88 protein-coding genes, 1 tRNA gene and 1 pseudogene (1 of these 90 cut by a window edge) are annotated in these 115,343 nt (G+C 51.2%); 36 read left to right on the top strand and 54 right to left on the bottom strand.

Annotated features, from left to right (window positions below; translation table 11 throughout):
- The 3 genes from EFB08_RS14555 to EFB08_RS14545 all read left to right on the top strand — a co-directional run.
- Positions 1-810: the 3' portion of a phosphotransferase enzyme family protein gene (locus EFB08_RS14555; RefSeq protein ID WP_123127671.1), read on the top strand. The gene continues 339 nt to the left of window position 1, outside the view; the window shows 810 of its 1,149 coding nt (coding positions 340-1,149); its start codon lies beyond the left edge, outside the window; the stop codon is at positions 808-810.
- A gap of 7 nt (positions 811-817) precedes the next feature.
- Complete coding sequence (locus EFB08_RS14550; protein ID WP_123127670.1) at positions 818-1,468, top strand: carbohydrate-binding family 9-like protein; 651 nt, start codon at positions 818-820, stop codon at positions 1,466-1,468.
- A 164-nt stretch (positions 1,469-1,632) separates the two neighbouring features.
- On the top strand, positions 1,633-3,075 hold the full coding sequence (locus EFB08_RS14545) for a Gfo/Idh/MocA family protein (protein ID WP_123127669.1): 1,443 nt from the start codon (positions 1,633-1,635) through the stop codon (positions 3,073-3,075).
- Between the two features lie 407 nt (positions 3,076-3,482).
- Here the strand turns inward: EFB08_RS14545 and EFB08_RS14540 are convergent, their stop codons facing one another.
- The 5 genes and pseudogenes from EFB08_RS14540 to EFB08_RS14520 all read right to left on the bottom strand — a co-directional run.
- A complete protein-coding gene (locus tag EFB08_RS14540) occupies positions 3,483-5,018 on the bottom strand; it encodes a DUF4832 domain-containing protein (protein ID WP_165864910.1) in 1,536 nt (511 codons plus the stop codon).
- Positions 5,019-5,170: 152 nt separating this feature from the next.
- Positions 5,171-6,019, bottom strand: coding sequence for a PKD domain-containing protein (locus tag EFB08_RS14535; RefSeq protein ID WP_123127667.1), 849 nt, complete (start codon positions 6,017-6,019; stop codon positions 5,171-5,173).
- A 50-nt stretch (positions 6,020-6,069) separates the two neighbouring features.
- Positions 6,070-7,428 carry a DUF4832 domain-containing protein gene (locus EFB08_RS14530; protein WP_165864909.1) on the bottom strand — a complete coding sequence of 453 codons (1,359 nt, stop codon included), beginning with the start codon at positions 7,426-7,428 and terminating at the stop codon, positions 6,070-6,072.
- A 127-nt stretch (positions 7,429-7,555) separates the two neighbouring features.
- Positions 7,556-9,019, bottom strand: coding sequence for a RagB/SusD family nutrient uptake outer membrane protein (locus EFB08_RS14525; protein WP_123127968.1), 1,464 nt, complete (start codon positions 9,017-9,019; stop codon positions 7,556-7,558).
- Between the two features lie 29 nt (positions 9,020-9,048).
- A pseudogene (locus EFB08_RS14520) lies at positions 9,049-12,135 on the bottom strand (SusC/RagA family TonB-linked outer membrane protein); the annotation flags it as partial.
- Between the two features lie 943 nt (positions 12,136-13,078).
- Here EFB08_RS14520 and EFB08_RS14515 point away from each other — a divergent pair.
- From EFB08_RS14515 to EFB08_RS23540, 4 genes are all read left to right on the top strand, one after another.
- Positions 13,079-14,179, top strand: coding sequence for an acyltransferase family protein (locus EFB08_RS14515; protein WP_123127664.1), 1,101 nt, complete (start codon positions 13,079-13,081; stop codon positions 14,177-14,179).
- A gap of 212 nt (positions 14,180-14,391) precedes the next feature.
- Positions 14,392-15,462 (top strand): LacI family DNA-binding transcriptional regulator, encoded by a 1,071-nt coding sequence (locus tag EFB08_RS14510; protein WP_123127663.1) that lies wholly within the window; start codon positions 14,392-14,394, stop codon positions 15,460-15,462.
- Between the two features lie 185 nt (positions 15,463-15,647).
- The gene (locus EFB08_RS14505; RefSeq protein ID WP_123127662.1) at positions 15,648-16,994 is read left to right on the top strand and encodes an NAD(P)/FAD-dependent oxidoreductase; all 1,347 of its coding nucleotides are present in this window, start codon (positions 15,648-15,650) and stop codon (positions 16,992-16,994) included.
- A 696-nt stretch (positions 16,995-17,690) separates the two neighbouring features.
- Positions 17,691-17,846, top strand: a complete 156-nt coding sequence (locus tag EFB08_RS23540; RefSeq protein ID WP_165864908.1) for a hypothetical protein — start codon at positions 17,691-17,693, stop codon at positions 17,844-17,846.
- 254 nt (positions 17,847-18,100) lie between these two features.
- Here EFB08_RS23540 and tsf read toward each other — a convergent pair whose 3' ends face one another.
- The 10 genes from tsf to recA form a co-directional block, all read right to left on the bottom strand.
- Positions 18,101-18,934: a translation elongation factor Ts gene (tsf, locus tag EFB08_RS14500; protein WP_123127661.1), complete on the bottom strand. Its 834-nt coding sequence runs from the start codon at positions 18,932-18,934 to the stop codon at positions 18,101-18,103.
- Positions 18,935-19,089: 155 nt separating this feature from the next.
- Positions 19,090-19,851, bottom strand: a complete 762-nt coding sequence (gene rpsB / locus EFB08_RS14495; RefSeq protein WP_123127660.1) for a 30S ribosomal protein S2 — start codon at positions 19,849-19,851, stop codon at positions 19,090-19,092.
- A 24-nt stretch (positions 19,852-19,875) separates the two neighbouring features.
- On the bottom strand, positions 19,876-20,262 hold the full coding sequence (gene rpsI / locus EFB08_RS14490) for a 30S ribosomal protein S9 (protein ID WP_123127659.1): 387 nt from the start codon (positions 20,260-20,262) through the stop codon (positions 19,876-19,878).
- Between the two features lie 14 nt (positions 20,263-20,276).
- Complete coding sequence (gene rplM, locus EFB08_RS14485; protein ID WP_123127658.1) at positions 20,277-20,726, bottom strand: 50S ribosomal protein L13; 450 nt, start codon at positions 20,724-20,726, stop codon at positions 20,277-20,279.
- Positions 20,727-21,009: 283 nt separating this feature from the next.
- Positions 21,010-21,723, bottom strand: coding sequence for an RluA family pseudouridine synthase (locus EFB08_RS14480; protein ID WP_123127967.1), 714 nt, complete (start codon positions 21,721-21,723; stop codon positions 21,010-21,012).
- A gap of 169 nt (positions 21,724-21,892) precedes the next feature.
- The gene (locus EFB08_RS14475; RefSeq protein WP_317125603.1) at positions 21,893-23,014 is read right to left on the bottom strand and encodes a sensor histidine kinase; all 1,122 of its coding nucleotides are present in this window, start codon (positions 23,012-23,014) and stop codon (positions 21,893-21,895) included.
- Positions 22,989-23,681: a response regulator transcription factor gene (locus tag EFB08_RS14470; protein ID WP_123127657.1), complete on the bottom strand. Its 693-nt coding sequence runs from the start codon at positions 23,679-23,681 to the stop codon at positions 22,989-22,991. Before EFB08_RS14470 ends, EFB08_RS14475 begins: the two co-directional genes overlap by 26 nt.
- A gap of 303 nt (positions 23,682-23,984) precedes the next feature.
- Positions 23,985-24,377, bottom strand: coding sequence for a hypothetical protein (locus tag EFB08_RS14465; RefSeq protein WP_123127656.1), 393 nt, complete (start codon positions 24,375-24,377; stop codon positions 23,985-23,987).
- Positions 24,378-24,425: 48 nt separating this feature from the next.
- A complete protein-coding gene (locus EFB08_RS14460) occupies positions 24,426-25,148 on the bottom strand; it encodes a DUF3108 domain-containing protein (RefSeq protein WP_227006343.1) in 723 nt (240 codons plus the stop codon).
- A 242-nt stretch (positions 25,149-25,390) separates the two neighbouring features.
- Positions 25,391-26,428, bottom strand: coding sequence for a recombinase RecA (gene recA / locus EFB08_RS14455; protein ID WP_123127654.1), 1,038 nt, complete (start codon positions 26,426-26,428; stop codon positions 25,391-25,393).
- Positions 26,429-26,976: 548 nt separating this feature from the next.
- Here recA and EFB08_RS14450 point away from each other — a divergent pair.
- Complete coding sequence (locus EFB08_RS14450) at positions 26,977-28,146, top strand: hypothetical protein (RefSeq protein ID WP_227006342.1); 1,170 nt, start codon at positions 26,977-26,979, stop codon at positions 28,144-28,146.
- 41 nt (positions 28,147-28,187) lie between these two features.
- Here EFB08_RS14450 and EFB08_RS14445 read toward each other — a convergent pair whose 3' ends face one another.
- Positions 28,188-28,781: a GNAT family N-acetyltransferase gene (locus EFB08_RS14445; RefSeq protein ID WP_123127653.1), complete on the bottom strand. Its 594-nt coding sequence runs from the start codon at positions 28,779-28,781 to the stop codon at positions 28,188-28,190.
- Between the two features lie 118 nt (positions 28,782-28,899).
- On the opposite strand from EFB08_RS14445, the gene EFB08_RS14440 reads away from it, so the two are divergent.
- The 3 genes from EFB08_RS14440 (at position 28,900) to EFB08_RS14430 (ending at position 31,124) form a co-directional block, all read left to right on the top strand.
- Positions 28,900-29,766, top strand: a complete 867-nt coding sequence (locus EFB08_RS14440; protein WP_123127652.1) for an SDR family NAD(P)-dependent oxidoreductase — start codon at positions 28,900-28,902, stop codon at positions 29,764-29,766.
- 82 nt (positions 29,767-29,848) lie between these two features.
- Positions 29,849-30,736 (top strand): TIGR02587 family membrane protein, encoded by an 888-nt coding sequence (locus tag EFB08_RS14435; protein ID WP_123127651.1) that lies wholly within the window; start codon positions 29,849-29,851, stop codon positions 30,734-30,736.
- 10 nt (positions 30,737-30,746) lie between these two features.
- Positions 30,747-31,124: a hypothetical protein gene (locus EFB08_RS14430; protein ID WP_123127650.1), complete on the top strand. Its 378-nt coding sequence runs from the start codon at positions 30,747-30,749 to the stop codon at positions 31,122-31,124.
- A gap of 103 nt (positions 31,125-31,227) precedes the next feature.
- On the opposite strand, the gene EFB08_RS14425 is transcribed toward EFB08_RS14430, so the two are convergent.
- The 9 genes from EFB08_RS14425 to EFB08_RS14385 all read right to left on the bottom strand — a co-directional run bounded on the left by EFB08_RS14425 (position 31,228) and on the right by EFB08_RS14385 (position 42,247).
- On the bottom strand, positions 31,228-31,656 hold the full coding sequence (locus tag EFB08_RS14425; protein WP_123127649.1) for a hypothetical protein: 429 nt from the start codon (positions 31,654-31,656) through the stop codon (positions 31,228-31,230).
- A 285-nt stretch (positions 31,657-31,941) separates the two neighbouring features.
- A complete protein-coding gene (locus EFB08_RS14420) occupies positions 31,942-32,907 on the bottom strand; it encodes an AAA family ATPase (RefSeq protein ID WP_123127648.1) in 966 nt (321 codons plus the stop codon).
- 10 nt (positions 32,908-32,917) lie between these two features.
- On the bottom strand, positions 32,918-34,204 hold the full coding sequence (locus EFB08_RS14415) for a peptidylprolyl isomerase (RefSeq protein ID WP_227006341.1): 1,287 nt from the start codon (positions 34,202-34,204) through the stop codon (positions 32,918-32,920).
- 177 nt (positions 34,205-34,381) lie between these two features.
- Positions 34,382-36,667 (bottom strand): peptidylprolyl isomerase, encoded by a 2,286-nt coding sequence (locus tag EFB08_RS14410; RefSeq protein WP_123127646.1) that lies wholly within the window; start codon positions 36,665-36,667, stop codon positions 34,382-34,384.
- A gap of 208 nt (positions 36,668-36,875) precedes the next feature.
- The gene (locus EFB08_RS14405) at positions 36,876-37,286 is read right to left on the bottom strand and encodes an ATP-binding protein (RefSeq protein ID WP_123127645.1); all 411 of its coding nucleotides are present in this window, start codon (positions 37,284-37,286) and stop codon (positions 36,876-36,878) included.
- The gene (locus tag EFB08_RS14400; protein WP_062544051.1) at positions 37,279-37,617 is read right to left on the bottom strand and encodes an STAS domain-containing protein; all 339 of its coding nucleotides are present in this window, start codon (positions 37,615-37,617) and stop codon (positions 37,279-37,281) included. Before EFB08_RS14400 ends, EFB08_RS14405 begins: the two co-directional genes overlap by 8 nt.
- Before the next feature lie 20 nt (positions 37,618-37,637).
- A complete protein-coding gene (locus tag EFB08_RS14395) occupies positions 37,638-39,716 on the bottom strand; it encodes a GAF domain-containing SpoIIE family protein phosphatase (protein ID WP_123127644.1) in 2,079 nt (692 codons plus the stop codon).
- Between the two features lie 602 nt (positions 39,717-40,318).
- Positions 40,319-41,788 carry an IMP dehydrogenase gene (gene guaB, locus EFB08_RS14390; RefSeq protein ID WP_123127643.1) on the bottom strand — a complete coding sequence of 490 codons (1,470 nt, stop codon included), beginning with the start codon at positions 41,786-41,788 and terminating at the stop codon, positions 40,319-40,321.
- A gap of 138 nt (positions 41,789-41,926) precedes the next feature.
- A complete protein-coding gene (locus EFB08_RS14385; protein WP_227006340.1) occupies positions 41,927-42,247 on the bottom strand; it encodes a rhodanese-like domain-containing protein in 321 nt (106 codons plus the stop codon).
- 160 nt (positions 42,248-42,407) lie between these two features.
- Here EFB08_RS14385 and pnuC point away from each other — a divergent pair, with 160 nt between their 5' ends.
- A complete protein-coding gene (gene pnuC / locus EFB08_RS14380) occupies positions 42,408-43,034 on the top strand; it encodes a nicotinamide riboside transporter PnuC (RefSeq protein ID WP_123127642.1) in 627 nt (208 codons plus the stop codon).
- A gap of 144 nt (positions 43,035-43,178) precedes the next feature.
- Here pnuC and EFB08_RS14375 read toward each other — a convergent pair whose 3' ends face one another.
- Entirely contained in the window at positions 43,179-43,721 is a 543-nt protein-coding gene (locus EFB08_RS14375; RefSeq protein ID WP_123127641.1) for a vanadium-dependent haloperoxidase, read from the bottom strand.
- A gap of 225 nt (positions 43,722-43,946) precedes the next feature.
- Between EFB08_RS14375 and EFB08_RS14365 the strand changes: the two genes are divergently transcribed.
- The 5 genes from EFB08_RS14365 (at position 43,947) to EFB08_RS14345 (ending at position 47,866) form a co-directional block, all read left to right on the top strand.
- Entirely contained in the window at positions 43,947-44,813 is an 867-nt protein-coding gene (locus EFB08_RS14365) for a phosphatase PAP2 family protein (protein WP_123127639.1), read from the top strand.
- Positions 44,814-45,059: 246 nt separating this feature from the next.
- The gene (locus EFB08_RS14360) at positions 45,060-45,815 is read left to right on the top strand and encodes a DUF2490 domain-containing protein (protein ID WP_165864907.1); all 756 of its coding nucleotides are present in this window, start codon (positions 45,060-45,062) and stop codon (positions 45,813-45,815) included.
- Positions 45,816-45,986: 171 nt separating this feature from the next.
- Positions 45,987-46,499 carry an AAA family ATPase gene (locus EFB08_RS14355; RefSeq protein ID WP_123127637.1) on the top strand — a complete coding sequence of 171 codons (513 nt, stop codon included), beginning with the start codon at positions 45,987-45,989 and terminating at the stop codon, positions 46,497-46,499.
- 12 nt (positions 46,500-46,511) lie between these two features.
- Positions 46,512-47,393: an aldose 1-epimerase family protein gene (locus EFB08_RS14350; RefSeq protein WP_123127636.1), complete on the top strand. Its 882-nt coding sequence runs from the start codon at positions 46,512-46,514 to the stop codon at positions 47,391-47,393.
- A gap of 263 nt (positions 47,394-47,656) precedes the next feature.
- A complete protein-coding gene (locus EFB08_RS14345) occupies positions 47,657-47,866 on the top strand; it encodes an alkylphosphonate utilization protein (RefSeq protein ID WP_123127635.1) in 210 nt (69 codons plus the stop codon).
- A gap of 87 nt (positions 47,867-47,953) precedes the next feature.
- Here the strand turns inward: EFB08_RS14345 and EFB08_RS14340 are convergent, their stop codons facing one another.
- Positions 47,954-48,379 carry a VOC family protein gene (locus EFB08_RS14340; protein ID WP_123127634.1) on the bottom strand — a complete coding sequence of 142 codons (426 nt, stop codon included), beginning with the start codon at positions 48,377-48,379 and terminating at the stop codon, positions 47,954-47,956.
- Between the two features lie 75 nt (positions 48,380-48,454).
- Complete coding sequence (locus EFB08_RS14335; protein ID WP_123127633.1) at positions 48,455-49,249, bottom strand: class D beta-lactamase; 795 nt, start codon at positions 49,247-49,249, stop codon at positions 48,455-48,457.
- 233 nt (positions 49,250-49,482) lie between these two features.
- Between EFB08_RS14335 and EFB08_RS14330 the strand changes: the two genes are divergently transcribed.
- Positions 49,483-49,956, top strand: coding sequence for a hypothetical protein (locus EFB08_RS14330; RefSeq protein ID WP_125077744.1), 474 nt, complete (start codon positions 49,483-49,485; stop codon positions 49,954-49,956).
- Positions 49,957-50,011: 55 nt separating this feature from the next.
- On the opposite strand, the gene EFB08_RS14325 is transcribed toward EFB08_RS14330, so the two are convergent.
- The 3 genes from EFB08_RS14325 to EFB08_RS14315 all read right to left on the bottom strand — a co-directional run bounded on the left by EFB08_RS14325 (position 50,012) and on the right by EFB08_RS14315 (position 52,495).
- Complete coding sequence (locus tag EFB08_RS14325; protein WP_123127631.1) at positions 50,012-51,112, bottom strand: mechanosensitive ion channel family protein; 1,101 nt, start codon at positions 51,110-51,112, stop codon at positions 50,012-50,014.
- A gap of 166 nt (positions 51,113-51,278) precedes the next feature.
- Positions 51,279-51,800, bottom strand: a complete 522-nt coding sequence (locus EFB08_RS14320) for a nuclear transport factor 2 family protein (protein ID WP_123127630.1) — start codon at positions 51,798-51,800, stop codon at positions 51,279-51,281.
- Positions 51,801-51,895: 95 nt separating this feature from the next.
- On the bottom strand, positions 51,896-52,495 hold the full coding sequence (locus tag EFB08_RS14315) for a hypothetical protein (RefSeq protein ID WP_123127629.1): 600 nt from the start codon (positions 52,493-52,495) through the stop codon (positions 51,896-51,898).
- Between the two features lie 349 nt (positions 52,496-52,844).
- Between EFB08_RS14315 and EFB08_RS14310 the strand changes: the two genes are divergently transcribed.
- The 3 genes from EFB08_RS14310 to EFB08_RS14290 all read left to right on the top strand — a co-directional run bounded on the left by EFB08_RS14310 (position 52,845) and on the right by EFB08_RS14290 (position 61,931).
- On the top strand, positions 52,845-53,792 hold the full coding sequence (locus EFB08_RS14310) for an N-acetylmuramoyl-L-alanine amidase (RefSeq protein WP_123127628.1): 948 nt from the start codon (positions 52,845-52,847) through the stop codon (positions 53,790-53,792).
- A 246-nt stretch (positions 53,793-54,038) separates the two neighbouring features.
- The gene (locus EFB08_RS14305) at positions 54,039-56,363 is read left to right on the top strand and encodes a penicillin-binding protein 1A (RefSeq protein ID WP_123127627.1); all 2,325 of its coding nucleotides are present in this window, start codon (positions 54,039-54,041) and stop codon (positions 56,361-56,363) included.
- Positions 56,364-57,809: 1,446 nt separating this feature from the next.
- The gene (locus tag EFB08_RS14290; RefSeq protein ID WP_165864906.1) at positions 57,810-61,931 is read left to right on the top strand and encodes a T9SS type A sorting domain-containing protein; all 4,122 of its coding nucleotides are present in this window, start codon (positions 57,810-57,812) and stop codon (positions 61,929-61,931) included.
- A gap of 191 nt (positions 61,932-62,122) precedes the next feature.
- On the opposite strand, the gene EFB08_RS14285 is transcribed toward EFB08_RS14290, so the two are convergent.
- The 3 genes from EFB08_RS14285 to EFB08_RS14275 form a co-directional block, all read right to left on the bottom strand.
- Positions 62,123-63,037 carry a TIGR01777 family oxidoreductase gene (locus EFB08_RS14285; RefSeq protein ID WP_123127623.1) on the bottom strand — a complete coding sequence of 305 codons (915 nt, stop codon included), beginning with the start codon at positions 63,035-63,037 and terminating at the stop codon, positions 62,123-62,125.
- 143 nt (positions 63,038-63,180) lie between these two features.
- Positions 63,181-63,846 carry a GTP cyclohydrolase I FolE gene (folE, locus tag EFB08_RS14280; RefSeq protein ID WP_123127622.1) on the bottom strand — a complete coding sequence of 222 codons (666 nt, stop codon included), beginning with the start codon at positions 63,844-63,846 and terminating at the stop codon, positions 63,181-63,183.
- A complete protein-coding gene (locus EFB08_RS14275) occupies positions 63,839-64,246 on the bottom strand; it encodes a 6-pyruvoyl trahydropterin synthase family protein (RefSeq protein ID WP_123127621.1) in 408 nt (135 codons plus the stop codon). The genes folE and EFB08_RS14275 overlap by 8 nt, the downstream gene beginning before the upstream one ends.
- A gap of 143 nt (positions 64,247-64,389) precedes the next feature.
- Here EFB08_RS14275 and EFB08_RS14270 point away from each other — a divergent pair, with 143 nt between their 5' ends.
- Together EFB08_RS14270 and EFB08_RS14265 are read left to right on the top strand one after the other, a co-directional pair.
- Complete coding sequence (locus EFB08_RS14270; RefSeq protein ID WP_123127620.1) at positions 64,390-65,148, top strand: DNA repair ATPase; 759 nt, start codon at positions 64,390-64,392, stop codon at positions 65,146-65,148.
- Positions 65,149-65,394: 246 nt separating this feature from the next.
- A complete protein-coding gene (locus EFB08_RS14265; protein WP_123127619.1) occupies positions 65,395-66,315 on the top strand; it encodes a bestrophin family protein in 921 nt (306 codons plus the stop codon).
- A gap of 95 nt (positions 66,316-66,410) precedes the next feature.
- Here the strand turns inward: EFB08_RS14265 and EFB08_RS14260 are convergent, their stop codons facing one another.
- From EFB08_RS14260 to EFB08_RS14240, 5 genes are all read right to left on the bottom strand, one after another.
- Positions 66,411-67,265, bottom strand: a complete 855-nt coding sequence (locus tag EFB08_RS14260) for a pirin family protein (protein ID WP_123127618.1) — start codon at positions 67,263-67,265, stop codon at positions 66,411-66,413.
- Positions 67,266-67,349: 84 nt separating this feature from the next.
- Positions 67,350-68,174: a Cof-type HAD-IIB family hydrolase gene (locus tag EFB08_RS14255; RefSeq protein WP_123127617.1), complete on the bottom strand. Its 825-nt coding sequence runs from the start codon at positions 68,172-68,174 to the stop codon at positions 67,350-67,352.
- 652 nt (positions 68,175-68,826) lie between these two features.
- Positions 68,827-69,579 (bottom strand): M48 family metallopeptidase, encoded by a 753-nt coding sequence (locus tag EFB08_RS14250; RefSeq protein WP_123127616.1) that lies wholly within the window; start codon positions 69,577-69,579, stop codon positions 68,827-68,829.
- Positions 69,580-69,771: 192 nt separating this feature from the next.
- Entirely contained in the window at positions 69,772-70,650 is an 879-nt protein-coding gene (locus tag EFB08_RS14245; protein WP_123127615.1) for a YkvA family protein, read from the bottom strand.
- A gap of 284 nt (positions 70,651-70,934) precedes the next feature.
- Positions 70,935-71,576: a C40 family peptidase gene (locus EFB08_RS14240; RefSeq protein ID WP_123127614.1), complete on the bottom strand. Its 642-nt coding sequence runs from the start codon at positions 71,574-71,576 to the stop codon at positions 70,935-70,937.
- A 288-nt stretch (positions 71,577-71,864) separates the two neighbouring features.
- Between EFB08_RS14240 and EFB08_RS14235 the strand changes: the two genes are divergently transcribed.
- Positions 71,865-72,218, top strand: coding sequence for a hypothetical protein (locus tag EFB08_RS14235; RefSeq protein WP_123127613.1), 354 nt, complete (start codon positions 71,865-71,867; stop codon positions 72,216-72,218).
- Between the two features lie 104 nt (positions 72,219-72,322).
- Here EFB08_RS14235 and EFB08_RS14230 read toward each other — a convergent pair whose 3' ends face one another.
- Together EFB08_RS14230 and EFB08_RS14225 are read right to left on the bottom strand one after the other, a co-directional pair.
- On the bottom strand, positions 72,323-72,949 hold the full coding sequence (locus EFB08_RS14230) for a thioredoxin family protein (protein WP_123127612.1): 627 nt from the start codon (positions 72,947-72,949) through the stop codon (positions 72,323-72,325).
- 14 nt (positions 72,950-72,963) lie between these two features.
- On the bottom strand, positions 72,964-73,476 hold the full coding sequence (locus EFB08_RS14225) for a TlpA disulfide reductase family protein (protein ID WP_123127611.1): 513 nt from the start codon (positions 73,474-73,476) through the stop codon (positions 72,964-72,966).
- A gap of 88 nt (positions 73,477-73,564) precedes the next feature.
- Between EFB08_RS14225 and EFB08_RS14220 the strand changes: the two genes are divergently transcribed.
- The gene (locus EFB08_RS14220) at positions 73,565-74,122 is read left to right on the top strand and encodes a type 1 glutamine amidotransferase domain-containing protein (protein ID WP_123127610.1); all 558 of its coding nucleotides are present in this window, start codon (positions 73,565-73,567) and stop codon (positions 74,120-74,122) included.
- Positions 74,123-74,279: 157 nt separating this feature from the next.
- Here the strand turns inward: EFB08_RS14220 and EFB08_RS14215 are convergent, their stop codons facing one another.
- Entirely contained in the window at positions 74,280-74,915 is a 636-nt protein-coding gene (locus EFB08_RS14215; protein WP_123127609.1) for a porin family protein, read from the bottom strand.
- Between the two features lie 176 nt (positions 74,916-75,091).
- On the opposite strand from EFB08_RS14215, the gene EFB08_RS14210 reads away from it, so the two are divergent.
- Positions 75,092-75,994 carry a histone deacetylase family protein gene (locus EFB08_RS14210; protein WP_123127608.1) on the top strand — a complete coding sequence of 301 codons (903 nt, stop codon included), beginning with the start codon at positions 75,092-75,094 and terminating at the stop codon, positions 75,992-75,994.
- 78 nt (positions 75,995-76,072) lie between these two features.
- Here the strand turns inward: EFB08_RS14210 and EFB08_RS14205 are convergent, their stop codons facing one another.
- The 4 genes from EFB08_RS14205 to EFB08_RS14185 all read right to left on the bottom strand — a co-directional run bounded on the left by EFB08_RS14205 (position 76,073) and on the right by EFB08_RS14185 (position 79,661).
- On the bottom strand, positions 76,073-76,291 hold the full coding sequence (locus EFB08_RS14205; protein ID WP_123127607.1) for a hypothetical protein: 219 nt from the start codon (positions 76,289-76,291) through the stop codon (positions 76,073-76,075).
- Positions 76,292-76,428: 137 nt separating this feature from the next.
- Positions 76,429-77,178, bottom strand: coding sequence for a methyltransferase domain-containing protein (locus tag EFB08_RS14200; RefSeq protein ID WP_123127606.1), 750 nt, complete (start codon positions 77,176-77,178; stop codon positions 76,429-76,431).
- Complete coding sequence (locus tag EFB08_RS14195) at positions 77,171-78,280, bottom strand: type III polyketide synthase (protein WP_123127605.1); 1,110 nt, start codon at positions 78,278-78,280, stop codon at positions 77,171-77,173. Before EFB08_RS14195 ends, EFB08_RS14200 begins: the two co-directional genes overlap by 8 nt.
- A gap of 262 nt (positions 78,281-78,542) precedes the next feature.
- Positions 78,543-79,661, bottom strand: a complete 1,119-nt coding sequence (locus EFB08_RS14185; protein ID WP_123127603.1) for an NAD(P)/FAD-dependent oxidoreductase — start codon at positions 79,659-79,661, stop codon at positions 78,543-78,545.
- A 159-nt stretch (positions 79,662-79,820) separates the two neighbouring features.
- Between EFB08_RS14185 and EFB08_RS14180 the strand changes: the two genes are divergently transcribed.
- Positions 79,821-80,189, top strand: a complete 369-nt coding sequence (locus tag EFB08_RS14180) for a T9SS type A sorting domain-containing protein (protein WP_123127602.1) — start codon at positions 79,821-79,823, stop codon at positions 80,187-80,189.
- 621 nt (positions 80,190-80,810) lie between these two features.
- Here EFB08_RS14180 and EFB08_RS14175 read toward each other — a convergent pair.
- Positions 80,811-80,882, bottom strand: a tRNA-Arg gene (locus tag EFB08_RS14175).
- Between the two features lie 370 nt (positions 80,883-81,252).
- Between EFB08_RS14175 and EFB08_RS14170 the strand changes: the two genes are divergently transcribed.
- The gene (locus EFB08_RS14170) at positions 81,253-81,453 is read left to right on the top strand and encodes a hypothetical protein (protein WP_123127601.1); all 201 of its coding nucleotides are present in this window, start codon (positions 81,253-81,255) and stop codon (positions 81,451-81,453) included.
- Between the two features lie 416 nt (positions 81,454-81,869).
- On the top strand, positions 81,870-83,012 hold the full coding sequence (locus EFB08_RS14165) for a DUF2652 domain-containing protein (protein WP_123127600.1): 1,143 nt from the start codon (positions 81,870-81,872) through the stop codon (positions 83,010-83,012).
- A gap of 71 nt (positions 83,013-83,083) precedes the next feature.
- Here EFB08_RS14165 and EFB08_RS14160 read toward each other — a convergent pair whose 3' ends face one another.
- Complete coding sequence (locus tag EFB08_RS14160) at positions 83,084-84,271, bottom strand: Pycsar system effector family protein (protein ID WP_123127599.1); 1,188 nt, start codon at positions 84,269-84,271, stop codon at positions 83,084-83,086.
- A 600-nt stretch (positions 84,272-84,871) separates the two neighbouring features.
- Here EFB08_RS14160 and EFB08_RS14150 point away from each other — a divergent pair.
- Positions 84,872-88,615: a metallophosphoesterase gene (locus EFB08_RS14150; RefSeq protein WP_123127597.1), complete on the top strand. Its 3,744-nt coding sequence runs from the start codon at positions 84,872-84,874 to the stop codon at positions 88,613-88,615.
- 58 nt (positions 88,616-88,673) lie between these two features.
- Entirely contained in the window at positions 88,674-89,705 is a 1,032-nt protein-coding gene (locus EFB08_RS14145; RefSeq protein WP_123127596.1) for a DUF6268 family outer membrane beta-barrel protein, read from the top strand.
- A gap of 120 nt (positions 89,706-89,825) precedes the next feature.
- Here EFB08_RS14145 and ppk1 read toward each other — a convergent pair whose 3' ends face one another.
- The 4 genes from ppk1 to EFB08_RS14125 form a co-directional block, all read right to left on the bottom strand.
- Positions 89,826-91,952, bottom strand: a complete 2,127-nt coding sequence (ppk1, locus tag EFB08_RS14140; protein ID WP_123127595.1) for a polyphosphate kinase 1 — start codon at positions 91,950-91,952, stop codon at positions 89,826-89,828.
- Positions 91,953-91,986: 34 nt separating this feature from the next.
- Entirely contained in the window at positions 91,987-92,484 is a 498-nt protein-coding gene (locus EFB08_RS14135; RefSeq protein WP_123127963.1) for a SixA phosphatase family protein, read from the bottom strand.
- Positions 92,485-92,720: 236 nt separating this feature from the next.
- Positions 92,721-93,920 (bottom strand): GTPase HflX, encoded by a 1,200-nt coding sequence (gene hflX / locus EFB08_RS14130; RefSeq protein ID WP_123127594.1) that lies wholly within the window; start codon positions 93,918-93,920, stop codon positions 92,721-92,723.
- Positions 93,921-93,928: 8 nt separating this feature from the next.
- A complete protein-coding gene (locus tag EFB08_RS14125) occupies positions 93,929-94,627 on the bottom strand; it encodes a c-type cytochrome (RefSeq protein WP_123127593.1) in 699 nt (232 codons plus the stop codon).
- A 147-nt stretch (positions 94,628-94,774) separates the two neighbouring features.
- Between EFB08_RS14125 and EFB08_RS14120 the strand changes: the two genes are divergently transcribed.
- The 3 genes from EFB08_RS14120 (at position 94,775) to EFB08_RS14110 (ending at position 109,531) form a co-directional block, all read left to right on the top strand.
- A complete protein-coding gene (locus EFB08_RS14120) occupies positions 94,775-95,914 on the top strand; it encodes a glycosyltransferase family 4 protein (protein WP_123127592.1) in 1,140 nt (379 codons plus the stop codon).
- 117 nt (positions 95,915-96,031) lie between these two features.
- Positions 96,032-96,574 carry a dTDP-4-dehydrorhamnose 3,5-epimerase gene (gene rfbC / locus EFB08_RS14115; RefSeq protein WP_123127591.1) on the top strand — a complete coding sequence of 181 codons (543 nt, stop codon included), beginning with the start codon at positions 96,032-96,034 and terminating at the stop codon, positions 96,572-96,574.
- A 765-nt stretch (positions 96,575-97,339) separates the two neighbouring features.
- Entirely contained in the window at positions 97,340-109,531 is a 12,192-nt protein-coding gene (locus EFB08_RS14110; RefSeq protein ID WP_165864905.1) for a DUF7948 domain-containing protein, read from the top strand.
- 138 nt (positions 109,532-109,669) lie between these two features.
- On the opposite strand, the gene EFB08_RS14105 is transcribed toward EFB08_RS14110, so the two are convergent.
- A complete protein-coding gene (locus tag EFB08_RS14105; RefSeq protein WP_123127589.1) occupies positions 109,670-110,956 on the bottom strand; it encodes a UDP-N-acetylmuramoyl-tripeptide--D-alanyl-D-alanine ligase in 1,287 nt (428 codons plus the stop codon).
- A gap of 36 nt (positions 110,957-110,992) precedes the next feature.
- Between EFB08_RS14105 and EFB08_RS14100 the strand changes: the two genes are divergently transcribed.
- Positions 110,993-113,221, top strand: a complete 2,229-nt coding sequence (locus EFB08_RS14100) for a T9SS type A sorting domain-containing protein (RefSeq protein ID WP_123127588.1) — start codon at positions 110,993-110,995, stop codon at positions 113,219-113,221.
- A 285-nt stretch (positions 113,222-113,506) separates the two neighbouring features.
- Here EFB08_RS14100 and EFB08_RS14095 read toward each other — a convergent pair whose 3' ends face one another.
- The gene (locus EFB08_RS14095) at positions 113,507-114,283 is read right to left on the bottom strand and encodes an amidohydrolase (RefSeq protein WP_123127587.1); all 777 of its coding nucleotides are present in this window, start codon (positions 114,281-114,283) and stop codon (positions 113,507-113,509) included.
- A gap of 132 nt (positions 114,284-114,415) precedes the next feature.
- On the opposite strand from EFB08_RS14095, the gene EFB08_RS14090 reads away from it, so the two are divergent.
- Positions 114,416-114,955 (top strand): 5' nucleotidase, NT5C type, encoded by a 540-nt coding sequence (locus tag EFB08_RS14090; protein WP_227006339.1) that lies wholly within the window; start codon positions 114,416-114,418, stop codon positions 114,953-114,955.
- Positions 114,956-115,343: the final 388 nt, after the last annotated feature.

The raw sequence follows: 115,343 nt of genomic DNA, 5'->3' as shown, positions 1-115,343 counted from the left end.
TACTGGCGCATGTATCTTTTCCTGGATGGCACTTTTGGGCATGACATGGTGACTACCCCGGCGCAAGCCTACGAAGGTGGTAAGGCCTTCGGGAAGTTCCAGGCCCTGTTGTCTGACCTGCCCGTAGAGTTGTTGCACGATACCATCCCCGATTTCCATAACGTAGTGAACCGGCTACGGCTGTTCCGGGAGACCGTACAAGCCAATCCGGTAGGGAGGGTAGCGGAAGTAGAAGCTGAAATCGCTTTTGTGGAAGAACGCGCCCAGGCCATGAGCACCATCTATTACATGGGCCAAAAAGGAGAGTTGCCGTTGCGCATCACCCACAATGACACTAAGTTCAACAACGTGCTCCTGGGCAAGGACGGAAAAGCGCAATGTGTTATCGATCTGGATACGGTGATGCCCGGGTACGTGGCCTATGACTTCGGGGACGCCATCCGGACCACCGTCAATACTGCGCCCGAGGACGAACCGCAACTGGAGAGAATCCAGGTAGACCTTTCCTTGTTCGAGGCCTTCGCCAAAGGTTTCCTGGAAGAGACCAGCAGCGCCCTCACTGATTCCGAGATCGCTTCTTTGTTGCACGGGGTATTGTTGCTGCCCTTTATCATGGGCCTGCGCTTCCTCACCGATTACATTGACGGCGACCATTACTACAAGATCCATTTCCCAGAACATAACCTGCAGCGGTGCCGCGCGCAGTTTCAGTTGGTGAAGCAATTGGAGGCGCAGCAATCGGCGCTTCAAGCCATTTTAGAGAAAGTTGTGCAGGAAACCCGGCTGGCCGAAATATCCACCAAAGCCTGATGCACCCATGAAGCAATTAGACGTGCCGCTTTTATTTCGGCTAGATCGTGAATCTGGCTTGCAGGAAGTCTCCGATCAGTTGGACATATTGGAAAAACATGCCATAGACACTGCACCCTGGCCCGATTACCCCTATAAGCCTTTCGTGTGGTTTTCCGTAGCCCACAGCAACGACTGCTTCTTTGTGAAGTTCTATGTGGAGGAAGCCGCCATCAGGGCCGTGTTCCGCAAAACCAACGACCCCGTGTACCGCGACAGCTGCGTGGAGTTGTTCATCGCCTTCAATGACGAGAAAGCCTATTACAATCTGGAGTTCAATAGCCTGGGTTCTTGCCTCATGGCCTACGGCTCCGAAAAAGAGAACCGCCAGTTCCTGTCAGAGTCAGTCATAAAGGAGATAAAACGGTACGCCCAGCTATCGGTGAGCGAGGAGACAGATAAGGAAGCTGCAGTTAAGTGGGAACTGACGCTGGTGATCCCGGTGGAGGTTTTCTGTTTCCATGGCTTTACCTCCCTGAACGAACAAAGCTGCAAGGTGAACTTCTATAAGTGCGGTGATGACCTGCCCCAGCCCCATTACCTGACCTGGAACGGCATCAAAGCCGCCGCGCCCAACTTCCATCTGCCGGAGTATTTCGGGGAACTGCAGTTTCTGTAGCGGAAGGAAGTCGCATGAAAACTCTCGGCTGTTTTGGGCCTGATTCTGGGAAATCGGCCTCAAAACCATCTTCCTTCTTTAGCAGGAAAGATCTGTATGCCAGTGTTGGGAGAACCTGTTTCTGAATTAAGCTTAGCTCTTTAACCCCACAAAGAAAAATATCTATGAGTAACGATCGGAGAGACTTTTTGAAGCTGGCGGGTCTGGCGGGCGTGGGCCTGGTCAGCAGTGGTTTCATCAGCGGCTGTGCCTCCTCGGCGCCGGGTGGTGCCTTACAGCAAATTCAGACGCAGGCGAAGAAAACGCATCGGCAGAACTTCAACATGAGCGGGTACGCCGCGCCAAGAATGGACAAAGTGCGGGTGGGCTACATCGGGTTGGGCATGCGCGGACCCGCCTCGGTGGTACGCTTGAACCACATTGAAGGGGTGGAGATCAATGCGCTCTGTGACATTCGGCCGGAACGGGTAGCAGCTACTCTGAAGAAAATTGAAGGCTCCATCCATAAGCCGGTGACTTACTCGGGCAAAGAAGACGCCTGGAAGGAAATGGTCAACCGAGACGATATTGATTTGGTGTACATCGCAACGCCCTGGCACCTGCATACGCCCATGGCCGTTTACGCCATGGAACACGGCAAACACGTAGCGGTGGAGGTACCCGCCGCCAAAACCCTGGAGGAATGCTGGCAATTGGTGGAGACATCTGAGCGCACCAAAAAGCATTGCATGATGCTGGAGAACTGCTGCTATGATTTCTTCGAGATGCTCACGCTCAACATGGCCCGGCAGGGATTCTTCGGGGAACTGGTGCACGGCGAGGGCGCCTACATCCACAACCTCATTGACCTGAACTTCGCCAAAACCAGCGATACCGAGGAGGCCTACTACAACATGTGGCGCCTGAAGGAAAACGGCCGCAACGGCAGCCTGTACCCAACCCACGGCCTAGGGCCTATCTGCCAGGTCATGGACATCAACCGCGGTGACCAGATGGATTATCTCACCTCCGTGTCTTCCAACGATTTCTCCATGAGACCTAAAGCGAAGGAGCTAGCTGCTAAAGACAATTTTTACCAGGAGTTCGCACAAATGAATTTCCGGGGAAACATGAACACCACCACCATCAGAACCAAGCGGGGCAGAACCATCATGATCCAGCACGATGTCTCTTCCACGCGTCCTTACTCCCGCATTCACCTAGTAAGTGGCACCAAAGGCGCAGCCCAGAAATGGCCTGATCCCGCCCGCATCGCCTCCAGCCACGAGGACTGGCTCTCGCCGGAGCAGTTCAAGAAAGTGGAAGAGCAGTACACGCCGCCGCTCATCAAGAAACTAGGCGAGATGGCCAAGAAGATTGGCGGCCACGGCGGCATGGACTTCCTCATGGAATGGCGCCTGGTAGACTGCCTCCGCAACGGCCTGCCGCTGGACCAGGATGTGTACGATGCCGCTCTTTGGAGCTCCGTCGCGCCACTCAGCGAGTGGTCCGTAGCCAACCGCTCCAACTCCATTGACGTGCCTGATTTCACCGTTGGTGCCTGGCAGAAAAACAAACCAGTAGAACTCACCCTGCAAGGCGGCGGAACTACGAATGTGAGAGCCTAGTAAAGATCCCCCAAAAGTAAGCCCGGTTCTGTTTTAAGGCTATTTTCTGAAAACAGCCTTGAAACGGGACCAAGCTTTTTAATAATTGAGGGTGAGAACGGAAATTGAAAGATGCTGTTCAGCTCCGTCAACTGCGTCTGCTAAGAGCGTATTCTCCCCTTGAGGAGTGTTTACACCTGCCGGTTATGGCGTTCCCAAAGTAATCTGTAAGGTGGATTCCAAGTGGGAATGACTGTTTAAAAATGGTAGCTCTCCTGTGTAAACACCCCTCAAGGGGAGAATCCGCGCTTTAAGCGGAACTACCGGAAGTCAACTGAGTTGACATTATTCCCGATAGTAGAAACTAAAGCGTTTAGGGCCTGTTTTCCACAAAACAGGCCCTAAACGCTTTAACTGAAAAGTGGAGGCTAATTTATCTTAATAGTATGGTTCAAGCGGTTGAAGCCGGTGTTCTCTTCCCAGACATCGTTGTTGGCGAGCCGGATGCTGTATTCCGGGCGTTTGGAGAGGCTTTCGTAGGAATCCGGGAGGTTGAGCAGCACATCATATTCGCCTTTGGCCAAAGAAGCAGGCAAGGTCAGTTCCTGAGAGACGGTGACTTGCCCGGGAAACCATTTTCTGATCTCGGAGGTGAGGGGAAGCACATGCAGTTGACCGGATCTTTTATTCCGCAGGACCAGCTGCACCGGACGCGGGTTGTAAGGAGAGGCGAAACCGGTGTTTTCCAGATTCAACGCGATGGGCAGGGTTTTCCCTTTCTTGACTTTTTCGGGCAACGTAGCTGATCTCAGGGTGATCCGGTAGCCTAATCTTCGTTTGATGTTGTCCATGCAGCCGCCGGTGACCCAATCATTGTTCACCTGGTTGTTGTAGGAGCTGTTGAGGTAACTGTAGTGCATGGCGGCCATTTCCTGCTCGGCGTGTCCGGCGGGGGCGCAGTCGTTCTGGGGGCTGAAAGCATTGTCGCAGGTTTCGCCGCCTACGGCTACGTACTTGCTCTCGGCCTCGAAGTATTTGCGCATGACCTCGTTGGCCGGCCCCCGCTTGGTGGAAGAGTTGCCGTAGTCAGCAAAGGTGCCGTAATCGTCTTCGCTGGCCAGGAAACAGTCATTGTGCAGCCCTACGCGGGCGCGGTCTTCCTGGGTGAAGGCTTCCTGTTCAGAGATGGGGTTGGAGGTCACCGGCGCTTTGGGACCGTAGACAAACCGCTGCTTCATTTGGGGCGTTCTCACCTGCACCATCCGGTTTTTGGGCAGCGCGTCCAGAAGGGCCTTGGTGACCTCATTGCGGTTGAGCCAGCTGCTGTCATTGATGACGCCTTGCCCGTTGTTAGAAGCGTCCCCGAAATAATCTGTGAAGTAGTTCTCGCCCCAGATGCCAATAAAGCCCTGCTGCAAGACGGCAATCACATCGGCGTTTTCCTGGAATATAGGTTTGAGCTGCGCGATGTGTTGCAGTACAACGGGCTTGGAAGCATCGCCGTAGGGCGGGCAGATTTTGTAGTCGTCTTTGCAGTCGCCCGCTTTGGTGTCATTGGTGTAGGCAAACCGCAAAATCATTTTCAGGCCCGCTTTCCGGGTAGCGTCCATATCCCGGCGGATTAACTGCAAAATTTCTTCGCTGATGGGTTTGGTTTTGAAATCTGAGAGCAGGTAGCCGCGGTACACCAATGTTACCTTGGCCGAGTATTTGGCGCTGGGGGTGATGTTCTGGGTGGCTGGAAGGTTCCTCAGCTTGGTCAGTTCCTCTGAGGACAAGGTGCCCGGTTTTCCGCCGGAGGCCAGGTAAAAACCCCTTTCCGGGTTGGCGAAATCCTCGGTGCTCTCCGTGTAGGTGATTTTGGTCTGGGCCTGGCCGATAGGCACCATAAAGAGCTGCGCGAGGAGAAGGCCCATAATGAAGCTGCTCTTGCGGATAGAAAGGATGGTTGGTTCGTTTGGCATGTAGAAGGAGGCTGGGTGGAACAGATGGAGACGCTGACACAGGAACTCAAACATTGATTCTGGTTCAGCGAAGCGAAAGCAGGTTAGTTTACTCTTAATTGTTTCGGGCCTATTTTGCGGAAAACAGGCCCGAAACACCTAAGAGGCTGGCTCTATAATTCTATCTGGGCAAACTTAGAGGTGGCTTGCTTGCTGTCTGGCAGATCGCCTACTTCGGTCCAACCTGAGTTCATTTCCACAATGGCGAAGTTGGCGAAATTCTTCATGGTGCCCAGTCCTTCGCGTTTAATAGAGAATTCCACTACTTTTTTACCGCTGACGGTTTTCATAGCCGAAAACTGCATGCGTTCGCCAAAGGTGGCCACTTCGTTCCAGGCCCAGTCGTTGCCGGGACCCACGTGGGCAAAAACGCTTCCCGCCGATGGATTGCCTTCAAATAGGAAATCGGCACCGGCGGCGGCAGGGTACATCCAGGTTTTGAGGCCGGTTTCGGGGTTGTTGTCAGCATCCAGGTACAGGTCAATCACGGCCATAGAGAAATCCTGGGTGCCCTCCAGGTAGAAGTTCAAGGCTCCCGCCGAGGCGAAGGTTTTAACAGCCAGCAGGGTGCCGCCGGTGCCTTCGTCATTGGTGTGGGAGTAGGGCACGTGCTCCCAATCGGTGAAATCGCCGTCAATTTTGATGTTGGGGCCCAGCACGTACACCGAATCCTGGAAAGTGCTGGTTTGGCCGTTGTTAGAAACGGTGAGCGTCACCAGGTAATCGCCTTTTCTGTTGTAGATGTGCGTGGGGTTGGATTGCACGGAAGGCTCGCTGTCATCACCAAAGTCCCAGAGGTACTCAGAGGCATTCTGGGAGAAATCAGTGAAGTTGACCACAAAGCCATCGGCTACGTAGCTGAAAACCGCCTTGGTGCCGGAGGTTTCGTCGTCTTCCTCACAGGAAAAGGTGGCCAGCAGCAGAAAGCTCAAGCCAAAGAAGAGTAGTAGTTTGTTTTTCATGTCTCTGATGCGTTAAGTAGTGCAATTGGTTCTTGGGTCAGGGGTGCTGCTTACATGCTCCCTATTTTCAACTGGTGTTTCAGGTTGTTCAGGCCGCTCTCGGCTACCCAAACATCGGTGTTGGCCAGCCGGATGCTGTATTCCGGCCGGTCTTTCAGGGACTCGGCCCGATCAGTGATTTTGAGGAACAGGTCATAGTCGCCCGCCGGAATGCCGGTTAGGTTCACGCTTTGGTCCAGCTTGTAGGTGGTGCCGGGCTTGACTTCGCGCAGGTCCACGGGCACCTGCACCTGATGGAGCGCCCCCGAGGCCTTGTTTTTCAAGACCAGGTAGGTGTTCTTGAGGCTGTACAGCGGCGCGTATCCTTTGTTGGTGAGGTTGATCTCCAGTTTGTAGGCTTGGTTGGTGCCCGCCTGGGCTGCCAACGTGGCATCTACCAGTGCCAACCGGTATCCTAGATTTCGCTGGAATTCGTCAAAACAGCCCGAATTCCGCCAGGCGTTCAGGGTAGGCTGGTAGTAGTCCAGGTTAAGGTAGGTCCATTTCAGAAGCTGCATCTCGGTGCGGCCTTGGGTGCAGTTAGGGTTGTAGCCGCCTTGGGGCGGACAAGTCTCGCCCCCGGTGGGCACGTACAGCGCCTCGTTGCTGATGTAAGTTTTATCTGTCTGGATGTTGTTGTATGTGCCGTAGTTGGTGCCGCCGGACATGAAGCAGTCATTGTGATGCCCCACGCGCGCCACCTTGTCAGCGGTATACGCCACCGATTTGCTCAGGGGAGAAGTAGTCCCGAAAATCTGCTGCTTTTTGCCCGGTGTTCTCACCTGTACCATCAACTCGGTGGGTAGCACGTCCAGCAATTTAAATAGGATTCTTTTCTCGTTCTCAGGGGTATTGAGGCCATTGGTAGAGTTGTGCCACTCGCCCCAAGGCCCGATGAAACCGGCCTGCACAAACGCAATCACGTCTTTGTTGGCTTCGAAAGGGGTTTTGAGTTGGTCAAGATGCTGTTCAATGATGGCCAGCGGAGCATCGGTGCCGTTCATCTGGTCTGTGTAGGCAAACCGGAGCACGCACTTCAAACCCGCCTGACGGATCAAATCCATATCGGTCTGAATCAGGGAAAGCTGGGCTGCGCTGAGCGGTGCATCCTTGAACTTCTCCAGATAGTAGACCCGCTGGATGAGCGAGAGGTTATTGTTTTTCAGAGAGGTGAGCGTAGCCGGATTCAGCGGAGTTCCCTCAGAAGAGGCCGGAAACAGGTGCATGAAACCCCGTTCCGGATTCGGGAAAATCTCGTTGGATAACGCGTACGTGAGTTTAGGCTGAACCACCGGTTCTGGTTCCTCGCTACCGCTGGAGCAGCCCGAAAAACCCGTTAGCAGTAGGTTCAGGATGAAAACGGTCAACATGTTTTTTCCTCTCATTCTAGGCAATTCTCTCATGTGAATTTCAGGGATACTGGGTATTTCTGGGGTTAAATCCTCCTGAAGGGTAGGGGCGGGAAAGGCAAGCGATCAATGCCTTTCCCCTCAATGCTTAGTTGTAGCCTTTGTTCTGGATGAATTTCCCTTTGCCTTCGCTCACGGCCCTCAAAGAGAAGGGGTAGAGAACCTTGTCTTCGTTAGTGTAGGTTGATCCTTTCACTTCCCGGGCCCGTTCCACGAACTTACCGTGGCGGATGAGGTCGGCGCGGTACTGGCCGTTCTCGCACCAGAATTCGTGGCTTCTCTCCAACAGGATCAAGTCGTTGAAGGCAGCCAAGGAGCTGTAATCGCCCAGGTTTTTGTCCTGCAGTTCTGCTCTCCGGCGCACGATGTTCACCAGTTCCATAGCCTCGGCAGTAGGGGCACCGGCGGCATTGGCCAAGGCTTCGGCCTTAGACAACAGCACATCGGCGTAGCGGTACAAGATGATGTCTACCGTGGAAATGGCAGTGGTTCTGGAGGCATCTGGGTTGATTTTCAAAGGAATAGGGCCCAGATTCATCACGGTTCCGGGATTGGCCCGGTTGTAGGTGTTGCCGTCGGTGCCGGTGTATTCGGCAATCAGCATGGTTTTTCTTTCGTCGGCTTCCTCAAAGGTATCATAGAACCACCAAGTGCTCTGGATGGTACCCCAACCGCCTTTTACCGGATAGTTGGAAGGCAGTACCATCAGCTGCCACTGGTTTTCGCTGGTTCCCTCATAATCACAGGGGATAGCCCAGATGACTTCGCGGCTGTTCTTGGCGCCTTCCAGATCCCACATGCTTTCGTAGTCTTGGGTAAGCGAATAGTAGCCATAACCAATAATCTCATTGGACAGCTCTACTACCTTGCTCCAATTTTTTTCGTGCAGGTTCAGGCGTATTTGCACCATTTTGGCCAAACCCTTGCTAAAACGTCCGTACTCGGCTTGGGCAGGGTGGGGCAGGTCTTCGGCAGCGGCTGCTAGGTCAGCCTCTATGAAGGCGACCGTTTCTTCATGTGAGAGGCGGGCCAGCGGCGCTTCTTCCATGGGGTTCTGCAAGACCTCCAACGGAGCGATCACCAATGGACCATACATGTCAAACAACTCATAGGCGAGTAACCCTCTTGCGGCACGTATTTCAGCAATTGCCTTCTTCTTCACTGCCTCGCTCACCTGTGATTTGTTGATCAGGTCAATGGTGAGGGTCATCAAGCTGATTTTGTTGTAGAAGACATCGTAAAAACGGGTAATGCCTTCGTCGGTGGGCTTGTAGTTGTGGAGAGAAGCGAGCATTTGCGGACCGTAGGAGCCGTTCAGGATCTCGGTGGTGGCGTCATTGATGTACATGATGCCGTTCTCTGACGTGGTATGGATGCCGTCGCCCCAGGCGCCGCGCAGCGGATAATAGCAGGCATTCACCATGGCTTCCACATCTGCCTCTGATTGCGGAAAGATGCTGGGGTTTATCTCAGAGTAATCAATAGGATCAAGGTCTTCTGTGCAACCGGCCAACAGGAAGAGCATTGCAAAAGATAGAAGTATTTTGCGCATAGTCGTCTGAATTAAAGTATGCTGATTCATTAGAAAGTCAGGTTGATGCCCGTGGTGATGGTTTTCACGTTAGGGTAAGCGGCCGTGTAGGCATCGGTTTCCGGGTCAATGCCATCATAGGGCGTGATCACGAACAGGTTCTGGGCAGCCACGTGGATAGAGGCTCTGGAGAATACCTTTCCGGTCCATTTTGATGGCAAAGAGTAGGACAGCGCAACGTTCTGCAACCGAATAAACCAGGCATCTTGGAGAAAGAAATCACCTACGCTGTAAGGTGACCAGCCATAGAAAGAACTGGGCTGGGTGGTAGAGGGGTTCTCAGGAGTCCAGCGGTTCTTCACGGTGCTCAGGGCGTTGTACCCGTAGGTGTAGATGCCGTCTGCACTGATGCCGTAAGTAGTGAAATTGGGATCGGCCATTTTGCGCCCGAACATGCCGTTGAAATCTAGGTTCAGGCTGAAGCCTTTGTAGGTGAAGATGTTGGTCATGCCCACAATCAGGCTGGGGTCTGAGGTCCCGATCAGTCGGGTATCGGCATCGTCAATCATCCCGTCAGGAGCTCCGGTGCGCTGGAACCTGCCGTTTTCGTCTACCACCGGGTTGCCGTTGGCGTCACGCACATAGCCGTTGATGTCTTTGATTTTGATCATGCCGGGTTTCAGCTCCGGCTGGGAAGGAACGTCTTCGCCCACCTGCATGATTCCGTCCGCCTCACGTGCGTAAATGGCTCTGATAGGGTCATCTACATTCTGGTAAACGGCCGGTTTCCAGTCTGGGGCCCGTTCTTTCCAGTTGTTTTTGAATTTGGAGAAGGTGAAGATGGATCTCCATTCAAAATCACTGGTTTGCATGTTGCGGGTGCTCACGGTCAATTCAAAGCCTTTGCTTTGGGTTTCGCCCACGTTGGCCATCACGGTGTTAATAGGATGGTAGGAGTTGATGGGTTTAAAGGCCAGCAGGTCTGAAATAACTCTGTCGTACACTTCCAATGAACCGTCTATTCTGCCGTTGAAGAGCGAGAAATCCAGCCCCAAATTCGCCTCTGTGGTGGTTTCCCACTTCAGGTCCGGGTTTTCTAATCTTGACAATGATACCCCAATCAGGCGCGTGTCATTGCCCGAAAGCCAGGCAGGGTAGGCGTAGTAGGCGGCAAAAGCATTGCTCCCAATGGAGGCGTTCCCAGTTTGCCCGTAACTAGCTCTGAGTTTGAACTGAGAAACCACGTTGGCCAGGCTCCCGAAGAATTGCTCCTCGGCGATGTTCCAACCCACCGCGATGGAGGGGAAAGTACCCCACTTGTTGTTACGGGCAAATACGCTGGCCCCGTCGGTCCTTACCGTCAAGGTGAGCAGGTAGCGGTCTTTCAGGGTGTAGTTCAGCCTTCCGAAGTAGGAGGCCATGACGTTCTCAGAGCGGGAAGAACCCACGGTTTTGGTGCTGCTGCCAGCTCCCAGGTTGTTCCACAGGAAAGCGTCTGAAATGAAGTTGGTGTTGCCTACGTTGTTGTAGTCGTTGTAAAAATTCTGTTGGGAAACACCTGCCAGCAGGTTGAGGCGGTGATCTGTACCGATTGCCTTCACATAAGAAGCGGTTGCCTCCATCAGGTATTCATTTTTATCGGTTTCGGCAATGGAAGCCCGCCCGAATTCCAAGGCCCCGTGGATGGTAGTTTTGGGCAGGTAGTTCCAGCGCTTGGTAAGGCCCCGGTCCATACCGCCTTTCAACCTAATGGTGAGGTCTGGAATGGGAATGATGTCCACGAAGGAGTTGAGCAACATGCGCTCTATGCGGCCCTCGTCAGAAATGGTGAGCAAGGAGTAAGGGTTAGGCTGAAGGGCCAGCAGCGGGTTCACCGGGTAGTTGCCGTTCTCATCGATAGGTTTGATGTGCGGACCCATTTGCATGGCCGCCCGTATGATGCCTGAGTTTTCAAATTGGTCGCCGCCCAACTGGCTGTTATCGTTGTTGATGCGGCTGGCGGTGAGGTTCAACCCGAACTTGATGTATTTATTGACCTCCTGGTCTATGTTGGCCCTAACGGTGAACCGCTCAATGCCGGAGTTTTTGATGACCCCGTTGTGCTTGTAATAGTTACCCGAGAGGAGGAAGCGGGTAGATTCTGTGCCGCCAGTCAAGGAAAGATTGTGCTGCTGGATAGTTCCGTCACGGGTAACCAGGCCTACCCAATCGGTGCCTTTACCCACGTTGTTGATGGCGTTTTGGGTGTATAATCTGCGAAATGGCCCATTAACGGGATCGGCTTGAGCTTCTTCCAGCGTTCGGTTGCCGTAAGGGAAAACGTTGTTGTCAAAGTTCCAGCGCTCCCAGGCGGCCTCGTTGCGTACCTGCATCCATTCGTTCAGCGGCAGCACATCAAAAGGATTGTCGTATTTCTGCACCGAGAAGGTGTTGGAGTACTGGACTTCGGCTTTGCCGGCTTTCCCGCGTTTGGTGGTGATAAGGATAACCCCGTTAGCAGCCCGGGCCCCGTAGATAGACGTTGCGCTAGCGTCTTTCAGGACCTCCACAGATTCAATGTCATTTGGGTTAAATGAATTTAAAATGCTCTGCGTGCCCGCCTGATACCGTCCGCCGCTTTCTGGTTGCTGTAAGTCTGAGATAGGGAATCCGTCTACCACAATCAGAGGGGCGTTGCTGGCGTTGATGGAGCCGGCTCCTCTAATTAGGATATCCAGTCCGCCGCCGGGCTGGGCGCTGTTTTCCCGAATCATCAGGCCCGCGGCTTTTCCCTTTAGCATGTGCCCGATGGAAGCTGCGCCGGAGTTCACCACCAGATCCTCGGCTTTCACTGAACTGATGGCCCCCGTGAGGTCTCTTTTCTTCTGGGTGCCGTAGCCCACCACCACTACCTCATCCAGGGCTTTTCGGTCCTGCGCCATCTGGATGTTAAGGGTTGACCTGTTCTGGACCGGTACCTCCTGTGAGATAAGCCCTATGAAAGAGAACACCAGGGTGGCATCTGGGTTAGGTACCTGTATGCTGAAGGCCCCGCTTGGGTCGGTGGTAGTGCCGTTGGTGGTTCCTTTTACCACTACGCTAACCCCAGCCAATGCCTGGCCATCTTCTTTGCCGGTTACGGTACCTGTCACGGTTCGGTCCTGGGCCATTACCTGCAGAACAGGAAAAAGCATCAGAAACGTGAGCTTCAAAAATTGGTGTACCATTCTTTTCATGTTTTACATTTTTATGGTGATGATAAGAGCAAGCGAATAGAGGAGAAGGAGCGCCTACTGCGGAAAGGCACAAGCCTGAAGCAAAGGAGCAAGGGAAGCAGGTAAAAGGCTTTGTCTTATGAAAGGATCTTCTTTGCCCAAATAAATGATAAGGGCAAAAGTTAAACTTCTGGGAAGACGAGCCTAAAGGTGATTCTGAGGTCTGCCTTCAGGAAGAAGATAGAAGTGAGGGTTGGTGGTTTTGTCCATAAGGGTAAGTTTGTTAGGTATTGTTTAGGTTCTGTAGTATGTACAGGAAGTAATCTGAACCATGTTCACCATCTATTAGAAAGAAAGTGACCCCTAATTTTGGCAGCCTTAAACGGAAAGTGCTATCCAGGCACCCGTTCAGTCGGTAAACCGATGTTTCTCTCTCCCAAGTACCCTATCCCTTCCTGGCTGCGCGATCGTTGAATCCTTGGATTGATTTCGTTGCAGAGCCTTCTCTTATGGGGAGATTTTGATGTATCTATGTTTTAAACATAACTACTATAAATTAGATAAGCAAGAACTTTGGTGTAAAATGTGTTCGAAGACGCAAAGATTTATCATATATGTGCACGAACACACACATTAAAGGTAAAATGATGGATTTGTGATTTTTATTTAGGTACTTAAAGGGAAAAAGACAAGTGATCCTTAGGTGAAGCAAGGGAATACTACTGGAAATTCAATGCTCCAGAACTGAAACGTGTTTGGACTCCCGGCAAGGGTTTGAAGCAAGGGCTTGGGGTTTGACCTCCGTCGGTTGGAGCCAGGGGACTAGTAAGGCCTACTTACCTTGTCTGATTTTATCTTTTCTTCTACAACCCGCTAAGGCTGTTTTATGAAAACCACCCACCGTCTGCTTTCCCTTGATTTCATGCGCGGAATCATCATGATTCTTCTGGCCGCTGAAAGCACCCTGCTTTATGTGCGGTTGCAGGAAGTAGCCGGAGAACGGATGATAGCAGGTAGCCTGGTGCAGCAGTTTTTTCACGTGCCCTGGCGCGGACTTCACTTCTGGGACCTGGTGCAGCCCGCCTTCATGACCATTGCTGGGACCTCGCTGTATTTCTCTACCCAGAACCGGCTTCAGAAGGGCGATGCTCCCTCGGATATCACCGGTCACGTGCTGAAGCGAAGCCTTAAGTTGTTGCTCTGTGGTGTGGCCCTTCATTGTGTCTATGCAGGCAAACTGGTCTGGGAACTCTGGAATGTGCTCTCCCAACTATCGGTGACGTTGCTGATCGCCTACTTTCTGCTCCGTTTTAAGGCCGGTACCCAGTTGGCCGTCTCCTTTCTTTGTATAGGATTAACCGAGGTGTTGTACCGGTACTCGCAAATTCCGGGGTTTGACCAACCTTTTACCCCTGCCCATAATTTCGGTTCCTGGATGGATCTGCAGCTGATGGGAAAACTGAACAGTGATCATTGGATTGCCATGAACTTTCTTCCTTCAGCCGCACACACCATCTGGGGCGCATTGGTCGGGAAAGAGCTGGCTTCCCAGAAAACCCCTTTTCACAAAATAAAGGTTTTCCTGCTAGCGGGGCTGATAGGAATCGTTGTAGGCCATGTACTGGATGTAACAGGAGTAGACCCCATGATCAAAAGAACCTGCACCGCATCTTTTGTGCTGGCTTCTGGCGGTTGGGTGATGTGGTTGCTAGCTTTCTGTTACTGGGGCATTGACGTGAAGAAGGCCGGGCCCTGGGTTTTGTATTTCACGGTGGTAGGCATGAACCCCATCTTCATTTACCTTTTTTTCGAGACGGTAGGTATGCAGTGGCTGAACGGTGCCGTGTCCATTTTTACCAATGGGGCTTCTTCCTGGTTTCAGTTGACCGGGCCGGTGCAGGCAGTTCTAGCTTCATTGGTAACCTTAGCCATAGAATGGTATCTCTGCTATTGGTTGTACCAAAAACGTATTTTCTTCAGGCTCTAAAGAAATCGCTGGAGTATAAAGCTCAGGACCGGGGTTGCACCTCAAGCGGTGAAGAATAGTCAAATGTTATTCTTATATATTTGCTCCCACGGATTTGGGTTTAAACATTTATCTTCTGCCTGCACTTCTTGTACCTTGCTTTTTTAAATGCTTTCAGCAAGCAAAGGGATGCCAGGAGAAAAGAACAGCTCACAAAGACACACGTTAGATTGATGGTAAAGAAAGGTATCGTACGGATCAAGGATATTGCCGAGCGGGCAGGGGTTTCTACGGGTACGGTAGACCGGGTGCTGCATGAGCGGGGAAGGGTGGCTGAAGACGTAAAGCAGAAAGTGCTGGAGATTGCGCAGGAACTCAATTATCAACCCAACATGCTGGCCCGCACTCTGGTGAACAATCGGGTGTACGAAATAGCTGCGCTCATCCCAGATCCTGGGCAGGATATCTACTGGCAAGCCCCTAAGACCGGCATTGAAAAGGCCCAGAGTGAACTGGCCCAATACGGAGTGCGGGTTACCCAATTTATTTTTGACCCTTACGAAGCGACCTCTTTCCGGGCCAAAGCGGTGGAGCTCATGGGCCTGAACCCCGATGCTATTTTAGTGGCGCCTATTTTTTACCGGGAGTCGCTCACGTTCTTCAAGAAATGGAAAGAGTTGGGCGTTCCGTTCGCGCTGTTCAATACCCACATCCCCGACTATGAACCGCTTATTTACATTGGGCAGGACTCTTACCAAAGCGGGTTTCTGGCTGCGAAGCTGCTGCATTACGGACATCCGCAAGGGGCCACTTTCTTGGTGGCCCACATTGACGTAGACCTGTCCAACTCCTCACACCTGGTGAACAAAGAGCAGGGGTTTTTCGACTATTTTGGCCAAATCAGCTCAGAAACGCCTTATTCCCTTTTGCAAGCGGACTTGCATAATTCTTCTTCCAAAGCGTTCCATGAGCAATTGGATCATCTTATTCAGGAGAACCCTGGCATCAAGGGCATCTTCGTGACGAACTCCAAGGCCCATACCGTAGCACATTATCTGCAAATGAAGGGAATAAACCATATAAGGCTCATTGGGTATGATCTCATGGAAAAGAACCTGCATTACCTCAATAAGGGCGTCATTGAGTTTCTGATCAACCAGAACCCCAAAGGGCAGGGCTATTGGGGTATCTACGGCCTAGCGGATCAATTGGTATTCAAAAAGAAGGTAAACCCCATTAAATACCTGCCGCTGGACATCATCACCAAAGAGAACCTACACTACTATATAGAAGCGGACCTTTAAGCCTAGGGTAAACATAAGAATTGATATCTCTAAACGTCCTTTAATGGGGAATACCAGAAAATCGCCCTGCCTGTAAGTTCTCTTTAAATTGAATATCTTATATACTGGAAATTCAGTATAAGTCAATGGACAAAAGGAAGCCCCATTAACCTGGGCTTTTCTATCAAAACTTCTATTGACCGAATATGCTTCATATAAAAGAGCTTACCCTAAATATCCCAGACACTACCAAACCCCGGGTGGTTATCATTGGCGGTGGTTTTGGGGGTGTGAACCTGGTGAAGAACCTGCCCAGCAAAGAGTTTCAGGTAGTGTTGTTTGACCGGCAGAACTACCATGGGTTTTGGCCGCTTCTGTACCAGGTAGCAACCGCTGGTCTGGAACCAGACTCCATCGCCGAGCCGCTCCGTAAGATGTTTGACGAAGACTACGAAGACTTCCATTTCCGGCAGGTAAAGGTGACGGGCATCAATCCCCTGAATAAGACCGTGACAACGCTGGTAGGTGACCTGGCCTATGATTTCGTGGTGATTGCCACCGGTACCAAGTCCAACTACTTCGGGAACGAGCAGATCAAGAAGTATTCTTTCCCCCTGAAACAGATCCCCGATGCCTTGAACTTGCGCAGTCAGTTGTTGCAGTCTTTTGAGCAGGCCAACATGATCAAAGATCCTGAGGTGCGGCAAAGCCTTCTGAACATTGTGATTGTGGGCGGAGGTCCTACCGGGGTAGAGTTGGCGGGTTCTCTGGCCGAAATGCGGAAGCACGTGCTGCCCAGTGATTATCCGGGTATGGACTTCAGCCGCATGAACATCTACCTGGTAGAAGGCCTTGACCGGGTATTGCCTCCCATGTCACCGGAGTCTAGCCAGACCACCAAAGAGTACCTGGAGGAAGTAGGCATCCAAATAAGGTTGAACACCCTGGTGGAGTCGTATGACGGGCAAACCGTAACCTTTAAAGGAGGAGAGCAAATCAGGACACAAACCCTTATTTGGGCCGCCGGGGTGTCTGGCGCACAGGTAGGAGGGTTGCCCCCGGAAGCCAGCGACAGAGGGCGCTACCTGGTCAATACATTTAACCAAGTGAATGGATTTCCTGATGTGTTCGCCATTGGAGATATCGCCTTCATGAAAACCGAAAAGTGGCCCAGAGGGCACCCGGGAGTAGCACAACCTGCAATTCAGCAAGGGAAGCACTTGGCCAAGAACTTGCGCCGGATCATCCGGAATGAGCCGCTGGAGCCGTTCGAGTATTTTGACAAAGGATCTTTGGCCATCATCGGCCGGAACCGGGCTGTCGCCGATTTACCCAAGAACATGCACCTGAAAGGATTCATCGCCTGGATGGCCTGGCTGTTCGTGCACATCTACTATCTCATCGGATTTAGGAATAAATTGATAGTTTTGGCCAACTGGCTCTATAAGTTTTTTACCTACGAGAACGGAACTCGTTTGATTATCAGGCCTTTCCTCCGGAAAGATGATATTGCCGGGCAGGAGTTCGTAAGGAAACAAGCCGATCTAGATTGAGAAATAGAAGAACCAGAAACAAATGACCATATCATAAAAAGAGAGGCCTGCCCATAGCAGGCCTCTCTTTTTATGATATGGTCATTTGGAGTCCTTTATGTTTGCCCCACCTCCAAATCCCAGCAAAAAGGGCTTAATGCTTTCATTTAGAAGTCCTAAGAGCTTTTAAGACCTCCTAAGATTCAGTAAAGTCAAAGCCGTCTTATTAGGATAAGAACAGCAGGTTCTTTTTACCTCTGATCAAAATGGAGACCTTCACTAACGAGAAGACGAATATGCCCTTGAGCGGCATTATTAAGTATTTGTATCATTTATCTAATTAAAAAATTACTTAATAATGAGTATTATCCAGTTAATTATAGAATTTGGTAAATATTATTTTGGAAGCTATTGTTTTTGCACTATATTAGATGAACAAAATGCTATAAGGGTAAGAAGTATGAATCAGAAGTACCTACCTCTTGAAATTTAGGCGTTGTACTTTGTTTTTACTTATTAGTAAGTAGTGGGTGAATTGTTTATATTTTTTATAAATTTATTTCAAGTAAGGCGAACGATTTGATTTTTGCGTCTGTTCAGGAGAGAAATAAGAATAAAATAGAAGAACAGGAGCAACTTCTTAAAAATTGCCACAAAAGAGTTTTGACCAAATTAATCTATAAGTAATAAAATTGTTTAATCAGAAACCTTTACGTTATGAAAGCAAAAGCTACCTTCTTGAGTTACATTTCTGCTGAAAAGAGAAAAAGAAAAGAGCAACTGAAAGCCAACAGTGCTAACAACAACAAAGCACAAGGTGAGCAAGTGTCGCAGCTTGAGAAAAGAGTATCCATGAATGCTGGGGGTAACTAAGAGGTTATTGATACAGCAGTAGAGTAGACTGACCTTATCATACAACACATCATCTACACAAAGGAAATCAAATCTTTATAGCCTAAAATATATACTAAATAAGTTAGGGTACCTTATTAAAAGCATGCTACTACAGCTATGCCTGAACAGGTACAGCCTTATCAATTAACTAATCTAATTAATAAATCCAAAAGAAAAGCCCCGCTGTGTTTGTCAGCGGGGCTTTGGAATTTTCAGGAAACGGTATGATCAGATTACCCGATGGCTACACGCTTGAACTCAGTAACCGTCATGCCTTTGGAAGTGTTATCCAATAACTTGGCAATGGTTACAGATGGATCTTTCACAAACTCCTGGTTCAGCAAAGTGCTTTCTTTGTAGAATTTGTTCAGTTTACCTTGGGCAATCTTCTCCAGCATTTCTTCTGGTTTGCCTTCCTGACGGGCCTGCTCTTTTCCAATCTCGATCTCGCGCTGGATGGTATTTGCATCAACACCATCTTTGTCCACTGCAATTGGTTTCATGGCAGCAATCTGCATGGCAACGTCTTTCCCAACCTCAGTAACTTCGTTACCGCCGGTGTTAGTCAAGCCTACCAATACACCCAGTTTACCGTTAGAGTGGTTGTAAGCAACTACTCTCTCAGCGGTTACAGTTTCATAAGAAACCACGTCAATTTTCTCACCAATTTTACCCATCAGGTCAGTGATGTGGTCTTGCAGTGAGCGGCCATCAGCCTGTGGCGTAGCTAACAAATCTTCTTTGGTGCCAGAAGTGTTAGAAACAGCAGCAGCCAAAACCGTTTGGGCCAAATTCTTGAAGTCTTCTACTTTAGATACTGGCTCAGTTTCGCAGGCAAGGGCGATTACTGTTCCAACAGTACCATCAGCGTTCACTTGCGTCAACACAGCTCCTTCAGAAGTAGCGTTGTCAGCACGCTTGCTGGCAATTTTTTGACCTTGTTTACGGAGAATATCTTTGGCTGCTTCAAAGTCGCCGTTTGCTTCGGTCAACGCTTTTTTGCAATCCATCATACCGGCGCCAGTTTCCTGACGAAGTCTGTTTACATCTTGTGCTGTAATAGCCATTGTTCTTTTATTAAGAATTACGGTTAATAAGATTTACTAGAAGGGGTGCGCCTGTAAAGGTTGCAGGCACGGTTAGGGTAAAAAGAAACTGAACATCAGTGGCTACGCTTCCTAATGTTCAGTTTCTTTTACAATGCTATAAAGAGATCAGAGGCTTATTCAGCGTCAATTTTCTCCTGGATGCCTTCGTCTTCTGAACGCTTTCTGTCAGTATCTTCTTTGTCTACTTTACGCTCAGACAGACCTTCTTCAATGGCGCGGCCAATCAAAGAAGTGATCAAAGAGATAGACTTAGAAGCATCATCGTTCGCCGGGATTGGGAAATCTACTGTCTCTGGGTTAGAGTTAGTATCCACGATCGCGAAAACGGGCAAGTTCAGTTTCTGTGCTTCTTTGATGGCGATGCCTTCACGCTTCACGTCCACAACGAACAAAGCGGCTGGAAGACGTGACAAGTCAGCGATACCACCCAACACACGGTCAAGTTTCTCACGCTCACGAGACAACATCAAACGCTCACGTTTCGCCATAGCGGCATACGCAGTGTTTTCTTTCACCATTTTGTCAATGGTTGACATTTTCTTCAAAGACTTACGAACAGTCTGGAAGTTAGTCAACATACCACCTAACCAACGGTCGGTCACGTAAGGCATTTTAAGGCGTTTTGCCTCTTCAGCCACAATGTCCTGTGCTTGTTTCTTGGTGGCGACAAACAAAATCTTACGGCCAGATTTCGCGATCTGCTTAATAGCGGCAGTAGCGTCATCCAGAGAAGCAAGCGTTTTGTTCAGGTCAATGATGTGGATGCCGTTTTTCTCCATGAAAATGTACGGAGCCATTTTAGGATCCCATTTTCTGGTAAGGTGACCAAAGTGTACACCGGCGTCCAGTAAATCTTTATATGTGGTATTAGCCATGATGGTTTTACAGCTGATAAAATATTAACGTTTAGAGAACTGGAAGGAGCGACGGGCTTTGCGGCGACCGAATTTCTTACGCTCCACCATACGTGGGTCACGCGTTAAGAATCCTTCTTTTTTCAGGGCTGGACGGGTTTCAGCGTTTTCTTCCACCAAAGCTTTGGTGATAGCCAAACGAAGGGCTTCTGCCTGACCGGCAACGCCACCGCCTTTGATATTCGCCTTAATGTCGTATTTGCCAACCGCGTCAATCAGCGACAATGGCTGCTGCACGATGGTTTGCAATACTTCACTAGGGAAGTATTCCTTAATATCTCTATCGTTAATAGTGATATTCCCTTGCCCTGACGTCATGTAAATGCGCGCCACCGAGGTTTTTCTTCTACCAGATGTATTGAGAACTTCCATTAAATATGTCTAGATTATTTTGTAAGTTTTACTTGAACAGGCTGTTGTGCCTCATGCGGATGCTCAGTTCCAGCGTACACAAACAGGTTACGGAATTGCTCACGGCCCAAACGGGTTCTTGGCAACATACCTCTTACCGCGCGCTCTACCAACAAAGTAGAAGATTTGGCTTTCAACTCACGGGGAGTGAAAGTGCGCTGACCACCTGGGTAACCAGTGTGCGTCACGAAGGTTTTTTTGTCCCACTTCTTACCGGTCATACGAACTTTGTCCGCATTGATCACGATCACGTTATCGCCGCAGTCAGCGTTAGGCGTGAAAGAAGGTTTGGTTTTGCCGCGAAGGATCATCGCGATCTGAGAGGCCACACGGCCAAGGGTTGAGTCTCCGGCGTCTATCACTACCCAGCCTTTATTTGCGGCCGCCTTATTAACTGATAGCGTCTTATAACTTAAATGGTCCATTGTAAATGGTTAACGGGTGAAAAGAATGTATGCTTTTTCTTGAAAATGGACACAAAGATACAAGCTTTCTTCTTGGTGTGCAACCCCACTTTCATTTATTCCCCTGAAAATCAATAGAATTAAGCTGATTTGAATCACTTTCCCGCTATTCCTGAAGCGTTTAGCACAAAGAAGCCGGGGTGTTTAGGAGGCGTTTTACAGAAAACGCCTCCTAAACACCCCGGCAAAGAATACCTTTTGATAGGCTGCTAACTACCAGCAACCAACAATCGAAGAATAAGCCTTAGCCGTTCTTCCGAAGCAGTTTCAGGAGCACCTCAAAGTCTTTGGGGTAATCGGCAGTGACAGTAATGGGTTCTCCGTTCAGCAGGGTGAAGCCCAGTTGGTAGGAGTGCAGCGCAAAGCGTTTGATCAGGGGTTGTTCCTCGGTGTCTTTGGCTAAGTTGAATTTCCGTTTGAGGTTGGACAGATACAAAGGCTCGCCGCCGTACATCTCGTCCTGCACAATAGAAGCTTTCAGATACGCCAGGTGCAACCTGATCTGGTGCATACGTCCAGTAATGGGCTTGCATTCCAGCAGCGTGTGTCGCCCGAATTTCTCCAAAGTGGTGAAATAAGTCTGCGCTGGTTTGCCTTTGAACGCCAGTTTAGCAATTCCCTTCAAGCCAGGTTGAATAGCACGATCTACCAACAAGTTGTCAAATTCATGGCTGCCCCAGGCTACAGCATGGTAGATTTTCTGAACCTGCCGGTTTTCAAACTGCATGGAAAGGTGCCGGTACGCCTCGGGGTTCTTAGCGATGGCCAGACAGCCGGAGGTTTCCTTGTCCAAACGGTGGCAAGCTTGGGCATCATCGTGGTACTGGCGGGCCAGGGTGAGTAGGTTTGTGGCGTTATAGGAACGGTCTTCCAGGGTAGCCAGAAACGGAGGCTTGTTGACTACAATGTAATCATCGTTCTCAAAAACAATAAGGTCGCGGAAAGCGGGTAACTTCATAGAAATGGCTGTGATGGGCAGACGGGCCTCCTGTTTATGCCCTGCTTTTACGAAAACGAGGCTAAAACGGAGGCTTCCGTTGCAATTCTGCAAAGGTACCGATTATTTTCCGCTTGCCCCTTTCCCTGCTTTACCCCGATTTTCAGGAAAAAGACACCAAAATGGAAAATCACGATTTCTGTTTCGGGAGTTTGAACCGCAGGGTTGTGCCCTGACCCACCTCTGAGTCAACGGCAATCACCGATTTATGCGCCTCCACAATGTGCTTGGAAATAGCCAGTCCCAAGCCAGAACCTCCGCCCGAGATGTCGCGGGTGCGGCTTTTGTCTATGCGGTAAAACCGCTCAAAAATACGGTTGTGGTGTTCCTTGGGAATACCCGGCCCATCATCGCGCACGGTCACCAGGGTCTTTTTGCGGCCGTCCTGAAACGAGAGCCAGATGTTGCCGTTCTCCAGGCCGTACTTGATGGCATTGTCAATCAGGTTGACCAGGACTTGCTTGATCCGGCCGCGGTCCCCTACCACCATAAAAAGATCTTCGGGGTCGTTGAGCAGGTGAATGGTGATGTTCCGGGAGCCTGCTTTGCCTTCCAGTTGCTCAAAGACCTCCTGGCCCAGCTCGTTCAAATCAAAAGCCGATTTCTTCATCCGGATGACACCCTTCTCCAACTGTGAGATGGTGATGAGGTCCTGCACCAGGGTGTCCAGGCCATCCAGGCTTTTAGCGGCCTTTTTCAGAAACTTGTCCCGAACGAGTTCATCGTCCATGGCCCCATCCAGCAGAGTATGGATGAAGCCCTGGGCAGCAAAAATGGGGGTTTTGAGTTCGTGGGAGACATCGGCCAGGAACTCGCGGCGCATGGCCTGCAGGCGCTTGAGCTCCTCAATCTCCTTCTGATTGCGCTCGGCCAAAAGATAAATTTCGTCTTTGATGCGCTGCAAAGGATCTGGCCGAAAAAGAAATTTGGTGCTCATCTGCTTGAACTCCTTCCGTTTGAATTTCTCCAGGCCGGCGTAGATGTTGTTGATCTCCCGGAAGATCAAAGCCTCGTAGGAGAAATACACCAGCAGAAAGCAGGCAGAGAAGGTCAACGCCAGGGCCAGCACCCGCTGCTTGAACTCCAGGTACGGCGAAATGCCCAGGTAAATGGCAATGATGAGGGCCACCAGCACCGAGATAAGGATGGCAATGCGCTGTGAACTCAGTTTGATCCCTCTGGGTATCTGCCCGGATGGGGTAGAAGGGGCCGGGGCAACGCTGGGCTTAATCGGTGTTGAATTTGTAGCCAACTCCTTTGATGGTCTTGATTTGGTCTTCGCCTATTTTCTCGCGCACTTTCCTGATGTGCACATCTACGGTACGCGCAATCACAAACACGTCATTCCCCCACACATTGTTGAGCAGTTCGTCGCGGCTGAATACCTTATTGGGCGTGGTAGCCAGAAACGAAAGCAACTCAAACTCTTTTTTGGGCAGGGTGATCTTCTGCTCGCCTTTATGTACGATAAAGCTGGTGCGATCAATGCGCAGGCCGGCAATCTCAATGACCGGAACTTGGTCTGTTCCCTGGCTGATGTCTCGGCGTTTGTAGGCGGCCAACCGACTGATCAGGGCCCTTGGTTTGATAGGTTTCACGATGAAGTCATCAGCGCCGGCGTCAAAGGCGGCTACTTCAGAGAATTCCTCGGAGCGGGCTGTCAGGAACAGGATGTGTGTGTCTTTGAACTTGGGGTTCTCGCGCAACTGGCGGCAGGCGGTGATTCCGTCCATTACCGGCATCATCACGTCCAGGAGAATGATGTCTGGGGTGAATTTTCGGGCGGTGTCCAGGGCTACCTGGCCGTTTTGGGCATGGGCCACTTCGTAGCCTTCTTTCTCCAGGTTGTACTGCAGCAGTTCCACAATGTCTGGATCATCGTCCACTACCAGTATCTTGTATTTAGCCGACGTTTGCATAAAAAGCGGGTTAGGTAAAGGAGCAGTTCGGATTGGTAATCTCTATGAGAATCAGGTATTAACAGGAGATTGTAACCTGGGTTGTCCTGAAATCGTAAGCAAATATAGGGAATAGTTGTTGCCTGCCGCTCCTTTTACCCGCCAGTAACCAGATGGTAACAATTTCTTAATCTTAGACCGATTTTGATGTCGGTTTTGGCCCTGATTTTCAGAAAACAGGCCCAAAAGGAAAACGCTGACAGGAGGAACCCGGCAGCGTTTTATGTTTCTCAGTGAAAAAAGTTTTGTAAAGAAGGCTTTCGTTCAGCCCTTGATGCGTTCTATCTTCCCGGATACGAAATGATAGTTGATTTCTGTTTTCCCTATCTTAGACAACCGCCCATGAAGGTCATAAGAGAATTCCTCTGAGGCTATTTTGTTGATGCGGTCGTGGATGTCATACGAAATCTCCACATAGCCTACCTGTTTCAAGCGCCCGTGTAGGTCATAAGAAATGTCTCCGTCTGCCTTGATCGCATAGCTTATGATTTTGCCTTCCAGGGAGAGAATAACCTGAAAAGCCGTTTTCTCAACCATCAGGGTAAGGGTTCCCTCCTTTGAAAGAACGGCGTTTGTCACGTTCTGGGCACCAACTCTTCCAGAGAAAAGAAAAAGGAAGGCAATTAGAAGGAGTCCGGAGAGGTGCCTGTTTTTCATTTTTTCAGCGTTTACGTGGAGTCAAGGTTGGTTTATGGGGATAGTGTATTACTTCACTACATTCAATCTGCTCTGCAAGCCGTTGTATTTGTAAAGGTCCACTTTCACGGAACCCACGAACATTTCGGCCTGGAACATCACTGGGATTTTGTTTTCGTCATCGGAAAAATACACCGTGATAGCGTCTTCGCCGCTGAAAAGTTTGTTCTTAGGCATTCTAGGTACGAGGCGGTGCGCCCTGATCTTTCCGGCCTTGGTTTCTACTACGGTCTTGCCGCGGTAGGTAACCGTCATGTCAAAGACTTCATCGCCTAAAAAACCTTGCATTCTGATGGTCTGCCCTGGTTTGTAACTGTCCAGATCCAGGGTGCGCAGGTAGTAGAAACCGCTCACCATGTCCTGGGCGTTGTCTGGCACCTTGAAGACCTGGTTTTTCTTTTCGTCACGGCTGTCATTGACTACCACGGTATTTTTGAAGTGATCAAACTCAGTGGTTTCTTTGCGGCGGTATTTGCCTTCCTCAATGTTGCGGTGAAAACGCAGCGGCAACATGGAAGACGTATCTATGAAAGAGGTCCAGGTGTCGCGCACGCGGTGGAAGAAGTCAAATGACCCAATGGTTCTGCCGCTTACCGTGGTCTGGTAGCAGGGGCGGTTATTGATACGGTGCAGGTTGGGGGACACATTGATCGTCGCTTCACCGGCGTTGATAATCCCGTAATGCACTTTGTATTGCAGCACCTCGCCGGGGGCAAAGGAATCGTTCTTCACGGTACGTAAGGTGTCATTTATAGCAAAGCCGCTCAAAACTAATCCTAACAGAGGTACTATCAATAATAGTTGATGTTTTACACGCATAAGCCAATCTATCCTATATGCCTGGACTATTCAAATGTCGTACCAAATCCTGAAAGAACAGGGGCGTACACAAAGTTATAGGTTTTCCAGTGGAACTCAACTTAAACAGAAACGGCACCTCAAAAGGTGCCGTTTCGTGAAATAAATATAAGAGATTATTCTCCGGTGTCTTCCAGTGCGGCGGCCACTTTCTCTGGCTCACCTTTCACAATCGCCCGGATCTTGTTTTCAATATCCTGCATCAGCTCTTCATTGTCTAACAAGAACTGCTTCACGGCATCGCGGCCCTGGCCTAAGCGGTCGCCGTTGTAAGAGAACCAGGAACCTGATTTCTGAACCACGCTCAGCTCAACACCCAAGTCAAGGATCTCACCTACTTTAGAGATACCTTCACCGTACATAATGTCAAACTCCACTACTTTGAACGGAGGCGCCACTTTGTTTTTCACCACTTTCACTTTGGTGCGGTTACCAGTGATGCTGTCCGGACCTTCTTTGATCTGACCGATACGACGGATATCCAGACGCACTGAAGCGTAGAACTTCAGGGCGTTACCACCGGTAGTGGTCTCTGGGTTACCAAACATCACCCCAATCTTCTCACGAAGCTGGTTGATGAAGATACAGCAGCAACCGGTTTTGTTGATGGTACCAGTTAATTTTCTCAGTGCCTGAGACATCAAACGAGCCTGAAGGCCCATTTTGCTCTCGCCCATGTCGCCTTCCAGTTCACCTTTCGGTACCAAGGCGGCCACAGAGTCAATCACAATAATATCGATAGCACCGGAACGGATCAGATGATCAGCAATCTCCAGAGCCTGCTCACCATTGTCTGGCTGAGAGATCAGGAGGTTCTCGGTGTCAATGCCTAGTTTCTCAGCGTATGCTTTGTCGAAAGCGTGCTCAGCGTCAATGAACGCGGCAAGGCCACCTTTTTTCTGTGCCTCTGCAATGCAGTGCATGGTAAGAGTGGTTTTACCGGAAGACTCTGGTCCGTAGATCTCCACCACACGTCCGCGCGGAAGACCTCCAATACCCAAGGCAATGTCTAAGCCTAGAGAACCGGTAGAAATGGCCGGAATGTCCTCTACCTGCGTATCGTTCAGCTTCATGACCGTACCTTTTCCGTAGGTCTTGTCCAGCTTGTCGATGGTGAGTTGGAGGGCTTTCAATTTTTCGCTTTGTACACTCATGTCTGTGTTTTCTTTGCTTTATTTTGATGAATTTACAACTTCCTGAGCCAATCTGCAAACGCGAGCCGCGGCGTTTGTTTTGCTTTTCAGATCTATTCCGGAGGTGTAAAAATGAAACACCCAAAGTACCGGATTTGTGCCATCATTTACTATTTTTTTTAGTTATTTTTTATCTCTTTTTGCTAGTGTAAATAGCAAAACGGCAACCTGCTAAAAAGCAAATAGTTAACACAAAGAACGGCCGCAGGGTCTTTCACTGGCTTCTTTACAACAACGGTTCGGCTACTTTAGTTACACCCAAAGGCAGGTATTTTGCCTAATAACACAACCCAAACAGCCCTTTTCACGATTTCCTGTTTAAAGGCTGGTTTCAGGAAATCGGCTTCAAAACAAATGCTTCCAGACTTTGGGTACCGAAGGACTGAAAAGCTGGCCCGTTTCTTTTCTTCCGGTCTTTAGTTACCTTTCGCGTTGGGGTGAGGCAGCGGGCGGAAGGCATTCAACCATTTTATAATTCTTGTCTCTAAACGAGGCGTTTACGAAATCTTATGTCAAAGAAATGGCTCTTGCTGGCCGCCACAACTCTTTTCACAGGCCAGGCTGCCCTGGCCCAGCTCAACAACAAAGCTTTGGAATTCAGGCAGCCGGTAAAGCCCGAGCAGGCCGGGGAATTGCAGTTGGGGCTTAATGCCTTTGGTTATCAGAAAAACAACGAGTACTTCAATGACATCGCCGAGGGGTATACCCTGTTCGGGTACCACCTGAACCCGCGCCTCGTCTATTTTGCCTCGCCCACTGTGCGCATTGACGCTGGCGTGCAGGTGCAGAAAGACTTCGGTTCCCGGCGATACTCGCTCATGCAGCCCACCTTCACCATCCGCTACGAAGAGAACGGCATGGCCTTGATCTTTGGGACGCTACAGGGCAACCTGAACCACGGCTACATTGAACCGCTCTATGACTTTGAACGCGTAATCACCAACCGCTTAGAGAACGGCTTGCAGTTTCTGCTGGACAAACCCGGCGTGAAGCTGGATGTCTGGATTGATTGGCAGCGGTACCTTCGGCGCATGGACCCTTTTCAGGAGGAAGTTGCTGGCGGCGCCTCGGCTGAACTCACGCTGTACCGCACTCCCGTTTCAGTGGGTTCTTCAGAAAACGGGGCCGAAACGGAAACGTACATCGGGTTACCGCTGCAGTTCACGGCTCAGCATAGAGGCGGCCAGATTGACGTCACCGATCTTCCGTTGGTGACCTTGACCAACGTGGCGGCCGGTTTGGTCATCAGGAAGAATTACAACAAGAGAGTATTGAAGGCCCTGCATTTTCAGCCGTACGTAGTGGGCTGGAAAGACTTCTCCAATACCAAGGAGCAGGCATTCCAGCAGGGCGGCGGGCTGTACCTCAATGCGGGCATAGATACCAAATACCAAAACGTGATGCTGAGTTACTGGCGCGGCAGCGGGTATTATTCAGAAATGGGCGGGAAGCTGTTCCCCTCGGTTTCCTCCAACTTCAAAACCCCCGATTATACAGACAAAACCCGGCAACTGCTCATTGTGCGCTTCATGCATGACATTGACCTCATGGAAGGTCTTTCCTTGACTCTGCGCCTGGAACCCTATATTGACTTCGATAACCCTAAGCTGGAGTTCTCCAACAGTCTGTACCTGAACTTCAACTCAGATTTCTTTCTGGCCCACCTGAAAAAAAAGTAAAGCCGTTTACCACCTCATTTCTTGAAAACAGGCCCAAAACGTTACCGCAGCGAAGCGGCATTGACATCGCCTTTCTTCAGTTGGAATACCTGAATCGGGAAAGTTTCCCCGTTGGGATCTTGGAGCACGGGCGTGTAGGTTTTCAAGTGGGTGAAGCCACTGCGTTCGGCTACCCGACGGCTCCGGTGATTTGTCTCGGCGCAGCGTAGGTTAATGCTCTCCATCTGGAGGTCTCTGAAGGCGAAGCGGGCAATGGCTTTCAGCGCCTCGGTGGCGTAGCCCTTGCCTTCGGCCTTGTCTCCCAGGTAATATCCCACTTCTGAGAACGGTTTGCCGCGGGCCAGTCTTCGCAGGGTAATGTCACCTACGTAGTCATGGAACTCCTTGCGCCAGATCCCGAACGTATACAGGTCACCGGCCTTCTGCTGCGAGGCAAACACCCTGATGCGGTTCTGGGCGTCAGGGAGGGTAATGACCGAGGAGGTGCGGTCAGGGAAATCGGGGAGCAGGCGGGCCCGGTTCTGGTGCAGGAGCTGCCAGAACTGAAGCGCCATCTCCTGGGTGTACGGCAGTAACCAAAGCCTTTCGGTTGAAATCTCAGTTCGGACGGCAGAAGAGGTAATGGGAGACTGCATAAGCGGAAAGGATAATCTTTTTGGGTGTACGAGACAGTTTGCCGGTAGATTCCAAAAATCAACAAATTCTCAGGAGTGGCCGTTAACAGAAGATTGTTTCACCTACCAACTTCATTCCATGAGATTACAAGATAAAGTTGCCATTGTAACCGGCGGCGGGACCGGTATAGGCGAAGCCATCGCCAAAAAGTTTGCCAGGGAAGGTGCCAAAGTGGTGGTGTGCGGGTTCCCCGAAGATCCAGTGGCCGATGTTGCCAAGGCTATCCGGGAGGAAGGAGGCACCGCCATTGAATTCACCGGCGATATTTCGCTGGAGGCGAATGCCAAAAGGTGTGTGGAGTTGGCCGTGAAGCAGTACGGTAAACTGGACATCCTCATCAACAACGCCGGTGTGTTCCCCACCACTTCTTTGCTGCAGGACTACCCCACCGAGGCTTTTGACTACATGCTGCGCCATAATGTGGCTTCTACCTTCATGATGAGCCGCGCCGCGCTGCCGGAACTTCACAAGACCCGGGGCAATATTGTGTCAGCGGGTTCAGAGGCCGGCCTAATCGGGATTGCCCAGAACACACCGTACGGCGGCACCAAAGGCTTTAACCATGCTTTCATGCGCGGACTGGCCGTAGAACAGGCCCAGTTTGGCGTTCGGTGCAACTGTGTCTGCCCTGGGCCCATTGACACCGCCTGGACCCACAAAGAGACCGGCCCAATGGACAGCAAAATGGAAAAAACGATGGTGCAGGCCACGCCCCTGGGCCGCCGCGGCACTCCCGAGGAAGTAGCCAATGTCTATGCTTTTATCGCTTCTGATGAAGCCTCCTACGTGACCGGGGCCCTGTACTTCGTGGATGGCGGCATCACGGTTGCCAAAGGACCCGTAGGCGATGAAGTACCTTCTAACCTGACCCAGGAACCCCAGGGAGAACTGCGCACCCAACATAGCCAGGACGGGCATACCCAGATCAAGGAGGAACACCAGTAATCTTTGCTCCTCGCCTGGGCAACCAGGCAGAAAGGAAATGCCGAGAAACTGACGCTTTGTTTTACCCTGATTTTCGGAAAACATGCAGGAAAAGACTATTTACCAATCGTTGCAGGAGTACGGCCGAGGCGTCATAGGAGGCTTGCTTTTCAGTTTGCCCATGCTGTATACCATGGAGATCTGGTGGACCAGTTTTACCGTGTCTCCGTGGCTGCTGTTGCTGTACATCCTGGTGACGTCGGTCTCGCTGCTGGGCTACAATACTTATGCTGGCCTGCGCTCCAGTGCTTCCTGGAAAGAGATAGCCGTTGATTCCATTGAGGAAATGGGGCTGGGCCTGGTGCTGGCCTTCCTTTTTCTATGGTTGTTGGGGGTGGTACAAATCTATGACATGTCCCTAGAACGCATTGTGTACATGACGGTGATCGAGGCCATGCCTATCGCCATCGGGGTTTCCATTGGTACGGCACAGTTAGGCACGAGTGGGGAGGAAGAGGAAGACGAATCTGAGGAAAAGAAACCACAGGAAAGTATCCTGGCCAAGCAAGACGAAGGTCCGGCCTCAACCCTGGAGCAGATCATGTTGGCTACCTGCGCCAGTTTGCTGTTCGGGGCAAATGTGGCCCCCACCGAAGAAGTGATGAAAATCTCTTCAGATGCCACGCCGCTTCAGTTGTTGCTGGTCTTCCTGGTGTCACTTACCTTGAGTGCAGCTATTCTTTTTTACGTGGGGTTCAGGGGATCTTATGAAACCCCTGCCAATGAGCCTCCCACCTTTCTAGAGGTAGTGTATGGCCTGAGCATCACGTATGCAACCGCGTTCTGCACCTCGGCCGGGGCGTTGTGGTTCTTCGGGAGGTTTGAAGGAGTGGGATTACAGGCCTGTACCGAGGCTACCGTGGTGCTGGGGCTGGTTTCTGCCTTAGGAGCCTCGGCGGGCCGTTTCTTGTTTGACCAGGAGTATAAATAAAGGAAGCTTTATGAAAAAAAATCCGCTGGAGTGGTTTGTGTTTGGCCTGAGCGTCTTGCTGATTCTTGCCCTGCTGGGTTACCTGGGGGTGAAGGCCTTCCACTATGAACACACCCCACCGGACCTTCAGGTGAAGATATTCCCCGAGAAGGGGAGACCCCACCAGAACATCCACCGGGTAGAACTGGTGAACCAGGGCGAACAGACCGCCGAAAACGTCTTGCTGGAGATCACTCTGCTCCACAAAGGAAAGGAAATTGACAAAGCTGAGGTGCGATTTCCCATAGCACCAAAAGAAAGCATACAGGAGGCTTGGATCACGTTCAAGAAGCCTCGACAGGCAGACCAGAAGATGTCTGTCCACATCTTGGGGTATAACAAGCCTTAACGTAGGAGCGGGGCTCACCAGAATTTATCCTGATAAGCCCCGCTCGTGAAATGCTGTGCTTTCTAACAAGAAAGTTTGTTCCTGGTTAGTAAGCAGGATATAGTTATTTGTTCAGGAAAGGATAGTTGTACTGCAAAGGGCTACCCAGTTGCTGCAAGCGGGCAATCACTTCCATGGAATGCGCGATCTCGTTGAAATACTCCAACCGCCGGATCAATTGTTCTTTCAGCAGCACGGTTCCCTCAGGGGTACGCAGATAGGCGCGTTTATCTTCCAGAATGCGGTGCATCACCTCAGAAACACGGTTGCCTTGCTGTAGGTACAGCTCGTGGAACTCCACCAAAGCATCGAACCCGTCTTTGGTTATCCGGCAGGGGAACCCCGCGTGGGTCAGAACATCGCAGAGCAGGTTCAGCTCCAAGGGCATGGAGATGTTGTAAGGCGTAGTGCGAACATCCAGGCCTCTCTTGATGTAAGAGAAAATGGTTTCCAGGTTATTTTCAAAGCGTTCGTAAAGAGCTGCTGCTTCCATGCGGTGTATGTTATAAGAAATCGGGGGCAAAAGTACACAATGCGTTACTCTTTTTCACCACCCGGTGTTGCCTGACTATTCAGGCATATGTTGTTTTAAGACTGTTTCCGGGAAATAAATCCGAAAACAGGGATAGGTAAACCGTAGGCTTTCTTTGCATCTTTTTCTCATCAGGGAAGCCAGAGCGAGGCGCTTTGCTCTTTTTGGCGCAAGATGAATCTTAGCCTTCCGAAAGGCGGAAAGGATGTTTTAGGCCTCTTATTTTCAAAAGAGGCTGAAAGCAGCTTACAGTAATCCTTTTATGATTTGTTCTACCGTGATGCCCTCTGCCTCGGCTTTGAAGTTACGAACCAAGCGGTGGCGAAGGATGGGAGTAGCAACGGCCTGCACGTCCTCGATATCCGGAGAATATTTTCCGCGGATGAGGGCGTTGCACTTGGCACCCATGATCAGGTGCTGCGATGCGCGTGGTCCGGCGCCCCACTCCAGGTACTGATTTGTTTGCGGCCCTGCCAGTTGGGTGTTAGGACGGGTTTTGTGAACGAGTTTGACGGCATACTCCACCACATTGTCGGTCACGGGTACGCGGCGCACCAGTTGCTGGAAAGCGGTGATTTCTTCGCCGTGCAGAACCACGGTAGGGGTATGTTTGCGGTCGCCGGTGGTGTTCTTGACAATCTGCAGCTCTGCCTCATAGCTGGGGTATTCCAGGGCCACGTGGAACATGAAACGGTCTAGCTGGGCTTCAGGGAGGGGGTACGTTCCTTCCTGCTCAATGGGGTTCTGAGTAGCCAGTACAAAGAAAGGACGCGGCAGGTTGTAATGATGACCGGCTACCGTTACCGAGTATTCCTGCATGGCTTCCAACAGGGCTGCCTGTGTTTTAGGCGGAGTCCGGTTGATCTCATCCGCTAACACAATGTTGGCGAACACGGGGCCCTTCACAAACTGGAAATGGCGGTTCTGGTCCAGCGTTTCGGAGCCCAAAATGTCAGAAGGCATCAAATCTGGGGTGAACTGCACGCGGTTGAACGACAGGTCCAGCGAGTTGGAGATGGTCTGGATGAGCAGCGTCTTGGCTAGGCCCGGTACTCCTACCAATAAACAGTGCCCCTGACAAAAAACGGCGGTCAGCACCAGTTTCACCACTTCCTCCTGGCCAATTATGGTTTGGGAGATCTCAGCGGTCAGACGCTTGTAGGCATGGTGAAGCGCATCTGCGGCTTCTTTGTCAGAGGCAAAGGGAGGCATAGAAGGGGATTTAGTCGTCTAAACTACAAGTTTTGAAATCAGGAACGATGTCTACGAAAACCGTTTCCTTGTTTTTCTCAAACCACTCACTAATGGCTTTGTTGCGCTTGTCGGCGAGGGCCGCAGCGGCAATTTTTTGATAATCGTCCCGCATGTTGGCCTGGTGCGGAGAAGCCTTGGATTTCAGATAAAGGATGCGCATGGCCTCTTTCCCGTCTTCGGTGCGGTACGGAAGCGGCCCGCTGATAGAGCCTACCTGCATTGTATCGATCACGAAGAAAACCGACGGATCCACTTTGTCCACGGGGATGTAGGTAGTGGGGCTGTTAGGCAGGGTGATCATGCCCCCGTTTCCTTTCGTAGCCATGTCATCTGAGAACTCTTTGGCTGCCTTGGCGAACGACATGCTATCCGTGGAGACCAAAGTCCGGACGCTGTCCAGCAAACGGGCGGTCTGCTGCATGTCTACCTGAGCCGTGGCTGGTTTGATGAGGATGTGGCGGGTGTTGAATTCTTCGCCGCGGCGCTCCAGCAACTGGATGATGTGGAACCCGAACATAGACTCAATCACGGGCGAGGTTTCACCGGGCTGCAGTTTCAACGCCGCAGCTTCGTACTCTGGTACCAACTCCCGTTTCTTGAAGAAACCAAGCTCCCCACCAGCGGCACCGGAACCTGGGTCCTGTGAGTACTGACGGGCCAAAGCCGCAAAGTCTTCCCCAGCCAAGATACGCTTCCGGATTTCTTCCAGCTGCTCGCGAGCAGCCTGTTTCTGCGCAGTTCCAATCTGCGCAATCTTCACAATTTGGCCTACCTCTACCTCAGTGGAAAAATAGGGCAAGCTGTCTTTAGGGATGCGGTTGAAGTATTGCTGTACCTCTTTGGGCGTCACCTTCATTTTACCGGCAATCTCGCGCTCCATTTTCTGAACGGTCAACTGCTCCTTGAGGCTGCGGCGCAGATCGCTTCTGATCTCGCTCATGGGTTTGTTGTAGTAAGCCTCCAGTTTTTCAGGGCTCCCGATCTGGGCTACGAATTGGTTCAGACGTCCCTCCAACTCGGCAGTGATGGTGCTTTCTTCCACAATGACAGAGTCTACCTCGGCACGGGCCAACAGAAGCTTGTTCTGTACCAATGACCGCAAAATCTCGCACCGCAAGTTAGGGGATTTATAGCCCTGGCCCACCGCATTGGCGTGCTGGAACTCCAGTTCTGAACGTAAAATGATATGTCCTCCTACTTTAGCCACAATGTTGTCTATCAATGTGGCTTGCTGGGCTTCTGCGCGTTGCGTCATAGAACCCAGAACACATAGTAGGAGAAGGCTTTTAAGGAAAGAAGAAAAAGAAATTCTGATTTTCATGGTATTCTGTATAGCAGTTGCTGTCTATAGAACCGCTTCTCTTGCAAAAATAGTATAGTGGTAAACAAACAAAGCTAGGCAAACCGCTTCATTAAAAGAAACTTCTGCCGCTTACTTCTTAATAAGCTTCTGCACTTCGGGTTGGTTCACGCTTACCGGATATTTCTGGCGGAGTTCTTTGATCCATTCCTGCTCCAGGTAATTCTGGTAATCTGAGATCACTACCCCGCGGGTTTCACTTAGTTTTTTAGGCGCCGGAGCCTCTACCTGGTCGATTTTTATCCAGGTGGGACGTCCTTCGTAAGTGAGGTTGTAAGTGCCGGGTTTCCAGGTTACGCCATCCAGTACCTTGTTTTCGCCGCGCTGGAACTTACGGGTGGTCACCTGCAAAGCCAAGGGATTCGCCTGATTCAGGTTGTCGGCCAAGACCTGAAGGTCTGAGGAATACACTTTCAACGCCACCCTGCGCGTGCCTACCAGTTGGGCAGGAGCCGGAACAACCTTAATATTCTCGGGTTTCACTCCTTTCTGCTGAAGGTAGTTCTTTACGGCTGTCGCCCGGCGGGTAGGAAGGGTGGAATTCTTCTGGTTAGCGCTTTCACGGGAATCCATGAACCCGGATACTTCCAGGCTAAGGGAAGTATCTGCTACAAGGGCAGTCGCCAGCTGGTCTAATTGCGTGGTAGACGTTTTAGACAAGGTGGTGTTGCCCGTGGTGAATAACAGATCCACGGGTTTGTTTCTGGTAGACGGAAACTTGCCTGCGGTCATCTGGGCCTGCGCCTGGGCCATCACGGCCGGGCTGGCGGCACTTAGGATAGTGGCCTGGGCGCGTTCGCCCCACATGTATTTGTCTTTGTTTGCTTCAAAGAAGGCCTTGAGCCCCACGGTGTCTTCCACTGCTTTGGCCCAAACTTTCTCCTCCATCAATTGGAACAGCAGAATACCGTCATGGTACTCGTTCACCAGCAAACGGTAATCAGGGTGTTTTTCCTCCAGGTGCTCCCGCTCATAGTCCAGTAGGCTGGTTTCTACAAACTTGTCATACAACAGTTGCATGGCGTGTGCCGGCGAAGCATTCTGGCGCGGACGCTGGTTTGCCTCAATGTACGTGGCGAAGTTCCCTACCGTAAAGTTTTTACCATTGATGGAGAACAGCGTGGCGGTAGGCAGGTTTTTAGGCTCGGCCGGAACGTTGAATTTCCATTTGCCCGCCAACAAAGTAGAATCTGCCAGGCGCAACGTGGCTGTTTTGATAGGTTGATTTTCCTGAAACTTATTCTCCGTCTTAATGCGGCGCAGGAAAGCGGCCTTGTTCAGTTCTGAGCGGGAGTCTTTGGCAATGCGGTTCCGCAGGGAGGTTTCCATCTCCTCATAGGTCGGCAGTTCTTTGCGCTCCAACAGTTTAATGATGTGCCAGCCGTAGACGGTCTGCACCGGAGGGGCAATAGCACCCGGCTGAGCCAGGGCAAAAGCAGCCTCCTCAAACGAAGGAATCATGCGACCAGTCCCAAACCAAGGCAATTCCCCACCGTTGTCAGCCGAGGCGGCGTCTTCTGAGAACTGGGAAGCCAGTTTGTTCCAGTCTTCCTTGCGCTGAACCCGGCTGTAAATCTCATCGATTTTCTTTTTGGCAGCCAAAGAATCGGCTTTGGGCAAGCCTTGCTGGGCCCGTACCATGATGTGCGCTACCTTGATCTCGCCCTGGGCGGGACGCACCTCGTTCACTTTGATGATGTGGTACCCAAAACGGGTCCTTACCGGCTGCGAAATTTGCCCCACCGGGGTGTTGAAGGCGGCGTTCTCAAATGGGTACACCATCTGCAGGGCCGTAAAGAAGCCTAAGTTGCCGTTGTTTTCCTTCGCCGATGGATCTTCTGAGTAGCGCTGGGCCAGTTGCTCAAACGGAGTTCCGTTTATGGCTTGGTTTCTTAAATCAGTGATCTTTTGAAAAGCGGCTAGGGTGTCTTTAGGATCGGCCTCCATGTCTACGGAAACCAGGATATGTGTGGCGTTTACTTCTTTTTTCAGGCGCTCATAGGCCTCGCGCACCAGTTGGTCAGTGACGCTTTTCTCCGTCAGAAATGGTTGGGCTAGTTGCTCTTTGTACCCGCCTAACTCGGTCTGAAATGCCTGGGTGGTATCTAATCCGCGGCTTTTGGCCTCGGCCACTTTCAGCTTGAAGTTGGTGTACAGGTTCAGGTACTCGGTCACGCTGGCGCTGGAAAACGCGCTGTCTGGGTTGGAGTTGTTTTTCTCGTACACGTACGCGAACTCAGAAACCGGCACTTTCTCGGGGCCAATGGTCAGCAGCACGGGTTCAGCGGCCTTTTTAGGGGAGGAGCACTGAAAAAGGAGCAGGGCACCTAGGCCCACATATAAAGAGGAAACTCGCATAGATGTCAGCAAAATGCAGGATGTCTGGGGTATAGGTATCCCTAACAATATGCAATTTTACTCATTTTTTTGGAGAGAACAGGCTACTATTGAAAAACATAGTGCCAAGGAATCATGAGAGCAGAAAACCTGTCTCATTTTTGGCATCTTTTGCACAAAACAGGCCTAAAACGCCTTTTATTGTGTTAAAAAGAAAAAATACCTGCTCCTACACTAAGTACTTGTACATCCGGCAGATGTTGCCGGAGTCCTGCACGCTGTACTCAACTTTGTCCATGATACGGTTTACCAATGCCACCCCTACGCCGCCTTTCTCGCCATCCTTTATCTTGGCAAGGATGTTAGGCTTCTTATAGTTGCTCTGATCAAAAGGAATGCCGTTGTCTTCCAGTTCTATGACAATTTCCTGCGTATTGTAAAAAATGGTAAGGCAAAGGTTCTTACGGCTGTCTTCCTTATTGGAATGGATGATCAGGTTGGCGCAGATCTCGTCTACGGCCAATATGATCTGGTTTAGAATGATCTCAGACAAGTGCGCAGGCGCAAGGGTATCCGTCACGAAAGCGCGGATAACTTTAAGATTCTTCCTGTCGCAACTGACCCGGATCTTGTTAGTCATTGGCTATGGTCACGGCTTCTTCGTAGGAAGAGACGATGGTCATGAGCAAATCAAGCCCTAAAATCTCAAACACATTGCGCACCTTCTCCTGCATGTTGAAGAAGATCAGCTTGATCTGGGCGTCCTCGAACCGCTGCAGATGCGAGATGAAGACACCTAACCCCGCTGAGGAGATGTAGTTGAGGTTTTTGCAGTCTACCAGAATCTTGCCAAACATCATGATGCTGGGATTGGAAAGTTCCTCATCCAGTAGCACGGAGGAGCTGGCGTCTAATTCACCATCCAGGCTGATGGTGATAGTATTGTCGGTGATAGTATGTTTTATTTTCATCGTGCTTCTTTACGGTTCATCTAAATAATAGGTTGACGCTGTTTGAACTTGATCACGAGCAGGGTTTGGTCATCGTGCAGGGTATCATTACTGAAGTCGCTGACGTCGTTGATGATAGCGCTTTTAATGTCCTCGGCCTCCAGGTGGTATGTCTGGGAAAGCATGTATTTCAAACGTTCCTCGCCGTACTCATCCTGCCGGGCGTTGCGGGCCTCTACGATACCATCGGTGTAAATGACCATCACATCGTTGGGGTTGTAGTCATAGTGCAGCCGGTGGATGCGTTTGGCGTAAGACGGGTCCCGAACAATGCCCAAGCCTAACCCTTCTGTCTGAAAATAGAACGTATCTTCTATCATAGAGTTATAGTAAAGCGTGTGGCAATGGCCCGCCCGAGCGAAAGAAACGCCTTGCATCTCATAGTCAATGATATACAAGGAGGATGTGATAAAAGAAGTGCGCTCCAGGCAGCGGCTCAGGGCGCTGTTGGCCTGAATCATGAACTCATCAGGAAGTAAATCCTGCTGCATGAGCCCGTGAAAGATGCCTTTCATCTGTGCCATGTGAAACGCCGCCGAGATCCCCTTTCCCGATACGTCCCCGATGATGATGGCGATGCGCGACTTGCTCAGTTGCAGGTAGTCATAGAAGTCTCCGCCTACTTCTTTGGCCGCCTGCGAGTAGGTACTGATATCAAACCAAGTATCGGTGGGGAAGGTTTTGGGGTTCAGGCGGTCCTGCACCAGACTCGCGATCTTGAGTTCCTCTTTGTAGCGCTCGTTCTGCAAGGACTCCTGCACCAGACGAAGGTTTTCAATGGTGAGTACCGTCTGGTTTGCAAAGGATTGCACAACACTGATGGTATCAGGGTCAAAGCCTTGTTCCAGTTCCAGCAACAGGTACAGGTGGCCGTACCGGCGTTTAGAAGAAGCCAAAGGGACCAACAAAAGGGAATTGTAGGGGCTGTCCAAGGGCCTGAACTCAGGGGTAAGACCCAGATCACCGTTCACGTACACCCTGTCTTGGATGGTTTTGTCTTGTTCCTGTACCTTTTTCACCAAGGCTTTCACCCAAGTCTGTACTTCAATGTCTACCTTGGTACCCCCCACATGGGAGGTGTCCAGGTGAGGCGTATCACCGATTTCAAGCCAGCCGGCATCTGCCCCAGTAGCTTTGATGGCACTCTCAAACAGCATTTTGTACACTTCTTCCTCGTTCTGTCCCTGCTGGATGGTGTGGCTCAGGCGCTGGAAACTCAGGAGATCGGCGTTTCGCTGCTCAAAAACCCTGGAGGTGGGTAAACTGAAAAGCGATACCAGCAAAGAAACCAGCGCATACAAAAAGACAAAGGCCAGGGTGAGGAGGATGAAAGGGTTGTCTGTGTAGTCTACTTCCAGTTCGGGAGAATCGGTGTAGAGAAACAGGAAATTGGCGAACAGAACCCCGGAGGCTAAGATGGCCGTGAGCAGGAAAATGCAGGCCCATTTTTTATCAAGGGTCAGGAAAGCTACCCAGCGCTGGTGTACGCTCATGTACAGGCTGTACCCCAGCAGAAGGGCCAGATCCAGTAGAAGGAACACTTGCTGCATGTACTCCACATTCAGCAAAGGCACCAGCAGCGACAAATACACCAGAATCTCGAACCATTTCCATTGGCTCTGGACATCCTTGGTTCGGTGGTAAAGGATTAACTGGCGCCACGTGTAAAAGGCTTTGGCTAAGAAATACACCAGCAACCCAAAAAAGATCTGGTAGAAAATATCCAACAGGTAGGGACTGTTCACCCAGCGCTGGTTCAGGCTAGGATAGAAAAGGTGCAAAAGCAGGCACAGGTACGCTCCAAGGCCCCCTTTCACAAAAAGGCCCCAAAGCGGAGAAGTAAACTCCTCACTGCGCTGAATAGGCACGTTGTAGCGCTGATGCAGGAAAACCGACAGGATGAACACCACAGACAGCAGGTTGTTCAGGTAAGGAACCGCCGCATTGGCCTGACCCGTATGCCCCTGGTGAGCTAAAAACAAGACATTACCCAGCAGCAAAACCCAGCTCACGCTTCCGGTCAAAAAGCATAACTGTTTGATGGTTTTGTCTTGGGGCATTGGAAAGAGTGCCTGCTTGTGCGGGTTATGTATTTTCTGTGGGTGAATACGAGATTTTTTTAAAAGTAACTAAAAAAAAGTTATGTTCTTCCAATTGCCCTTCGGTCTGATTTTCAGGTTAACTGAAAGGGGTTGAAAGACAATTATTTATTATCTGAGTTGGTTGAATAAGGCCTCAGAATAGGTTATATCTATATAGGAAACGCTAAATTTTTGACAATGATTCACCTAAATTCCCTTAGAATAAAACCTGTACCTGTATATAATATGGAATTTAATTTTAATTAATTGAGAGTGAGAGGGTTGGTGTAAGGTTCAGAGAGAATTAAAAGAACAGGGGTGGGGAAAGGAAGAAGAACCTGTACCAAGTTGTTTTCTTGAAAAAGCTAATATCCCTTAGTTTAAAAGGCTTCAAAAACTGTTTCTGGACTTTTCCTTTCTCCTGGCTGCATCTCTCCAACTTTCTCCAAAGCTCTTCCTAAGGCATCTTTCCGCAGAGAGGCAGTAAATTGCCCTTCTAAACAAATTTTGCTCTGCCCGGATAACCCAGACAGAGCAAAACAGGAGGTAAATCAATTAAATGAGCCAGACTTGCCCGAATCCTAGCGGCTGTAGTTTGGAGCCTCGCGGGTGATCTGCACATCATGCGGATGGCTCTCGCGCAGACCGGCACCGGTGATTTTCACCATTTTGGCTTTCTTCAGGGCTTCAATGTCAGGAGCGCCGCAGTAGCCCATGCCGGCTTTCAAGCCGCCTACTAATTGGTAAAGCACTTCGCCAGCTAAGCCTTTGTACGGCACGCGGCCCACAATACCTTCCGGTACCAGTTTCTTTACATCGTCCTCGGCATCCTGGAAGTAGCGGTCTTTGGAACCTTCGCCCATGGCTTCAATGGAACCCATGCCGCGGTAGGTCTTGAACTTACGACCCTCGTAGATCTGCATGTCGCCAGGGGCTTCCTCGGTACCGGCTAGCAAAGAACCAATCATCACCGTGCTGGCACCGCCACCGATGGCTTTCACCACGTCGCCGGAAAACTTGATACCACCGTCAGCGATTACTGGTACGCCGGTTCCTTCCAGACCTCTTACGGCTTCAATTACCGCAGACAACTGGGGAACCCCGATGCCGGCGATGATGCGGGTAGTACAAATGGAACCCGGACCAACCCCTACTTTCACGGCGTCGGCGCCGGAATCTGCCAAGGCTCTGGCACCTTCCGCGGTAGCTACGTTACCGGCAATCAGGTCCACGTTAGGGAAAGCGTCTTTGATTCTGCTAACAGCGTCCATCACCCCTTTGGAATGGCCGTGGGCAGTATCAACGCTGATGACGTCTACCCCAGCCTCTACCAGGGCGCCTACACGGTCCAGCACATCTGGCGTTACGCCAACGGCGGCCCCCACGCGCAGACGACCGAACTCGTCTTTGCAGGCGTACGGACGGTGCTTTCTTTTCAGGATGTCTTTGTACGTGATCAAGCCGACCAGAACGCCGTTCTCGTCAATCACGGGCAGTTTCTCGATTTTATATTCCTGAAGGATGTCCTCGGCCTTGTCTAGTTCAATGCCTTTGGGAGCGGTTACCAGGCGGTCTTTGGTCATGATCTCGGAAACCTTCACGGAGAAGTTTTTCTCGAACCGAAGATCGCGGTTGGTGATGATGCCCACCAGTTTCTTGTCAGCAGAAACAATAGGAATACCGCCAATCTTGTGCTCCTTCATGAGTTGGATGGCCTCGCCAAGAGTGGCGTGCTCATCCAGTGTTACCGGGTCCAGGATCATTCCGCTTTCTGAGCGTTTCACTTTGCGCACCAGCTCGGCTTGCTGTTTGATGCTCATGTTTTTGTGGATGATCCCGATGCCGCCTTCCTGGGCCATGGCAATCGCCATCTCGGCCTCGGTCACGGTGTCCATGGCAGCAGATACCAAAGGAATGTTCACCCGGATGTTGCGGGTAAGCTGGGCAGATGTATTTGTATCTTTAGGAAGTACCTCTGAGTAGGCGGGTAATAAGAGAACGTCGTCGTAGGTAAGCGCTTCGAACAACAGATTGGGAGCGTGAGACTGCATAGCAAATAGCGTATATGGTATTTGCCACGTAAAATTAAGGGAAAAGTTGAATATCCTAGTGTCTGGGTAAAAACTTTCTACTGGTAGAGTCGCTGTTTATGGGTTACTTCCCTAAAAACAGGGGAAAAGCGGTATCGTCTAGTATACCGGAAACGAGGGGTCTACTTCTTCTGCCCAGGCATGTACGCCGCCTTTCAGGTTCAGCAGATTGGTAAAGCCGTGGCGTTGCTGCAGGAACATCAAGGCCTGGGCGCTCCTGAAACCATGGTGGCAAATAAGCACGGTAGTTTTGCCTTTGTCAAGGTTAACCGCTTGTTTGGGGAGATCGGCTAGGGGAATGAGCTGGCCGCCCAGGTTGCAGATTTCCCATTCCTGCGGTTCGCGCACGTCAATGAGCTGCAGGGGTTCCTGTTGGGCAAGGCGTTCTTTCAGTTGTTGGGGTGTAATCTCTGGCAGCATGGCGCAAAGATACCTCAAATAAATTTGCCATTTAGGCCAGGCAAAAGGAGCAACCTATCCCGAAGCTTCTATTTTTGTGCCCGTTACGTATGCCCGTTTGTGTTTTAAGGCTGTTTTCTGAGAAAGCGCCCGAAAACCCAAACAGGCCAATTCTTTCTTTATGGATTTTCTCTCCCCAGGTACTTGGGATCTAGCAACGGTCACCGAGGTAGTAGGCGTGATCACCGGGTTGCTGTGTGTGTGGCTCGCCGCCAAACAAAACATCTGGACCTTTCCCATCGCGCTCATCAGCGTGACCTTGTACATCATCATATTCTACGACGCCCGCCTGTATGCTGACATGGGCCTGCAAGTGATGTTTGCCGGGCTCAATTTCTATGGCTGGTACCTATGGCTCTACAAAGGAAACCACCGGGAGGAGCGACCCGTCACCAGAATGACGTCTAAGCACTGGATATGGCTGCTGTTGTTTGTGCCGCTTTTTACGGCCGGTCTGGGTACCTACCTGCACTACAACACCGATGCCGATTTAGCTTACTGGGATGCCGCCACCACTGCCGTAAGTTTAGGAGCCCAATGGCTCATGAGCCGGAAAAAACTGGAAAATTGGCTGATCTGGATTGTAGTAGATGCGGTGTACGTGCCCATTTACCTTTACAAGGAGCTTTACCCAACGGCGGTGTTGTATTTTCTGTACCTCGCTTTGGCTTGGTGGGGTTATGTAGACTGGAAGAAGAGCCTACAGCGTGATCAGCAGAAGCATGGTGCCCAAGCATTGGCTGGTTAGAAGGAAGTGCTTTCGTTTAGGTATTGATATTTCTGCTTACATGAACAGGCTTTTCTTTACATGAACAGGCTTTTCTTAACAAAGAAACTTCATCACGTTAGTTTTTGAGGAGGTAGCCAACGGAGACAATACTGATGTTTAAAATTACTGGCCCAATCTAATGTCAGCGGCTCTATCCCCTAGTATTTTCCCGAGCCTAAGTCCTTCATCTACCGCAATTTTATAGTGAATTCCTGCGTAGACCCGTGAGAGGGCTACTTCGGCGGCTAAACTGGAAAAGGAGGGATACTGTCTGGCAGCCGAACCATTCCAGGTGTAGGTATTATCCGTTACCGGAATGTTGTTCCCTAATTCTCTGGTTAACACCTGCATGACTCCGCCAACAATATAGGAAAGGGCTGAGGGATATTCGGGATAAGGAGGAGTAGGTACCAATGTCTGCCAGTTGGGATCAATGAACCGATTAATATAGGTAACAGGGCGCATGAGATTATAATGGAACTTCATTTTCCATAGCACAATGATGGCGTCCCGATGAACAATTCCGGTTTTGGCATAAATCTCGGCCGCTTCATGAAGGGAAGCTCCCCGCTGTCTCAATACATCTGTTACAATTGAAACAGTGTGTCCGGGAACGGGATACCCTTTGCCCACACCTCCTACGTCAGCCCAGTTTCTGTGCAGCACCTGAAGAGGCCCGGGAGGTGGCCGCCAGCTTGAAACCTAAATGGAGATGATGAATTGGGTCTCTTCTAATGTTCTGAGAAAGTGGAAGAAATCTAAGGCTTTGAAGTCTGTTTATTGCCTTGTGGAAAAGAATAGTCCAAAAAAAAATCTGCCGTTTAAAGTAACTCTTTTACTTTTTCTAACGATAAGCAGAAGGTTACTCACCCATTCCACAATGATTTGCATATGAAAAACATAGTACGTATTTGGCTTGCCCTCACCCTGTGTTTCGGCCTGAGTAGTCAGGAACTGATGGCGCAGGAGGCAGATTCTCTTAAGAAGTACCAGACCCCGGTAGTTGCCCAAGATACCTTAAAGAAATACCAGGACTCAGTAGCATCACCGGTAAAGCAGCCTTTCTTCAAGTCGAAAGCATTTAGAGCCACCATTATTCCTACTATTTTAATTGCATACGGTCTGACCACCATTAAAGACAACGGCATCTACAGTAGTTATGACGCAAAGCGGGATATTCAGAAACACTTTCCTAATTTCAGAACCAAAATTGACAACCCATTGCTCATTGCGCCTTACGTAGAACTGGCGGCGGCCAACCTCTTCAACATAAAGTCCAACCATGATTTCCTGAATACTTCTATTTTGATTCTGAAGGCCGAGGCCATCTTCGCGGTTACGGTATTTGGGATAAAGCAAGTCTCCAACCAGGAACGGCCCAACGGGGAAAACAAGGAGTCCATGCCGTCGGGGCATACGGCTCAGGCATTTCTGGCGGCTTCTATCTTGAACTCAGAGCTAAAGCACAAGAGCCCGTGGTACGGAATTGGCGCGTATACCATCGCCACCAGCGTGGGTGCCTTCCGGATGCTGAACAATAAGCACTGGCAATCAGATGTGTTTGTGGGCGCGGGTATAGGCATGCTGTCTTCGCACTTGGCCTACCTCTCTCACCGGAACCGCTGGGGCCGCAAGCCGTCCATCGTGCAGTTGTCGCCCGCCTATATTTACGGAACCCCCGGCTTTGCTTTCACCATGAACCTGGATGACTATAAGAACCGCAAAAAGAATCCGGCTTATTTCAAGAGCTTTAACTAGCCTTTCCTGAAAGCGGTTTTAGGGGTGATTCCAGGAAAAACCACTTAAAACGATAGCAGCAAAACCCGTAACGAAGGTTGCGGGTTTTGCATTTTATCTCGGTTCACCAGGCTTGTTTTAAGCTTATTTGATGAAATCGGGCTAAAAACCGGGTTAAATTTGGTGGTGCATACCATTTCGTAGTTGATTTGCAGCTTATCCCTGGGCGTGTTTTCCAGAATGTGCCTTGCTTATACCAACCTACCTATGAGAAAAATCTTCCTTGTCTGCCTTTTCCTTTTTGTAGTCTCTGCTTCAGAGATCCTGGCCCAGAACACCCGCCGTCATGACACCAATTACAACGGCTGGTTTATGTATTTCGGGACCCACAAGCTAACCGATAAATGGAGTATCCACACCGAGTTCCAGTTGCGGCGGTACCACGTGGTGTCAGATCCGCAGCAGTTCATGCCTCGCCTGGCTTTGGTTTATAATCTGTCAGACAGGGCTTCTCTGGCAGGGGGGTACGCGTATGTGCACACCTATCCCTACGGAGACAACCCAGCCGCCGATGATTTTCCTGAGCACCGTACTTATCAGCAGCTTCAGCTGAAAGACCAGCAAGGGATCTTTGGATTGCAGCATCGGTTCAGGCTGGAGCAGCGGTGGATCAAGTTTGCCGGCGCCGAGGAGTACACTTACCTAAACCGGGTGCGGTACCAGTTTAAAACCACTATTCCGTTGGCGGGCCCTACCCTGGAAGACAAGGAATTCTACCTGAGCTTGTATGATGAAGTGTTCGTGAATTTCGGACCGAACGTGACCAACAACGTCTTTGACCAGAACCGCGCCTACGCCGCCGTGGGGTACCGTTTCCACAAAGACGCTACGCTGGAGGTAGGCTATCTGCACCAACACGTGGCGCAGCGCAACGGCATCTGGTTTGAAAGTAACCACACTCTGCAAGTAGGCCTCACCTATAACCTTGATTTCCGGAAGAAAACCACCACCACTACTCTGTAAGGCTACCGAAATCAAGTCCATCATTGGTCCTGGTATTGAGTAGCGGATCCTTGTTTCGGGTAGATTCCGGCGAGATCAATTTTTCTGTACTTTCGTTATAATACCTTTCCGTTTCAGGGTTGAAATAAGGAATTTGGGCCTGAAACACCGTTCTCTTAAAACATCCCTAGCGTGATAAAGATAGCCATCACCGGACCCGAAAGTACCGGCAAATCAACCTTGGCGGCTCAACTGGCGCTGCACTTCAACGCGCCCTGGGTGCCTGAATACGCGCGCACTTACCTGAACCAGTTGGAGAAACCCTACGAGGCCCCAGACCTGGAGGCGATTGCCCGCGGCCAGTTGGCCCTTTGGCAGGAGGAAATGGAGAGGACGTCCCTGCTTTTCCTGGACACTGAGATGCTGGTGCTTAAGATTTGGTATGAGCACGCCTACGGCACTACTTCCTCGTTCATTCTGCAGGAACTCAAGCAACAGCAGATAGACCTGTACCTGCTCATGGACATAGATTTGCCTTGGCAGCCAGATCCGCAGCGCGAGCATCCGCACCTGCGCCAGTTTTTCCATGACTGGTACAAACGAGAGCTGGACCAGATGGGCGCGAACTTCGTAGAGATTTCCGGCTCCGCCGATGAGCGCCTGCACCAGGCCATCCGGGCGGTGAAACAAGTGCTTCCTTCCTAACTTCCTCCTGCTATGAAAACCACCTACCTGGAAAACGAATACCTACGCCTGGGCGTGAAAAGCGCTGGAGCCGAGCTGTGCAGCCTGGTCAAGAAAGACAACAACCTGGAGTATCTCTGGCAAGCCGATGCCTCGTTCTGGAACCGGCACGCGCCGGTGCTTTTCCCTATTGTAGGCCGTTTGCCCCAAGACCAGTACCTGCACCAAGGCAAGCCCTATACGTTGCCCCAGCACGGGTTCGCCCGCGATCAGGAATTTGAACTGGTGGAGGAAAGCCAACACCAATTGGTGTATGAACTAAAAGCCACCCCAGAGAGCCTGAAGGTGTATCCGTTTTCGTTTGTGTTGCGCATTGTTTACACTCTGCAGGACCAGACAGTGGAGGTGCGGTGGCAGGTGCACCACGCCGGCGAGGGAGAAATGCTGTTTTCCATTGGCGCGCACCCCGCGTTCAATGTGCCCCTGGTGCCCGGCAGCTCCTTTGAGGATTATTACCTGGAGTTCTCCCAACCCGAGCTGTTGTCTAGGTACCTGCTGGAGGACGGAACCGGCCTGCAGAACGGCCAGACAGAGCCGGTCCTGGAGAATATGGCCATTTTGCCCCTGCGCTACGGACACTATGAAAAAGACGCCTTGGTATTCAAGGATTTCCGGTCTGAGCGCGTGACCCTCAAAAGCGACCAAAACCCGCATTTTGTGCAGATGCAGTTCGCTAACTTCCCCTACTTAGGTATCTGGACGAAACGCGTAGGGGCGCCATTCCTGTGTATTGAACCCTGGTACGGCATCGCCGGTACGGCCGGAAACCCGGTAGAACTCCGTGATAAAGAAGGGATGCAGTCTCTGGGGACCGGTGAAACCTTTGACGTGGCCTATTCCATTACCGTAGGGTAGCCGCTTTGGGCCTGCTTTTCAGGAAAGGGCCTTGAAACAGACAATGTAAACTGGTACAGAAAATATCCCAGTACACTAAGAGCTAGGACCTGTAATAACCTTATCTCGCTGAAGTTAAACGGTGTTTTCCATCGCGCCAAAAAGCCTTGAGGAGTGGGTCTGGAAACTGATCCAGGTTGTGAGGACCAGGAAATGGCGGTAGCTTTGCCGGCAGCGGCTTTGTTAGAAGAAAGCAGGCTTAGTTCAGGTTAACACAAACATCCATGGAAGTAAAAGACAGCAACGGAACCCTGCTCAACGAAGGAGACTCGGTCACCGTGATCAAAGATCTGAAAGTGAAGGGATCGTCCACCACCATCAAGAGAGGAACGGTGGTAAAGAAAATCAGGCTCACCGATGACGCCGAAGAGATTGAAGGCCGTGTGGAGAGAACCGTCATGGTTTTGAAAACTTGTTTCCTGAAGAAGGTATAAAGGTGAAACACCTTAAAAACAGAAAAGGCGCTTTGGGCGTCTTTTCCGCTTTTCAGGCAAAAAGCAGGGTGGACTGCTTCCGTTTTCTTACGAGACCATTACATTGCCGGTAGGGTCCAGCGGCAGAAATGGGTTAAAGGCTACCTCCCACAAATGACCGTCCAGGTCCTGGAAATAGCCACTGTACCCTCCCCAGAAAACCTTTTCGGGTTTCTTGACGATAGTGACGTCTTTGGTTTCCAGTTCCTGAAAAAGCGCGTCCACTTCTGCCTCACTGCGGAGGTTGTGCGCCAGGCTAAACCCCTTGAAGCTGCTTTGCTCAAACGGAACCTGCGCAACATGGGCTAACTCTTGGGCCCCAAACAAGGCTAACTGAAAGCCGTTAAGCTGAAAGAACGTAATGCCTTCCTGGCTGCCTTCTGCGCGCTGCCAGCCAAATACGCTCTCATAAAAATCAGTGGCGGTGGCAACATTGGCTACTCCCAGGGTGATCAACGTGATTCTAGGTTCCATAATTTAGGTAACAAGGGTTGGGTTTAGGGTATCGTTTTTACCTGCTTTTCGCGAAAATACCTTCAAAACAAAAGGCTAAGAAGCCGGGAGGATGTTCAGTTGCTGCAGGATTCTGCGGGTGATGGTTTTGCGGCAATTGGCGAAGTGCTCGTTTGGGGTGGCCACGTCTTTGTGCAGCCGGGTGGCGAAGAAGTAGACGTTCTCTTTTGTCTCCACGTAGCCCACCCACCAGCCGCTGTCGGTGCCGGCGTAGTTGGTCCAGCCGGTTTTGGCGCGTAGGGTATAGGCCGGGGTCTGCTCCACCACCATCATCTGTTTCACCTTCCGGAGGGTCTCTTTGGAAAAGGGCAGTTTCTCGGCGTGGAACTTCCGCAGGAACTCAATCTGGCTTTTAGGCGAAATGGCGAAATCACCGTAGTTCCAGAAATCGGCGCCTTGGGCATTGATGAATTGGCCGTTGCCGTACCCGCAGCGTTTAAGCCACCTTTGGTATTTGTCTTTGCCCAGGCGCTCGGCCAGCCAAACGTAAAACCAGACGGTTGAATTGGCAAAGGCGCTTTTCATGTCGGTGTCAGCATTCCAGGCGGCGACGCTCCGTTGCTGGCCATCCCATTTCAGCACCTCGTATTCATCCTTAACGGTTTTCTCTTCCAGCAGAATAAGTGAGTTCAGGATCTTGAAGGTGGAGGCAGGCAAAGAGGCGCGCCTGGCATCAGCTGGGTCACTGTACGTCCACTGGTTTTTCCGGAGGTCATAAACGGTAATGCTTCCTTCCAGGCCACACTCCTCAAACGGCTTCTGTAGACTCTGGCCCAGCAATAGCATCGGAAACAGAACCAAGATCAGGAGAGGAACAGCTGAATATTTCATGGATAGGGGCGGGTTTTTCCGGGCTAAGTTTACTTAAATATTTCTTTAGGACCGGGCTGATACAGAGGCTTTCTGCTTGTTTTCTGAAAACCGGCTAAAAAACAGAAAATAGGAAAACATCTATACCTGCTTCCTGTTTCTTTAGAAATGTGCCCTGTGAACAGAATTTAGAAGGTTTGATTAGAGAAGTTCAACTAGGTTCTGTTGTAATCCAAAATGAGAAGTTTACCTTTATGTTAGAATCTATTCCCTTGCCTTCCACTCGCTCAGTCATGCGGTACGAAACCAAAAACTCTTTTAACAGGACGTTCTACGTGATAGAGCATAATCCTGAGTTGGATATTATAGATACGCTCTGGTACGGGTACGCTTCTCAGAACGACCTGCGCGCAGCTATGGAAGTGGGCCTGAAGGTATTGGAGGAAACCAACTGTGCCTACAAACTGAACGATAATATTGCGTTTAACGGGCCTTGGGCAGAGGCGGTGAAGTGGCTGGAGAAAGATTGGCTTCCCCGTGCCATGCAAGCGGGTTTGCGCTTTTTGGCCCACGTAGCCTCTCCGCATTCGTTTGGCGAAGCCAGCGGAGAGGCCATGGAGGTAAGCCTTATTGGGCAGAAACTGAAATACAAGATGTTCCGCAGTCGGCAGGAAGCCTTGGACTGGTTGAAAGCCTGCCAGGAAGAACAGGTTGCCATAGGGCAATAACTTTCCTGCCGGTTACTTCTGCCATCCTTTTGGGGCCTCTTTTCTGGAAACGGCCCTAAAACCCGCTGGCATTGCGCCGGGGCATGGGTTCTTCCTGAGCCTCGGTGCCGTCATTTACCACAAAAAGGGTTCTGGTTGGGTAAGCAAACTCAATTCCTCTTTTCTGGAACTCCTCAAATATCCTGAAGTTGATGCTCTGCTGAATGTCCATGTACTTGTTGTACTGGTCGCTCAGCACATAGTAGCATGTCTCGTAATCAAGGCTGGAGTCTCCGTAGTTCATAAAGTGTGATCGGTCAAATTCCACGGGCGAGTGCTCTTTCACAATGCCTTCAATCAGGCCCGGAATCTCTTTCATGTTCTCCAGGGAAGTCTGGTACGTGACCGTGATTTTGAACACCACCCGGCGGCGCACCATCTGTTTGTAGTTATGGATGCGCGATTTGGTCAGGTCACTGTTGGCGAATACCAACAACTCGCCTGAAAGGCTCTTGACGCGGGTGGTTTTGATGCCGATGTAATCCACGGTGCCCGATTTATCGTCTATCACAATGAAATCGCCGGTCTCAAAGGGGCGGTCAAAGAAGATCACGAAGTAGTTGAACACGTCACCCAGAATGTTCTGCGCCGCCAAGGCAATGGCAATACCCCCAATTCCAAGACCAGTGATAATGGTGGTCACGTTGTACCCCATGTTGTCAAACAGGAAGAGCAGGCCCACCATCCAGATGACGGCGTTGATGATGAGCATGAGCCCGCCCAACTGCTTCACTTTCTCCTCGCCCCGGCTCTGTTTCCGGACATACGACTTAAGCAACAGCAGAATGGTGGAAGAGATGAGGCGCACAAACAGAAAGGTGATCACCATGGTAGTGACCACGCTCAGCAGGTTCTGGGCTTTCTCAGAAAGGGTAAGATAGCTGATGCCGGCATGGATGATGGCAAAGTACAGCGCAGGCATCAGGAAACGGTCAATACCTTCCACCGCCAGGTCATCTATATGCGTCTTGGTTCCTTTAACCCAGTTTTTGAACCGGTTAAAGAAAACGTGCTTAAAAGACCTGAGCAACAGCAGCCCAATAATGATGGCCCCCAGAGCGAAGAGGTAATCAAAAACGCTGTTATGATAGTAGGTTTGATTTAACAGTCTGTTCATTTCTCCCATAGATGCATCTACCCGGCAGTAGAAGGTGAATACTAACGCAAAGGGGTATGTACGAGGAACCCTTGGCGGTTAGTTACCTTTCCCTTATGGGTGGGCTTGGGAGAAAACCTGAAGGACTACGTGGTCCTTAGCTGAAGAAATGAAAGTAAATGGCAGTTTAAGGCTTGGATTTCGACTTGGCGGCCTGGGCGGCTTTCAGGTCACAGCCCTCTTTGCGACGGGTGTCGGTGATAGAGAAGATTTTCCAGCCCTGGGGACTGCGGTACAGTTGAAAGGCATCTACCCCGCAGTGGCTGAAGGTATCGCCTACGTAAAAGGCGTACTCGCACCAAAGGGTGGCCAGGTCGCCGTCTATGTTCACTTTCACGTCCCAGATGCGTTCATCCAGCACCTGCGGGTGAGGCTGGGCAATCATCTCCACGAACTTGTTGATGGGCGTTTCCCGAGGCATGACCTTTCCGTCTTTACCCGCGCTCACCGAAAGCAGCCGGGCCTCAGGAGCCAGCACCGATCGGGCCATGGAGCTGTCACTGGCCCGCATGCCGTCAAAGAAACGCACCACCGCAGCCTCCACCGCCTTGGCATCTGCTGATAGTGGGGTTGGAGCGGCTTTCTTGCTCTGGGCAAAAGCCGCGGTAGTTAAAAAGAGGCAGAAGACAAGCAGCAAGGACAGACGCATAAGAGATGGGTTTTGGAGGTGTTTTTCTGAAAAGACGTGAAAAGAACCGATGCCTGTTTTCGAACGAAAGGGGCCGGCGGGGTTGACTCATTGGGTTAAATCAGGATCATTCTATCCTGGAGCAGGGCCCTGAGCTCCGGCGGAAGCCCGAAGTGGGTATCCATGAAATCGTCCAGGACCTGGCGGGTGTGCGCCGACATACATTCCTGCAGTCCTTCCATGGCCTCGCCGCTGATCAGGTAAGGCATGTAGGTGTAAAGCAAATCGCGGCCATCGCACTGGGCCATGATCTGGTATTCTGTGCAGGCTTCGCGGGGAGTGCCCGTAACGATGCAGTGCGAAAGCCAGTTCTCCAGATTCAACGGATCTGGCAAGGAAAGAAGGGCCTCGCGCCGGGCCACAAAATCTACGTGCTCCGCAAAGAAGGCTCTTATATTCTTTTTTGACTCTAGAGATAATTCATCCCGTAACTGTTGGGCGCAGGTCAGGCACATAGCATACTCAAAAACCACCTCCTCCACGCCGTCCTGCGGGTACACACGCATTGATTTCTCTACTATATAATTGGTCCCGTCTTGCAACAACGGGGAATGGCAGGAAATACAGGAATGGAACGGCTCTCCCGCCGCCTGAGAGTAAAATTCCTGGGGCAGAGGCTCAAATTCATGTGACAGGTGAATAGGAGGTAAATCCATGGGCAATTGACGTTTAGCGAATGGTTCTCCTAAGTTAGGGTTTTACCCCGATTGCAAAATCCTGAAAGCGTGTTTTTGTGCTGTTTTCTGGAAAGTAGGCCCTAAACCGACGGTGACTCCCCTAAATCATTCTTATGGGCGGCAAAGATTCCTTGGAGAAGTAAAAACCCTTTATGATGCTCCTTTCTGATTTCAGGCTTTAAACAGAAGGAGAGAAAACCAAAAAGAGAACCGCGAGGAGGAGAAAGAAGGCAAGAGGAGGTTGGCACTGTTTGTCTTTTTGTTCTGGCCGAAAGGAGAGGGGGCGAAAAGAAAAATTAGCATCTTTGGCGTAGCTAATGAATCTTCTATGAAACGTGCTCCCATTGCGCTCTGCCTCCCGTTTTTGCTGTCAACTGTCCTGATGGCCTGTACCAGCCACCCCTATACCGCCACCAACCGCGTTTATAAGAAACAAGCCAGAGCCTTTGCCAAAACCCTGCGGGCCACACCGGTGACCAACCCCGGGGAAGACAGTCTTCGCCAAGGTGATCAGTGGGTAGGCACCACCAACTTCAACCTCCGGAAACCCAATTACGTTGTCATCCACCACACGGCCCAGAACTCAACCGAGCAGACGCTAAAGACCTTCACCATTCCTAAAAGCCAGGTGAGCGCGCATTACGTTATCGGGAGAGATGGCAAGGTATACCACATGCTAAGCGACTACTTGCGGGCATGGCATGGCGGCGCGGGCAAATGGGGCAACAACACCGACCTGAATTCCTCCTCCATCGGGATTGAGCTGGACAACAACGGGTCAGAGCCGTTTGCTCAGGAGCAGATCAACAGCCTTCTGCAGGTGTTGGCCATCCTCAAGAAAACCCACGGCATTCCGGCGGCCAACTTCATCGGGCACTCAGACATCGCGCCCACGCGCAAGGTAGACCCTAACCCTACTTTTCCCTGGAAACAACTGGCTCAGGCCGGTTTCGGGATCTGGTATGACGAGGAAGCCGTCCGGAACTCGGTCTTCGAAACCATCATTCCCCCTTACCAGGACTCCACTTCCGTTTCCCTGGACAGCACTAAGGTGCCCACACCGGTTATAGCGGTACCCACTACCGTGGTGGACGTAGATACCATTCCCTTGACTTTCCAGCCTAAAGATGCCTTGCGCATTATTGGGTTCGATGTCTCCAACCTGGAGGCCGCCACCAAGGCTTTCAAGCTGCATTTCATTCAGAAGGAAGTGAACGGCGTGCTCACCGATGACGACAAGAAGGTTTTGTACCATCTTTATAAAAAGAGCCTGTAAACGGTTTTCCCCCTTAAGGGAGGCAAGCAGCGAAGTTTTTAGGAAAGGAGCCCTCGGGAATAGTGCCTGAATGCTCTGTCTGGTTTTTGAAGCAGGAGGAATCTTCTCTTTCGGGAAAACTAATCTGGTTTTTGGCTTGTTTGGCAGAAATGCGCCGTAAACCGGGGCACAACTTCGGGAAAGCCAACACTTTCCCGTAACTTTAAGCGTTTTGAGAAGGCGGGTTTTGTGCCCGTGAATAGTCGCATGCCAGAAATTAAGAAGATTAAACCCCCACGCACCAAATACCACAAATGGATCAGGAATCTCTGGAGGCTTTTTGTCTTCGGGGGGATTTTCACCATCCTTTATTTCGTTTCCGTGGACCTCAACCTGTTTTACCTGTTTGGAGAATCTCCCGGGCTGGATGATCTGGAGAACCCCAGAAACAACCTGCCCTCTGAGATTTACACGTCAGATGGTCTGTTGGTAGGCCGGTATTTCCGGGAGAACCGCGACCTGGTACCCTATGACAGCATTGCCCCCATCATGGTCAAGGCCTTGGTAGCCACCGAGGATGAGCGCTTCTACGAGCACCAGGGCATTGACCCTATTTCAGTGATGGCAGCGGTGAAAGACAACCTGAAAGGCGATTCGCGCGGGGCCTCTACGCTTACGCAGCAGTTAGCCAAAAACCTCTATAAAACGCGTACCAAGAACACCAAAGGGATTCTGGGGCACGTGCCGCTGGTGTCTACGGTGGTAGCCAAAACCAAAGAGTGGAATACCTCTATTAAATTAGAGCAGCGCTACACCAAAGACGAGATCCTGGGCATGTACCTGAACACCGTGGATTTCGGGAGCAACGCCTTCGGGATCAAAGTAGCGTCCAAAACCTTCTTCAGCACCACGCCAGACAAACTGAAACCCGAGGAAGCCGCCATGCTGGTGGGTGTCTTGAAAGCTCCTACCACCTACAACCCTAGGTTCAACCCCAAAAATGCCTTGGCCCGCCGAAACGTGGTGTTGCAGCAGATGGCCCGTAACAAGGTGATCACTTCGGCCCAGGCCGATTCCCTGGCTAACCTTCCCATTGACCTGAAGTACCATGTAGAGCAGCACCTGGACGGAGTGCCCGCCTATTACCGCCAAGCCGTGAACGAATTTGTGCGCAAATGGGCCGAAGAACGGGAGCTGGATATCTACGCCGATGGCCTGAAAGTCTACCTGACCATTGACTCCCGCATGCAGCGCCTAGCCGAGGAAGCCCTCCGCGAGCGGATGAAAAGCCTGCAAAGCCGGTTTGAAGGCCACTGGCGCGGCAAGAACCCGTGGGTAGATGACCAAAATAAAGAGATCCCGGGTTTCATAGAAACGGCCATAAAACGGACCGGGGTTTACCAGTCGCTTAAAAACAAGTACGGGTCAGACACCGCCGCCATCAACGCCGCCCTGAACACACCCAAAAAGATGACCGTTTTCAGCTGGAAAGGCCCCAAAGAAATGACCATGAGCTCAATGGACTCTTTGCGGTATTACAAGCGGTTCCTTCGGGCCGGTATGATGACCATGGACCCGTTCACCGGGCACATTAAAGCCTGGGTAGGCGGTATTGACTACGAGAACTTCAAGTACGACCACGTGAAACAGGCTAAGCGCCAACCCGGCTCTACGTTCAAGCCGTTTGTGTACGCGGCCGCCATTGATGGAGGCTACTCGCCCTGTGATAAAATACAGGACAAGCGGGTCACCATTAAATATGTGGAGAACGGCAAGCCCATGGAATGGACGCCGCACAACGCCAGCTATTCCATCTCGGGTAGTAATATGACCTTGCGCCACGCCATGGGACGTTCCATTAACACCGTGACCGCTCAACTCACCGAAGCCATCGGGTGGGACACCGTACGCAAATTTGCCCGTCAGTTAGGAATCACGAGCCCATTGGAGGCAGTGCCTTCCATTGGTCTGGGTTCTTCTGATGTAAGCATCTATGAGATGGTGAATGCCTACAGCACTTTTGTGAACAACGGCTTCCTGAACAAGCCCATGCTGGTGATGCGCATAGAAGACCGCAACGGAAACGTGGTGGAGCAGTTCACTCCGCAGCAGAAACGTGTGATCTCAGAAGAAACCGCTTTCCTGATGGTGCACATGCTTAAGGGGACTATGGAGGAGCCGGGCGGTACCTCACAGGCTTTGTGGGAGTATGACCTCTGGAAGAAAGGAAACCAGGTAGGCGGTAAAACCGGAACTACCTCTAACCACTCAGATGGCTGGTACATGGGCGTAACCAAAGACCTGGTGACGGGCGTGTGGGTAGGCGGCGAGGACCGAAGCATCCACTTCCGGACTTCCTCTACCGGCGAAGGTTCCAAGACCGCACTCCCAATCTTCGGCCGGTTCATGGAAAAGGTGTATCGCGACCCTAGTCTTGGGGTTAAGCTGGGTGCCTTTCCTAAGCCTAAGGTGAAGATCAACAAGCCTTATAACTGCATCACCGTGGTGCCTCGTAAACCGAAAGTGGTAGACACCACCGCCGTAGATACCATGCTGGAGCAACTGAACGACAGTATTTCTTCTCAGTTCTAGGCGAAATCAGTTTGTAAGTGGGTGCGGAGCCCGCTTACACGTTTTAAGCCCCGAAAAGGAAAACATAGGTTAAAACACCCATGCTTTCCTTTTCGGGGCTTTTTTTGTGGTCGCTTCCTCGGTTTGTGGGTACCTGCCGCTTCTCCTTCTACCTGCTTTCTTAAACAGTAGAGTGGGTTTCCTTGCTCTACTTTACAGGCCGTCCTTCTTATGAAAGCCTTTCAATCCTTTATAGTTCTAATGCTTGATGGTGGCAGGAAAGGCCTAAGCCGCAGGACTTTCCTTAATCTATTTTCCTAAGCGAACTATTCCACGCCAAAAAGCCACATCTGAGTTTATAGGAATGCGCCGCGTTAGGAGGGAGTATGCATGATATCCTGCCGGATTGGTTAGGGGAGATAATACTTGGTGATTTACTACTCGTAAGAGGCAAGAATCTTTTTGGAGTCAAAGTGAAAGAGGGGCTCCTTCGCTTTGACTCCGGAAGGTGGTTGTTTAAAGTGAGTTTAGAGGCAAGTGGCTTATTGTTAGGGCGTTTGCTGTTGGTGTATGGTTGTATCTATCTGAATTTTAAGTTCCAGTATTGCTATTTCTTATTAGGGGTATTATGATTAAAAAGAAAGTAGAATATAAGATAAGGATCTGATATTTAACTGGTTACCATTATGATTTTGCTTAATATTAAAATAATTAAATATTCGGAAAGGTCTAATGTGTACAGTTAAACGCTAGGCAGTTGTTTCATATACAATAATTTAAGGAAAGTTATTTTAAGGCATTTAACCTTTCCTATTATTAGAATATTTAAGGTCTCACTATGGAAATGGGTTTAAAAAGGTTTAAGTTCTTTATATGTGATTCTTAATTTATTTGAATAGTTATATTACTGGTATTGTTTGGTCAGGTTAAACTGTATAATTTTGAAACAAGTTGAATAATAGAAAATTGTACTCTTTATTTTTGTTTCATTAAATACTATACGGCTTATACGATAAAATTCTACTGTTTTCCCCATTGTACCTTGATCTAAAATAAAATTTAGAGGGTTGTTTGATTGATAACCCAGCTCAAGATGATGGAGTATAAATTCTGAATTGTATTTTCCCCCTCTGTGTAGGAACATAGTCAACGGTGCTGGTATATTGTTATACTAGTGCTTTAAGCCCCTGTGTTGTTTTAATCCTGTTCCTCTCAATTCTGTTTATATTCTCTTTCGCAGTACCTGCGAGGGCTCTCACTTCACTTTATTTACCTCTGATTCTCTTAATAGATTTATTTATAGAGGTTTAAAGTCGCGTCCAAATTGTACTAAGGCGTCATGTGTCCATGATTCCTTGCCCCTTGATCTTCCACCCACCACGCGCCATGAACCCTACCAAACCCATTCTTTTAAGCTTAGTTATTTTATTTTCCTGTCTTGTTCCCAAAAGCTCGCCTGCCAAGGCATTGCCTGAAGTAAAACTGAAAGTTGCCTCCAGTAAATCGTCTATCAGCAACGGAGCTGGCTTTTCTTACCGGCTTATCAATGATTTAGAGAAACTAGCACCTGCTTACTGGTCAGCCATCAACAACCCCTACGTGGAGGAGCCCTTAAAACTGGAAACCAACAGTGCAGCCGGTCCTAAAGGCAGAACACCCGCAGTCATCACCTTTAACACTCTTCCAGCCAAAAAATATGGTGACCTCCCGTTTGTGGTAACTGCCACTAGTACCAACCCCAATACCGCTATCACGTTTGCATCCTCTAACACAGCGGTGGCTACCGTGGCCAATACTACCCAGGGCTGGAAAGTGACGATCAAAGCGGCTGGCACCGCCAATATCATCGCCTCTCAGGCCGAGGGTGGGAAATTCGGCGCCGCTGCTCCGGTAAGCAGAGCTTTAGTGGTTTCAACTATTCCGGCGGTAATCACTTTTGGAACCCTTCCTGCCAAAACGGTAGGAGATGGACCCTTTCTTTTGATCGCTACCAGCACCAATACCACCACGCCTATTTCTTTCACTTCCTCCAACACCGCCGTTGCAACCGTTGCCAAGACCACCGAGGGCTGGAAAGCAACCATTATAGGAGCAGGTACCGCTAACATCGTAGCCACACAAGCGGCGGGCGGCAACTATTCGGCGGCGGCCTTGGTAAGCAGGGCGCTTACGGTAGCCCCTGGGATTACGGCTCCCGTTCCGGCGGTGATTTCCTTTCCCACACTGGTGGCTAAGAAGTTTGGTGATGCGCCTTTCTTCTTGCAGGCTACCAGTACCAACACCGGTACACCTATTGCTTTTGCTTCCTCTAACCCGGCAGTGGTAAGTGTAGCCAATACCACTGAAGGCTGGAAAGCCAGCATTATAGGTGCCGGTACCGCTACCATCACCGCATCTCAGGCAGCAGGTAACGGTTACGCCGCCGCTTCCAATGTTAGCCAAGTACAGGTAGTGGCTGCTATTCCGGCCGTTATTACTTTTGCGCCTTTGCTCCCTAAACTGGTGGGGGATGCGCCAATCCTTTTAACGGCCACCAGCACTAACACGGGCACTCCAATCACCTTCGCCTCCTCCAATTCAGCGGTGGCTACGGTAGCCAATACGCCTGAAGGGTGGAAAGCAACCATCGTAGGCGCAGGAACTGCTACAATTACGGCCTCCCAGGTAGCCGGTGGAAACTACACGGCAGCGGCTAGTGTCTCCAATTCTTTGGTGGTGAACGAAGTAGTGGCTACCCCATCGGTGATCTCGTTTTCTGCCTTGGCAAGTAAAAAGGTGGGGGATGTGCCCTTTCTATTAACCGCCAGCAGCACCAACTCTGTAACACCTATCACCTTTGCCTCTTCTAATGCTTCCGTTGTAACGGTCGCAAACACCATGGAAGGCTGGAAAGCCACTATTGTGGGAGCGGGTACCGCCACCATTATTGCCTCTCAGGCAGCTGGGAACGGATATGCCGCAGCCACCAGCGTAAGCCAGCCCCAAGTAGTGTCTACCATTCCGGCGGTCATTACTTTCAACGCGCTGCCTGCAAAGACAATGGGTGACGCTCCCTTTCTGCTAAATGCCACCAGCACCAATACTGCTACCCCCATCGCGTATACTTCTTCTAATCCTGCCGTAGCCACGGTGGCCCAAACCACCGAAGGTTGGAAAGCGACCATTGTTGGAGCCGGTACTGCTACTATCACCGCCTCTCAGGCAGCAGGCGGGAATTACGCCTCGGCCAGCCCGGTAAGTAGAGCCTTGGTGGTTTCCGCTCCCGTAGAAACAGTAACTCCGCCTTCTCCCGAGGCTTTCGTGCAGGGGGTTATTCCATATAAAAGCTACTGGGGGTACCACAAAGACAAAAGCAACCAGAGCATAGACAAACTGTTCAATGGCGTAATCAATGAAACGGTGCACATGGGTACCTCTGAAATGTTACCCGAAGCCGATATAGTGCTGAATTTTCCTGACGCTATGGAGGTGGAGTTGCAGAAGATCAGCTTCTACGATGGCCAGGGCACTATTCCTGTAGGCTATGAAATTCAGACCATTTATGTGGAGAAAGGAACAGGTAGAGAGATTGTGGGGCCATCTTACAACGGTAGCAAGTTCAACTACTGGATTGACCATGCGCTCACCACTCCTATTAGGGTAAGTGCCGTTATCCTTCGCAAAAAGAAAGGCGTACGGTTGCCAGATGAGATCAGGTTATACGGGAAATACAAGCCGTACACGCCTCCTTCCTTCACCAAGCCAGCCTACCCTTTGAAAAGGATGTTAGGGATTAACACCTATCCCGCTGACAACGCCAGTACCATTGCTGAACGGTTGGTGCAGAAGATCAATGCCATCGCTCCGTATCACGTGGTAAGGGATTATGTAGACTGGGAGATTCTGGAAACCAACCTGGCGGGGGAGTATGCTTTCCAACCCACCATGAAAGGAAACTGGAAACTAGACGATATCTACGCCCGCCACAAAGCCAAAGGCAAAGAAGTGCTGGTGTGTATCAAGAACATGCCCGGGTGGATGTTAGCTACCTACCCAACCGCCATCAGAGATGCTGAAAATGCCCCTATGCCTTACAAAGCCAGCTATACAACGGTAAGTAGCACAGGTTCCACCAACTACTTCAACGAGCAGTACAACGCCGACAAGCAGAACCCTGCCTCTTACGTGCAGGTAGCCAAAGTTGCCTTCCAGTTTGCGGCCAGATACGGGTCCAACACCAGCCTGAACCCAGCCCTGGTGAAAACCAAAAGCATCGTGAAGATCGGAATGAACCTGATTTCCAAAATGGAGGCCAATAACGAACCAGACCGGCACTGGAAAGGCCGACAGGCAAACCAAACCAGCGATGAATACGCCGCCTACCTAAGTGCTTTCTATGACGGCCACATGGGAACGTTGGGCGCCGATGTAGGAGTGAAACAAGCCGACCCGAACATGAAAGTAGTGTGTGCCGGTATCGCTTCCACCAAAACGGCTTTCTACCAGGGCATTGTGGACTGGTGTAAGAAATACAGAGGCTACCTGCCCAACGGGAAAGTGAACCTGTGTTTTGATGAGATCAACTACCACGCCTACAACAACAACTTTGACGGGGAGCAGTACGCCGAGGGTACCCGGGTAGGAGTGGCTCCTGAGCTTTCCCTAGCTCCTTTGAACATCAACAAGTTCCACCAGATCAACAAAGAGTTTATTGGCGACGGCGATATGCCCATCATCATCACTGAGACGGGCTACGACTGGAATAGCACCACCCAAGGCACCAAAGTGATTGGCAGCAAAGACAAGTTTCAAGTGCAGGGCGACTGGATCCTGAGAAGCTCTCTGGATTATGCCATGGCAGGTTTGTCGGGTTTGTATTTCTACCAATTGTATGACGATCCCAGCGGCTCCATCACCAACACTACCCAGTACGCTACCAGCGGCCACGTAGACCGCGTCACGTTTGTACGCCGACCCGCCGCCGATTACATGGGCCAGGTTTGGAAGTACTTTGGGGATTTTGTGCCGGTAGAACGCCTGAGCAAAGACCCAAGGATTGACAAGTACCGTGACAATGCCGGAAGAGAGATGTACGCCGCTTGGATTCCGGATGACGAAGACCGCCGCAGTGATTATACCCTCGCGTTGGGTACCGATTCAGCAAACGTGTTCTACACCCGCATCGGGAGCGATTCCATGGAAGTGGTGAAGGTGAAGACGGTAGCCGGAAAACTGACCGTAACCGTAACCGAAACGCCCATCTTTATCCTGGCTACCGGGCAACCGGTGTTTCCTACGGAAATGGGCACCACCAATGCGCCAATCGCCATAGCCCCACAATTGACAGTAGAAACAAAGCTGAACATCTTCCCCAACCCGTTCTCCAGAAATACCACCCTTGAATTCCAGGTAGGAGAGACTAGTGAAGCTGTGCTAGATGTATTCGATTCACAGGGCAAGTTGGTGAAACATCTCTTTGTGGGAAAAGCGGAAAGTGGGGTAGCCCAAACTATGCAGTTCAACGCAGGTAATTTGCCAAACGGCGTCTATATCGCCAGGCTGACTACGGGCAAGAAGACCATTTCCAAGAAGCTTTTATTGATGAAGTAATTACTTTCAAGTCAAACCCTGAGATGTTTTCTAAGGGTTTGGCTTAGGTTTAAAAATCGCCTTCAATCTCTCTTTATCTTCAGAAAAGAAAGAGAGTCGTTTTAAGGCAGTTTTTGCGAAAACGGCTCAAAAAAGAAATCCCTCGTTGGTCTTCGCCAGCGAGGGATTTCTTTTTACATGGGTTAAGCTGGTTAGCTGTTCTTGTCATACAAAGACTCCAGTGCTTCCTGAATATCATTGTATTCAAAGGTGAAACCGGTCTGCAGTACTTTGGTGGCGCTTACGCGGGAGCTGTTCAACACAATCTCACTCATCTCGCCCAGCATCAGTTTCAGGCCGAAAGCCGGTACATTGGGAAATACCATCGGCTTGTGCATGACTCTGGCCAGGTTGCGGGTGAGTTGCTCGTTGGTGGCTGGGTTAGGAGCCACAGCATTGTACACTCCTTGCATGGTTCGGTCCTCGATGGCTTTGATACACAGACGGCACAAGTCATCAATATGAATCCAGGACATGTATTGCTTTCCGGAACCCAGAGGGGCCCCGGCCAGCATCTTCACCGGTTTGGCTATCTGGGGCAGAGCCCCGCCTTTGTTGCTCAACACAATCCCGATCCGGAAGATCACCGTTCTGATACCCAGGTTATGCACCTGCCAGGAGGCGTTCTCCCACTGCTTGCAGACCTCGGCCAGGAAATCTGAGCCGTAGGTGCTTTCCTCCATCATGAGCCGATCGCCGGAGTCACCGTAGATGCCCACCGCCGATGAGGCCAGGAAGCCTTTCACGTGGTGCGTGGATTTCTCCAGGTACTGGCAAAGCAGGTTGGTAGAAAGGATGCGGCTGTTCAGGATCTCCTTTTTACGGGCAACGGTCCATTTCTCCCCCGAAACGCTGGTACCGGCCAGGTTGATGATGTAGTCGGCGTAACGGATGGCGTTCTCATCTATGTAGCCCTTCTGTACATCCCACTTAAAGGTTTTGTAACGGGCATATTTATCCGGTGTACGGCTCAATAATGCTACCTCGTAGCCACTGTCAATTAACATCTCTGACAGGCGTGTTCCCAGTAAACCGGTGCCCCCGGCAATCAATATCTTATCTGACATGTTGCGTTCTCTACAGTCTAGGCCCAGAAATGCTTATACGATAAAAGGTATAATTAGGTAAGGCCGCTACTTTTAGTTAGAGTAGTGAATTGAAAACACCGTGTTGATCTGAAAAATTCATCTTTCCAGCTATTCCTTTTGGGTTACCCATTGCGCCTGATGGCCTGCAAAAACTCCAGCCGATAGGCATCTTGCTCAAACAAACCAGAGTACTCAGAGGTGATGGTGCTGCTGCTGACATCGTTTACGCCACGGCTCATGACGCAGAGGTGATCGGCCTCAATGTAGACGGCCACGTTATCGCTTTTGAGCACGTCGCGCAGTTCCTGGGCAATCTGCCGGGTGAGGCGCTCCTGCACCTGTGGGCGGCGGCCAAAATACTGCACAATGCGGTTCAGCTTAGACAAGCCAATCACGTGCCCCTCGGGGATGTAGGCCACGTGCGCCTTGCCAATGATGGGCACAAAGTGGTGCTCGCAGCTGGAGTAAAGGGTTATGTTGCGCTCTACCAGCATCTGGCGGTAGCCGTATTTATTTTCAAACAGGCGTGCGACCGGGCGGTTCTCTGGGTTAAGACCGTCAAAAATCTCTTTCACGTACATCTTGGCTACCCGGCGCGGCGTGCCTTTGAGGCTATCATCTTCCAGGTCAAGGCCCAGCAAGGTCATGATCTCCCGGAAGTGGTGGGCTATGCCGTCAATCTTCTGCTCATCAGTGAGGTCAAACGCGTCTGCGCGCAGGGGGGTGTCTAAAGAACCGGCCACGTGCTCTTCTGCGGGATCTTCCTCGTTCCAATCCCTTCTATCCATGGTATTCAACAAAGTTTCTTTCGGTTTCAAATAAAGTGATGGACAACGCAAGGTTCTCTGGAAGGTGGGGGCGTAAACGCTGCCAGATCACTACGGCGATATTTTCGGCGGTGGGATTTAGTTGCTGAAACTCCTGGGTGTCCAAATTCAGGTTTTTGTGGTCAAATTTATTTAAAATTTCTGCTTTTATAAGAAGGCTCAGCTTTTTCATGTCATAGACATAGCCGGTGTCTTGGTCAATGGGGCCTGTGAGCTTCACAATAAGGTCATAGTTGTGCCCATGGAAATTGGGGTTGTTGCACAGCCCAAAGACGTTTTGGTTCTGTTCATCGGTCCAGGCGGGATTGTAGAGCCGGTGGGCAGCATTGAAATTCTCTTTTCGGCAGACGGTCACATTCATAAGGCAGAAAACAGGAGTTGGGGCAATTTAGTTTTCATTTACAGTTTTACTACTATACGAGGTCCCTATAAATTTGCCTGAAGGAAAGAGTGGCTGCTTAGAAAAGCGCTAAATTTGCGGCTTATAACTTTTAAGAAGTACACATGAAAGGCACACGTACGCGGGTAGTGGCAGTAGCTTGGCTGCTGATGTTTTGGGGAATGGCAACTTCGGCCTTGGCGCAACGCGCTACGGTAGAGGAAACCGATATGGAAATAAACGGCGTCAGCCGAAAAGGGCAGCGCCTGATGATTCAGCTGGACAGCAAGGTGGTGGAGAAAGCGTGGCCCATCTACCTCAAGGAAAAGTCCGGTGGTGTGGTGAAAGGGCCGTCCATGCTGCCCACGGCCAAAGCCCAGGCCGGCAAAGGCATCTATACAGTGGAAAAAGGCAAAATTGACACCATCAGCGGGAACGCACTGCGCATCATTTCCAAAGTGGAGGCCACGCCCAAAGGCACCCTGTTGTGGTGGTCGCTGGACATGGGCAACGCCTACCTGAACAAGAAAGTAACTCCCGCGGAATGGGCCCGCAGCGCCGCGTTTCTGCAGCAGTTTGCCCGAAACCTCTACAAACAAGACGTGCAACTGCAGATCACTGATGCCGAGAAAGTAGTGGTGAACACCCAGGCCAAAGCCGACCTGGTAGTGCGGGAAGCGAACGAAATACAAACCAGAATCTCCAAGAACCAGCAGAAGAAACAAGAATTGGAAGCCGCCCTGGCAGCCAACGCAAAGGAACTGGAGCAACTAAACAAAGAAGCAGAAGCGAACCTAAAGCTGCAGGCGGCCAACAAGAAGGAAATCGAAAGCATGCGCCATGCCGTGGAGATTGTGAAAGCCAAGATGGATAAGATTGATTAGCTGGTTAGCAGAAATAAAGCAGGCGGGCCCGATGTAGTTTTACATCGGGCCCGCCTGCTTTAGGGGTGTTTTAAAGAAATCAGCCTTCAAACGGGAGAGGGGTTTTCGGGCCGATTCCGTAAAAGAGGGGTGAAAACAGAAAGCAGGCAGTAACCAAGGAGAGAAATCAATGGGTGAAATTTGTCACCCGTACTTGTACCTTTGCGGGCGCAAACGCTGGCCAGTAGGGAAAGCACCACGGGAATCATGATTATAAGAGAAAGAGAAAATTGGCTCAGAATGCTCTTCGTCTGGAAGGGTTCTGTGCTGCCAGACATTCTGCCGCGGCTGGGCGTGCTGCTGTTGCTTTCTGCGGCAGTGGTGTTTTTCAAGGGGAGGATGTTTGACTACAAGGTTCCGCTGAACCCGGCGGCGTTTACCTTGCTTGGGGTTGCCTTGGCTATTTTCCTGGGTTTCCGGAACAACGCCAGCTACGAACGCTTCTGGGAAGGCCGCAAACTCTGGGGAGCACTCCTCATTGATACCCGCTCGCTCACCCGGCAGGCCCTTACCATGTCTGGCTATGCGGCTTCTTCGCCCGAAGCCCTTTCGTTTGTGCGCCTGCTCATCGCCTTCGCCTACGCGCTCAAGCACCAACTGCGCAAAACAGATCCCGAGGCAGATTTTCAGCGCCTGTTGCCGCAGGAGTTAACCCAAAGATTAGCCAAAGCCCAATTCAAGCCCATTCTGCTACTTTTGGAATTAAGCAATTGGGTGCAGGCCAGCAAAGAGGCCAGCCGAATAGATTCCATCACCCAGGCGGCCTTTGACCACAACCTGAACCAACTCTCTAATATTGTGGGAGGCTGTGAACGCATTGCCAGCACGCCCATCCCGTATACTTACAACGTGTTGCTGCACCGCACCGTGTACCTGTATTGCTTCCTGTTGCCGTTCGGGTTGGTGGATAACATCGGGTGGATGACGCCTTTGATTGTGGTGTTTGTAGGCTACACCTTCATGGCCCTGGACTCCATTGTGACCGAGATCGAAGAGCCCTTCGGCCTGGAGCCCAATGACCTTGCCCTGAACACCATCAGCCAGACCATAGAAGCCTCCCTGCTGGAAATGGCCGGCGAACCCGTTCCCCCCGCCTTAATCCCGAAGAAGAAGTTTATCCTGGACTGATTTCCTCATTTAGGAGACCGATAGAAACAGCATTCCCGCTTTAGAGCCGTTTTCCTGTAAACGGGCCTAAAGCGGGAATGCTGCTTTTGAGATAATCAATGGTTCCAGGAACCGAATTTGCCTTGCTGATAATCTGCATACGCCTGGTGGATCTCAGCCTGGGTGTTCATCACAAAAGGGCCCTGCGCCACCACCGGCTCGTTGAACGGAACCGCGTGGCCAAATAAGAGGACGCTGTCCTCGGTGGCTTCCACTTCCAGTTCTGATGCGTCGTTATGAAACTCTACCAGGTTTCTGGCGGGCACCTGCTGTCCATTGACCGTCAAAGTGCCTTTGATGAGGTAGAAGAAAATGTTCCGCTCGGCGGGTACCTGCGTCGCCAGTTTTCCGCCGGCCTTGAAATACATGGTGCTGAGCACGATGTCTGACAAAGTCTCAAATGCACCGGTATGGCCGTCCCAAGTTCCGGAAACCAGGTTCACAGTCACGTTGCCATCGTCCAGGGTAAAAGACGGAATGCTTTCTTTTTGGAGACCTTCGTACCGAGGCTCGGTCATTTTCAGTTTAGCCGGCAGGTTCACCCACAGTTGCAGAATCTCTAAAGGTCCGCCGGTTCTTTTGAACTCAGAAGAAGAAACCTCGGCGTGAATCAAACCCCGGCCTGCCGTCATCCACTGCACCCCGCCCGCCGTGATCACACTCTCATGTCCGCCGGAGTCTTTGTGCATGATGTCGCCCTCCAGAATGAACGTGACGGTTTCCATGCCCCTATGCGGATGCGGTCCGAACGGAAGCCCTCGGTTATTGGGTTTGTAGACCTGGTGCCCGTGGTGGTTCAGAAACAAAAACGGGTCAATCTGCTGCAGGCTGCGCGACGGTAATGGCGAATACGTGACAAGATCCGCGATGGGCGAATACTCGGCTTTATGGATTTTCTTGATGCTTCTCATGAAGGTTCTTTGGGTGAAGTGCTATATACGCAAACCTGGGCAGAGAAGTAGGCGGGTCCGATTTCCTTCAGAAAAGTAAGGCTGTTATAAGCAATGCTTCTCAATGGCGATGGCAACCCCGTCTTCAATGCTGGGCGCGGTCACTTCCTTCGCGGCGGCTTTGGCTTCGTCACGGGCGTTTCCTACGGCAATCCCGAGTCCCACGGCTCCCAGCATCTCCACATCGTTGTAATTGTCCCCGAATGCCATCACCGATTCCATCCCGAATTCATAATGGTTTTTCAAAAGCAGCTCCAAAGCGGTAGCCTTGGAAATAGTCTTCGGGGCGATCTCCAGGTACCGGTCGTTGGAGCGGTAGATGTGCAACTGTCCGCCGAATCTGGGGTTCAGGGCTTCCCACAACTTCTGGATCTCCTCTGCGTCGCCCATGCACATGACCTTATGCGCCCCGGTAGAAGTTTCTTGCCACTCCTGCAGTACGTCCTTGATGGGAGAAATGGTAGGTTCCACTTTGGTGTGCCTGATTTCCCGCTCGGTCCACTGGTCTACCTGCGGCGCGTGCCAGTCATCGTTCTGGTACAAACTCACGTTGATGCTGGTGCCTTGTGCCAACTCTGCAATCTCCAGGCAAACGGAGGCAGGAATCTGCACGGTGTCCATTACCCGTGGTTCCTGGGTTGAATCATCATACAACAGCACGTAACCGCCGTTGAAACAGATCATAGGGTGGTGCAGAATACCCAGTTGTTCCTGCAGATGGCGCACCGCGCTCGGCATACGGGCCGATGCCATGATAAACGGAAGGTTTTTATCTAAGCGTTGGATGGTGTCAATGGTTCTTTGGGAAAGCTCGCGGTCTTTGTTCAGTAGCGTGCCGTCAATATCGGTGCAAATGGCGCGGATGGTCATGGAAAAGAGGGATGGTTATTTTGGTAAAGGTACGGGTAGGGATTAGGAATAGAAGAAAGAATTTAAAGGTGTTGTTGCTTCCGCTAAGTTTTGAATGGCTGCATTGTCTGTTGTGAACGCCGTGGCTGGTGTTTTTACTTAAGGGTTAAAACTGCTTGCTAAGCGCGTGTCCCCCTTTGAAGGGGGTAGGGGGATGACTTCTTCTGCTGATTTTTTCAAAGCCTTTACTTCCTACTGTCTTCCTTACCAAGCCTCGGGGCTGGAGTTGCTTCCTGCTGGGGTTTGTCACTTTTCTCCTTGATGAGAAAAGTAACCAAAAGAATCAAGAAGAAAAGAAACTCGCTGACGCTCAGACAGTCTTTTCTTCTCTTGAGAGTACCACCTGGCTGAAGTCCTCTGTTCCATAGTTCACGTAGGGCACTACCATTTGAACAGGTATTGCTTGCGTCAGGGCGTGTCTCGGCCTCACGTAAGCCTTCGGCACGACCTGACGCAGGTTAAGGTGATTCTTTTTGAACTGTTGCTACTCCTTCCTTCGCTGCGCGTAAAAGTGTTTTCCCTTGTGCCTAAAACCGTTTTTAAAGTTGGTTTCAGAAAAGCAGGCAAAAACTACAGGGCTCTGGCCACTCAGGACTCAAGACTCAGAACTCCTTTAATAAACCTGAAGGCGGTACTTTTTCATCTGCTTGTCTAGGCCGCGGGCGTCGCCGCTGATTTTGTCTAGCAGGGCCCAGAAGCGGGGGCCGTGGTTCTTTTCTACGGTATGGGCCAGCTCGTGGAGGATCACGTAATCGCAGAGGTGTTCGGGCAGGCGCATGAGGTGGAGGTTTAGGTTGATGTTGTTGGTGTGAGAGCAGCTTCCCCAGCGGGTTTTGGCATTCTTGATGGTCACCTGCTGGTACGAGAAACCAAACTGACGGGCAAAATGGGCCACGCGCTGAGGCAGAAACCGTTTGGCTTCCTGGCGTAAGGTGTATTCCACGGCATTCCGGATGTAATCCTGCACATCTGGGTGTTGCCAGGTTACCAGTTCGGGGTACCAGACATACAGCACGCCATCTTTGATGCGGCTTTTGCAGTGCGGCAACGGGTGCTGTAATAGCAGCAATTGGTGAAAACGGGTCTTAAACTCAACATCCGGCGAGAATAGCGTTTGTTGGTGTTGCTCCTGTTGCTGGGCAGAGAGGTGCTTTCTGATCCAGGGGGCCTTTTCCTGGACAAAGGCTTCGGCTTGGGCTAGGGTAGCCCGTTTGGGTAAGGTGACCCGCACGCCTTTGCCGGGCTTAATGCTTATTCTAACGTATTTGGCGGTTGCGCTGGGCACGAACTGTACCAGACCGATGGTATCTATCTCCTTCTCCAGAATCCCCGCGGGTAGGGCTGGGCTGCTTTTCTTCCTCTCCATATCTCCTGCAAAGATACAGCCTGCCAGGCTATTTTGCATTATTCAATATCAAGGCTCCTGCAAAGCCAGAAACAAAAAAAGACGCCTCGCAAGAGACGTCTTTTTTAAAGGCTTTATGAAAAGTTTGGTATGAGATAATTTTACATTCTCTCAATCATTCAATCTCTCAATCATTCAATCTCTCAATCAAATCTACCGCACGTTTCCGCCGTGGTCCATGTCATAGCTGTTGCTGCTAGGCACACGGGTGCTGTCGGTGGTAGAGGCCCGTACGTTGGGCTCCCCGTAACCGGTAGGTACGCCATGGTCAGTAGGGGCGGCGTCATGGGTAGCAGTTGGGTCGATTTCCTGGATAGGGGTGCCTTCCACGGAGTGGTAGCTGGTTACCGGAATGTCGTTTTGGGTAGGGATGATTCCGCCGGTAGAGCCTTGTGAACCCGAAGGATTGTTGCCGAGGGCTCTGTTTGCTTCTCCGTAAGTGGGGTTCTGCTGAGAGCCAGAGGAACCTACGCCGCTGGAAGAAGGAGCCATGGTACGGCTATCACCATATTGACCGGCAGCCTCGTTTTCATACTTAGGCGTGTGGGCCGAGGTATCAACGTTTGCAGACGAGGTAGCCATTACTCCAGTGTCAGTGCTGGCAGTTCTACCGGGTTGGGTGCCCTCCCAAGCGTGGAATTTGTCCATCTCGGTTTTGATGCTGGTCATGAACCAGGCCAGCAAACTTACATCGTCCAGCAACCCGATCACCGGAATCCAGTCAGGAACCATGTCAATGGGCGACAGGAAATAGATGAGTACCGCTACCCCCATGATCACTGTGTTCTTTGGAATTCCGTGGTACTCCCCAGAAACCGAGGCCTTGATCATGCGGGTGAGGGTAGAAAGACTTTCCACTACCTCGGCGGCAATGGTCCCAAAGTCTTTTTTCTCGCTCGCTTTCTGGTAGGCATCGTTCAGGAGCTGCTTGATACGCAGGGGTTGCCGCACGTAGTCCTCGGCTTTGTGGAGGAATCGCTTGAAGAACGACGATTCATGCGCGTTCTTGTTATTGAAGGTTTCGTTTTCCATATAGAGTTGACGTTAAAATTGCAGGCCGAAAAACCAGTACGCTTCCGCGCCCGAGGCGAAGTAACAAAAATAACCGGGGAACAGAAAGATTGGCTACCCTCCCGAAGGTACTGGTCTGTAACATATTTTATACTCGCTTCGCCATAAATAGTTAGTAGCGGCTGCGGTAATTTCAGGAGTTTTCAGCGGGTTTTCCTTAAATCAGCCCTGAAACAGAAAACAAAAGAAAACGCCTGCCCCCAAGATCAGGAGCAGGCGTTTTGAAAACGAAAAGCAGCGGAGGGTTACAGGGCTCTGCCGGCTGCGTAAAAGTTCTTCTTATAGTAAGGCGACATCAGGGAGTTGATCATCACTCCGCCTTTGGAGGCAGCATGGATGAATTTTCCGTCTTCTAAGTAAATGCCTACGTGGTAGATGGGTTGGCCGGGGCCGCGGCGGAAGAAAACCAGGTCGCCGGTTTCCAGGGCGTTTTTAGAGACTCTGTTCACTTGGTGGAACATGGAGCGGGAGCTGTGGGTGAGATTGATGCCGTACACTTGTTTGTAGACTTTGCTCACAAACCCAGAGCAGTCGGTGCCGCGTTGGGTGTTTCCGCCGGAGCGGTAAGGAGTCCCGATCCATTCAGATACGGTTTCCAGTAATGCTTTGTCTTCATCGTAGTCCAGATGGAGGCCCAAAGACTGGGAGTAGTAGTTGTAGAAGAGAGAGTCTTTGTAAGAAAGGCTTTTCTCTCTTGCTGCGGCACTGACTGGGTCAGAGGAGCTGAAATTGTTGTGTTCCAGAGCCCATTCCTGAAGCTGTTCAGTAGGGGTGATCACAAGAGATTCTTCAGAATAGGTGGTGGCTGAAGAAGGTTGTACTTCATAGAAGAAGGACAGAAACGCAGAGCCTAAGGCTAGTGCAGACAGAATGTAACTTTTCATCATCTGTTTTAATGGTGAAACATCGGGTGGTACCGGCTGCAGCAGAGACCACTCGCGGCCCTTCCAACTGTCAGCGTCCAGAGACGCCCAAAAAACAGGAAGAAAGCCCTTTTACCGTGAGTTTGTTGATACCCAACATATTCTCACTATTTCAAAGGTAAAAATGAAACCTTTGAAAAACAAACTCGTAAAAGCGCTGTTTTAGTATTTAAGAAGGAAAAGAAAAAGGAGAAAAGGGAAGAATGTAGCCTTACGGGCTTGTTTGCGTATAAATTGGCAAAACAAAAAAGGATGCAGCTGCCGGAAAATAATCTGAAAATTATTGAGCAATCACCCTTTGCCCGCATTGCCCGCTGGGTTTTGAAGACCTCCAACGTAGCCATGGTGCTGGGCAAAACTATACACTTAAGCGGAGTTTCCAAAGAGATTTTTCTGCAGGATACCCCTTGGGTGGCCCATGAACTGTGCCATGTGCGTCAATTTCAGGAACATGGCTATCTCCGGTTTTTGTGGCTGTACTTTGTAGAGTCTTTGCGGGTAGGATATTACAACAACAAATACGAGGTAGAGGCCCGGCTGGCCGGAACAAAGCAGACGCATTTGGTCAGGAACCAATCCAAGAATCCGCCTACAACTTCGGTTTAATAGCTAAATAGGATTATATCTATTTGTGCATAAAGAAGCCGTTTCGGGGCTGTTTTCTTTGAAACAAACCCGAAACGGCTTCTTCGTTTCAGCAGCGGAAAATTTTAGCTGTTGTTACGCCACTTAATGGTACAGCCAATGGCTTTGGTGCTGGCCTGGGGCACGGCTTTGCCCGAGAGTAAATTGTCAAGAGCTGCCTCCACATACTTCTTTTGCACCTTCTCAGGGTCTCCAGAATTATCATCGATGGCCCCAATGTACGACACCTTCAAATCCTGGCCTGCGCGGGTAAGCACGTAGACGTGCGGAGTGCGGGTGGCCCCGTACCGCTTGGCTATTTCCTGCGTCTCGTCATAGAGATACACAAACGGGAAGTTCTTGTCTTTGGCTCGTTTCTGCATCTGGGCATAGGAATCACCCGGGGAGATGTTCACATCGTTGGGGTTGATGGCAATGACCGGGTATCCTTTGGCCGCGTATTTCTTATGCAGCTGAATCAGGCGATCTTCGTAGAGTTTGGCGTACGGGCAGGTGTTGCAGGTAAAGGTCACGATAAAGCCTTTGGCCTCTTTCTGATCACGGAGAGATACCATCTGGCCGTTCACGTTTTTCAGCTTGAAATCAGAGGCGGTGTCACCTACCTGGTAGCCGCCTTCGGCTGCTTTGTAGGCAGAGGTTCCCAACAGCGTGAACACGCTCAGGAGAAGGAGTAAGAAGTAAGGTTTTTTCATAAGCGGGGGTTAGGTTAAGGGTTTAGGGAAAACTTAGAAGTCATGAAGTCCTGGAGCTGGGCCAGGGTGATGGGTTTCTCCAGGAAGATCCGCTGCTTGCGCGAATTGTTCACCAGCAAAGTAGCCGGGATAGCCCCGCTCCAGGAAGGGTCTACTATGTCTATCCAGGCGTTCTGGTCTGGTTCATCCAACAAGAAAACCTTACTCTGCAGCTTATGCCGTGAGACAAAAGGCACTACTTTCTTTTCCAGGTCCTTGGCAAAGTCCATGCTCACCAGCACTACCTGCACGGGTTTGCCGGCATACTGCTTCTGGAGCGCCTCAAAGCTGGGAAGTTCCTCAATGCAGGGCTTGCACCAGGTGGCCCAGAAGTTGATGACATACGTGGTGTCTGATTTAGAGTTAAGGTATTTCTGCAGGTGCGGCAGCTTGGCCAACGGCACTTTCTGGGCCTGGCCTACCGCCGAGCCCGCCAGCAGAAGCCCGAAGGCAAAAAGGCAAAAACTAAAAATTCTTCTGAGGGGCATAAAGGTGCTATTAATCATCCAATGTAACGATTCTTGTGATGGCAAAGTACAACCATATACGATTTTAACTTATAGTTAACAAAAGAGCATGACACAAAAGTTAACAGGCAAGAAGATTGCCATCCTGGTAGAGAATGGATTCGAACAGGTAGAACTGGAAAAACCAAAGGCCGCGCTGGAAGAAGCCGGTGCCGAAACCCACATCATCTCTCCGCAGTCAGGTAAGGTGAAAGCCTGGGCCATGACCGATTGGGGCAAAGAATTCACCGTTGACAAAGAACTCAAAAGCGCGGTGGCCTCAGATTATGATGGTTTGCTGCTGCCCGGCGGCGTTATGAACCCAGATTACCTTCGGGCCAATGAGCAAGCCGTAGCCTTTGTGCGGGCCTTCAATGACAATGGCAAACCCATCGCCGCCATCTGTCACGGTCCCTGGACCTTAATTGAAGCCCAGGCGGTGAAAGGCCGACAGATGACCAGTTGGCCCTCGCTCAAAACCGACCTCACCAACGCCGGAGCCAACTGGGTAGACCAGGAAGTAGTCACCGACCAAGGCTTGGTGACCAGCCGCAAACCCGATGATATTCCCGCGTTCAACAAGAAAATGATTGAGGAGTTTGCCGAAGGAAAGCACGACCGTTCCTAGCTTAAAAGGAAAACACCTGAGCCGATGGATTTTCCTCGGCTCAGGTGTTTTAAGGGTGTTTAGGGGAAAACAGCCCTGAAACAACAAAGATCAAAACAAAAAAGGTGCTCTTTGCAGAAGCACCTTTCCGTTTAAACCTTTTCCTGAATAACGCTAGTTAAAACCCTACGCCTAAGTAGATTTGGAAGTTTCCTGCCCGGATGTCATTCAACGCGCGGTTCGCGTTCGCCTCATCAAATTTTCCAATATCCTCAAGGCTGCGGTAGTACCGTCCGCCCAGTCTGAAGATGAACACCTTGGCTTCAATGCCGGCAGCGGCGCCGTAGTCAAAAGAGTTGAGGCCTTCTTTGTCTATCTCTTTGTCGTTTTCCTTGGCGGTCAACATCACGCCCACCTGCGGACCGGCATGGATGCTGATATTATCGGTAAGGCTGAGGACGCCTAATACCGGAACATCAATATAATCGAACTGGCGTTTTGAATCGGCGGCGTTCACCTCGCGGCGGGTATAAAGCGCTTCGGGTTGGATGGAGAATACCCGGGAGACACTGAATTGGGAGTAGAAACCGGCGTGCCAGTTGGTAGAGGATTTCAGGTTGTCCAGGGCATCTTTGCCATCGCCCTGCAAGGCACTGAACAACACCCCGCCTTTCACCCCGAAACCGCTGTTGGTGCGTTCGCCTCCGCCAGACTCTTCGTTGTGGTTAATGACGCCTCTATTGAGAACGCGCTCCTGCGCCTGTGCCGCTTCAAAGAATAATACACTTATTAAAAGTAAACAAAGTTTTTTCATAGTAGGTAGTACATTTGGTATAGGAAATTTAAACCCTGCAGTGAAAACCGGGTTGTTCTCTTATACTAACTCCTGCTTATAATGTTGCACCCTGCCCTTCGTTCCCAAACAAAGGTGAACAAGAGGTAAGCTTCCAGAGAGGTGAGAATAATCCTAAAAATGTTCCTGTTGTCTGTATGTTGAAAATAGCCTGGGCCCCCGAGTACGCGCACCCTCTCCCCGAGAACCACCGGTTCCCGATGCTCAAGTATGAACTGCTACCCCAACAGCTTTTGTACGAAGGCACTGTAACCCAGGAAAACTTCTTCCAGCCATCCCCCTTGTCCGAGTCCCGCATTGAACGGGTGCATGAACGTGGTTATTGGCAAAAGCTTCGTAACCTGGAACTCACGCCCTCTGAGATAAGGAAGACAGGCTTTCCGTTGTCAAAAGAACTGGTAGACCGCGAGGTACTCATCATGGGTGGCACCGTACAGGCTGCTGAGTTTGCCTTGGAGTTTGGCGTAGCCATGAACATTGCCGGCGGCACGCACCACGCCTTCACTGATCGGGGTGAGGGTTTCTGCTTGCTCAACGACAATGCCTTGGCTGCCCAGTACCTGCTGGATGAAGGGAAAGCCCAAAGGATTCTCATCGTGGATCTGGATGTGCACCAAGGCAACGGCACGGCCCAGATTTTTGCGCAAGAGCCAAGGGTGTTCACGTTCAGCATGCACGGCGGCAACAATTATCCCTTGCACAAAGAAACCTCTGATCTGGACGTGCCCTTACCCGACGGAATCACCGATGCCGCATACCTGCAGCTTTTAAGCGAGCACTTGCCAGGTTTGTTGGACCGTTTTCAGCCCGATTTCGTGTTTTTCCAGAGTGGGGTAGACGTGCTGTCCTCCGACAAATTAGGCAAACTGGGACTGACCATTGCCGGTTGCAAAGAGCGCGACCGCCTGGTGCTGGAGGCCTGCCATCGGCGGGGCATACCCGTTTGCGCCAGCATGGGCGGGGGCTATTCTACCCGTATTGCTGATATAGTGGAGGCCCACGCCAATACTTATCGGTTGGCCCAGCAGATTTTCTTTTAAGACGATAGAGGGTAGGCGCTAGATGTTAGATTTTCTGGTTTAGGATCTAACATCTAGCGTTAAACAACTACTATCTAATTACGTGCGGGTTTTAAGTTTGGAGTCTTGGTTTTTGAAGAAGGGAAGGGAGCGTTTCAGTGACAGGTAGATGACTGGCACCAGCAGAAGCACAAAAAGTAAGTAGATCATCGCCTTCATGCTTTCAGAAAACAGACTGATGACCATGGCTGATAAAAGGATGGAGGCTACCAGAAGCAGCCAGAACTGAATAGAATGGTTGGAGGAACTTCGGCCCATGAGGAAAAATTTGGTGGAACAATACGCGAAGGCAACAGCATCAAGCAGTTTTCTTCGCTTTTTAAAAGCAGTGTACTCCGTATTTATAACCTCTAAAACTTTGAATAAATACGTTTATTGTTCTATTTACCAGTAAGTTACAAATTAAAACCTTTTTGGTGCCCTTTTTCTGAAACCGGCCCGAAAATAATTTGCCACCTAAATGCCCACCGCCAGCGCAGTTGGTAGGTGGTAACTCTGGCCCTTTCCAGAATCCGTTGCCAGTCTGCCTTGGAAAAAGCGCGTAGCACCGAGAGCGGGGCATCGTTCTTGACCAAATACGAACGAGAGAAGATTTTGGTCAGCCCCTTGATGGAATGGTAGGCCAGCGGGTGCCGGTGGATGTCATTGATGAGCACCGCTACCCGTACCTGACGGCTCAGTTGCGCCAACAAACCGGCGAGGGCATCGTCCTGAAAATGGTGCAGGAAAAGGCTGCAGATGACCACATCGAACCGCTCCTGGGCGAACTCAGGAGAGAAAACATCGAATTGGCGGTATGTGATTTCAGGGTAGGCTTGGCTCAGGGAAGCGCTGTATTCCAGCATAAAGGCATTGGCGTCTATGCCCACCAACTCCACTGCCAATTGATTCTGGCGCGCCCATTGGGCTACCATGCGCAACGTGTCTCCGCCACCACTGCCCAGATCGGCTATTTTCAGCTTCTTATCCGGAAAAAAGGTGAAAAGCGGGCTCTTTAAAAGTTGGTTCAAGCCGTTCCTGACTACTTCATGACCGCCTAGCCAAACGTTGATGAACTCCAGTTCCTGCAGGTTGCGGCGCAGGTCATCGCTGGCCAGCGTGAGATCATCCATCAGCTCGGTTTCCGTGGACCGCTGGCTAAACATAGTGTACCGAAAGCAGCATGGATTCAAGGGTAAGCCCCGGCCCGAAGGCAAAACTGAGGATAGGGGCCTCGTGCCGGTTAGGTTTCAGGTCCTGCCACAGCGCCTGCAGCACAAACAGCACTGTGGCCGATGACATGTTCCCGAACTGCCGTAACACTTGGTACGCGTGTCGGTTGTCTTTGGTAGTTAGCCCCAACGCCTGCTCTATCACCTCCAAGATTTTACGCCCGCCGGGGTGAATGGCAAACAACTCAATCTCCTCCAACTTCAAATTCAGTTTCTGCAGCAGCGACTGAGTCAACTGCCCGATGCCTTGTTTGATCAGAGCCGGTACGTAGGAGGAAAGCGTCATCTCGAACCCGAAATCGTGGATGTGCCACGCCATGTCTTTATGCCCCGAGGGAGCTAGATCGCAATGAAAGGCATCTACGCGGAGCGATAAGGGCGATAGCGGTTTGGGGCTCACCACCACGGCCGCGGCACCGTCCGCGAAAAGGGAGTTAGACACCAGATGGTCGCTTTCGGGCTGTTTTTGGAAATGGAGGGTGCAAAGCTCGGTGCAGACAATGAGCACGCGGGCATGGGCATCGGCGCGGCAGATGGTATCGGCCGCTTTCAGGGCATTGAAGGCCGCATAACAACCCATGAAATAGATACACGTGCGCTGCACCTGCGTGGACAAGCCCAGGGCCTCCACCAGTTCAATATCCAGGCCCGGGGCGTACATGCCCGTGCAACTGACGGTGATGAGGTGGGTGATCTGGCCGACCTCCAGGTTGGGTAGTTGGGTCAGGCACTCCTGCGCCGCTTTAACGGAGAGCGGCAGCGCGGCCTTGCGGTATTGCTGCATCCGGTCTCCTACGCTGGGGAAAGGTTCCAGGCCCGGCGTGTTGGGATAGAACTCGTATTCGCCGTTTTGGCGGCCGTAGTCTGGCAACGCAGTATGGCGTTGGTCTATGCCCGAGACCCGGTACAGCGCTTTCAGCTTGCGCGTGTCCTGCTCGTTCAACTGAAGGGCCTCGGCCATAAAATCAGCGATTTGTTGCTGAGGAAAAGCATGCGGGGGATTAGCCGTGCCGATGGCGCAGAGATAACTCTTCATATGTTAAGTATAAGCAAAAAAGCGGCAAGATGTTTATAGCGTCTGGTGGTTTTACCAAGATGTGCTACGGGAAGAGAAGTGTCGCCGGCTGTTATTTGAATACTCTTAACGTTGGTTTGGGGTTGTGGCTCCTAGGCTGGAAAGCAGGTCTTCTAAAGAAACTTGGTGTATATAAGAGATTGGCCGAAGGCGTTTTACAGATGTTTTAAGGAAAACAGACCTGAAATGCCCCAGCACTGCATAAAGGATAGCTATGATTGCTTTAGAAAGGTTTGCCGTGGGTACGCCGCATGATGGCGTTTACCGCACCTGGTAGATATTTCAAGCCCGCTACTGCCAACTCAGACAACACCGGCTGTCCGAACAGACGCTGCACCAACCGACCGGTCTGCAACCTGGCGCCAAATTGCCGCTGCCAATCCGAAGCGTAGTTTGCCTCCATCTGGGATCTGGTTTGCTGGCCGTTTAAGAAAAGCAGTACCTGTTCTGACAAAAGCTTGGCCGAGTGGATGGCCATGGCCATGCCGTTTCCGCAGAGAGGCGTGATCAGGCCGGCAGCGTCTCCGCTCATGAGCACATGATCTTCCAGGCAGGCCTTAGGTTCAAAGGAGATTTCGTTGATGACCTCGGGTTGCGGGTACAGGAACTCACTGTTGGCGAAAAGGTCGCGCAGGTGAGGGTTTTTGTACAGTTCTTGGGCTTCCATTTCGGCAATGGTGCCGTGTTTCTTCAGGTTTTGGCGCGTGGTCAGGTAACAGAAGCAAAAACGATCCTCTTCAATGGCCGACACCCCGGCGTAGCCATCAGAAAAATTATGCAGCGCAATGATGTGCCGGGGCAGTTGCGTGCGCACATGGTATTTAACAGCCAGATAAGGCGACCGCTTCTCGAAAAAAGCACGGTTAAAACGACGGTCTAACGCACTGCGTTTGCCGTACGCCCCAATCACCACCGGAGCCTGAAGCTGCTCGCCGGAAGAGAGCGTCACTATGAAAATGTTTCCGTCAAAATAAACATCGGTGGTGCTTACCTGTTCTCTGAACGTGACTCCCTGCCGCTGCGCCAATTGATAGAGGTGGTGATCCAGTCTGTATCGGCTAATGCCAAAACCGCCTAAGTCAAGCGGCGTCTGCAGGGTTCGGCCAGCCGGCGATGAGAGCATAAAATGTGTTAATTGGGCAGGCTTTAGTTCCTCCACGGCTACTCCCAAAGTTTTCAGAAAAGGGAGGACCTCGTTGGAAATGTATTCGCCGCATACTTTATGGAAAGGAAACCTTTTCTTCTCCACCAAAGTCACTTCTACGCCCTGGCCGGATAGTCGCAAAGCGTTCACCAGACCGGCTAATCCTCCTCCAATGACAATGACTTTTTGGGTAAGCATAGGGCTGGGCTAAGATGTTGTTTTTATTCAATTAGTGTTATTTAGAACACTTGAATTACGTATTTGTTCAATTTAAAATGCAAAACCAAGCAGGCTCCTTGATCGTTATGAAGATATAAGTTACTGCTATGCATTTGAAATCAAGATTAAAGAAAACCCATGAAACACCTTATACTCTTTTTAGTGATTTGTTTCACCTTCTACGATGTGCCCGCCCAGGTAAGAACCCGGCCGCTGCCCACCGAACAGAAGAGTGAGGCAAAGGTGGACGTAGAGGAACAGTCTATGTCTGTATATCCTAATCCCACCAACGGCGTGATCACCATCTCCTTAGAAGGATTTGAAGGCAAAAAGACCGATCTGCGGATTATGAATGTGATTGGTAACATTGTTTACCGTGAAGTGATCCAGGACCCAGATACCCATTACATGAAAACGCTGGACCTGAATAAATTATCTAAAGGTCTGTATTACGTAAAACTAGAGGCCCCCTCGTACAGCGAAGTAAGGAAAGTGATTCTTCGGTAATGTAAGGCAAATTATAAGTAAAAGGCAAAACCCATTGGTTTTGCCTTTTTTATTTAACCCTGGTTTTCACGAAACCAGAGGGTTGCCTAATTGTTTTAGGTATGAAATGTAAATCAAGGGTTTGAAGGCATTTCAAATGCATAAGAAAGAAAAACCGATGTCTTGTACTTTTGTTTCAAAATCTCACTCCTGAATTAATCTGGAAGGATGAAAAAGCCTGGCTGCAGAAATAATATCGGTGGGAAAACAAGCTAAATCCATGAAATTGCCTTGTGGGTTGGTGTATTTTAAAATAAAAGCTACCCTCAGGTTCTAAGTAAAAATCCTTCAATTGCTTTCCCTGACTACCAATTTAAAACAAATTGGATATTTCTCAAGGTCTTCTATTTATAGGAAGAATTTCTTCTAACTCCATTTTCTTGAATTTAGAATAGAATTATGCCTCTACCTCATTGAAATGGAAATAAGGAGTTTTATTTTAATTTCAGGTGCAAAATCTTTACAATAAAAAAGAATATTGTAGAAAAAGGAGAATTGCACCGTTAGAGAACCTATTTGGTTATTCGGGTCAGTTCCGGCATTTAGGGAAGGGGAGAGAGATTTCCCAAGGTAGGGAAAGTGTGGCCTCGCCGGGAATCGAACCCAGATCTAAAGTTTAGGAAACTTCTATTCTATCCGTTGAACTACGGGGCCAGGTAAAACAGCCTTCGCTGCCTTGCAAAAGTAAATCAAAATTAATTTCCATAAAATAGTAAGAGGACTAATTCTGGTCTTTTGAGGTTTTTAGTTGGAACAGCAAAGAATTCTACAATCCTCCAGAGAGGCTTAAAACAGAATTGCTACTGGCTTTTCCAAGAAGAAACCAACATTGATGACCTATTTAAAGAAAATAATCTGAAATAAAGCAATAATTGCAGGGGTAATTCCTTTATTAAGAAACAAAAGGTTATGTTGAATTCGTAAAGCAAATATGCAGGAACAATTAACAGTTTAATGCTGAACATTCACCGTAATTTATATATTTGCACCGAATTTATTTTTAAACGACCCATTTACTATTACTATGAGAGATCAATTAAAAGCAAAGCTTGACAAAATGCAGATGGAGGTTATCCGCGATTGTCAGAATGTAGAAGATGTTCAATTGATGCTAGGTATTTTTAGCCAAATGAATGAGGCTTTGAATCAAATTCCAGATTCATTAAACAAGCCAAAAGGTGCTAAAAGAGGCCGTAAGCCTAAAAGCGCTGACGCTAATTCCTAAGAAGAACCTTAGAGAAGTAAAAGGAGTGAGGCGACCCGGTGAAGGGTCCTTCACTCTTTTTTGTTTTAGGGCTATTTTCAGGAAAATGACCCTAAAACAATCGCGGGGATTCTTATCAAGAAATTGTTATTAGGCGCTGAGGGAAGGAATAAGTTTTATTTCTGGCAACACCCAAATCAAGTAAGAATTTGCAAGAAAGCCTTATTTCATGGCCGGCTTTTAACGGATTTGGGAGAGGAAGTGCCCGGGCTTGCCCCAGCCAGGAAAAGAAGTTCAGGAAAATTTTCAACAAGTGCCCACTAAAGGCAAAGGAAGAGACGTAATTCACGTATATGTGGCGTTGGTAGGTAACCCAATAGGAAGATGACATTGGTTGAATACTTCAACTGAACGGCTTCTACTTTAGTTTGAAATCCATGGAGTCAACAGTAACCAATATTTCTTTAGCACCCCATGAATCGGATGATTCGCAGCCGGCGCTGCTCTTCATTCCGGATATAAGCGGCTTTACCCGTTTCATGCATGAAAACGGGGTGCAGTACAGCCGTAACCTGATTGCTGACTTACTGGAGATTATCATTGAGGCCAATATCCTGAACATGGAGGTCTGCGAGATTCAGGGAGACGCCATTCTGTTTTATAAAATAGGGGAGCCGCCGGCCATTGACCAGATCGTAAGCCAGTGCAAACAGATTTTCCTTGATTTCCAGAACTACCTGCGCATCATGGAGCGCGATGATATTCTGGCTAGTCCTCACTTGTCAGAGAATAAACTTACCCTTAAAGTGATCGTGCATTACGGCCGCATCAGTGTAACCCAAATAAGGGACCATATCAAGCTCATGGGCACCGATGTGATTCTGGCCCACCGCTTGCTGAAAAACAGCATAGAGGGCTCAGAATACGTGCTCCTGACCGAAGGATACCTGAATACCCAGGCTCCCGAGGCAGTGGCGCAGAATTTTGAGTGGACGCAGCTGAAAGACGGTATGAATAGCTATGAGCACGTGGGGGATATTCGGTACAAATACGCTTTCCTTACCCCGTTGCGCCTCCTGGTCACCGATCCTGAGGCCGAGCATACCCACAAGCAGTACCCCAATACCTTTTCCCTGAGAGACCACATCAAAGCCCCGGTAGAATTAGTGCTGCGAGTTATCCAGAACTATCGGTTAAAACCCAAGTGGATGCACCGCGTGAAAAGCGCTCGTTTTGACACCAAAAAGGGAAGCCGTATTGGCACCAACTACTTCTGCGAAATGGAGAAAGGCGGGTCTATTGAAATGCAGACCTTGCAGAGCCGGGTAACGGCAGACAAAACCGAGGTTATTGAGAAAATGGCTAACTTCAAGATGTTCCCCAACTCTCTCATTTTTTATTACCTGCACCAGGAGCAGGAAGGCACTTTGCTTACCCTGGAATTCCATTACAGCAGGGTTTCTGTGGGCGATTATTTCTATGAGAATTACGGCCGGAAACAGATCAAGGGCTTCATGAAATCCTCCTTATTGCAACTGAAACACCTCTGCGAACAGTTATATAAGAACCGAACTAAATAGCACCAATGTAAAAACAGAAGGGCTGCCGTGGTTACACGGCAGCCCTTCTGTTTTATAGAATATTTGACTTTCTAACGGGAAATGGCAATCACAAAGGAAAGCACCGTCAAGATAATCCCGATCATGAAAATGGTGTACGAGATGCGCAATAAACGGTACTTGTTTTTAAGCACATCGCCCAGGTAATAAATATCGGTGATCATGTTGTTGTAGAGGGCGTTCTTGTCACGCATGATGTCATGCATGCCGTTCTGGAAGTCCTCCAGCGGAATCTTAGTGAAGTTCCCGAAGAACAGCAGGTTGATGCGGCGGCTGGTGAGTTTGTCGGGGCGCACCCGGAAACTGGTCACCTCAGGCTGCGCCGAGATAATGGCCGAGATCACCGAGGCCAAGGTGGTGGCCAGCAGGATACCCACCGGAATCATCAGAATGGGGTTACGGGTAAACTCGGCCCCAATGATGGACGATTTGGTCCCCAGGTAAGTGATGATGATGGACATAATGATGGCGTTCAGGCTGATCATCATGTTGGCTTTGTTGTCGGCGATGGCACTCAGACTGATGTGGTTGTCATAGGTGCTTTTGAACATGGTCTCAATCCCGCGTTTGGGTTGGGCCAAGTCTTCGCGGTTCTTCTTCTCCTTTTTCTTTTTCTTCTTGGCCAGCTCCAACTGATGGGTACGCTGCTCCTGAATGTTCTTGCTCAACTGCTTAGAGAATTTGGCCTGTGCCGCTTGGGTTCTGAAAGAAACGGAAAGCAAAAAGTCAAGTTGGTACTGCGCCCACTCCAGGTCTGAGAAGGTGCGGTTCTGGAAGATCTCCCACTCCACACGCAACAGCTCTGCCGTCGCGAAGAAAGTGTCTTTGCCAATGTTAGCGATGTCGGCGTCAACTAGAATATCTTCCAGCAGGTGGTGCGTGATCTGGCCGTGTTTGGTGGCCATGATGCAGCGGTTTACCTGCTGTATTTTCTCTTCGGGGTATTTCTCGGCTCGCAGAAAGGCGGTGGAAATCTCTATGCTCTCCTCTTCATGGTTCTCATAGGTGGTCACGTAGCCGGTGTCATGAAACCAGGCCGCCAGCATCAGCATCTCCATCTCCTCGGGGGACAGCGTGTACCCCTGGGCCAGTTCCCTGGCCTCCTTTACCACCTCAAACGTGTGTTTGTAGTTGTGGTAAACTAATTTCTTTGATAGTTTCTCTTTGAAAAGCGTGAACACATAGTTGCCAGCTTTCCGGATGAGATCTTCGTTTTTCATAAAGTAGGTGAGAGCGATATTGCCCGTAGCACTTGTCTGAAAACAGCGCATCGGCTGTTTCTGATATAGGTGAATCCAAAGGTCTACAACGCGAAACCGGCCTTGAAGGTTAACTGAAATCCTTTCGGGGTACCGGCGGAGGCAATTCGCTTTGGGGCCGTTTTAGGCAAAACACCTTAAAACGCCAACGCTTAATCCTGCAAGCTAAACCAGAAATCCTCCATTCTGTCAACAGGTAAGCCAGGTAAGTGTCTCGCCTCCAGAAGCCTGCCTTAAGTTGTGCTTCTTTTGCCAAAAGGCTTTGCAAGGTTGAAAGTCGTTCTGGGGCTGTTTTCAGGAAAACGGGCGTAGAACGGCAAAGTGCAGACTTCGGGTTTCCCCAGCTGATAAATTAGAAGAACGCCAACAGGTTTCCCTAACCCTAACTGCTGTGTGTACGTCATAGAGGCAAATATTCTGCAGAACCTATTTACCAAGGATAGGATAATCCCTGAAGCCCGGACTCCGTATAAGGAGCAGCTTTTACGTCCTTGAGTCTTTTCTGCTCCCTGCTTAAGATAGGGGAGCCCGCAGAATGACAAGCCTTGCCACCTATTGTTCATGAAGAAAAAATACAGTCTCCTCTTATTACTTTTTGCCGTTTTCTGGTTAGTGCAGGCCTGTAAAACCGCCAAGCCCTACTATGCCCGCAATGTGGTGGACTGGCAATCCCATGCTCCCAAAGACACCTCTGAGATTATCTACAGCGTCTTTCTGATCGGGGATGCCGGGGCACCCCTCACCGATAAACCCGACCCGACCCTCATGCACCTGAAGTCCCAGATTGACCAGGCCGGAGAGAAAAGCGCGGTAGTGTACCTGGGCGACAACATTTACCACAACGGCCTGCCAGAACCAGACGCCTATGACCGGAAAACCGCCGAGGACCGGATGAAAGCCCAATTGGAAATTCTTAAGGGCTACAAAGGCGAGAAATACATGATTCCCGGAAACCACGATTGGGGCGGCGGCAGCGGCTCCCCAGATGGATTGAATGCCGTAATACGGGAAGAGCGCTTTGTAGAGGAATACCTCGCCGACAGCAACATTGTGGTAGGCAACGACTTTTTCGTGCCGGGCAACGGGTGTCCAGGCCCGTTTGAGGTCCTGATAGAGGAGGAGATCGTCCTTATCGCGCTGGATTCCCACTGGTGGTTGCATCCCTATGACAAACCCTACGGCGATGATAATCCCTGCGGCGTGGTCAGTGAAGTAGACGTGCTGGTGCAACTGGAAGACATCATCGATAAAAACAAAGGCAAGAACATTGTGGTGGTGGGGCACCACCCGCTGTTCAGCAACGGAATCCACGGCGGGTACTTCACCCTCACTGACCATTTGTTCCCACTTACTATCCTCAGGAAAGGCTGGGTGCTGCCATTGCCCATCATCGGGTCCATTTACCCTTTGGCCCGTAAATACGGCGGCATTGCCCAGGATATTCCCCACCCCAGCTACCAGGCCTATATCAACGGACTTTTAAAGGTCTTCAACAAATACGATAACATTGTCTACGCAGCGGGGCATGAGCACAACCTGCAGTATTTTAAGCAGGGAAAACTGGCGCACATTGTAAGCGGTGCCGGTTGTAAAACCCAGCACGTGAAAAACGGCGGCGACGCGCTCTACGCCGAGAAATCTCAAGGCTATGCCCGCATCAACTACTATAAGAATGGCGAAGCGTGGGTAGAATTCTGGGCCAAAAACGACGATGAAGAGCCCGCCAGGTTGTCCTTCCGGATGCCCATGTACGCCCGCACCAAACCCGAGGCCGAGCAGGTTGCCATTACCAAAGAAGATTACAAAGACAGCACCATCACAGTGCCCGCCAATAAAGCCTATGGCGTAGGTGCCTTCAAGAAAGGCCTTCTGGGGAACCATTACCGTCGGGAGTGGCAAACGCCGGTAACCATTCCAATGCTGGATCTGCAGCGGGAGAAGGGCGGATTGGTGCCTTACCAGAAAGGGGGCGGAAAACAGACGTCTTCCCTGAAACTGCGCAACGAAGAAGGCCGGGAATACACGCTGCGTTCCGTGAACAAAGACCCCACCAACGTGTTGCCGGTGGCGTTGCAGGAAACCTTCGCCCGTGATTTGTTGCAGGACCAGATTTCGGCGCAGCACCCTTACGGAGCTTTAATTTCGGCGAAACTAGCCGATGCCGCAGGGGTTTACCATACCAATCCTAAACTGGTGTATATTCCCAGTGATCCGCGCCTGCGCCAGTACCTGGATGAATTCAACAACACCGTCGCTTTCCTGGAAGAAGACGCCGACGAAGACCATTCAGACGTGGCCAGTCTGGGTAACGCTACCAACATCATCGGGACGGAGAAACTGCTGGAACGAAAACGCAACGACCATGACAACCGGGTAGACGAGCAGGAATTTGCCCGCGCCCGTCTTCTGGACATGCTCATTGGCGACTGGGACCGGCACGAAGGTCAGTGGCGCTGGGTAGAAACCAAGTCAGGTGAGGACAACCGTACCTACCGGCCGGTACCTGAGGACCGCGACATCGCGTTCTTCAAAGCCGATGGCATTATTCCCTGGCTGGTGAGCCGACGGTGGGCGGTGCGTAATTTTCAGCACTTCGGGAAAGATTTCGGGGACTACAAAGGCCTTAACCTGACAGCGCTCACCGTAGACCGTACCTTTCTGTCCAGCGTGACGCGCGGGCAGTGGGTTGGCCTGGCCAATGAACTGAAAGCTGCCATGACCGATGAGGCCATAGAGGAAGCGGTGCGGCAAATGCCCCCAGAGGTATATCCTTTGTCCGGGCCTGAGTTGATTTCCAAGCTGAAATCCAGGAGAGACCTTCTGCCCCAGGTAGCCGAGAAATATTACCTGCACCTGGCCGAGGACGTGGACATTGCGGGCTCAGACAAACGTGAGAAGTTTGAGGTGAACCGCATTTCCGATGACCAAACCGAGGTGGTGATGCGCAAAATCAACAAAGAGGGAAAGGTCTCCAAAGAGCTCTACCGCCGCTTGTTTTTCAACAAGGAAACCGAGGAAATCAGGCTGTATGGCTTGGGTGGTGATGATGTGTTTGAGGTTATCGGGAACACTAAAACCGGGCCCATGATACGCATCATCGGCGGCGAGGGTAATGACTCCATCTCAGACCAGTCACGGGTGAAAGGCTCGGTGCGCAAAACCAAGGTCTATGACTTCACCGGTGAGAAAAACGTGTTGGCCCTGGGTTCAGAAGCCGAAGACAAAACCGAGGCTTTTGAAGACGTGAACCTCTATGACCGCGACAATTACAAAATTCCGTATTTCGGGCCAAGGTTGTCTATTGAGTATAACGTAGACGATGGCCTGTTTTTGGGCGGCGGGGTGCTGTACCGCAACCACAAGTTCAGGAAGCAGCCGTACGCGTCTGAGCATTACCTGCGGGCCAATTATGCCTTCGCCACCCAGGCCTACAACATCAGGTATGACTCAGAATTTAAGCAGGTGTTCAATGACAAGCTGGACCTTGGGGTGAAGGCGGCCATTTTCGGGCCGCAGTACCAGATCAACTTCTTCGGGCTGGGCAACGAAACCGAACAAACCCGCGGAATCAAGGACTACCGGGTGCGGCAGAGCAGAATGATGGTGTCACCCACCTTGAATACCAGTTTCACCCACTTCGTGCGCATGGGCATTGGGCCGTTCTATGACCGGTATGAGCTGCAGCATTATCCTGGCCGGTACGTGGAAGATATTCTCCCGGAAGAAGCGTTTGGCATGGAGCAGTTTACCGGGGTAAGGGCCTTCCTGAATCTGCAGGCGGTGAGCACGCCCATCAACCCGCGTATTGGTCTGAAATGGCTGAACGAGTTTTCTTATACCCATCAGTTGGGCGGGGAGCGGCGAAATTTCGGGCATCTTGGGTCTGAGTTCATGTTTTACATCGGGCCGCGCCTTCCGTTCCAATTGACATTGGCGGCAAGGTTGGGCGGAGCGCATAACATCGGGGATTTCCCGTTCTACCAAGCCAACACTCTGGGCGGCCTCACCAACCTGCGCGGTTACCGCCGGACCCGTTTTGCCGGTCGCACATCTGTTTACCAGAACACCGAGGTACGCCTGGAGGTCTTCAAATTCAACGTGTACCTGTTCCCGGGTAAGTTCGGGATCATGGGTCTGGTGGACCACGGACGGGTTTGGGCCGATGGCGAATCGTCTAACAAGATTCACCGCGGGGTAGGCGGCGGTATCTGGATTGATGTACTCAAGCAAGCGGTCATAAACGCCACCTATACAGCGGGCGAGGATGAGAAACTGTTCAACCTAAACTTCGGCTTCCTCTTTTAATATGTCTTCTACCTTATTGAATTCCCAAATGAGCTGCTTGAGGAGAGGTCTTGTTTTGATGGCTGTTTTAACCCTGATTTCTTTAAAACAGCCCCTAAACGCGCAGGGCTTTTTCTCTGATTCGCTGCGGGCGGCAAGAGACACCACAGATGAAAAGGAGTTGGCCAATCCGTCGGTGGTGGGCATGGGCAAAAGCAAAGGCATTATCATCCGGTATGAGCGGCTGCCTCGGTTTGGCATGCACTCCCGGGCGCAGCAGAGCAGCGTAGAAGATGCCCGCGCCGATGTGCTCAAAAGCAACCGGTTTGAGTTCAAGGCCTACGCACCGCTGGTGAATAACCCGCACTTCAAACTGGTGCTGGGCGGCAGTTACTTTCTGGAGGAGTTTAATTACAAGGAGCCCGAAACGCAGCAGTACCCGCTCTATCAACGCCTGGAAGACAAAAACCTACGCTCGCTGGACGGGCAACTGGTTATGTTGAAGCCCCTCAACTACAAGAATTACATCATCTTCAGGGTGAAGGGTGAGTTGAACGGCGATTACGGAAAGTACAGCGACATCAGCCTGACCCGGTACCTGCGCACGTCCATGGAAGCCATTTACGGCTGGAAGAAAAGCCCTTACCTATCGTATGGTTTTGGGGTGCAGCTGGGATACGCCTTCGGGCGGCAGACCATTTACCCGGCCTTTCTTTACAACCGCACCTTCAACGACAAGTGGGGGGTAGAGGCGCTTTTCCCGGCCAACGTCACTTTCCGGCGGAATTTCTCAGAGAAGTCGTTGCTGTACATGGGCTACCGCATAGACGGGGCTACCTATAACATCAACATCAACACCGAGCCATTCAACCAGTACGAGACCGTGGAGCTGCGCAAATCAGAAATCAAGGCAAGGCTCCGCTGGGACCGCGAAATCTACGACTTCCTGTGGTTTGCCCTGGAAACCGGCTACCGCTACAACCATAAATTCGATCTGTACGATGGCCGCCAGCGCACGGCAAATCCGTTGATTGAAACCCACATCAAAGACGCTGTTTTCTTCAACGTGGAACTGTTCATAGTACCGCCACGCCGTTTCCTGAAACAATAGTATCCCTGGTTTAAGGCCCGTTTTCTGAAAACAACCCCTAAACCTACTTGCCCATAAAAGCCGATGCCCGTTACAGTTTTCTGCAACGGGCATCGGCTTTTTTTAAGTGATCTCCTGGAATTAGGCGACAGGCTCCACTGGAAATCCGGCTTTGGTGGCTTTGTCTTTCAGGAACTGATAGGCGGCCTGCTGGGCGTGCACCGAAACCGTAGGATCATCGGAAACCCAGTATTGGTTATCGGTTAGGCGGGCTTTCTGGTTGTCTTTCATGTGCATGTCCAGCATGTGTCTGATTTCCTGGCGCAACACCGGGTTGTAGATAGGGAACGCCACTTCTACCCGCCGGCTGAGGTTACGGTTCATCCAGTCGGCCGAGGCCACGTAGATTTTCTCTTCGCCACCGTTGCCAAACACGTAGATGCGGCCGTGTTCCAGGTACCGGTCCACAATGCTGCGCACCGAGATGTTCTCGCTCAGGCCGGGCACCCCCGGAATAAGGCTGCAGATACCGCGCACCAGCAATTCTATCTTCACGCCGGCCTGGCTAGCCTCATACAGTTGCTGAATCATGCGGCTGTCTTGCAGGGCATTCATCTTGGCTACTAGGTAAGCCGGTTTTCCTTCGCGGGCCAGTTGCATCTCGTGTTGGATAAGGGCATTCAGGCCATCGCGCAGGTTGAAAGGAGCTACCAGCAAATGTTCAAAGGTAAGATCACGGTCGCCGTCTACCAGAAAATGGAAAACTTTGGTCAGTTCGTTGGTCAGGCGCTGGTCGGTGGTGAACAGGGCGTGGTCAGTGTAAATGAGCGAGGTTTTCTCGTTGTAGTTACCGGTACTCAGGTACGCGTACTGTACTGCCTGTCCGTTTTCCTGGCGGGTGACCAGGCCAATCTTGCTGTGCACTTTCAGGTCTGGTACGCCATAGATCACGTTGGCCCCGGCTTTCTCCAGTTTGCTTCCCCAGTAAATGTTGGATTCCTCATCGAAACGGGCTTTCAACTCTACCACGGCGGTCACCAGTTTTCCGTTCTCGGCGGCTTTGATGAGGGCTTTGGCCACCTTTGACTTATCGGCCACGCGGTAGAGCGTAACACTGATGCTGGTGACATTAGGATCTACAGCAGCTTCTTCCAGGAATCTTAACACGTAGTCAAACTTCTGGTAGGGGTAATGCAGTAGGAACTCCTGGCTTTTCATGGCCTCCAGCATGCTGGGAGCTTTCTCCAGCCCCGGGTGCGGCAAGGGCGGCTGGGGTTCATAGTAAAGCCCCGGAATCTTGAACTTCGGAAACCCGAAGAAGTCCCGGAAGTTATGGAAACGGCTGCCGGCCACCAGTTCATCGGTGGTGATGCCAATGCGGTCCAGCAAGGCGTGCAGCATGGGTTCCGGAGTTACAGGATCATACAATAAACGACTTGGACGACCGGTTTCCCGCTTTTTAAGGCTTTTCCGGATTTTGGCCATTAAATTCCCCGACACTTCCTCCTCAATGTCCAGCTCGGCATCGCGAGAGAGTTTCACGGCGTAGGCTTCCACTTCGGCGTAGCCGGGGAACAGGTCCGGCAATCCCAGCCTGATCACATCGTCCAGCAGCATCACGTAGTGTTCCCCTTTCTCCACGGGCAGTTCCACAAACCGGCTTCCGTGCTTTTGGGTAGGGATTTCCAGAAGGGCATACTGCTCCGGAGCGCCTTCTTGCTTTGGCTGCAGGCGCACCATGAAGTACACGGTCTGGTCTTTCAGGAAGAGGCCGCTGTGGTTGGTACTGAAGATGATGGGCACCAGCAAGGGTTTAATCTGCCTGCGGAAATAGTCCAGCGCCATGGTCTGCTGCCCATCGGTGCACTCAGCTTCGGTGATGAGGTGAATGTGCTCTTGGCGCAGCTCAGGGATGATCTCGTTCCGGAAAACCTGGCCGAACTCTTTCTGCTGGCGCGAGACCTCGGTGATAACTTCCTCCAGGCCGGGCAGCGGACCGTCTTCCAGCTTTTCGCGGGTTTTCTTTTTGAGTTTGCCTAAACGCCGCAGGGTGGCCACCCGCACCTTGAAGTACTCGTCCAGGTTAGAGGAAAAGATAGCCAGAAAATTCAGGCGCTCCAGTAAAGGTACCCGAGGGTCTTTGGCTTCCTGCAGGACGCGGTAATTGAAGGCAAGCCAGCTTAGTTCCCGGCTGATGAGCGGGGGCAAAGGGTGGGCCGAGCTGGCCTGGGAAGGGGTGGAGGTATCTAGGTTGTCTTTAGAATCCATTCAGGTGGAATTAGGCGTGACCAGTAGGCACGTTTTAGCGATAGTTTTTAGGAAAGTCAAAGAAAAGCTGCTTAGAATTATCTGGCGAGATCTCTCCCCAGTAGCTGCAATCAAAGCTGATGGCCACAATGCCCGCGGTGGGAATGTTGGCGATGCTTTTCTCTGGGCTTAATAGGTTGGCTACCTCGGTGAAGGCCGGGTTGTGGCCTACCAGCATGACGTGGTTGTACTCATCGGGCAGAGAGCGGATAAACCCCACCAGACCTTCAGCGGAAATCATGTAGAGTTCTTCCTGCACCCCAATCTGTTCAGGGGAAAACTTCAGTTCCTTGGCAACCAACGTGGCGGTGGTGATGGCCCTTACAGCCGAGCTGGAGATGACCAGGTCAAGCTTTATTTCCCTTTCCACCAATTCCTGACCCATTAGGGGAGCGTCTGTGCGGCCTCTTTTAGCCAGAGGACGGTCATGGTCACTCAACTCCTCATAGTCCCAACTTGATTTAGCGTGGCGTAACAGATATAGCGTTTTCATTGGATGGTCATAACATGAAAGCCACCGCTGGCTAGCAGCGGTGGCTTTCATGTTTACTGAATGCGCCTGAAAATGGTTGTGCCTGAAGGGAACTGCCTTAAGGTTAAAAGCGCCAAACCAATGTCCTGCCTTTTCAATCCAAAAACAAGACCCCGGGTGTCTTCTTTTACTTTCTTACCCAAGGCAAAGTCTCCTCGCTTTGCGGCCCTTTTCCTGAAAACAGCCCTGAAACAGGATTATTCTTGCGGGGTGTTGTGGGGATAACGCTCGAAGTGGATCTTGGAAACCTGCTCCATAAGCACCTGCCGCAGTTCATCTATGTTGGAGCGGTTGGTGGCCGAGATAAACAGTGCCAGTGGGGCGTGTTCCCGGGCCATGTAAGAAGATTTCAGTTCGCTGATGTCTGGCAGTGCGTCTGGATGGTCTTCCTTCAGTTCCTGCTCCCGCTGCTGCAGGTACAGGTCGGTTTTGTTGAACACCAGAATCACCGGTTTGTCCGCCGACTGAATGTCTTTCAGGGTATCATTCACCACCGCGATGTGCTCTTCAAACGAAGGGTGCGACACATCTACCACGTGCAGCAGCAAGTCAGATTCCCTGATCTCATCCAGGGTGGACTTAAAGCTCTCGATCAATTTGGTAGGCAGTTTCCTAATGAATCCTACCGTGTCTGAGAGCAGCAGCGGAATGTTCTCGATCACCATCTTGCGCACCGTGGCATCTACCGTGGCGAAGAGTTTGTTCTCGGCGAAGACATCGGCTTTGGTGAGTAGGTTCATGAGCGTGGATTTGCCCACGTTGGTGTAGCCTACAAGTGAAACGCGGACAATGCCGGAGCGGGACTTGCGCTGCTCGTAGTTCTGCTTCTCAAATTTCTCCAGCTTCTCTTTGAGTAACGAGATCTTGTCCCGTACAATCCGTCTATCGGTCTCAATCTCGGTTTCCCCTGGTCCGCGCATGGCCACGCCCCCACCTTTCTGCCGGCTTAAGTGGGTCCACATGTTGGTCAGACGGGGGAGGAGGTACCGGTACTGGGCCAGTTCCACTTGGGCGCGGGCCGTGGCTGTTTGGGCCCTCAGCGCGAAGATGTCCAGGATAAGCAAGCTCCGGTCAATGATTTTCACCTCCAACTCGCGCTCCAGGTTACGCACCTGTGACGGGGAAAGGTCATCATCAAAAATGACCATGTCTACCTTGTGTTCCTTCACATAGGCCACAATCTCTTCCAGCTTTCCTTTGCCCACATACGTGCGGGGCTCTGGTTTGTCCAGCTTCTGAACAAACCGCTTCAGGGCCTTGGCGCCAACGGTCTCGGTCAGGAAGGCGAGTTCGTCCAGGTATTCTTTGGTTTTTTCATCGGTCTGCTTGTACTCAGGAACGGCCACTAACACGGCGGTTTCCTGATCTTTGGCAGTAATATGGAGTTGGTTCTTCATGTAGTTCTTTACTTTTTAAGCATGGTGGAATAGAGTGCCAGTGCCTCTATCTCCTGTTCAGAGAGCTGCGAGCCGAAACCCGGCATCAGTCCCCGACCATTAGCAATCACTTCCCGGCAGCCGTCTACGCCAAGGGTACTTTTCTGCAGGTTCACGGCGCCGCCGGTTCCTTTCTGGCCGTCTTCCCCGTGGCAATTGGCGCACAGAGCAGTGTAGATGGCCTTGGTGTTTTCCAGTTGGGTGCCTTCCAGTTGCGCTAAGATAGGATGGCTGGCCTTCTCCGGATCAGGCGAGGCGGTACCCACCTCTCCGGCAGGGGAAACGGCTACGGCTTCGCCTTTATCAGGACGCATTTTCAGGCTTTTGGTTTCGGCCACCCCATATACGTACAGGAAAATAAGCACACCCACCGCGGTCAACAATTTACTGTGCCGCTTAATACCCACGATGGAAAGCGGAATGGCGCCCAACACCAGCAACACTTTCACCAGGAGCCAGGTAGGCAGTGGGCCGTTGTAGTTAAAGGCTAAAAATCCTCCCGACACCAGCATCAGCGAGCCCAGCACTATGTCCAGCATTTTGGTGGAGGAGCGGGTTCTGTTCAGGCTGTTGTGCTTGTTCAGGAAAAGCTGGAAAGCTTTAATTAGAAACAAGATCAGGAACAGAACGACAACCAGAACATGGATGTGCAGAAAAGCGGTGGTCATGGATCTGAGAGCTGCAAAACAGTCAATGGTTTGGTGCAAAGTAAACACAATGGGGCTGAAAACCGATAAACCCCTTCAGATTCTGTACGTAGGAGCGGGTTGCTGCCAAATCTGCTGCTATCTTTGTCTTTTGCTTGATTCTACCCCATGCGTATTGCCATTGTCATCAACAAGTCCTGGAACATCTTCAATTTTCGCCTCAGCTTGGTTAAAGCCTTGCTGGCTGCCGGGCACGAAGTAGTGGCCATTGCCCCCGAGGACGCCTATTCTGCCAAACTGGTCGCCGAGGGCTGCAAATTTGTGCACCTGCCCATGGAAAGCAAAGGCACCAACCCGCTCAAGGACATGCTGCTGGTGGGCAAATTCCTGAAGGCCTACAAAGCCGTACAGCCTGATGTAATTCTGCAGTACACCATCAAGCCCAATATCTATGGCTCCATTGCCGCAAAACTGGCTGGCATTCCAACGGTCAACAATGTGTCTGGTTTGGGAACGGTGTTCATCGTGCAGAACCTGGTTTCTAAGATCGCGATGGCCTTATACCGTTTCTCGTTCCAGTTTCCGGCCAAGGTGTTTTTCCAGAACTCTGATGACCAAGCCCTGTTCCTAGACCGAAAACTGGTGCGCAAGTCAATTACCGAAGTCATTCCTGGTTCCGGCATCAACACCAAACGCTATGTGCCCGCACCGGTTTTCAAGCGCCAAACCCCCTTTGTGTTCCTGATGGTTTCCCGGGCGCTGTATGAAAAAGGCTTGGTAGAGTATGTAGAAGCCAGCAAAATCCTGAAAGCCAAGTACCCTGATTTGCGCATCCAACTCTTGGGCGGCATTGACGAGGAAGGCAACATCGGCATCAAACGGGTTCTGGTAGAACAGTGGGACAAAGAGGGCTGGCTGGAGTACCTAGGCACTTCTGATGACGTTCCCAGCGTGATGCACGCCGCCGACTGCGTGGTCTTGCCGTCTTACCGCGAAGGCACCCCGCGCACCCTGCTAGAAGCCGCTTCCATGGCCAAACCCATTGTCACCACCAACGTTCCGGGCTGCAAAGAAACCGTGGTAGACGGCTACAATGGCTACCTCTGCGAAGTACGCAATGGGGTTAACCTGGCCGCCAAGATGGAACAAATCTATTTGCTTTCAGAAGAAGCCTTGCAGACCATGGGTCAAAACAGTCGCCGCCTGGCCGAAGAAAAATTTGATGAAAAATTCGTGATTGACCGCTATTTCGCGGCTATAGAAAGCGCAACAGGCAAAGTTGCAAGAAAGAAAATAGTACATAACTAAATTAATTATATACTAAATTAATTATATATTGGATCTAGATTTTATTATGGATTGCTAAGTAAATACCATTAATAAATAGCCTTATTTACAAGTTAAGAAATCTACTCTTAAGTACGTATGCAAATAAAAAACTACCAATTAGCAGGAGTTCTTGAAATTACACCCAAAGTGTTTGTTGATGAACGAGGTGCTTTCCTTGAAACCTTCAGCACTAGGTTATTTGCTGATGCTGGTATCGTAGAGACGTTTGTCCAGGACAATAAATCCATCTCAAAAAAGGGAGTCCTCAGGGGACTGCATTTCCAAAAACCGCCTTTTGCCCAGGCAAAACTGGTAAGCGTAGTAGCCGGAAAAGCCTTGGATGTAGCCGTGGACATACGTAAGGATTCCCCTACATATGGGCAGCACGTAACCTGCTTGCTGGATGCTGATAAGCATAACTGTATTTTTATTCCCATCGGTTTTGCGCACGGGTTTGTGGCTCTGGAAGAAGGCACCATCTTTCAATACAAATGCAGCAATTACTATAACAAAGAGTCTGAAGGTGGTTTACTCTGGAATGATCCAGCTTTGAAAATAGACTGGGGCATTGAGAACCCATTGGTGTCTGAAAAAGATGAAATCTTGCCTATGTTGGAGGGATTCGACTCTCCTTTTTAACTACTCATTTAAATATCTGAAAAGCCTCTACAGTTCTGTAGGGGCTTTTTTGTTAATCCGTTTCTGGCCTGTTTTCCAGAAAGTAGGCCGCAAATAGGTCCTTTCAGTGCTCAAGGTAGGTTATGCCTTACCTATTTTTTTAACGGTAGTAACAGCCTTTCCGCTCCGCTTTTGACACTGACCTTCATATGCTTTCGTTTTCCTTCTGCTCAAGGAAGGCTATATGAAGGATCTTATTTTTCCTTTTCCTTAAATTCCGTTTGAAGGCTGATTTCCATAAAGTAAGGCTAAAATAAAGCTTCAGAAGGATAGGTGATCCCTTCATTTGGAAAGCCTTCATCCAGCAAAGAGGTTTCTGTTTTTGGCCCTATTTCCTGAAAACTGCTTTAAAACACTGATGCTTCCATTGTTTCAATTGCCGTCTTTTAAGGGTGCGCTTAAAACCCAAACGATGCTGTAAATCCTGTAAAGGGTAATTATATTAAATAATTCTAATTTTTGGTTTTGCTTATGGGGGAAAGAAGGTTTTGGCTTGTCTACTTATTCCAGTGAGGCCAATTATTCCTAAAATCCTTGACTATGTTATCTGGCTAGAAGATTAAGTCAACATCTCTTTTAATCCACAATAGTTTTCTTTTCGGTGAGTTGCCTACAGGCTTCCATTTTATGGAAGTACAGAACTTTTGTGCCTTTTGGATCAACTCGCTTCACCAAGATTTCAATCGAATTGCCTTTCCCTTCATATCCGTCCGTCATTCGTTGTCAATGAAAAACTACTCTACCAATCTGATTCTCGCGGTGCTTTACATCCTGTTTTCAGGAGTACAGGCGCACGCTGCTTCGTCCAAACCTTCCAAACCCGTTCATTTCATCCGGAACCAGGGGCAAGTCCAATCTGAGAAAGGGAAAACAGTTCCGCAGGTAGAATACACGGCATCGGTACCGGGCGCTACCCTTTACTTTACCCCAAACCAGGTGGTGTATACTTTCCACCAGAAAGGAACCACCGGTAAAGACAACAAGGCAATATCAGAGCCCGCGAAGGAGCAGCAGGTAACGATGCGGTTGGTCAATGGAAATCCCCAGCCTGAAATCTTGAGCGATCAAAAAGCAGCTGAATTCTACAATTACTATTTACCGCATTGTCCGAAAGGCATTACGGGGGTGCCGGCTTATCAGAAACTGGTGTACCAAGAGGTGTATCCTAACATCGACTTAATATTTCACGCCAACCCAGAAGGCGTGAAATATGATTTTGTGGTGCACCCCGGCGGTAACCCTTCTGACATTCAGATGCAGTACGAGGGAGCTACCTCCATCAACATTGACCCTAAAGGCCAGTTGGAGATCCTGCACCCGCTGGGGAGCATCCAGGAGGAAGCCCCGTACACCTATCAGAAGGAAAAAGGAAAAGTCAATTCCGCTGAGACGAAGGTAACCTCAGCCTTTACTCTCAAGGGCAAGAATACCCTCGGGTTTACTGTGGGACCGTATGATACGGTCAAAGACCTGGTCATCGATCCGTTCGCTACTTATTACGGAGGATCCATGTTTGAGCAAGCCACAGATGTGGCGACTGACGGTTCTGGCAACATCTACTTCATTGGCAACACGTACAGCGAAGATTTCCCTACCAAGACTTCCAACGGAGGCTATAACCAGACGCAGCACGGCGGAAGCTATGATGCGTTTGTGGTGAAGTTTGACAAAAATGGGGTGCAGCAGTGGGCTACGTTTTTTGGGGGCGGAAGCAATGAGGAGTCAAACGGCCTGGCCGTAGATGCCAGCGGAAACGTAGTGGTGACAGGTTCCACATCCAGTACCAACCTGCCCAGAATGGCGGGCGGAGGATATGAGCAAGCGGCCTTGAGCGGATTTGAGGATGCGTTTATCCTGAAACTGAATGCCAACGGAGCCCGCTTATGGAGCACCTATTACGGCGGAAGTTCCAGCGAAGACGGGAAGGATGTAGCCATAGATGGCGCTGGGAACATCATTGTTGTGGGGAGCACCAGCAGTACTAATTTCCCGTTACAGGTAGCCGCCGGCAGCTTTAACCAAGCCACGCGCGGGGGAGCTGATGATGCTTTTATTCTGAAATTTAACCAAAATGGGGTACGCCAGTGGGCCACGTACTACGGCGGCGTGAACCGTGAAATCCCCATGGGGGTGGCCACGGATCAGAATGGCAGTATCTGGATCACGGGGGAAGCAGATTTCGGGATGCCAGTACAGAGCCTGGGTGGGGCTTATAACCAACCCAGCGTGGCCTCGTCCGGGGAGTCAGACGCGTTCATTCTTAAGTTTTCAGGGGGCGGCGTGCGCCAATGGGCCACTTATTACGGGGGCACCGGGGAAGATTACGGGAAACGTATTGCGGTAGATGCGGCCAATAACGTGTTGGTGACCGGTACCACCCAGGGCATGTCTTTCCCGCTTCAATCCTTAACGGGAGCTTACAACCAAAGCCAGGCGGGCGGGGAAGAAGATGCCTTCATCCTAAAATTCACTAACAATGGCGCTCGTACCTGGGCTACTTACTACGGCGGTCCGCAGGAGGACTACGGCAATAGCATCGTGGCAGACCGAAACAACAACATTTATGTGGTGGGGTCTTCTGAAGGCACCGGCTTGCCCACCCAAACCATAGCGGGCGGACTCAACAAACTGCAAGGCTCCTCCGAGGACTACACAGACGGGTTTCTGCTGAAATTTAACAGTTCCGGTTCGCGGCAGTGGGCTACGTATTACGGTTCCACCGAGGAAGAACATTTAAACGGCGTCGCTACCGATGCCGATGGGAACGTGGTGGCCGTAGGTTCTTCCAGCAGTGCTGATATTCCGGTGGTCACCAACCAGGGAGGCTATAGCCAGGGAAATGTCAGCTTTGGCTCGGAGAAGGTCATCATCGTGCAACTCACCGGAAATTCAAAACTCTCCACCGGGCAGACAACCCAAACCATAGAATTCGCTCCCATAGAAGACCGGGACGGAGATGGCCAGGGAACCTTAACCCTTAATGCGAAGGCCAGTTCAGGGTTGCCGGTTACCTATACCGTGACCGGTCCGGCCCAAATTCTGAGTGGTAATGTGTTATGGACAGATGGCTTTGGAAAGGTAACGGTGACCGCCTCGCAAAGCGGGAACAGCGTGTACGCACCGGCGCCTTCAGTGGAAAGAAGTTTCTGTGCCAAGATTGTGGTCCCAGATTTCCTGGACGAAGAGGATAATAGCAACTGCGTGGGTACCCGCAAATACTCTGTCTATGAAGTAGAGGGTGCTACCTACCAGTGGTCTGTTTCTGCAGGGGGCACCATCGTTTCTTCTGTGGGGTCAGAAGTCTCCGTGAACTGGGCTTCCACCGGTAAACATACCCTCACCGTAAAAATTACCAGCAACTGTGAGCCTGCCGGAAAAACCACTTCCTTTGAGGTAGACGTGGTGACGTCTCCCAAGCCGGGTGCCGTGACCAATCTAGTGCCTGCGCAGAATGCCGCAGGCCTGTCTTTGCCGCTTACCTTTTCCTGGGGAGCCTCGGCCAATGCTACTTCGTATGATCTATTCATCTGGGCAGCCAACTCTCCGGTGCCGCCTTCCCGCGCCTGGGAAGATGACATCACCAGTACCACCTTCACCGTTACCGCTGGCTTGGTGAATGGGGTAACCTATAAATGGAAAGTGGTGGCCAGGTCAGAATGCCAATCAACAGAGAGTGCGGAGCAAACATTCGCGTTGGGTTGTACCACGCCGGGACAACCAGTAGCTATCACCGGAAAAACCACGGTCTGCATCAGTACAGAAGCGGAGTTCTATTCGGTGGCCTCGGTACCGGGGGTGACGTATGCCTGGGCTTTGTCGGGTGGTGGAACCATGACTCCGGTGGGCAATCTGGCCATGATCACCTGGGCCACACCTGGCACCTACACCTTAACGGTGACGCCTTCGCTGGCTTGCGGTACCACCGGCCCGGCCCGCTCGGTGCAGATCACCGTTACTCAGATGCAGGCTCCGGGGCAGGTAAGCAACATGCAACCCGCGAACGGCATTGGAGATCTTTCGCTTCCGCTGAATCTTTCCTGGGCAGCGGCCGCCAACGCCACTTCCTATGATGTGTATGTCTGGCGTGACGGAACCTCCCGGCCTTTCTCTCCATCGGGTGAAAACCTGGCAACCTTGTCGCATACGCTCACCAGTGGTCTAAGCAACGGCATCACCTATAAGTGGCAGGTAGTGGCTAAGAACGCCTGCCATTCCACCGATGGACCGGTGCAGACGTTCATCATCAATTGCGTGACCCCGGCGCAGCCCAGCATTATCGCCGGTAAAACCACGGTGTGTCTAGAACAGCAGCAGTACTCGGTTAACGGGGTGAACGGCGTGAACTATACCTGGGCGGCTTCGGCAGAGGCGGGTATCATTTCAGGAAGTGGCAATTCGGTGCAGGTGACCTGGATCAAAGCCGGTACACACACCTTAACGGTCACACCTAAAGTGGGCTGTGGATTAGCCGGTCCAGCCCGGACGTTGCAGGTAACCGTGCAGAACATGTCTACGCCGGGGATGGTGAGCAACATGAAGCCAGACAATGGCACCCTCAACGCCCTGATTCCTTTGGATTTGAGCTGGAGTGCGGCCCAGCATGCCACCGCTTATGATCTTTACATCTGGCCAAACGATGGTTCTTCCCGGCCTTCCATGCCTTTTGAAGATAACCTGACTACCTTGACGCATCGGGTAACCAGCGGACTGCAACTGGGAGTAGAGTACAAATGGCAGGTGGTTTCCAAGAACTCCTGCAATGTGAAAGATGGCCCGGTGCAGACGTTCAAAGCATCCTGTTTGCCTCCGCCTCAACCTGGGGCGATCACTGGGCTCACCAGTGTATGCCCTGGTACCTGGAAGTATCAGGTGAAGAACTCCAATGCCGCTTCGCATACCTGGCAGATTTCCGGAGGTGGTACCAAAACCGATACAGGCATTGAACTGACGGTGAACTGGACCACGCTGGGTACCCATACCATTACGGTGACTCCCGTTTCAGCCTGCGGAGCTGCGGGACCTTCTCAGACCTTGACCGTGGTAGTAGGCAATCCGGTGAATCCGGCGGTGGTGAGTAACATGAAACCCGCCAACGGAGCCCAAAATGTGCTTACTTCCACCACCTTTTCCTGGAATGGGGCTGAAAACGCCACCTCGTATGACTTATATGTCTGGCCCGAATCGGCGGCGGCCCGTCCGCAGTTGCCCACGGCCTCCAACATTGAAGGGCCGGCGTACACCTTGCGGGGCGATCTGGTTTCTGATGCGGGGTACAAGTGGCAGGTAGTGGCCAAGAACAATTGCCGCCAGACAGATGGGCCGGTACAGACGTTCCGTACCTATCCGTTGCCAGACCTCACCATCATCAGCAAATCTATCCAGGCTACTGCCACCAGCGGCACCACCATCCCGATCACCTGGGAAGTGAAAAACACCGGGAAAACCGGTACGGGCAACACCCAATGGGTAGATCGGGTGTACTTGTCCAGAGACCTTGACCTGCGCCGCGACGAAGACCAGCTGCTGGGCTCTTTCCCGCAGGTGACGTATCTGCAACCAAACCAGTCCTACAAACAAGAGCAGGAGGTAACACTGCCTTCCACTCCGGGCACCTACTACCTGTTCGTGATCACCGACAATGAACACGCCAACTGCGCCGGAACCCTGGACGGTGACAAATGCTCCCAAGGAAGGCTGACCGGAAAGGAGAATCTGCACGAAGGCAACGAACAGAACAACTTCGTGTACCAACTGCTCAACATCCAGGCCGGCCCAACCGCTGACCTCAAGCTCCTGTCAGTAGGCACCCCAACCGATGTGTTTAACGGCAGCACCATTAACGTGACGTATTCTGTGCTGAATGACGGCCAAGCTAGTGCTTTGGGTAAGAAAACCTACGCCAGCGGTACAATGCCCCAAACCCAGGTAGTGCTGGGCGGTCGCGGTGCCAGACCAGGAGCAGCAGCCAGCTGTTATGACCATTACTGGATGGACGGCATCTATCTGTCTTCTGATAACCAGTTCAACCCTGACACCGATGTGTACCTGGGCGCTTCCTTCGTAAGCCTGAAAAGCACCACCCAAAAAGATGTTTGCGGCAACTTTACGGGCATTCCATTACCGGTAAAAGAAACCTATAACATGGTGACACCGGTTACCTTGCCCATCAACAAAGTGGGGAAATTCTATGTCTTTGTGGTAGTCGCAGATAAAGAGGGCGTTGACGAAGGCTCGCGTCTCAGCAACAACATCAAAGCCAGCGGGGAGATCACCATCAAACTGACCCCTCCGCCTAACCTGGAGGTGAATTCCATAACCGTACCTGGCACTGCTAAGTCGGGAACCGAAGCTTCTTTCTCCTGGACCGTAAAAAACATTGGGGCTTCCGCGCCGCGGGCCACCGAAAACGTATGGCACGACCATCTGTACCTCTCCAAGGAAGCCACCTTCAACAAAGAAACCAGCATCAGCCTGGGCAAATTCTACCAGAACGTAGAACCCGGCTTTGTGGGAGCAAAAGGCACCTACACCGAGACCAAGAGCATCCGGATACCCGAAGGCATTGCCGGCAGTTACTATGCCTACTTGGTGACCGATGAAGATGACAAGGTTTTTGAGCACACTTTCACGAATGATAACCTAAAACGCAGCACCAATTCTTTTAACATCACTGCCGGTAGCTATCCTGAGTTGGAGGTGCTGAACGTGGAGATGCCCACTGAGGTGTTTGCCGGAAGAGAGTTCAAAATCAAATACCAGGTCAAAAACAACGGCACCGGAAAACCGGGGGCTGAGTACCATGACGAGGTGTATTATTCTACCACCGCCACCTGGGATCCAACAAGGGAGATAGGAATCCAGCGGTTCTCCGGACAGCCAGAGCCTTCTCAAACCCAGACCAGGGAGTTAACATTGCGTGCGCCCAACTTGGTGGGAGATGCCTACTTCTTTGTGCAGACCGATTCCCGCAACCGTATTTTTGAAAATAACGAGACCAACAACCTCAAAGGATTCGGGACGAAGGTGGCCATCAAGTTGGCTCCTCTGGAACCAGATTTAGAGCCCACTTCTTTCACTTCTCCTCAGCTAGCGCAGGCCGGTACCTCCATAAAACTGGAGTGGAGGGTGCACAATGAAGGCAACGGCAGTCCGGTGGTTTCTACCTGGTCAGACGCGGTCTACCTTTCCAAAGACCGTGAACTGGATGCGGGCGATAAGGTACTTTTCTCTAAGTTTTTCAGAAACGGCGGATTATTGCCCACGGTTTCTTATGATGCCACCTTCAACGCGGAGATTCCCCGCGGGCTTTCCGGTACCTATTACTTGATCCTCCTCACCGACCCCGACAAACTGATTGTCAACGAGGTGAACCGCAAAAACAACCTGCGGGTGAACGAGATCACCTTGTCGGCTACGCCGGCGTCAGACCTGGTGGTGTCTAAGATTGAAGCTCCCGCAGAGGCATATGCCGGGCAATACCTGAAGGTGAAATTCACCGTGACCAACCAGGGGCAAGGAACAGCTACCAGCAAAATACCAGACCGAGCCTACTGGCACGATGCCATCTGGTTAGGGTTAGATCCGGCCTTGGCTTCTGCCTCCACCAGCCAGAGCCTGGGCAGCAAGATGCGGGATGTAACCCTGGCCAAGGGCGCCAGTTACACCGATAGTGTGGAAGTGCATCTGCCCACCTACCTGAACGGCGACTACTATCTCTTTGTGCGCACAGACAACCAGGACATGGTGTTTGAGCACGACAAAGAAGACAATAACCTGTCAGTGGCCGCTTCATTGAAAGTCACCGCCGCCCCGCCGGCCGATCTGATTGTGGAGAAAGTGAACCTAACCCCAAGCGTGTACCTGGGGGAGAACCTGCAGACGGCCTACACGGTGAAAAACGCCGGCACGGTAGCTGCGGTGGGCAACCTGCGTAACAGCGCCTTCCTCTCCACGGATGCTACCTTGAACGCGGCCACAGATCTGCTGCTCAATTACAATGAAACCCGCATCAGCCTGGAACCGGGGCAGACCGTCTCCGGAACGTTGATGGCTCCGGTACCCGGCATGACGCCGGCCAATTACCAGGGAATTCTGCTCACCAACCCCAACAACGCGGTGCATGAAAACAACCTGAACAACAACCAAAAGGTAGGGGATGCCCCGGTGAATGTGAAGATCAAGTCGCTCTTCCTGAATACCCCTGAGCTTGCTGCTCTCAAACCCAATAACCAGTTGTTCTACCAGGTGGCCGTCACCGCCGATCAGGATTTATTGGTGACCCTGAACAGTGACCAGACCTACGGGCTTAATGAAGTTTACGTGGCGTACAACCGCATTCCAACGGCCGCAAACTTTGATTACAAGTACACCGACATCAACCGACCGAACCAAAAGGTACTCATCCCCCAGACCAAGGCCGGAAACTATTATGTGCTGGTAAAAGCGACTTCGGGCTTCGGGGGAACGCAGAACGTGACCTTATTGGCAAAAGCACTGCCCTTCTCCATCATGAGCATCACGCCTAACCGCATGGGCCAAGGAGTAGTCAGCGGTACGCTGCTAGGTGCCGGATTCCGGCCGGGAATCACAGTTATCCTAAAAGGAAGCACCGGGAATACCGCGGCAACGGCCCAGGTAGTAAAAATGGTGAACAGCATGGAACTGCACTTGCGCTGGAATATGGCCAACACGTCCAAAGGTATTTACGATGTAGTGGCTACCAACCCCAACAACCAGCAACAGGTTTTGGCAAAAGGAGTAACCGTGGAAGCGGCCAGTAAATACGCCGTAGACTACATCCCGCAAGCTCCTAACGTGCTACGCCGGGGCAAAGGCGGGTTGTATACCTTCTCGTTCCGGAATACCTCTAACGTGGACATCCCGGTGCTGCACGGAAATTTCACGGTGCTGGGCGATGCCGAGGTAACTGTGGAGAAAGTAGAAGGTCATTTCCTGACTGGTTCAGACTGGCCAATTGCACCGGGTGTACCTAACACCGACTACACGGTGGTGGGCGGAGCTAAAGAGATTCCGTTTATCAAGCGCAATGTGGCGCCCGGTGAGCAGATGACCATCGCCATCAACGTGGGGCTGAAAGATTTCAAACTGAACCGCTTTCCGATGACCGTGAAGTTGCTGGCCTATCCGCAGGACTACTTCATGGAAAACCTGGTGCAGCAGATTGAGATCACCAGACGCGCTATCCTAGTCAACCCGCAGTTGATGAAAGCCGATCAGGTAGACGGATTGGTCTCTTTGGCCGGAAACCAGCGGAAGTACGCCGAGGCAGCCATGGCCCCTTTGTTCACCAACGGCTTACTGACCACCGCTGACACCACAGGCCTTGATTTTACGTGCCCTGCCTGCGGCGAAATCCCAACTAATCCGCAGCAGCCGCAATCAGAAGACCAGAACCCAGAAATCATCGCGTTTGACTATGATCCGGGAGCTAGCCCAGGCTCAGTGCTGGTGCCTACGGCTACGTTCGCCCCGGGGCAGGATTATCTGTGGGAAATAAACAAGTACAACGGAAATGCGGGAGCTGACCCAGGCTGGGATTTGGTGAAAATCACGGGCCGTTTAAACATTACCGCTACGCCGCAGAACCCGTTCGTGATCAGGGTTTCTTCTCTGGACTATGACAATTACCCAAGCTATCTGGCGGGTTGGCACCCAGCCGTGGACAAATGCTGGCCTATTGCGGTGGCCGAAGGCGGCATCACCGGATTTGCGGAAAACAAGTTTGCTATTGATACATCGCGTTTCGTGGCGCACAACTATACCTACAAAGGCAAATTCTCTTTGAAAGTAACCGGCAATACGCTTTACCTGTGTTTTACCGCATATGTGCCTAAACCAGGCGAGCAAGGTGTACCTGGCGCACCCGGCGGATACGGGGAGCCCGGAAGCCCCGGCGGACAAGGCGGAGCGGGCACGGGTACCATCAGCCCGGGTCATGGCGGACCTGGCGGGGCCGGTGGGCCTGGCGGTGGCGCCGGCGGTGCAGGCGGAAAAGGTGGCCCGGCAGGCCCAACTGGTCCGGGTGGGCCAGGCGGTCCCGGAGGCCCGGGTGGACCGGGTGGCGGCTCTGGTGGTGAAGGCGGCGAAGGCGGACCGGGTCCGCAAGGTCCCGGCCCGGAAGGGCCAACGGGTCCTACTGGGCCGGTAGGTCCTGAGCAGCCTGGTCCCCCTCCAGGCACCCCTCCAGGAACGCCTCCGCACAAAAGGCCTACCAGCAGACCGAAGGGTCCGGGTTCTTACCGGTTCAGCAAATCTTATATTCCTGATTGGCCCCAACAGCCCCAGACTCCTGACGAGAATGAACCGCCTACTGACCCTAAGAAGTGTGATGAGACCTTGTTCTCCGCCGATGACTGTAAAAAAGGCTTGGACTTCCTGAACCAAATGACCAAAGTACGCACCGGGGCCAGTGATCCGTATTCGGCGGTGATCGGTTCTGTGTCTACCGCTACTTCAGACTGCTATGCCAGTGCCGCAATCGGGTTGGTAGGAGACGGGGTGAATGCCGCCATTGGCATCGTGAAAGGGGGCCCAACACCGCTGGCCGTGACTAGTGCGGTCTTCAATGCGGGCAAATTCGGGTTGGCTATCTATAGCTGTAACATCACCGATCCGGTGCAAAAAGAGAAAGTGCAGTTTATTATTGACCTGATTAGCTGCGTGAACTCCACCTCGGCCATTGAGTTGGCGATCAACCTGGCAACCTGTGCCGGCAAGTACTTCTGTACCGATATCGTGGCGTCTTGTGACCCGAACGAGATCATCGGGCCAGTAGGCTTCGGACCGAACCGTATGGTGGCCTCCACCGTGCCGATGGGCTACAAGGTGACGTATGAAAATGACTCTACCAGAGCCTCGGCCCCGGCGCAGCGGGTACGGGTGACCGTTCCGCTGGACAAAGAGTTGGATCCGCTGAGCTTCCGGTTAGGGTCCTTCGGATTCGGGTCATTCAACTTCAACGTTCCAGCCGATATGGCCAGTTACCAGACAACCTTACAGTTAGCTGATACGGTAGGCTACAACGTGGAAGTACTGGCTGGGGTAGATGTGGTAGAGAACGAGGCCTTCTGGGTATTGCAGACCATTGACCCGGCCACGGGCTTACCCCCCGCCGATCCATTGAAAGGTTTCCTGCCTAAAAACAACAGCAGCGGCGCCGGCGAAGGCTACGTAACTTATACCGTGCTGGCGAAGAACACGGCCGTCACCGGTGACACCATCCACGCCAGAGGTTCTATCGTTTTCGATACAAATGACCCGATTATCACAAACCGGGCTCAAAACATCCTGGATGCGAAAGCACCACAATCGAAAGTGAATGCATTGCCAGCCTTGATTGAAGCGACTACGCCGGTTGCTATCACCATTCAGGACGAGGCGAAGGGAAGCGGGGTGCAGTCATATGACCTGTTCGTGTCTGAAAATGGCGGACCATTCACGGTGCTGGCATCTAAAGTGAGTCCGGGGGCAGCCTACACGTTCAAGGGAGAGCCGGGCAGAATCTATTGCTTCTTCTCCATCGGGCGCGACAATGTAGGAAACCTGGAGGCGATGAAGCTGACCGGAGAAGCCTGTCTGCTGGTAAAAGGCACCGATAACACCAAAAAAGTAGCGGTGTTGCAGCCCAACGGCGGAGAACAGTATTGCCCGGGTAGCCCAGTTAAAATTGCCTGGGGAAGCCAGGGCGTGCAGAACGTGAATGTCTTTTACTCAGCCAACGGGGGCCAAACGTTCCAGAGCATCGCCACCGGCCAAACGGCTACCGGTACGCTCAATTGGACGGTTCCGGCCACGCTGACGGCCTCTGATAACGTCGTGATCAAGGTGGAAGACGCCACTACCACCAGCGTAAAAGACGTGAGCGACAAAGCCTTCACCATAGGCATCACCACTCCGGTGAATGCGGGGGCTGACCAGACCATCTGCCAAAACCAGGCTTCGTTTGCCCTGAGCGGCTTCAGCCCCGAAGGCGGTACTTGGACCGGAACCGGCGTGGGAGCGAACGGAACCTTCAGCCCGGCCACGGCGGGAGTAGGCACTCACACCCTCACTTACACCGTGCAAGTGAACGGCTGTACCACCAGCGTCACGAAGAAAGTGACAGTGACAGCAGCGGCCGCGGTGACCTTGGCTTCTCTGAATCCGGTTGCCGAAAGCGCGGCACCCTTTGCCTTGACTGGAGGATCACCGGCGGGCGGAACGTACACCGGCATGGGCGTAGTGAACGGAACCTTCAATCCGGCGTTGGTGGGAACCGGTACCTTCACCATCACTTACACGGTGAACGGAGATTGCGGTGCTACGGCCTCCAGAGTGATTGCGGTGAACCCAGTCATACAGGCGCCCACTACCTTGGCAGCCGTGGCGAAATCAGGCTCGCAGATCGCGTTGACATGGGTGGATAACACGCTCTCAGAGACCGGCGTGATCTTAGAACGGGCAGCCTCGGCCAACGGACCTTTCTCGGTGGTAGCCACGTTGCCGGCCAATACCATTGCCCACACAGACAATGGCCTGGCCTCCAAAACCACCTACTACTACCGCGTGAAAGCCATCAATGCAAACAGTGCGCAGTCAGAGTACAGTGCCGTGGCCAGTGCCACCACCAAGAACGACATCACCGATTCGCCGTACGGCCTAAACAACACTTACGTGAAGCTGTACCCGAACCCAACCCGTGACAAAGCGCAGGTGGAGTATCTGTCAGAGAAAGGATCACAGAAGATTACCGTCATTCTGTACAATGCCCTGGGCATGCCTATCCTGGAAAGGGAAGTAAAAGTGCAGGGCGGGCTGTTCAAGACCGAGTTAGATCTGAGCAACTTGGCCAACGGCGCCTACTTCATGCGCCTCATTGACAAAGACCAGATCTTCTACAACAAGGTCATTAAACAGTAAGCGACCTTGCGCACAAACAGAAAGGGAGCCCATGCAAATGGTCTCCCTTTCTGTTTTCTGGGTTAGTAAATGGCGTTCGTTTCTGAAGGAAGTCTCGTTTCAAGCCTGTTTTCAGCAAAACAAGCCAAAAGCAGCTGCTTACAGCAATTCCACTACCGTTTCCAGACCGATGCCGCGTGAGCCTTTGATGAGCACATGGCTGTTTCTAACGGGATGATCGGTGAGCCATTGCACCAGGGCGCTTTTCTCGGCAAAGTAGCGGAAATCGGGGTTCACCTCGGCGGCGTAACGCATTTCCTTTCCGCAGAGAAACACCTGCGCGAAGTTCTGTTGGCTCAATTGCTCGCCCAAAGTGCGGTGCTCCGGTTCGCTTTCCTGGCCCAATTCCAGCATATCGCCCAAAATCACCACCTTGGGTGCACCGGCCATTTGCCCGAAGTTGGAAACCGACAAGGCCATGGAACTAGGGTTGGCGTTATAGGCATCCAGCAGAATGGTGTTGGTGTCTTTTTGTACAATCTGGGAGCGGTTGTTGGTGGGCACGTAGCCGGCAATGGCGGCATTGATCTGCTCGTGCGACACCCCGAAAAACTGTCCGATGCAGGCAGCCGCCATCATGTTCTCAAAGTTGTAAGAACCCATCAAATGCGTGTGCACTTCCTCCCCGTTGGCGGCGCGGTAAATGACCTGCGGGGCGGCTTGCAGAAGCTCAGCAGAATAATCGTCTTGTGGTTGATAATAAGTGACTTTGCGCGTGATTCTGCGTACCATGCGCATGAGGTGTTCGTTAGAAGTATTCACGAAGACGGTGCCCTCGGCTTTGTCCAGGTGCAGGTACAGTTCGCTCTTGGTGCGGGCCACGCCCTCCAGGCTCCCGAAACCCTCTAAGTGCGCTTTCCCGATGTTGGTGATGAGGCCATGGGTAGGCAAAGCGTAGGAACAAAGTTCGGCGATGTCGCCGGGATGGTTGGCGCCCATCTCAATGATGGCCAGTTCGTGTTCGGGCTGAATGCTGAGCAACGTGAGCGGCACGCCGATGTGGTTGTTGAGGTTTCCTTTGGTGCAGAGCACGTTGAATTTCTGGCTGAGCACCGCATTGATGAGTTCTTTGGTAGTGGTTTTACCGTTGCTGCCCGTAATCCCGATGAAGGGAATACTCAGTTGCAGCCGGTGGTGCAACGCCAAACTCTGGAGCGCCTTGAGCGAGTCTTCTACCTGAATGATGTTGGGTCCGGTGATGGTAGGGTCCTGCACCACGGCATAGCGGGCGCCTTTTTCCAGAGCCATTTGGGCAAACTGGCTTCCTTTGAAATTGGGGCCATCCAACGCAAAAAAAAGAGTGTTATCTTGTTCTGCCCGGGAATCGGTGCTTACCTTCCGGCATTCCAGGTATTTCTGATACAGGTGCTCCACTAGCTCCGCCATAGAAAAGAGTTGTTTTTACGTCTAGGATACGAATAAATGAACAGAGCATTAAAGGTACTAGCCTTTTTCTTAAGTTGGATGGTAGGAGGCGCGCAAACTGTCGGGGCGCAGAACCCCGTCCGGATGCAGGAAGTCTCCGGACCTGTTGTGCAGAACTCCCTGGGCCAGCCTTTGCGCCTGCCCTGGGCCGGCGGATTCAACAGTCCCCAGTTCTCGGCCATCGACCTGAACCAGGACGGTCAGCAGGATTTGTTTGTCTTCGACCGAAGCTCGCAGCGCGTCACCACCTTTCTAGCCGTTCAAACCAATGGCACCTGGGGGTACCAGCACGCTCCGCAGTATGAAAACGCCTTCCCGAAGGATCTTCGGTTCTTCGCGCTGCTTCGGGATTTCAACTGCGACGGTGCTCCTGATCTGTTCACCGCTTCCAACCTGGGAATGGCGGTCTACACCAACACCTCCTCGGCCAGCGGTGGCCTTCAGTTCAACCTCACCCATCCGGCCATCTATTTCAATACCGGTGCCAATTTGCTGTTAGGCTCAGAAGACATGCCCGCCCTGGTTGACATGGACAACGACGGCGACTTGGATATTCTCACTTGGGAATGGTCTGGAGGTACCACCTTGGAGTACTATCGGAACGAGCGGGTAGAGCAGGGCCTGGTCTGCAACACGCTTACTTTTACCCGTGCCTCCACTTATTGGGGACAGGTGACGCGCTGCGTAGGTACCTGCAACAACTATCGGTTTAATGAAAACTGCCCGTCTACGAGCCACATTGGCGGTTCCAGCGTGTTGCCCCTGGATCTGGATGCCAACGGTGTGCTGGATTTGCTTGTGGGCCACGATGATTGCCCAGATCTGGTTAGTTTATACAACACCGGCACCAACGCCCAGCCCAAAATCACCAGTGCGCAGTACAACCTTCCGCCCAACATCACCGGGCAGCAATTCAGTGTTTTCCCCGCGGCCTATTACCTGGACGTTACCTTTGACAACGTGCCCGATCTGGTGGTAGCGCCCAATATGACCTCTAACTCGCACCAGAACGTCAACCTGAAAAACTCAGTGTGGGTGTACGCTAATACCGGTACCGCTGCAAAGCCTGCCTTCCCCAGCCAAAAACACCCTTTCCTACAAGACCAGATGCTGGAGGTAGGCGAAGGAGCCGCCCCTGCAATTGCGAATCTTACCGGAAATGAAGCCTTAGATGTATTAGTCGGTAACACCGCGGTTTTGGAGAATGGCCGTTATACGGCTTCCCTGACTTTGTTCCAAAACAAAGGCACTGCGGCTGATGCTCTGTTTGAGGCCGTGGATTCCGATTACCTGGGCTTTGCCGCTTTGAATCTCATTTCCCTGAAACCCCAGCTTCTGGACATCAACGCCGACGGAAAAATTGACCTCGCCTGGAGTGCTTACCGGCAATCTACCAACACCATGGAGTTTAGGTACATCCTGAACGAGGCAACCGCAGGGCAAACCCCGCAGTTCGTCTTAGCCAATGCCGTGACCATACCAGGAATCTTGCTATTCAGGGGAGATACTCCCTACCTGTATGACGTAGACACCGATGGGAAATTAGATGTGCTCATTGGCCGTTCCTCTGGCGGACTCACCTATTACCGAAACACCGGCACCAGTACCAGCCCCACCTGGGTTTTGGTTTCAGACAGCTTTGGTGGCCTGGCTGCCGATGTGGAGCGTAGAAGACTACAAGTCACCATAGCCGATGTAAACCAAGACAGCCAACCCGATTTACTGGCTACCGATGATAGCGGAAAACTACGCGTATTCCCTGCCTTTCAGGCTCATCTTTCCGGCACCTTCCCGGTAGAGGAAAACGTGCTCTGGCAACCCAACTTCCAGCAATACGGAGAAGCCAACTTCGGATCAGGCATGTCTCTGGCTATTGCCAATCTGGATGCAAACTCCCTTCCCGAAATCTTGATTGGAACCCTGACAGGTGGGCTTCGGTTCGTGAAAGTTATCTCTGAGCCACTAGGCACAGAGAACCCAGTTGCGGAACTCTCCTTTGGCAAGGTTTTCCCAAATCCAGCCGATAAACTGGTACAGCTTATCACTGAAAAGACCGCTACTTACCAATTACACAACGTAGCAGGCGCGTTGATCAAGAGCGGAAAAACGGTGGCGGGCAAACCGCAGGAAATCTCCACCGCTGCCTTGCCCGCTGGCCTCTACCTCCTGCGCCTCCAAGCTGCCGATGGCCGGGTAGTGACGCACAAATTGGTGGTGAGGCACTAAAGAAACAGGGAGCCGTTTTAAAGCTGATTTCTAGAAATCAGCTTTAAAACGGCTCCCTGTTTCTTTGATGATTCTGTCGTCTTCGCGGTTTTCTCTTCAAGGCTCAAGTCTGTGACTTGGACCTATTATGATCTGAAGTTTGCAAATCAGTGAGGCGTGAGCCTCAGAATTCATGATGATGATGGTATCCCGAACAGCATTTAGGTGATGTCCTTGCAGTTCGCCCACAAGATCCTTTCAGGATGACAAAATGGGGAGCATTCTCCCATTCTCTCAATAATTTACTCACACCTCAATTGTGAACGCATCGGCGTCAATGTCCCAAGGCAGTTTACGGCGGGTTTCTTCCAGGTGCTCACGGGAGAGGGTGATGGTGGATACGGCTTCTTCGTGTTCATGGTGTACCAGTTCCTCGCCCAACAGGTTGTAGGCCGCGGAGTCGCCGGAGTAGGCGTGACCTTTGGCATCGGTGCCTACGCGGTTCACGCCGATGCAGTAGGCAAGGTTCTCAATGGCGCGGGCTCTCAGAAGCGTTTGCCAGGCCAGACGCCGGCGATCGGGCCAACTGGCGATGTAGATGAGCACATCGTAGGAGATAGGCGTGTTGCGGGACCAAACCGGGAACCGAAGGTCATAGCACACGAGCGGGCAAATCTTCCAGCCGTTCAGCTCCACCACCAGTTTCTGCGTGCCAGGCGTGTAGGCCTCGCACTCACCGGCCATCCGGAAAAGGTGACGTTTGTCATAGTGTGCGTAAGTACCATCGGGGCGCATCCAGATCACGCGGTTGTAGTAGTGGCCGTTCTCCTGCATGATCAAGCTGCCCATTACCACCGCGTTGCGTTCCTGGGCCATCTGCCGCATCCAGGCCACAGACTCGCCGTCCATTTCCTCGGCCAGCGCTGGGGCATCCATGCTGAAACCAGTGGTGAACATCTCGGGCAGGATGATCAGATCGGTCTCGGGTAATTGACGGATTTTCTCCTGGAATCTGGCTCGGTTGGCGGCGGCATCGTGCCAGACAAGATCTAACTGAAGAAGGGATACGCGCAGGTCAGACATGGGGAGTAATTAAGAATTAGGAATCTGGAATTAGGAATTGGAGGGATAAACCCTGATTTTGATCCATCGGGAAAACCTATCCGCTCCATACCCGATAAAAGTACTCACTTCTGTTTACATCAAAAATCCCTTATGGAGATTCAAAAGAAAAAGATTGCCATTGACATGGACGAGGTCATGGCCGACCCCATTGAGAAATTCATCAGATTATACAACCAGGACTGCGCCTTGGAACTTACGCTGGAGGCCCTGCACGGGAAAGATGTGCACGAGGTGGTGCCGCCCGAGCATTCCCACAAAACCTGGGAGTACATTAACGCCGAAGGCTTCTTCCGGGACCTCAACGTGATCCCAGACAGCCAGGAGGTGATCAAAGCCTTGTGCGAAAAATACGAGGTCTTCATTGTGAGCGCGGGTATGGAGTTCCGGAACTCGCTCATCGATAAGTTTGATTGGCTACAGGACCATTTTCCCTTCATCAGCTGGCGCAACTACGTGCTCTGCGGCGATAAAAGCATCATTGGAGCGGATATCATGATTGACGACCGGCCCAGGAATTTGGTTACTTTTTCCGGTGAACGGAAATTGCTGTTTACTTCGCCGCACAACGTGAACATTCATGAGTTTGAGCGCGTGAGTACCTGGAAGGAAGTAGCGGAGAAGTTGTTGTAGTTTATTTTAAGGCTGTTTTTTGGAAAAGAGGCTAGAATCAGATTTTACCTCTTCTTTTTGAACGCATTCCTTCCCCCTTTGAAGGAGGTAGGGGATGACTTCTTCTGCTGATTCTTTTCTCCTAGTTTAATATTTACCATGGTTCAAGTCTGTGACTTGGACCTACCTTGATCTGAAGTTTGCAACTTCGGTTAGGCGACAGCCTCAAAACCACTTTATGGGTCTTTACTTTCTATTTACATACCTACTAACTCCTGAGCTGCAGTCACAATCGCCCCGCCCGCCGTTGTTGGTGTTATCACCGACAACCTAAACGGCCTTTCCAATTAGCTATGAGCCTTTACCTTCTATTTCCTTCTTACCAAGCCTCAGGGCTGCAGCCGCGGTC

The organism is Rufibacter latericius (genome assembly GCF_003721515.1).
Lineage (GTDB): Bacteria > Bacteroidota > Bacteroidia > Cytophagales > Hymenobacteraceae > Nibribacter > Nibribacter latericius.
Note: the sequence above shows the minus strand (reverse complement) of the source record. Positions and strands in the feature narration are given on the sequence as shown.

Coding starts and splice junctions, on each gene's coding strand:
- EFB08_RS14550 (WP_123127670.1), top strand. CDS start 818: ATGAAGCAATTAGACGTGCCGCTTTTATTTCGGCTAGATCGTGAATCT.
- EFB08_RS14545 (WP_123127669.1), top strand. CDS start 1,633: ATGAGTAACGATCGGAGAGACTTTTTGAAGCTGGCGGGTCTGGCGGGC.
- EFB08_RS14540 (WP_165864910.1), bottom strand. CDS start 5,018: ATGCCAAACGAACCAACCATCCTTTCTATCCGCAAGAGCAGCTTCATT.
- EFB08_RS14535 (WP_123127667.1), bottom strand. CDS start 6,019: ATGAAAAACAAACTACTACTCTTCTTTGGCTTGAGCTTTCTGCTGCTG.
- EFB08_RS14530 (WP_165864909.1), bottom strand. CDS start 7,428: ATGTTGACCGTTTTCATCCTGAACCTACTGCTAACGGGTTTTTCGGGC.
- EFB08_RS14525 (WP_123127968.1), bottom strand. CDS start 9,019: ATGCGCAAAATACTTCTATCTTTTGCAATGCTCTTCCTGTTGGCCGGT.
- EFB08_RS14515 (WP_123127664.1), top strand. CDS start 13,079: ATGAAAACCACCCACCGTCTGCTTTCCCTTGATTTCATGCGCGGAATC.
- EFB08_RS14510 (WP_123127663.1), top strand. CDS start 14,392: ATGGTAAAGAAAGGTATCGTACGGATCAAGGATATTGCCGAGCGGGCA.
- EFB08_RS14505 (WP_123127662.1), top strand. CDS start 15,648: ATGCTTCATATAAAAGAGCTTACCCTAAATATCCCAGACACTACCAAA.
- EFB08_RS23540 (WP_165864908.1), top strand. CDS start 17,691: ATGAAAGCAAAAGCTACCTTCTTGAGTTACATTTCTGCTGAAAAGAGA.
- tsf (WP_123127661.1), bottom strand. CDS start 18,934: ATGGCTATTACAGCACAAGATGTAAACAGACTTCGTCAGGAAACTGGC.
- rpsB (WP_123127660.1), bottom strand. CDS start 19,851: ATGGCTAATACCACATATAAAGATTTACTGGACGCCGGTGTACACTTT.
- rpsI (WP_123127659.1), bottom strand. CDS start 20,262: ATGGAAGTTCTCAATACATCTGGTAGAAGAAAAACCTCGGTGGCGCGC.
- rplM (WP_123127658.1), bottom strand. CDS start 20,726: ATGGACCATTTAAGTTATAAGACGCTATCAGTTAATAAGGCGGCCGCA.
- EFB08_RS14480 (WP_123127967.1), bottom strand. CDS start 21,723: ATGAAGTTACCCGCTTTCCGCGACCTTATTGTTTTTGAGAACGATGAT.
- EFB08_RS14470 (WP_123127657.1), bottom strand. CDS start 23,681: ATGCAAACGTCGGCTAAATACAAGATACTGGTAGTGGACGATGATCCA.
- EFB08_RS14465 (WP_123127656.1), bottom strand. CDS start 24,377: ATGAAAAACAGGCACCTCTCCGGACTCCTTCTAATTGCCTTCCTTTTT.
- recA (WP_123127654.1), bottom strand. CDS start 26,428: ATGAGTGTACAAAGCGAAAAATTGAAAGCCCTCCAACTCACCATCGAC.
- EFB08_RS14450 (WP_227006342.1), top strand. CDS start 26,977: ATGTCAAAGAAATGGCTCTTGCTGGCCGCCACAACTCTTTTCACAGGC.
- EFB08_RS14445 (WP_123127653.1), bottom strand. CDS start 28,781: ATGCAGTCTCCCATTACCTCTTCTGCCGTCCGAACTGAGATTTCAACC.
- EFB08_RS14440 (WP_123127652.1), top strand. CDS start 28,900: ATGAGATTACAAGATAAAGTTGCCATTGTAACCGGCGGCGGGACCGGT.
- EFB08_RS14435 (WP_123127651.1), top strand. CDS start 29,849: ATGCAGGAAAAGACTATTTACCAATCGTTGCAGGAGTACGGCCGAGGC.
- EFB08_RS14430 (WP_123127650.1), top strand. CDS start 30,747: ATGAAAAAAAATCCGCTGGAGTGGTTTGTGTTTGGCCTGAGCGTCTTG.
- EFB08_RS14425 (WP_123127649.1), bottom strand. CDS start 31,656: ATGGAAGCAGCAGCTCTTTACGAACGCTTTGAAAATAACCTGGAAACC.
- EFB08_RS14420 (WP_123127648.1), bottom strand. CDS start 32,907: ATGCCTCCCTTTGCCTCTGACAAAGAAGCCGCAGATGCGCTTCACCAT.
- EFB08_RS14415 (WP_227006341.1), bottom strand. CDS start 34,204: ATGACGCAACGCGCAGAAGCCCAGCAAGCCACATTGATAGACAACATT.
- EFB08_RS14410 (WP_123127646.1), bottom strand. CDS start 36,667: ATGCGAGTTTCCTCTTTATATGTGGGCCTAGGTGCCCTGCTCCTTTTT.
- EFB08_RS14405 (WP_123127645.1), bottom strand. CDS start 37,286: ATGACTAACAAGATCCGGGTCAGTTGCGACAGGAAGAATCTTAAAGTT.
- EFB08_RS14400 (WP_062544051.1), bottom strand. CDS start 37,617: ATGAAAATAAAACATACTATCACCGACAATACTATCACCATCAGCCTG.
- EFB08_RS14395 (WP_123127644.1), bottom strand. CDS start 39,716: ATGCCCCAAGACAAAACCATCAAACAGTTATGCTTTTTGACCGGAAGC.
- guaB (WP_123127643.1), bottom strand. CDS start 41,788: ATGCAGTCTCACGCTCCCAATCTGTTGTTCGAAGCGCTTACCTACGAC.
- EFB08_RS14385 (WP_227006340.1), bottom strand. CDS start 42,247: ATGCTGCCAGAGATTACACCCCAACAACTGAAAGAACGCCTTGCCCAA.
- pnuC (WP_123127642.1), top strand. CDS start 42,408: ATGGATTTTCTCTCCCCAGGTACTTGGGATCTAGCAACGGTCACCGAG.
- EFB08_RS14365 (WP_123127639.1), top strand. CDS start 43,947: ATGAAAAACATAGTACGTATTTGGCTTGCCCTCACCCTGTGTTTCGGC.
- EFB08_RS14360 (WP_165864907.1), top strand. CDS start 45,060: ATGAGAAAAATCTTCCTTGTCTGCCTTTTCCTTTTTGTAGTCTCTGCT.
- EFB08_RS14350 (WP_123127636.1), top strand. CDS start 46,512: ATGAAAACCACCTACCTGGAAAACGAATACCTACGCCTGGGCGTGAAA.
- EFB08_RS14345 (WP_123127635.1), top strand. CDS start 47,657: ATGGAAGTAAAAGACAGCAACGGAACCCTGCTCAACGAAGGAGACTCG.
- EFB08_RS14340 (WP_123127634.1), bottom strand. CDS start 48,379: ATGGAACCTAGAATCACGTTGATCACCCTGGGAGTAGCCAATGTTGCC.
- EFB08_RS14335 (WP_123127633.1), bottom strand. CDS start 49,249: ATGAAATATTCAGCTGTTCCTCTCCTGATCTTGGTTCTGTTTCCGATG.
- EFB08_RS14330 (WP_125077744.1), top strand. CDS start 49,483: ATGTTAGAATCTATTCCCTTGCCTTCCACTCGCTCAGTCATGCGGTAC.
- EFB08_RS14325 (WP_123127631.1), bottom strand. CDS start 51,112: ATGAACAGACTGTTAAATCAAACCTACTATCATAACAGCGTTTTTGAT.
- EFB08_RS14320 (WP_123127630.1), bottom strand. CDS start 51,800: ATGCGTCTGTCCTTGCTGCTTGTCTTCTGCCTCTTTTTAACTACCGCG.
- EFB08_RS14315 (WP_123127629.1), bottom strand. CDS start 52,495: ATGGATTTACCTCCTATTCACCTGTCACATGAATTTGAGCCTCTGCCC.
- EFB08_RS14310 (WP_123127628.1), top strand. CDS start 52,845: ATGAAACGTGCTCCCATTGCGCTCTGCCTCCCGTTTTTGCTGTCAACT.
- EFB08_RS14305 (WP_123127627.1), top strand. CDS start 54,039: ATGCCAGAAATTAAGAAGATTAAACCCCCACGCACCAAATACCACAAA.
- EFB08_RS14285 (WP_123127623.1), bottom strand. CDS start 63,037: ATGTCAGATAAGATATTGATTGCCGGGGGCACCGGTTTACTGGGAACA.
- folE (WP_123127622.1), bottom strand. CDS start 63,846: ATGGATAGAAGGGATTGGAACGAGGAAGATCCCGCAGAAGAGCACGTG.
- EFB08_RS14275 (WP_123127621.1), bottom strand. CDS start 64,246: ATGAATGTGACCGTCTGCCGAAAAGAGAATTTCAATGCTGCCCACCGG.
- EFB08_RS14270 (WP_123127620.1), top strand. CDS start 64,390: ATGAAAGGCACACGTACGCGGGTAGTGGCAGTAGCTTGGCTGCTGATG.
- EFB08_RS14265 (WP_123127619.1), top strand. CDS start 65,395: ATGATTATAAGAGAAAGAGAAAATTGGCTCAGAATGCTCTTCGTCTGG.
- EFB08_RS14260 (WP_123127618.1), bottom strand. CDS start 67,265: ATGAGAAGCATCAAGAAAATCCATAAAGCCGAGTATTCGCCCATCGCG.
- EFB08_RS14255 (WP_123127617.1), bottom strand. CDS start 68,174: ATGACCATCCGCGCCATTTGCACCGATATTGACGGCACGCTACTGAAC.
- EFB08_RS14250 (WP_123127616.1), bottom strand. CDS start 69,579: ATGGAGAGGAAGAAAAGCAGCCCAGCCCTACCCGCGGGGATTCTGGAG.
- EFB08_RS14245 (WP_123127615.1), bottom strand. CDS start 70,650: ATGGAAAACGAAACCTTCAATAACAAGAACGCGCATGAATCGTCGTTC.
- EFB08_RS14240 (WP_123127614.1), bottom strand. CDS start 71,576: ATGATGAAAAGTTACATTCTGTCTGCACTAGCCTTAGGCTCTGCGTTT.
- EFB08_RS14235 (WP_123127613.1), top strand. CDS start 71,865: ATGCAGCTGCCGGAAAATAATCTGAAAATTATTGAGCAATCACCCTTT.
- EFB08_RS14230 (WP_123127612.1), bottom strand. CDS start 72,949: ATGAAAAAACCTTACTTCTTACTCCTTCTCCTGAGCGTGTTCACGCTG.
- EFB08_RS14225 (WP_123127611.1), bottom strand. CDS start 73,476: ATGCCCCTCAGAAGAATTTTTAGTTTTTGCCTTTTTGCCTTCGGGCTT.
- EFB08_RS14220 (WP_123127610.1), top strand. CDS start 73,565: ATGACACAAAAGTTAACAGGCAAGAAGATTGCCATCCTGGTAGAGAAT.
- EFB08_RS14215 (WP_123127609.1), bottom strand. CDS start 74,915: ATGAAAAAACTTTGTTTACTTTTAATAAGTGTATTATTCTTTGAAGCG.
- EFB08_RS14210 (WP_123127608.1), top strand. CDS start 75,092: ATGTTGAAAATAGCCTGGGCCCCCGAGTACGCGCACCCTCTCCCCGAG.
- EFB08_RS14205 (WP_123127607.1), bottom strand. CDS start 76,291: ATGGGCCGAAGTTCCTCCAACCATTCTATTCAGTTCTGGCTGCTTCTG.
- EFB08_RS14200 (WP_123127606.1), bottom strand. CDS start 77,178: ATGTTTAGCCAGCGGTCCACGGAAACCGAGCTGATGGATGATCTCACG.
- EFB08_RS14195 (WP_123127605.1), bottom strand. CDS start 78,280: ATGAAGAGTTATCTCTGCGCCATCGGCACGGCTAATCCCCCGCATGCT.
- EFB08_RS14185 (WP_123127603.1), bottom strand. CDS start 79,661: ATGCTTACCCAAAAAGTCATTGTCATTGGAGGAGGATTAGCCGGTCTG.
- EFB08_RS14180 (WP_123127602.1), top strand. CDS start 79,821: ATGAAACACCTTATACTCTTTTTAGTGATTTGTTTCACCTTCTACGAT.
- EFB08_RS14170 (WP_123127601.1), top strand. CDS start 81,253: ATGAGAGATCAATTAAAAGCAAAGCTTGACAAAATGCAGATGGAGGTT.
- EFB08_RS14165 (WP_123127600.1), top strand. CDS start 81,870: ATGGAGTCAACAGTAACCAATATTTCTTTAGCACCCCATGAATCGGAT.
- EFB08_RS14160 (WP_123127599.1), bottom strand. CDS start 84,271: ATGAAAAACGAAGATCTCATCCGGAAAGCTGGCAACTATGTGTTCACG.
- EFB08_RS14150 (WP_123127597.1), top strand. CDS start 84,872: ATGAAGAAAAAATACAGTCTCCTCTTATTACTTTTTGCCGTTTTCTGG.
- EFB08_RS14145 (WP_123127596.1), top strand. CDS start 88,674: ATGGCTGTTTTAACCCTGATTTCTTTAAAACAGCCCCTAAACGCGCAG.
- ppk1 (WP_123127595.1), bottom strand. CDS start 91,952: ATGGATTCTAAAGACAACCTAGATACCTCCACCCCTTCCCAGGCCAGC.
- EFB08_RS14135 (WP_123127963.1), bottom strand. CDS start 92,484: ATGAAAACGCTATATCTGTTACGCCACGCTAAATCAAGTTGGGACTAT.
- hflX (WP_123127594.1), bottom strand. CDS start 93,920: ATGAAGAACCAACTCCATATTACTGCCAAAGATCAGGAAACCGCCGTG.
- EFB08_RS14125 (WP_123127593.1), bottom strand. CDS start 94,627: ATGACCACCGCTTTTCTGCACATCCATGTTCTGGTTGTCGTTCTGTTC.
- EFB08_RS14120 (WP_123127592.1), top strand. CDS start 94,775: ATGCGTATTGCCATTGTCATCAACAAGTCCTGGAACATCTTCAATTTT.
- rfbC (WP_123127591.1), top strand. CDS start 96,032: ATGCAAATAAAAAACTACCAATTAGCAGGAGTTCTTGAAATTACACCC.
- EFB08_RS14110 (WP_165864905.1), top strand. CDS start 97,340: ATGAAAAACTACTCTACCAATCTGATTCTCGCGGTGCTTTACATCCTG.
- EFB08_RS14105 (WP_123127589.1), bottom strand. CDS start 110,956: ATGGCGGAGCTAGTGGAGCACCTGTATCAGAAATACCTGGAATGCCGG.
- EFB08_RS14100 (WP_123127588.1), top strand. CDS start 110,993: ATGAACAGAGCATTAAAGGTACTAGCCTTTTTCTTAAGTTGGATGGTA.
- EFB08_RS14095 (WP_123127587.1), bottom strand. CDS start 114,283: ATGTCTGACCTGCGCGTATCCCTTCTTCAGTTAGATCTTGTCTGGCAC.
- EFB08_RS14090 (WP_227006339.1), top strand. CDS start 114,416: ATGGAGATTCAAAAGAAAAAGATTGCCATTGACATGGACGAGGTCATG.